This is a genomic window from Microbacterium sp. (genome assembly GCF_031179285.1).
GTDB lineage: Bacteria > Actinomycetota > Actinomycetes > Actinomycetales > Microbacteriaceae > Microbacterium.
In genome coordinates this window covers 1-115,343 of the sequence record NZ_JAPSHY010000008.1, presented here as the reverse complement: position 1 = coordinate 115,343, position 115,343 = coordinate 1, and the positions used below count along the sequence as shown (strand labels likewise).

Annotated in this window: 98 protein-coding genes, 1 tRNA gene and 1 pseudogene (1 of these 100 running past the window's edge); 42 read left to right on the top strand and 58 right to left on the bottom strand. The window is 67.8% G+C overall.

Going from position 1 to position 115,343, the window contains the following annotated elements; translation table 11 throughout:
• A protein-coding gene (locus RIN18_RS07240; protein WP_309103280.1) for a hypothetical protein crosses the window boundary here: on the top strand, positions 1-1,202 show its 3' portion. It extends 133 nt beyond the left edge of the window; 1,202 of the gene's 1,335 nt are visible here — the last part of the coding sequence; its start codon lies off the left edge, out of view; the stop codon is at positions 1,200-1,202.
• A gap of 77 nt (positions 1,203-1,279) precedes the next feature.
• Here RIN18_RS07240 and hpf read toward each other — a convergent pair whose 3' ends face one another.
• From hpf to mtrA, 5 genes are all read right to left on the bottom strand, one after another.
• On the bottom strand, positions 1,280-1,936 hold the full coding sequence (hpf, locus tag RIN18_RS07235) for a ribosome hibernation-promoting factor, HPF/YfiA family (RefSeq protein WP_309103279.1): 657 nt from the start codon (positions 1,934-1,936) through the stop codon (positions 1,280-1,282).
• A 92-nt stretch (positions 1,937-2,028) separates the two neighbouring features.
• A complete protein-coding gene (locus tag RIN18_RS07230; protein ID WP_309103278.1) occupies positions 2,029-2,706 on the bottom strand; it encodes a phosphoribosyltransferase family protein in 678 nt (225 codons plus the stop codon).
• 99 nt (positions 2,707-2,805) lie between these two features.
• Positions 2,806-4,527, bottom strand: a complete 1,722-nt coding sequence (locus tag RIN18_RS07225) for a GerMN domain-containing protein (RefSeq protein ID WP_309103277.1) — start codon at positions 4,525-4,527, stop codon at positions 2,806-2,808.
• A complete protein-coding gene (mtrB, locus tag RIN18_RS07220) occupies positions 4,524-6,212 on the bottom strand; it encodes an MtrAB system histidine kinase MtrB (protein WP_309103276.1) in 1,689 nt (562 codons plus the stop codon). Before mtrB ends, RIN18_RS07225 begins: the two co-directional genes overlap by 4 nt.
• Before the next feature lie 6 nt (positions 6,213-6,218).
• On the bottom strand, positions 6,219-6,899 hold the full coding sequence (gene mtrA / locus RIN18_RS07215) for an MtrAB system response regulator MtrA (protein WP_309103275.1): 681 nt from the start codon (positions 6,897-6,899) through the stop codon (positions 6,219-6,221).
• Between the two features lie 117 nt (positions 6,900-7,016).
• On the opposite strand from mtrA, the gene RIN18_RS07210 reads away from it, so the two are divergent.
• The 6 genes from RIN18_RS07210 to RIN18_RS07185 all read left to right on the top strand — a co-directional run bounded on the left by RIN18_RS07210 (position 7,017) and on the right by RIN18_RS07185 (position 13,466).
• A complete protein-coding gene (locus tag RIN18_RS07210; protein ID WP_309103274.1) occupies positions 7,017-8,384 on the top strand; it encodes a hypothetical protein in 1,368 nt (455 codons plus the stop codon).
• Positions 8,381-9,022 (top strand): DUF4129 domain-containing protein, encoded by a 642-nt coding sequence (locus tag RIN18_RS07205; RefSeq protein ID WP_309103273.1) that lies wholly within the window; start codon positions 8,381-8,383, stop codon positions 9,020-9,022. Before RIN18_RS07210 ends, RIN18_RS07205 begins: the two co-directional genes overlap by 4 nt.
• Entirely contained in the window at positions 9,019-10,203 is a 1,185-nt protein-coding gene (locus tag RIN18_RS07200; RefSeq protein ID WP_309103272.1) for a DUF4350 domain-containing protein, read from the top strand. Before RIN18_RS07205 ends, RIN18_RS07200 begins: the two co-directional genes overlap by 4 nt.
• A gap of 96 nt (positions 10,204-10,299) precedes the next feature.
• Complete coding sequence (locus RIN18_RS07195; RefSeq protein ID WP_309103317.1) at positions 10,300-11,223, top strand: MoxR family ATPase; 924 nt, start codon at positions 10,300-10,302, stop codon at positions 11,221-11,223.
• Positions 11,224-12,531: a DUF58 domain-containing protein gene (locus RIN18_RS07190; protein WP_309103271.1), complete on the top strand. Its 1,308-nt coding sequence runs from the start codon at positions 11,224-11,226 to the stop codon at positions 12,529-12,531. It abuts the gene before it with no gap.
• A gap of 152 nt (positions 12,532-12,683) precedes the next feature.
• Positions 12,684-13,466 (top strand): aquaporin, encoded by a 783-nt coding sequence (locus RIN18_RS07185; protein ID WP_309103270.1) that lies wholly within the window; start codon positions 12,684-12,686, stop codon positions 13,464-13,466.
• Positions 13,467-13,484: 18 nt separating this feature from the next.
• Here the strand turns inward: RIN18_RS07185 and RIN18_RS07180 are convergent, their stop codons facing one another.
• Entirely contained in the window at positions 13,485-14,477 is a 993-nt protein-coding gene (locus RIN18_RS07180; RefSeq protein WP_309103316.1) for a stage II sporulation protein M, read from the bottom strand.
• A gap of 16 nt (positions 14,478-14,493) precedes the next feature.
• Here RIN18_RS07180 and RIN18_RS07175 point away from each other — a divergent pair, with 16 nt between their 5' ends.
• Positions 14,494-15,303 carry an RDD family protein gene (locus tag RIN18_RS07175; protein WP_309103269.1) on the top strand — a complete coding sequence of 270 codons (810 nt, stop codon included), beginning with the start codon at positions 14,494-14,496 and terminating at the stop codon, positions 15,301-15,303.
• A 10-nt stretch (positions 15,304-15,313) separates the two neighbouring features.
• Here RIN18_RS07175 and ahcY read toward each other — a convergent pair whose 3' ends face one another.
• Together ahcY and RIN18_RS07165 are read right to left on the bottom strand one after the other, a co-directional pair.
• On the bottom strand, positions 15,314-16,759 hold the full coding sequence (gene ahcY, locus RIN18_RS07170; RefSeq protein ID WP_309103268.1) for an adenosylhomocysteinase: 1,446 nt from the start codon (positions 16,757-16,759) through the stop codon (positions 15,314-15,316).
• A gap of 107 nt (positions 16,760-16,866) precedes the next feature.
• A complete protein-coding gene (locus tag RIN18_RS07165) occupies positions 16,867-17,073 on the bottom strand; it encodes a DUF3499 family protein (protein WP_309103267.1) in 207 nt (68 codons plus the stop codon).
• Between the two features lie 78 nt (positions 17,074-17,151).
• Here RIN18_RS07165 and RIN18_RS07160 point away from each other — a divergent pair, with 78 nt between their 5' ends.
• The gene (locus RIN18_RS07160; protein WP_375163507.1) at positions 17,152-17,580 is read left to right on the top strand and encodes a hypothetical protein; all 429 of its coding nucleotides are present in this window, start codon (positions 17,152-17,154) and stop codon (positions 17,578-17,580) included.
• A 42-nt stretch (positions 17,581-17,622) separates the two neighbouring features.
• Here RIN18_RS07160 and RIN18_RS07155 read toward each other — a convergent pair whose 3' ends face one another.
• The 4 genes from RIN18_RS07155 to manA all read right to left on the bottom strand — a co-directional run bounded on the left by RIN18_RS07155 (position 17,623) and on the right by manA (position 23,913).
• Complete coding sequence (locus RIN18_RS07155; protein WP_309103266.1) at positions 17,623-19,005, bottom strand: DUF5719 family protein; 1,383 nt, start codon at positions 19,003-19,005, stop codon at positions 17,623-17,625.
• A complete protein-coding gene (locus tag RIN18_RS07150) occupies positions 19,002-22,148 on the bottom strand; it encodes a glycosyltransferase (RefSeq protein WP_309103265.1) in 3,147 nt (1,048 codons plus the stop codon). The genes RIN18_RS07155 and RIN18_RS07150 overlap by 4 nt, the downstream gene beginning before the upstream one ends.
• A gap of 171 nt (positions 22,149-22,319) precedes the next feature.
• Positions 22,320-22,637 carry a WhiB family transcriptional regulator gene (locus RIN18_RS07145; protein ID WP_309103264.1) on the bottom strand — a complete coding sequence of 106 codons (318 nt, stop codon included), beginning with the start codon at positions 22,635-22,637 and terminating at the stop codon, positions 22,320-22,322.
• A gap of 145 nt (positions 22,638-22,782) precedes the next feature.
• Positions 22,783-23,913, bottom strand: coding sequence for a mannose-6-phosphate isomerase, class I (manA, locus tag RIN18_RS07140; protein WP_309103263.1), 1,131 nt, complete (start codon positions 23,911-23,913; stop codon positions 22,783-22,785).
• 54 nt (positions 23,914-23,967) lie between these two features.
• Here manA and RIN18_RS07135 point away from each other — a divergent pair, with 54 nt between their 5' ends.
• Both RIN18_RS07135 and RIN18_RS07130 read left to right on the top strand, forming a co-directional pair.
• Complete coding sequence (locus tag RIN18_RS07135) at positions 23,968-25,389, top strand: O-antigen ligase family protein (protein WP_309103262.1); 1,422 nt, start codon at positions 23,968-23,970, stop codon at positions 25,387-25,389.
• Entirely contained in the window at positions 25,386-26,687 is a 1,302-nt protein-coding gene (locus RIN18_RS07130) for an O-antigen ligase family protein (RefSeq protein WP_309103261.1), read from the top strand. The genes RIN18_RS07135 and RIN18_RS07130 overlap by 4 nt, the downstream gene beginning before the upstream one ends.
• A gap of 19 nt (positions 26,688-26,706) precedes the next feature.
• Here RIN18_RS07130 and galE read toward each other — a convergent pair whose 3' ends face one another.
• A complete protein-coding gene (gene galE, locus RIN18_RS07125; protein WP_309103260.1) occupies positions 26,707-27,696 on the bottom strand; it encodes a UDP-glucose 4-epimerase GalE in 990 nt (329 codons plus the stop codon).
• 133 nt (positions 27,697-27,829) lie between these two features.
• On the opposite strand from galE, the gene RIN18_RS07120 reads away from it, so the two are divergent.
• Both RIN18_RS07120 and RIN18_RS07115 read left to right on the top strand, forming a co-directional pair.
• Entirely contained in the window at positions 27,830-28,786 is a 957-nt protein-coding gene (locus RIN18_RS07120; RefSeq protein ID WP_309103259.1) for a glycosyltransferase, read from the top strand.
• Between the two features lie 2 nt (positions 28,787-28,788).
• Positions 28,789-29,379: a hypothetical protein gene (locus RIN18_RS07115; protein WP_309103258.1), complete on the top strand. Its 591-nt coding sequence runs from the start codon at positions 28,789-28,791 to the stop codon at positions 29,377-29,379.
• Between the two features lie 50 nt (positions 29,380-29,429).
• On the opposite strand, the gene RIN18_RS07110 is transcribed toward RIN18_RS07115, so the two are convergent.
• A complete protein-coding gene (locus RIN18_RS07110; RefSeq protein ID WP_309103257.1) occupies positions 29,430-29,798 on the bottom strand; it encodes a hypothetical protein in 369 nt (122 codons plus the stop codon).
• 30 nt (positions 29,799-29,828) lie between these two features.
• A complete protein-coding gene (locus tag RIN18_RS07105) occupies positions 29,829-30,524 on the bottom strand; it encodes a hypothetical protein (RefSeq protein ID WP_309103256.1) in 696 nt (231 codons plus the stop codon).
• 93 nt (positions 30,525-30,617) lie between these two features.
• Between RIN18_RS07105 and pseI the strand changes: the two genes are divergently transcribed.
• Positions 30,618-31,679 (top strand): pseudaminic acid synthase, encoded by a 1,062-nt coding sequence (gene pseI / locus RIN18_RS07100; protein WP_309103255.1) that lies wholly within the window; start codon positions 30,618-30,620, stop codon positions 31,677-31,679.
• On the opposite strand, the gene RIN18_RS07095 is transcribed toward pseI, so the two are convergent.
• On the bottom strand, positions 31,676-33,115 hold the full coding sequence (locus RIN18_RS07095; RefSeq protein ID WP_309103254.1) for a bifunctional UDP-2,4-diacetamido-2,4,6-trideoxy-beta-L-altropyranose hydrolase/GNAT family N-acetyltransferase: 1,440 nt from the start codon (positions 33,113-33,115) through the stop codon (positions 31,676-31,678). The genes pseI and RIN18_RS07095 overlap by 4 nt on opposite strands.
• A gap of 202 nt (positions 33,116-33,317) precedes the next feature.
• Here RIN18_RS07095 and pseB point away from each other — a divergent pair, with 202 nt between their 5' ends.
• Genes pseB through RIN18_RS07080 form a run of 3 tightly spaced genes read left to right on the top strand, consistent with a single transcriptional unit; the run spans position 33,318 to position 36,162 of the window.
• On the top strand, positions 33,318-34,307 hold the full coding sequence (pseB, locus tag RIN18_RS07090; RefSeq protein WP_309103253.1) for a UDP-N-acetylglucosamine 4,6-dehydratase (inverting): 990 nt from the start codon (positions 33,318-33,320) through the stop codon (positions 34,305-34,307).
• 2 nt (positions 34,308-34,309) lie between these two features.
• Complete coding sequence (locus RIN18_RS07085; RefSeq protein WP_309103252.1) at positions 34,310-35,434, top strand: DegT/DnrJ/EryC1/StrS family aminotransferase; 1,125 nt, start codon at positions 34,310-34,312, stop codon at positions 35,432-35,434.
• On the top strand, positions 35,431-36,162 hold the full coding sequence (locus RIN18_RS07080) for a glycosyltransferase family protein (protein ID WP_309103251.1): 732 nt from the start codon (positions 35,431-35,433) through the stop codon (positions 36,160-36,162). The genes RIN18_RS07085 and RIN18_RS07080 overlap by 4 nt, the downstream gene beginning before the upstream one ends.
• Positions 36,163-36,188: 26 nt before the next feature.
• Here the strand turns inward: RIN18_RS07080 and RIN18_RS07075 are convergent, their stop codons facing one another.
• Genes RIN18_RS07075 through glf form a run of 3 tightly spaced genes read right to left on the bottom strand, consistent with a single transcriptional unit; the run spans position 36,189 to position 38,864 of the window.
• Complete coding sequence (locus RIN18_RS07075) at positions 36,189-36,926, bottom strand: ABC transporter ATP-binding protein (RefSeq protein ID WP_309103250.1); 738 nt, start codon at positions 36,924-36,926, stop codon at positions 36,189-36,191.
• Entirely contained in the window at positions 36,926-37,717 is a 792-nt protein-coding gene (locus RIN18_RS07070; protein ID WP_309103249.1) for an ABC transporter permease, read from the bottom strand. The genes RIN18_RS07075 and RIN18_RS07070 overlap by 1 nt, the downstream gene beginning before the upstream one ends.
• Positions 37,718-37,727: 10 nt before the next feature.
• Positions 37,728-38,864, bottom strand: a complete 1,137-nt coding sequence (gene glf, locus RIN18_RS07065; protein WP_309103248.1) for a UDP-galactopyranose mutase — start codon at positions 38,862-38,864, stop codon at positions 37,728-37,730.
• Between the two features lie 146 nt (positions 38,865-39,010).
• On the opposite strand from glf, the gene RIN18_RS07060 reads away from it, so the two are divergent.
• Positions 39,011-41,101 (top strand): acyltransferase family protein, encoded by a 2,091-nt coding sequence (locus RIN18_RS07060; RefSeq protein WP_309103314.1) that lies wholly within the window; start codon positions 39,011-39,013, stop codon positions 41,099-41,101.
• A gap of 299 nt (positions 41,102-41,400) precedes the next feature.
• Here RIN18_RS07060 and RIN18_RS07055 read toward each other — a convergent pair whose 3' ends face one another.
• Genes RIN18_RS07055 through rfbA form a run of 3 tightly spaced genes read right to left on the bottom strand, consistent with a single transcriptional unit; the run spans position 41,401 to position 44,689 of the window.
• The gene (locus tag RIN18_RS07055; RefSeq protein WP_375163506.1) at positions 41,401-42,825 is read right to left on the bottom strand and encodes a sugar nucleotide-binding protein; all 1,425 of its coding nucleotides are present in this window, start codon (positions 42,823-42,825) and stop codon (positions 41,401-41,403) included.
• Positions 42,822-43,820 (bottom strand): dTDP-glucose 4,6-dehydratase, encoded by a 999-nt coding sequence (gene rfbB, locus RIN18_RS07050; RefSeq protein ID WP_309103247.1) that lies wholly within the window; start codon positions 43,818-43,820, stop codon positions 42,822-42,824. Before rfbB ends, RIN18_RS07055 begins: the two co-directional genes overlap by 4 nt.
• On the bottom strand, positions 43,820-44,689 hold the full coding sequence (gene rfbA, locus RIN18_RS07045; protein WP_309103246.1) for a glucose-1-phosphate thymidylyltransferase RfbA: 870 nt from the start codon (positions 44,687-44,689) through the stop codon (positions 43,820-43,822). Before rfbA ends, rfbB begins: the two co-directional genes overlap by 1 nt.
• A gap of 109 nt (positions 44,690-44,798) precedes the next feature.
• Between rfbA and RIN18_RS07040 the strand changes: the two genes are divergently transcribed.
• The 4 genes from RIN18_RS07040 to RIN18_RS07025 are packed head-to-tail and all read left to right on the top strand — an operon-like array spanning position 44,799 to position 49,188.
• Positions 44,799-47,069, top strand: coding sequence for a hypothetical protein (locus RIN18_RS07040; protein WP_309103245.1), 2,271 nt, complete (start codon positions 44,799-44,801; stop codon positions 47,067-47,069).
• Positions 47,070-47,105: 36 nt separating this feature from the next.
• Complete coding sequence (locus RIN18_RS07035) at positions 47,106-47,852, top strand: glycosyltransferase family 2 protein (RefSeq protein WP_309103244.1); 747 nt, start codon at positions 47,106-47,108, stop codon at positions 47,850-47,852.
• Complete coding sequence (locus tag RIN18_RS07030) at positions 47,849-48,250, top strand: DUF2304 domain-containing protein (RefSeq protein ID WP_309103243.1); 402 nt, start codon at positions 47,849-47,851, stop codon at positions 48,248-48,250. The genes RIN18_RS07035 and RIN18_RS07030 overlap by 4 nt, the downstream gene beginning before the upstream one ends.
• Positions 48,247-49,188, top strand: a complete 942-nt coding sequence (locus RIN18_RS07025; RefSeq protein ID WP_309103242.1) for a glycosyltransferase — start codon at positions 48,247-48,249, stop codon at positions 49,186-49,188. Before RIN18_RS07030 ends, RIN18_RS07025 begins: the two co-directional genes overlap by 4 nt.
• Here the strand turns inward: RIN18_RS07025 and RIN18_RS07020 are convergent.
• Positions 49,160-50,398, bottom strand: a complete 1,239-nt coding sequence (locus tag RIN18_RS07020; protein ID WP_309103241.1) for a polysaccharide biosynthesis protein — start codon at positions 50,396-50,398, stop codon at positions 49,160-49,162. The genes RIN18_RS07025 and RIN18_RS07020 overlap by 29 nt on opposite strands.
• 57 nt (positions 50,399-50,455) lie before the next feature.
• On the opposite strand from RIN18_RS07020, the gene RIN18_RS07015 reads away from it, so the two are divergent.
• Complete coding sequence (locus RIN18_RS07015) at positions 50,456-51,205, top strand: glycosyltransferase (RefSeq protein ID WP_309103240.1); 750 nt, start codon at positions 50,456-50,458, stop codon at positions 51,203-51,205.
• On the opposite strand, the gene RIN18_RS07010 is transcribed toward RIN18_RS07015, so the two are convergent.
• Genes RIN18_RS07010 through RIN18_RS06985 form a run of 6 tightly spaced genes read right to left on the bottom strand, consistent with a single transcriptional unit; the run spans position 51,202 to position 58,881 of the window.
• On the bottom strand, positions 51,202-52,281 hold the full coding sequence (locus tag RIN18_RS07010; RefSeq protein ID WP_309103239.1) for an acyltransferase: 1,080 nt from the start codon (positions 52,279-52,281) through the stop codon (positions 51,202-51,204). The two genes, RIN18_RS07015 and RIN18_RS07010, sit on opposite strands and share 4 nt — an antisense overlap.
• Positions 52,278-53,414: an NAD-dependent epimerase/dehydratase family protein gene (locus tag RIN18_RS07005; RefSeq protein ID WP_309103238.1), complete on the bottom strand. Its 1,137-nt coding sequence runs from the start codon at positions 53,412-53,414 to the stop codon at positions 52,278-52,280. Before RIN18_RS07005 ends, RIN18_RS07010 begins: the two co-directional genes overlap by 4 nt.
• Before the next feature lie 55 nt (positions 53,415-53,469).
• Positions 53,470-54,360 (bottom strand): glycosyltransferase, encoded by an 891-nt coding sequence (locus tag RIN18_RS07000; RefSeq protein ID WP_309103237.1) that lies wholly within the window; start codon positions 54,358-54,360, stop codon positions 53,470-53,472.
• Positions 54,357-56,303, bottom strand: coding sequence for a DUF6541 family protein (locus RIN18_RS06995; RefSeq protein WP_309103236.1), 1,947 nt, complete (start codon positions 56,301-56,303; stop codon positions 54,357-54,359). Before RIN18_RS06995 ends, RIN18_RS07000 begins: the two co-directional genes overlap by 4 nt.
• Positions 56,300-57,202: a glycosyltransferase family 2 protein gene (locus tag RIN18_RS06990; protein WP_309103235.1), complete on the bottom strand. Its 903-nt coding sequence runs from the start codon at positions 57,200-57,202 to the stop codon at positions 56,300-56,302. Before RIN18_RS06990 ends, RIN18_RS06995 begins: the two co-directional genes overlap by 4 nt.
• Positions 57,196-58,881 carry a glycosyltransferase gene (locus RIN18_RS06985; RefSeq protein ID WP_309103234.1) on the bottom strand — a complete coding sequence of 562 codons (1,686 nt, stop codon included), beginning with the start codon at positions 58,879-58,881 and terminating at the stop codon, positions 57,196-57,198. The genes RIN18_RS06990 and RIN18_RS06985 overlap by 7 nt, the downstream gene beginning before the upstream one ends.
• A gap of 227 nt (positions 58,882-59,108) precedes the next feature.
• Here RIN18_RS06985 and RIN18_RS06980 point away from each other — a divergent pair, with 227 nt between their 5' ends.
• Together RIN18_RS06980 and RIN18_RS06975 are read left to right on the top strand one after the other, a co-directional pair.
• Complete coding sequence (locus RIN18_RS06980) at positions 59,109-59,945, top strand: ABC transporter permease (protein ID WP_375163510.1); 837 nt, start codon at positions 59,109-59,111, stop codon at positions 59,943-59,945.
• Entirely contained in the window at positions 59,929-60,672 is a 744-nt protein-coding gene (locus RIN18_RS06975) for an ABC transporter ATP-binding protein (protein WP_309103232.1), read from the top strand. Before RIN18_RS06980 ends, RIN18_RS06975 begins: the two co-directional genes overlap by 17 nt.
• Before the next feature lies 1 nt (position 60,673).
• Here the strand turns inward: RIN18_RS06975 and RIN18_RS06970 are convergent, their stop codons facing one another.
• Positions 60,674-61,747 (bottom strand): glycosyltransferase, encoded by a 1,074-nt coding sequence (locus RIN18_RS06970; protein ID WP_309103231.1) that lies wholly within the window; start codon positions 61,745-61,747, stop codon positions 60,674-60,676.
• A gap of 120 nt (positions 61,748-61,867) precedes the next feature.
• Between RIN18_RS06970 and RIN18_RS06965 the strand changes: the two genes are divergently transcribed.
• Together RIN18_RS06965 and RIN18_RS06960 are read left to right on the top strand one after the other, a co-directional pair.
• Positions 61,868-63,631 (top strand): DUF4012 domain-containing protein, encoded by a 1,764-nt coding sequence (locus RIN18_RS06965; RefSeq protein WP_309103230.1) that lies wholly within the window; start codon positions 61,868-61,870, stop codon positions 63,629-63,631.
• A 143-nt stretch (positions 63,632-63,774) separates the two neighbouring features.
• Positions 63,775-64,356: a hypothetical protein gene (locus RIN18_RS06960; RefSeq protein WP_309103229.1), complete on the top strand. Its 582-nt coding sequence runs from the start codon at positions 63,775-63,777 to the stop codon at positions 64,354-64,356.
• Positions 64,357-64,678: 322 nt separating this feature from the next.
• On the opposite strand, the gene RIN18_RS06955 is transcribed toward RIN18_RS06960, so the two are convergent.
• From RIN18_RS06955 to RIN18_RS06925, 7 genes are all read right to left on the bottom strand, one after another.
• A complete protein-coding gene (locus RIN18_RS06955; protein ID WP_309103228.1) occupies positions 64,679-66,130 on the bottom strand; it encodes an LCP family protein in 1,452 nt (483 codons plus the stop codon).
• Positions 66,127-66,594: a 5-(carboxyamino)imidazole ribonucleotide mutase gene (gene purE / locus RIN18_RS06950; protein WP_309103312.1), complete on the bottom strand. Its 468-nt coding sequence runs from the start codon at positions 66,592-66,594 to the stop codon at positions 66,127-66,129. The genes RIN18_RS06955 and purE overlap by 4 nt, the downstream gene beginning before the upstream one ends.
• A gap of 142 nt (positions 66,595-66,736) precedes the next feature.
• Positions 66,737-67,861, bottom strand: coding sequence for a 5-(carboxyamino)imidazole ribonucleotide synthase (locus tag RIN18_RS06945; protein WP_375163505.1), 1,125 nt, complete (start codon positions 67,859-67,861; stop codon positions 66,737-66,739).
• Positions 67,862-67,960: 99 nt separating this feature from the next.
• On the bottom strand, positions 67,961-68,497 hold the full coding sequence (locus tag RIN18_RS06940) for a PH domain-containing protein (RefSeq protein WP_375163509.1): 537 nt from the start codon (positions 68,495-68,497) through the stop codon (positions 67,961-67,963).
• Positions 68,498-68,529: 32 nt separating this feature from the next.
• Positions 68,530-69,369, bottom strand: coding sequence for a biotin--[acetyl-CoA-carboxylase] ligase (locus tag RIN18_RS06935; protein WP_309103225.1), 840 nt, complete (start codon positions 69,367-69,369; stop codon positions 68,530-68,532).
• Between the two features lie 20 nt (positions 69,370-69,389).
• Entirely contained in the window at positions 69,390-70,673 is a 1,284-nt protein-coding gene (locus RIN18_RS06930) for a CDP-glycerol glycerophosphotransferase family protein (RefSeq protein WP_309103224.1), read from the bottom strand.
• Between the two features lie 23 nt (positions 70,674-70,696).
• Positions 70,697-71,968: a CDP-glycerol glycerophosphotransferase family protein gene (locus RIN18_RS06925; protein WP_309103223.1), complete on the bottom strand. Its 1,272-nt coding sequence runs from the start codon at positions 71,966-71,968 to the stop codon at positions 70,697-70,699.
• A gap of 99 nt (positions 71,969-72,067) precedes the next feature.
• Here RIN18_RS06925 and RIN18_RS06920 point away from each other — a divergent pair, with 99 nt between their 5' ends.
• The gene (locus RIN18_RS06920; protein WP_375163508.1) at positions 72,068-73,090 is read left to right on the top strand and encodes a glycosyltransferase family 2 protein; all 1,023 of its coding nucleotides are present in this window, start codon (positions 72,068-72,070) and stop codon (positions 73,088-73,090) included.
• A gap of 33 nt (positions 73,091-73,123) precedes the next feature.
• On the opposite strand, the gene RIN18_RS06915 is transcribed toward RIN18_RS06920, so the two are convergent.
• The 3 genes from RIN18_RS06915 to RIN18_RS06905 all read right to left on the bottom strand — a co-directional run bounded on the left by RIN18_RS06915 (position 73,124) and on the right by RIN18_RS06905 (position 77,438).
• Positions 73,124-74,560 carry a CDP-glycerol glycerophosphotransferase family protein gene (locus RIN18_RS06915; RefSeq protein ID WP_309103221.1) on the bottom strand — a complete coding sequence of 479 codons (1,437 nt, stop codon included), beginning with the start codon at positions 74,558-74,560 and terminating at the stop codon, positions 73,124-73,126.
• Entirely contained in the window at positions 74,557-75,807 is a 1,251-nt protein-coding gene (locus RIN18_RS06910; protein WP_309103220.1) for a CDP-glycerol glycerophosphotransferase family protein, read from the bottom strand. The genes RIN18_RS06915 and RIN18_RS06910 overlap by 4 nt, the downstream gene beginning before the upstream one ends.
• A gap of 62 nt (positions 75,808-75,869) precedes the next feature.
• Complete coding sequence (locus RIN18_RS06905; protein WP_309103219.1) at positions 75,870-77,438, bottom strand: trypsin-like peptidase domain-containing protein; 1,569 nt, start codon at positions 77,436-77,438, stop codon at positions 75,870-75,872.
• Positions 77,439-77,536: 98 nt separating this feature from the next.
• Here RIN18_RS06905 and RIN18_RS06900 point away from each other — a divergent pair, with 98 nt between their 5' ends.
• Positions 77,537-78,739, top strand: a complete 1,203-nt coding sequence (locus tag RIN18_RS06900; protein WP_309103218.1) for an aminotransferase class I/II-fold pyridoxal phosphate-dependent enzyme — start codon at positions 77,537-77,539, stop codon at positions 78,737-78,739.
• Between the two features lie 187 nt (positions 78,740-78,926).
• Here RIN18_RS06900 and RIN18_RS06895 read toward each other — a convergent pair whose 3' ends face one another.
• Positions 78,927-79,733, bottom strand: coding sequence for a carbon-nitrogen hydrolase family protein (locus tag RIN18_RS06895; RefSeq protein ID WP_309103217.1), 807 nt, complete (start codon positions 79,731-79,733; stop codon positions 78,927-78,929).
• A gap of 89 nt (positions 79,734-79,822) precedes the next feature.
• On the opposite strand from RIN18_RS06895, the gene RIN18_RS06890 reads away from it, so the two are divergent.
• Positions 79,823-79,896, top strand: a tRNA-Met gene (locus RIN18_RS06890).
• A gap of 137 nt (positions 79,897-80,033) precedes the next feature.
• Here the strand turns inward: RIN18_RS06890 and RIN18_RS06885 are convergent.
• Together RIN18_RS06885 and RIN18_RS06880 are read right to left on the bottom strand one after the other, a co-directional pair.
• Positions 80,034-82,949 carry a UPF0182 family protein gene (locus RIN18_RS06885; RefSeq protein WP_309103216.1) on the bottom strand — a complete coding sequence of 972 codons (2,916 nt, stop codon included), beginning with the start codon at positions 82,947-82,949 and terminating at the stop codon, positions 80,034-80,036.
• A 98-nt stretch (positions 82,950-83,047) separates the two neighbouring features.
• Entirely contained in the window at positions 83,048-84,133 is a 1,086-nt protein-coding gene (locus RIN18_RS06880; RefSeq protein WP_375163504.1) for a PDZ domain-containing protein, read from the bottom strand.
• 118 nt (positions 84,134-84,251) lie between these two features.
• Here RIN18_RS06880 and RIN18_RS06875 point away from each other — a divergent pair, with 118 nt between their 5' ends.
• Positions 84,252-85,703 (top strand): zinc-dependent metalloprotease, encoded by a 1,452-nt coding sequence (locus RIN18_RS06875; RefSeq protein ID WP_309103214.1) that lies wholly within the window; start codon positions 84,252-84,254, stop codon positions 85,701-85,703.
• 855 nt (positions 85,704-86,558) lie between these two features.
• On the opposite strand, the gene RIN18_RS06870 is transcribed toward RIN18_RS06875, so the two are convergent.
• Both RIN18_RS06870 and nudC read right to left on the bottom strand, forming a co-directional pair.
• Positions 86,559-88,304 (bottom strand): ATP-dependent helicase, encoded by a 1,746-nt coding sequence (locus RIN18_RS06870; protein ID WP_309103213.1) that lies wholly within the window; start codon positions 88,302-88,304, stop codon positions 86,559-86,561.
• The gene (gene nudC / locus RIN18_RS06865) at positions 88,301-89,314 is read right to left on the bottom strand and encodes an NAD(+) diphosphatase (RefSeq protein WP_309103212.1); all 1,014 of its coding nucleotides are present in this window, start codon (positions 89,312-89,314) and stop codon (positions 88,301-88,303) included. The genes RIN18_RS06870 and nudC overlap by 4 nt, the downstream gene beginning before the upstream one ends.
• A gap of 64 nt (positions 89,315-89,378) precedes the next feature.
• Between nudC and RIN18_RS06860 the strand changes: the two genes are divergently transcribed.
• The gene (locus RIN18_RS06860) at positions 89,379-90,752 is read left to right on the top strand and encodes a hypothetical protein (protein ID WP_309103211.1); all 1,374 of its coding nucleotides are present in this window, start codon (positions 89,379-89,381) and stop codon (positions 90,750-90,752) included.
• Here RIN18_RS06860 and RIN18_RS06855 read toward each other — a convergent pair.
• Both RIN18_RS06855 and RIN18_RS06850 read right to left on the bottom strand, forming a co-directional pair.
• Positions 90,698-94,273, bottom strand: a complete 3,576-nt coding sequence (locus RIN18_RS06855) for an ATP-dependent DNA helicase (protein WP_309103210.1) — start codon at positions 94,271-94,273, stop codon at positions 90,698-90,700. The genes RIN18_RS06860 and RIN18_RS06855 overlap by 55 nt on opposite strands.
• Positions 94,270-97,509 (bottom strand): ATP-dependent DNA helicase, encoded by a 3,240-nt coding sequence (locus RIN18_RS06850; RefSeq protein ID WP_309103209.1) that lies wholly within the window; start codon positions 97,507-97,509, stop codon positions 94,270-94,272. The genes RIN18_RS06855 and RIN18_RS06850 overlap by 4 nt, the downstream gene beginning before the upstream one ends.
• A gap of 181 nt (positions 97,510-97,690) precedes the next feature.
• Between RIN18_RS06850 and RIN18_RS06845 the strand changes: the two genes are divergently transcribed.
• Both RIN18_RS06845 and RIN18_RS06840 read left to right on the top strand, forming a co-directional pair.
• The gene (locus tag RIN18_RS06845) at positions 97,691-97,915 is read left to right on the top strand and encodes a DUF3107 domain-containing protein (RefSeq protein WP_309103208.1); all 225 of its coding nucleotides are present in this window, start codon (positions 97,691-97,693) and stop codon (positions 97,913-97,915) included.
• A 7-nt stretch (positions 97,916-97,922) separates the two neighbouring features.
• Positions 97,923-98,210, top strand: a complete 288-nt coding sequence (locus tag RIN18_RS06840) for a hypothetical protein (protein ID WP_309103207.1) — start codon at positions 97,923-97,925, stop codon at positions 98,208-98,210.
• 69 nt (positions 98,211-98,279) lie between these two features.
• Here the strand turns inward: RIN18_RS06840 and RIN18_RS06835 are convergent, their stop codons facing one another.
• Entirely contained in the window at positions 98,280-98,990 is a 711-nt protein-coding gene (locus tag RIN18_RS06835) for a ferritin-like fold-containing protein (RefSeq protein ID WP_309103206.1), read from the bottom strand.
• 177 nt (positions 98,991-99,167) lie between these two features.
• Between RIN18_RS06835 and RIN18_RS06830 the strand changes: the two genes are divergently transcribed.
• On the top strand, positions 99,168-100,685 hold the full coding sequence (locus RIN18_RS06830) for a DEAD/DEAH box helicase (protein ID WP_309103205.1): 1,518 nt from the start codon (positions 99,168-99,170) through the stop codon (positions 100,683-100,685).
• Here RIN18_RS06830 and RIN18_RS06825 read toward each other — a convergent pair.
• Positions 100,604-101,602 (bottom strand): DUF817 domain-containing protein, encoded by a 999-nt coding sequence (locus RIN18_RS06825; protein ID WP_309103204.1) that lies wholly within the window; start codon positions 101,600-101,602, stop codon positions 100,604-100,606. The two genes, RIN18_RS06830 and RIN18_RS06825, sit on opposite strands and share 82 nt — an antisense overlap.
• Positions 101,603-101,665: 63 nt before the next feature.
• Positions 101,666-102,541: a PHP domain-containing protein gene (locus tag RIN18_RS06820; protein WP_309103203.1), complete on the bottom strand. Its 876-nt coding sequence runs from the start codon at positions 102,539-102,541 to the stop codon at positions 101,666-101,668.
• A 96-nt stretch (positions 102,542-102,637) separates the two neighbouring features.
• Between RIN18_RS06820 and RIN18_RS06815 the strand changes: the two genes are divergently transcribed.
• Entirely contained in the window at positions 102,638-103,660 is a 1,023-nt protein-coding gene (locus RIN18_RS06815; protein ID WP_309103202.1) for an endonuclease/exonuclease/phosphatase family protein, read from the top strand.
• Between the two features lie 44 nt (positions 103,661-103,704).
• A complete protein-coding gene (locus RIN18_RS06810) occupies positions 103,705-105,114 on the top strand; it encodes an aminopeptidase P family protein (RefSeq protein WP_309103201.1) in 1,410 nt (469 codons plus the stop codon).
• Positions 105,115-105,136: 22 nt separating this feature from the next.
• Here RIN18_RS06810 and RIN18_RS06805 read toward each other — a convergent pair whose 3' ends face one another.
• Entirely contained in the window at positions 105,137-106,051 is a 915-nt protein-coding gene (locus RIN18_RS06805; RefSeq protein WP_309103200.1) for a hypothetical protein, read from the bottom strand.
• Between the two features lie 71 nt (positions 106,052-106,122).
• On the opposite strand from RIN18_RS06805, the gene RIN18_RS06800 reads away from it, so the two are divergent.
• Positions 106,123-107,616 (top strand): DUF222 domain-containing protein, encoded by a 1,494-nt coding sequence (locus RIN18_RS06800; protein ID WP_309103199.1) that lies wholly within the window; start codon positions 106,123-106,125, stop codon positions 107,614-107,616.
• 32 nt (positions 107,617-107,648) lie between these two features.
• On the opposite strand, the pseudogene RIN18_RS06795 reads toward RIN18_RS06800, so the two are convergent.
• The 5 genes and pseudogenes from RIN18_RS06795 to RIN18_RS06775 form a co-directional block, all read right to left on the bottom strand.
• A pseudogene (locus RIN18_RS06795) lies at positions 107,649-108,046 on the bottom strand (glyoxalase).
• Entirely contained in the window at positions 108,043-108,777 is a 735-nt protein-coding gene (locus RIN18_RS06790; RefSeq protein WP_309103198.1) for a metallophosphoesterase family protein, read from the bottom strand. Before RIN18_RS06790 ends, RIN18_RS06795 begins: the two are co-directional and overlap by 4 nt.
• Positions 108,778-108,820: 43 nt before the next feature.
• A complete protein-coding gene (locus tag RIN18_RS06785) occupies positions 108,821-109,483 on the bottom strand; it encodes an alpha/beta family hydrolase (RefSeq protein ID WP_309103197.1) in 663 nt (220 codons plus the stop codon).
• Positions 109,480-110,124 carry a DUF4870 domain-containing protein gene (locus RIN18_RS06780; RefSeq protein ID WP_309103196.1) on the bottom strand — a complete coding sequence of 215 codons (645 nt, stop codon included), beginning with the start codon at positions 110,122-110,124 and terminating at the stop codon, positions 109,480-109,482. The genes RIN18_RS06785 and RIN18_RS06780 overlap by 4 nt, the downstream gene beginning before the upstream one ends.
• A gap of 13 nt (positions 110,125-110,137) precedes the next feature.
• Positions 110,138-110,932 (bottom strand): general stress protein, encoded by a 795-nt coding sequence (locus RIN18_RS06775; protein WP_309103195.1) that lies wholly within the window; start codon positions 110,930-110,932, stop codon positions 110,138-110,140.
• A gap of 87 nt (positions 110,933-111,019) precedes the next feature.
• Here RIN18_RS06775 and RIN18_RS06770 point away from each other — a divergent pair, with 87 nt between their 5' ends.
• The 3 genes from RIN18_RS06770 to RIN18_RS06760 are packed head-to-tail and all read left to right on the top strand — an operon-like array spanning position 111,020 to position 113,921.
• Complete coding sequence (locus RIN18_RS06770; protein WP_309103194.1) at positions 111,020-112,285, top strand: magnesium transporter MgtE N-terminal domain-containing protein; 1,266 nt, start codon at positions 111,020-111,022, stop codon at positions 112,283-112,285.
• Positions 112,285-112,803 (top strand): DUF1003 domain-containing protein, encoded by a 519-nt coding sequence (locus RIN18_RS06765; RefSeq protein ID WP_309103193.1) that lies wholly within the window; start codon positions 112,285-112,287, stop codon positions 112,801-112,803. The genes RIN18_RS06770 and RIN18_RS06765 overlap by 1 nt, the downstream gene beginning before the upstream one ends.
• Positions 112,800-113,921 (top strand): Mrp/NBP35 family ATP-binding protein, encoded by a 1,122-nt coding sequence (locus tag RIN18_RS06760; protein ID WP_309103192.1) that lies wholly within the window; start codon positions 112,800-112,802, stop codon positions 113,919-113,921. Before RIN18_RS06765 ends, RIN18_RS06760 begins: the two co-directional genes overlap by 4 nt.
• A gap of 1 nt (position 113,922) precedes the next feature.
• On the opposite strand, the gene RIN18_RS06755 is transcribed toward RIN18_RS06760, so the two are convergent.
• A complete protein-coding gene (locus tag RIN18_RS06755; protein ID WP_309103191.1) occupies positions 113,923-114,303 on the bottom strand; it encodes a Sec-independent protein translocase TatB in 381 nt (126 codons plus the stop codon).
• A gap of 89 nt (positions 114,304-114,392) precedes the next feature.
• Between RIN18_RS06755 and RIN18_RS06750 the strand changes: the two genes are divergently transcribed.
• Positions 114,393-115,031 (top strand): class I SAM-dependent methyltransferase, encoded by a 639-nt coding sequence (locus RIN18_RS06750; RefSeq protein WP_309103190.1) that lies wholly within the window; start codon positions 114,393-114,395, stop codon positions 115,029-115,031.
• Between the two features lie 96 nt (positions 115,032-115,127).
• On the opposite strand, the gene RIN18_RS06745 is transcribed toward RIN18_RS06750, so the two are convergent.
• Entirely contained in the window at positions 115,128-115,301 is a 174-nt protein-coding gene (locus RIN18_RS06745) for a DUF3117 domain-containing protein (protein ID WP_067122349.1), read from the bottom strand.
• Between the last annotated feature and the right edge of the window lie 42 nt (positions 115,302-115,343).

Below are 115,343 nucleotides of genomic sequence, written 5' to 3'. Positions count from 1 at the left end.
CGTTCGCCGATGCGGAGCTCGGCGAATCGCTCACCGCCGACCTGAAGAAGGCCGTCACCGCGGTGCGCACCCACCTCCAGGAGGCTTTCCAGCTCCACCAGCTCAACCACGACGAGATCCCGGACACGCCGGAGGAGCTGCGCACGCGCAACGCGCGGATCGTGCAGCTGTGCGACTGGGCACTGGACCTGCTCGATGAGAAGACCGGCGAGCTCGCCGAATCCATCGCCCGGGTGCGACGAGCCCCTGAGATCATCGCGCAGGTGCGCGCGGATGCTGAGCGTTTGAGCGAGCGCATCCCCCAGACGAACGCCGCCATCGAGCGGCTCGCCGCACGCTATTCGGATTCGGCGATGGCGCAGATCACGGCGAGCGCGAAGGAGGCGGAGCAGCTCATCGCCTTCGCCGTGCACGGGGCCAACGTCTCCGAGCGCAGGCGGGCTGCAAAACAGAACGAAGAGGCGAACCTCGCCCTGGAGACCGCCACCGAGGCCACTCGGCGCGCATCTGCACTTCTGGACGCGGTCGAGGACTTCGAGATCGAGGCGCTGCGCGCCGAATCGACTCTCGCGGAGGTCGTCGCTGACTCACGCAACGACCTCATCGCCGCCCGCACCGCACCGCGGGTCCCGGCGGTCACCGCTGCCGTCACGGAGCTCGAGCAGGCGCTCGCCGCCCTCTCCCCTGCGGGCACGCCGGGTGACCCCTTCGCGGAACTGTCGCAGCTGCGTGCAGCGAACTCCGCACTCGACGAGGCCATCGCGACCGCTCGCCACCGTGCCGAGAATCCGCTTCCGAGCGTGCAACACGTGCAGCATGCCATCGACGACGCCGATCGCCAGCTCGGTGTCGCCCGCGGGCTGATCGCCGGCCACCGCGGTTGGATCGGGGCAGACGCACGCACCCGGCTCGCGGAGGCCGAGCGGCTGCGCGTCGATCTGCCGGCACTGCTGCCAGCAGAGGAGACACGCGAGGAAGCGCTTCACACCGCCCGCCGGGTGGCGTACCTGGCATCCGAGGCGCTGCAGCTCGCGCAGCGCGACATCGACTCCTCTCGCCCGCAGGATCAGGGCTGGGGCGGGGACGGCTGGGGCGGTGGCGGTTGGGGCGGCGGTCGACGCGGCGGTGGAGGCGGCGACATCGCCTCGGGCATCCTCGGCGGCCTCGTCATCGGCAGCATCTTCGACGGCATCTTCGACTGATCGTCCGTCGCCGGCACCGATGCCGGCACACAGAGCGGTCCGGCCTTCGCAGGCCGGACCGCTCTTCGCATCTCAGGTCAGGATGCGAGTGCCTTTGCGGGCGGAGCCTGGGTGCTCAGCGCGATGACACCGTAGTCCCACCCCTTGCGGCGGTAGACGACGCTCGGGTGGTCGGTGCGCACGTCCACGAAGAGGAAGAAGTCGTGCCCGACGAGCTCCATCCGGTCGACGGCCTCCTCCACGGTCATCCACTCCGCCTCGAAACTCTTCGTGCGGATGACGACGGGCGAGTACGCCTCCTCCTCGTCGTTGTGCACGGGGATGCTGCCGGTGGCCACGGCGTGCAGGACGTCGACGGAGGCCGGCTCCACATCGATCCCCTCGAGGGAGCCACTGCCCTTCTCGAAGTGCGCGCCGCGAGGATGCTGTCTCCCGTCGACACGCTTCTCCTTCGCTCGGCGCAACTGCGTCGACAGTTTGTCGATCGCGAGGTCGAGTGCGACGAACTTGTCGCCATCGGTCGCCTCGGCACGCACCACCGGACCCTTGCCGACCAGTGTGAGCTCGACGGTCTCATCGGGCACATGGCCGTTGCGATAGACGCGGTGCGTGACCTTCACGTCCAGGCGCTGGGCTCGAGCCGCGAGCGCCTGAAGCCGGGCGATCTTCTCTTCGACAACGGTGCGGAAGCGATCGGTGATACCCACTCCGACGCCAACGATGCTTGTTTCCATTGCTGCCTCCTTGTCCCGGTCCTCCCGGTCAAGGGCGGACCGTGGTCGCCTTGTGCCCCCACCGTAGTCCGGTCCTCACGGGAAGTCACGGGTCACTTTCTCCGTGTCGCCGGTGCGTTCTCGATGATTCTCCGGTGAAGCGGCGTGGCGGCGAGCGCGACCGCCGCGCGCACCTCCACCCCGGCCGTGGCCAGCACTCTCGCTGCTTCATCGAAGGTCGCTCCGGTGGTCACGACGTCGTCGACCAGGACCACCGGCCCCACCGTCGATACGATGCCCGCTCGCATCCTCATGCTTCCCCGTACGTTCTCTGCACGCTCCTCGGTGCTGAGCCCGCGCTGGTCTGCGGTGGGGCGCGCGGGAGCGAGCAGCCGCACCGGACGCCCGCCGGCGCGGCGGACGAGCAGGTCCGGGACGCGATATCCGCGGCGCCGGAATGCCGCGCGGCCGGTGGGGATCGGCACGAGCACCGCCCCGTCGGCAGTCACTCGAGCGAGCGTCGCCCGCAGAGCCAGTCCCAGCGGCCCCGCGAGCAGCGTCTCGCCTTCCCCCTTCAACCGCCGGATGCAGCGTGCCGCGATGTCGTCGTAGCCGAGCGCGGCCACCACGGGCAGCCCTCCCGGCGTGGTCGATTCGCGTGGCGACGGCGCGAGCCGGACGCGACAGGCGTCGCACAGCAGTTCGCCCGGCGCGTCGCATCCGGCGCAGCAGGCGGCGAGGAGGAAGGCGGCGATCTCCTCCCCCACCCGGGCGAAGGTGGATGTCGGCATCCCCCGATCCTGCTCGCCGTCACGCCGCCGCCAGCGCCGGGCGCGTGCGAGCCGTGCACAACGCGAGCACCCGGCTGGATGTGCAGGACGAGCGCGTCGTCACTGTCCTGATCGCGTCGCCAGCACCGCGATCCCGGAGGTCGATTCACGCCAAGCGGAGCCACTGCGCACGAACAGGGCGCCGTCGGCACCGAGCATCCGCACGCCGCCCACGGTGCTGGCGCCGGCGATCGCGCGCGCCTCGGCAGGGGCTGCTTCGATGGTGGCGGGTCCCCCGACCAGCTGCGACACGAGCATCGGGCCGTCCAGCTCCATGAGGATGCCGAGGCGGTCGGTACCGAGCCAGACGAGTCCCGTCGCCTCGCCCTGGACTCTGCCGAGCGGTGTCATGTCGCCGAGTTCGACGGGCATCCCGTTGCCGTCTCTGATCACGGCGGCAACGGCGAGCCAGCGCTGGCCTCCCACCGTCACCACCGCCGCGATCCTCGCGCCGTCGGCCGCGACGCGGAGATGGGAGACCGCGGATGCCTCCGGCCACGCGTTCACGACCGGGTGCTCCGTCCCGTCGCTGCCCCACGCGACGAGTGCGTGTGGGGCAGCGGAGGGCACCGACCAGGTGTAGCCGTACCGGTCGATGGACGGTCTCACCAAGCCTGACCGCTCGTCGAGCGCGTCGACTGTGCCGTCGCCGACGTGGAACACGCTTCCGGTTCCGAGCTGTACGGCAGCACGCGACTCATCCGCCGCGACATCGATGGCGGCGATCGGCGGCGACATGCTCAGGATGTCGTCGCTGAGACCGGGGATCGGCACGACATCATCCCCGACGATCGTGCCGAAAGCGCCATTGCGAAGGACCAGAGGACCCGCCCCGGCGGGGGTCTGCTCGAGCTCGACGATGCCCGCGTCGAGCGGGCGCCCATCGACACTGAAGCGCACCTGACTCACCCTCACGCCCGCGTCGTTGAGGGTCTGCTGCAACTGCGTGCGCATGCGCGCGAGCGTCGTCTGGTCCAGCGCGAGCGCGGCACGGTTGAGCGCCACATCAGCCACCTGTTCGGAATCGATGCGCACCGCGTCGAGGGCGAGACGGACATCGGGCGGGAAGGCGCTCTGCACCGCGGGCTCCAGCCAGGGACTGGGCGCGCCACCGATCAGGGCCTGGACGATCGGAGTGGCGATGGCGGCACGTCGCGGGAACCAGCGCACATCCGGCACCAGGCGCTTCCATGATCGGTCGAAATAGTTCAACGGATAGCCGTCGAAGACGACGGGGAAGCGGTTCTCGTCGATCACGATGCCGTCGGGTGCGTCGGAGATGCGCCACTCGCCGTCGCTGTCGCGCACGAGGCGGAAAGGCAGGTCGCCGGTGCCGGGTGCTTCGACGTAGGCGCCGGTCTCGTCGACGCTGGCGACCAACTCGGTCTGCACCCTGACGTCGGCCTCGGTGACGTCCTCCGCCTCCGACTCCTCCTCGTCGACGGAGGAGATGACGGTACGCGACGTGGCGCTGGCGTCGATCGCCACTCCGGCACCGGGCCGCCAGGTGGCCGCCAGCTGCGGGGTGAGGAACTTGCGCGCGGTCTGCCATCCGTCCGCGGGGGTGATGCCCGCCTCGATGAAGCCTTCGACGATCTCGGCGGGACCGGCGCCCGGTACCGGGTCGGAGGCGAGCGGGAGGAAGTCCGGATCGTCGGGGGCCTGACCGAGTTCCACGACCGTCACATCGCCGCTGGTCGGCAGGCCCGTGCATCCGGCGAGCATCGCTGCGACTGCGGCGACGGCGATCCCGCGCACCGCGCGGCGAGTGGTGGGCTTCATGAGCGGCTCCCGTCTTCCGCAGGAAGCGCGGTGCGCAGGTCGGTGACCTCGATCGGCTGCGTCATGCTGCTCAGCTCGGAGTGCGTCTCCTGCGGCTCCAGGGGCACCGGCGATTCCCCCTGCAGCGTCCCCTCGTGACGGGGAAGGGTGAGGACGAAATTGGTGCCGACTCCACGCTCCGACCACACTTCGAGCGTTCCGTTGTGCAGCGTCGCATCGCCCAGGGCGATGGAGAGACCGAGTCCCGTGCCGCCGATCGTGCGCTGGCGGGAGGGATCGGCGCGCCAGAACCGGTCGAACACCCGCTCGGCGTCCTCCGGGGTCATCCCCAGCCCGAAGTCCCTCACGCCGGCGGCCACGGCGTCGTGGTTGCTGTCGACGGTGACGACGATGGGCTTGCCCTCGCCATGCTCGATCGCGTTGCCGATGAGGTTGCGCAGCACTCGTCGCACGCGACGGGGGTCCATGTCGACGGGCGAGTAGCCGCCCGGCGCCACGAGTCGCAACTCGCTGCCACGACCGTCCGCGAGCGGCCTCATCTGCTCGATGACGTCTTCGGCGAGGTGGGCGAGACTCGTCGCCTCCATCTCGAGCTGAACCGATCCGGCGTCGTAGCGGCTGATCTCCAGCAGATCGGACAGCAGTGTCTCGAAGCGCTGCACCTGGGTGTGCAGCAGCTCAGCGGTGCGAGCCGTCGTTGGATCGAACTCGTCGCGCTGATCATTGAGCATGTCTGCGGCGAGGCGGATGGTCGTGAGCGGAGTCCTCAGCTCGTGCGACACGTCGGACACGAACCGCTGCTGCACGAGCGACAACTCGCCGAGCTCCTTGATCTGCTCCTCGATGCTGTCGGCCATGAGGTTGAAGGAGCGGCCGAGCGTGGCCAGTTCGTCCTCACCGTGCACCTCGAGGCGCACGCCGAGATCACCGGACGCCAGGCGCGCACTCGTCTCGGCCGCCTCGATGATCGGCGTCGACACCGTGCGCAGGACCACCCAGGAGATGACCGCGACGATCGCCACGAGACCGATCCCCGCGATCCAGAGCGTGCGCTGCACGAAGGTGAGGGTCTGGTTCGCATCGGCGAGGTCGTAGGCGATGTAGAGCTCGAACGGGCCGACCTCGGGCACGACCAGCTGCTGACCGACGATGATGCCTGGCACCTCGCCGCCGCCGTCGACGGGCAGGCCCACGGACTGCCACGCTTGCCGATCATCGAACTTCACGACCCAGGTCCGCATCGCCGGACTGACGTGATTGGCACTCAGGCCCGCGGTGAAGCCGTTGAGCCGGACGCCCGACGGCTCGGCGTTGATCCGGATCGCAGCGAGCATATCGGAGGAGGAGTTGCGCCCCAGATCATCCTGGATCCTGTCCCACAGGTCGCTGAGCGCGGCCGGGTCATCGCCCACCTCGGCGACGTCGAGCGTGTTCTGGGCCTGATTGACCGCGCGACTCGCATCCTCGAGCGCCTGGTTCTTGCGGGACTCGAACAGATCGTTCTGAATCACCAGCGCCATCGTCACGCAGGTGATGAAGATCGCGAGAGCCGTCAGCACCAGGGTGACGGTCAGGGTGCGAAACCGCAGCGATCGCCGCCAGAGGGCTACGAGCCTGGACGGCCAGCCGCGCCAGTCGCGGAGGACCGCGACCGTCACGGTGGTCGTGCCCGTCGCTGCCACCATCTGCCCCTAGCCGGCGCTCCCGGCACGGTAGCCGACGCCACGCACCGTCATCACGATCTTCGGGTTGTCGGGGTCGAGTTCGACCTTGGCCCGAAGCCGCTGCACGTGCACGTTCACCAGCCGGGTGTCGGCCTTGTAGTGATATCCCCACACCTGCTCGAGAAGCATCTCGCGGGAGAACACCTGCTGCGGCTTCGAGGCGAGCGCGACGAGCAGCTGGAACTCGAGCGGGGTCAACGCGATCGGCGTCGTGCCGCGGCGCACCTCGTGCGCGTCGACATCGACGGTGAGATCGCCGACGCGCAGCTGCTCGCCGACGGTCTGCGGTGCCGGACGCAGCCGTGTGCGGATGCGGGCGACGAGCTCCTTCGGGTTGAACGGCTTGACGATGTAGTCATCCGCCCCGACCTCGAGACCCCGGACGACGTCGGCCGTGTCGCTGCGTGCCGTGAGCATGATGACGGGGACGCCGGATTCGGCACGGATCCGCGTGCAGATCTCGATCCCATCCATTCCGGGCAGCATCAGATCGAGCAGCACCAGATCGGGGCGCTGGGTGCGCCACTCCTCGACGGCCCGCGCACCGTCGGCGCAGAACACCGGATCGAAACCCTCGGTGCGCAGCACGATGCCGATCATCTCAGCGAGCGCGGTGTCGTCGTCGACCACAAGAATTCGTGAGGTCATACCTGTACCTTATGACACTCGCTCTCGCATCCCCTGCGACACCGACCCACGGCGCTTCACCCCCGACAGCCGCCGTTCGGATATGACACGATGGGAGCCCATGACGGAGGGAGTACTGTGAGCGCCCAGAGCTGGACCCCTGCCCCGAGGAAGGGCATCATCCCTCTGCACCCCCTGACATTCGGGATGCTGCTGGGAAAGGCCTTCGCAGCCCTCCGCCACAACCCCAGGGTGCTGTTCGGCTTCGCGGTCGTCATCCAGCTCATCGCGGTGATCGTGATGGCCTCGGTGATGGGCGTCGTCCTGTTCACCACCTTCTCGCGTCTCGAGACGGTGTCGCCCTCCTCCCCCGATTTCGAAGCGGTGTTCGCCGGCACGATCCTCGCCAACATCCTCGCCGGTCTCGCGGTCGGCGTGGCATCCGTCGCCTTCACCGCTCTCATGCAGGGTGTGGTCGCCGCCGAGGTCGGATTCGCGGCCGTCGGCGTCAAAGCGTCCCTCGGCATGCTCTGGCGCAAGATGGCGCCGTCGTTCTGGCGGCTCGCCGCATTCTCCGCCCTCGCGGTGCTGTTCGTGTTCGGGCTGATCGCCATCGTCGTGGGGATCATCGCCGCGTTCGTCGCCGGCGGCGTCGGCTCCACCCCCGAGCTCGTCGGACTGATCGTCGTCGTGGTGCTCCTGATCGTCGCAGCGAGCATCCCCCTGACCGTGTGGCTGACGACGAAGCTGCTGCTCGTCCCGTCGATCCTCGTGCTCGAACGCGCCACATTCCGCGCCGCGCTGGTGCGCTCCTGGCGGCTGACCAGAGGACGCTTCTGGGTCGCCTGGGGCGTGACGGTCCTCATCAGCATCATCATGGGTCTCGCGATGCAGGTGGTCGGGATACCGGTCTCGCTGGTGAGCAGCCTCTTCGGTTCGATCATCGCGCCCACGGGTTCGCCCGACGCCGGAGAAATCCTCGGATTCGTCCTCGCGATGCTGGCGCCGCAGATCCTCCTCCTGGTGCTGCAGGCCATCACTCTCGTCGTGCAGAGCACGGCATCCGCGCTCGTCTACCTGGATTGCCGGATGCGGTACGAGGGCCTCGATCAGACGCTCATCGCCCACGTCGAGCGACGTGAGCTGGGATGGAGCGACGATCAGCTGGGAGATCCGTACGCCGTCGACCCGAGCCGCGCCGTCAGCAGCGCCCCGCCGCCGCGGCAGACACCCGAATATGCGATGACACCCGCGCCCTACGGCTACCAGCCGTCACCGTATCCGGCCCCTCCCGCCGGCCACGCGTATCCCGGACAGGCGACCCCCGGCCACGCGTATCCCGGACAGCCGAATTCGGGACAGCCGTACCCGGGTCAGACCTATCCTGCTCCGCCGCCGCCCGCCGCGACGCCGCCTGCTGCGACCACGTATCCCCCGCAGCCTGCGTCCACGGCAAAGCCCCCGACCGACAGCCCCTGGGCCGCGCCCGGCTCCGACTCGGCATGATCGGTTGGCACTTCGAGGTCTTCGTCCCGGATGGGGATGAGGCTCGACGCTGGGCCGAGGAGGAGCTGTCGAACCCGCGCTACGCCGACGCCAAGCCCACCTGGTTCGACCTCATGGCGCGCGACATCGGCCGCTTCATCGCCGACCTGTTCTCGTCGGGGAACGGCGCCGACATCGGCCCGGCCGCGCTGATCATCGTGAGCGTGGTCATCGTCGCCGCCCTCGTCACCGCGCTCATCATCTGGGGGCGCCCGCGCGGTTCGAGAACGATCCGGCGTTCCCGGGGCGACCTGCTCGGCGAGAGCGATGACCGCTCGGCGGCGCAGCTGCGCGCCGACGCGGAACGCAGCGCTCGCGCCGGCGACTGGGACACCGCGACCATTCTCCGTTTCCGCGCGCTGGCGCGCGAACTGCTCGAACGCGACCTCATCGATCCTGCGCCGGGCGCCACCGCGCAGGCGATCGCACGCGAGGCCGCGGCCTCATTCCCCGCCGAGGCGGCTGCACTGCGCGACGCCGCTGTCGCCTTCGACGACGTCCGCTACCTCCGGCATCCATCCGATGCCCAGCGATACGCGCAGCTCGCCGCGACGGATGAGCGGATGCGCAGTGTGCACCCCGAGGCGGTGCCGGCGTGAGCGGTGTCGACACGTCGGTGGACGCGCCGTCGACGGTGGAACGCGACCCGGGGAGGATGCGCCGGGTCGGGGGCTGGGCGCTGGTCGCCATTCTCGTCGTCGCCGTGGCGCTGGTCGCTCTACGGGTGAGTGCGACCGCCCCGGACGCGCACGGCGGGATGGACCCCGAGGGCAGAGGCGACACCGGCACCCTCGCGCTCGCCGAGATCCTGCGCGATCAGGGGGTCGAGGTCGAGACATTCCGGTCGCGGCACGAGGCCCGACGTGCCCTCGGCGACGACACGACACTTGTCATGACCAACCCCTACACACTGTCCGACGAGGCCGTCGCTGAACTCATCGAGCCCGCCGAGCGCGTCGTGTTCCTCTCGACGGGCACGCACCTGCTCAGGGAGCTCGGGATCGGTGAGGCGGCAGCCGGGAGTGCGGCGTCGGTGTCGGCGGACTGCGCGGCAGCCGAATTCGCCGAGGTCGGCAGCATCCGCCCCGACCGGCTCTTCACCCCCGCCGACGGCGTCGAGGCCTGTTTCGGTGACGCCGACGGTGCCGCTGTCCTCATCGATGACCGAGGCGAGCGATGGCAGGCGGTCGTCGAGGGGACGAAGCTCTTCAGCAACGCCTACCTCGCCGAGAACGGCAACGCCGCGCTGGCGCTGGCGCTGCTCGGTCAGACCGAGCGCGTCGTCTGGTACGTGCCGACGTTCGGCGACTCCGACCGCGAGGTCGACCAGCCCGAGACGCTCGGATCGCTCACCCCGGGCTGGGTCACGCCCGCGATCCTGCTGCTCATGATCGCCGGCATCGCCGCCGCGGTCTGGCGGGGACAGCGGTTCGGCCCGCTGGTGGCGGAGACGCTCCCCGTCACGGTGCGCGCATCCGAGACCATGCACGGCCGAGCACGGCTGACCGCGAAGGCGGCTGACTCCGCGCACGCCGCCGCCGCGCTCCGCGACGGATCGCAGCGCCGCCTCGCCCGTCGTCTGGGACTTGCCGCGCACGCACGCGTGGACGAGGTCGCCGATGCAGCCGCCGACCGCCTGCGCGTACCCCGCGGATCCCTGCAGGAACTGCTCGGCGGACCCCTCCCGTCCGACGATGACGGCCTCATCGATCTCGCCCGACGGCTCGGCGAGCTGGAGGCCGCGGTCGCCGAGAGCCGAGACTCTCCCCGCTCAGAATGAACCGCACCACCACCGTCCACTCATCCGAACGGAAGCCGAGGACACCACGTGACCACTGACAACCTGACTCCCGACGACGCGGCGCTCCGCAACGCCATGCACCGCGTGCGCACGGAGGTCGACAAGGCCGTCGTCGGCCAGGCCGGCACGATCACCGGCCTCCTCGTCTCCCTGCTCGCGCGCGGGCACGTTCTCCTCGAGGGTGTCCCCGGCGTCGCGAAGACACTCGTTGTGCGCTCCTTCGCGCGAGCGCTGGGCCTGGACACCAAGCGCGTGCAATTCACGCCCGATCTCATGCCGGGCGATGTCACGGGCTCGCTCGTGTACGACGCCCGCACCGGCGAGTTCGACTTCCGCGCTGGTCCCGTCTTCACCAACATCCTGCTCGCCGACGAGATCAACCGCACACCGCCCAAGACGCAGGCGGCCCTTCTGGAGGCGATGGAGGAGCGTCAGGTCTCGGCCGACGGCACCAGCCGCACCCTGCCCGATCCTTTCCTGGTCGCCGCGACCCAGAATCCGATCGAGCATGAGGGCACCTATACGCTGCCGGAAGCTCAGCTGGATCGCTTCCTGATGAAGCTCGTCGTGGGGATGCCGGAGCGCGATGCCGAGGTGTCGGTGCTGCGCCGGCATGCCGAGGGCTTCTCTCCCCGGGACCTCACCGGCGTGGAGGGGGTCGTCAGCGCCGACGAGATCCGGTCGGCGCAGGCAGCCGCCGGTCGCGTGGAGGTCACCGACGACGTGCTCGGTTACGTGGTCGATCTCGCACGGGCCACTCGACAGTCTCCGTCGGTCGAGCTCGGCGCGAGCCCGCGCGCGTCGACGGGACTCCTCGCCGCCGCGAAGGCATGGGCGTGGCTCAACGCATCGTCCGCGGTGACGCCCGACCATGTCCAGACGATGCTGGTGCCGGTGTGGCGTCATCGGCTGCAGCTGCGGCCGGACGCCCAGATGGAGGGCGTTTCCGCGGATGCCGTCCTCACCTCCGTCGTCCAGCAGACCAGGGTGCCGATCTAGGTGTTCGTCACCGGCCGCCTCGCCGCAGCTCTCGCCGTCGGCGTCATCCCGCTCGTCGCCTTCGGGATGGCGGGCTTCCCGCCGTATGCGCTGCTCGGAGGATGGGTGGGGCTCTGCGCGCTGCTGGTCGGCATCGACGTGGCGCTGGCCGCCGATGTGCGCACCGTCGAGGTCACGCGCCGGGTGCCGAGCCGAACGCGGCTCGGCGAACCGGTGCCGGTGAGCATCGCCGTGCACAACCGCGGCCCGCGCACCCTTCATGCCCTGATCCGCGACGCCTGGCAGCCCACGGCAGGAGCGGGAAGCGAACGGCAGCGCCTCACGGTCCCGCCCGGCGAACGCCGCCGCGTCGCGATCCCCCTGCTCCCCCGCCGCCGCGGCGAGCTGGTGAGCGAGTTCGTGATGATCCGCTCGCAGGGCCCCCTCGGCCTCGCCGGCAGGCAGGCGCGCCATCGGGTGCGTGGCGCCATCCGTGTGCTCCCCGCCTTCTCCTCCCGCAAGCACCTCCCATCGCGCCTGGCGCGGCTGCGAGAACTCGACGGCAACACCAGCATCCAGGTGCGCGGTCAGGGCACCGAGTTCGATTCCTTGCGCGAGTACGTTCGCGGCGACGATGTGCGCTCGATCGACTGGCGCGCCACCGCACGCGCCGGCACCACCATGCTGCGCACCTGGCGCCCTGAGCGCGACAGGCACGTCGTCATCATCATCGACACCGGGCGCACGGCCGCGGCCCGCGTCGGCGACGGCACCAGGGTCGACGCGTCACTCGAAGCAGCGCTCCTCCTGGCGGCCCTCGCATCTCGGGCGGGCGATCACGTACATCTGCTTCTCTACGACCGGGTCGTGCGCGGCCGGGTGACCGGAGTCGACGGCGCCGCTCTCCTGCCCGCGATGACGGACGCGATGGCACCGGTGCACGCGCGCCTCGTCGACACCGATTGGCATGGGGCCTTCGCGGCCGTGCGCACGCTCACCACCCGACCGTCGCTCATCGTGGTCCTGACCGCGCAGGACGCGGCGGAGTCGGCGCGCGGCTTCCTCGGCGCATTCCCCGACGCCTCGCGAGCCACCACGGTTCTCGTCGGCTCTGTGACCGACGATGCGGTGGCAGACCTCGCGCAGCGGCGCGGTTCCCGCGAGGAGATCTATCTCGCGGCGGCCGCGGAGCGCACACTCCGTGATGCTGAGAACGTGGCCGATGCGATCAGGCGGGCAGGCGGCGAGGCGATCGCCGCCGACCCCGAGGCGCTGCCCCCGATGATCGCGGACCGCTATCTCGAACTGAAGGCCGCCGGTCGCCTCTGAGACGCACCGATTGCCGCAACGCACGTGTCGCCGCGTGACGGCGCACCGCGCGGCCTCCTGAGAGCGACCCGGGCGTCCCCTATGCTCCGGTGTTGGGCGAGCCCGCATCTCTGCGCTATGCCTCGCCTTCCCAATCCCAAGGAGAGACCATCATGACCGACACCAGTACGGAAACGCCGTCCACCTCGGCCAAGCTCACCGCGGAAGCGGTCGGCACGTTCCTCCTCGTCCTCGGAGTGATCAGCACCGCTCTGTTCGCCGCGGGTTTCGGCGAGGGGACGGACGCACACAACAAGGGGGTGGGATTCCTCGGCGTGTCGCTCGCCGTCGGTCTCACCGTCGTCGCGGGTGCCTATGCGTTCGGCCCCATCTCCGGTGGACACTTCAATCCGGCCGTCACCGTCGGCGTCGCCGCCGCCGGGCGTCTGCCCTGGCGCGAGGTGCCCGGCTACGTGATCGCGCAGATCATCGGCGGCCTCGTCGCGACGACCCTGATCTTCCTCGTCGGTCTCTTCGGCCCGGAGGGGTGGCTCGAGGCGCAGCGCAGTGCAGGCTTTGCGAGCAACGGATTCGGCGACGCGTCCCCAGGCGGCTTCGGACTCGGCGCGGCCATCGTCGTCGAGATCCTGTTCACGGCCGTGTTCCTCATCGTGATCCTCGGCGTGACGCACACCAAGCGCGGCAACGCGTTCGGCGGACTGGTGATCGGTCTCACACTGACCCTCATCCACCTGGCGATCATCCCGATCGACAACGCCTCGGTGAACCCCGCTCGCTCCATCGCGACCGCCGTCTACGGCAACACCGATGCGCTCGCTCAGCTCTGGGTCTTCCTGGTGTTCCCCGTCATCGGCGCGCTCATCGCCGGCTTCGCATACACGGCGATGTTCGACGGGGTGAGCAAGCCGACGTTGACGGGCGCGACTCGGGCCTGACCCGCCGGGTCTCTCCGGTCAGCCGGCGACGAGGCGAGAGGTTCCCGCCTCGTACTCGACGAGGTCGCCCCGCTCGCCGCGGCGATACGCGCGTCCGCCGACGACCAGCATGTAGATGAGGAAGACGGCGAGCGCCGCTGCACCGATGCCGATCTTGACCGGCCACGGCAGCGCCCATCCGGTGACGAAGCCCTCGACGAGTCCCGCGAGGAAGAGGGCGAAGATCAGCCCGATCGCGACCGTCGCCAGCGAGCGCCCCTCGCGCGCCAGAGACTCGCCCCTGGTGCGGTGCCCCGGCGCCACCCATGACCAGAAGACGTGAAGGCCCGCGGCAGCGGCGACGAAGATGCAGGTCAGCTCCAGCATCCCGTGCGGGAGGATGTAGAGGATCATGACGTCCGCACGATCGTGGGCGGCCATCACCGCTCCGCTCATGCCGAGACCCATCGCGTTCTGGACGATCATGTAGACCGGCCACAGCCCGGTGACGCCGAAGAGCACGCACTGCGCGGCGATCCAGGCGTTGTTGGTCCACACCATCCCGGCGAAGACCGCCGCTGGGTTCTCGGTGTAGTAGCCGGTGAAGCTCTCGTCGGCGTACTGCTCCAGCAGATCGGGCGGACCGAGCGTCGCGACCAGCTCGGGGTCGCCGGCGATCCAGGCGGCGGTTCCCACCGCGATCACGAGGAACACCGCAGCGATCACCGCCGTGGTCCAGCGCAGATGGTAAAGGGCTGCCGGCAGCTGCTGTGAGAAGAACCGCGCGAGCTGTGTGAGCACGTTGTCCGAGGCGCCGGTGAGCCGCAGCCGCGCACGCACGAGGATGGTCGACAGATACGCGCCCTGCGGCGTCTCACCGACCGAGGTCTTCAGCTCGGCGAGATCCGCCGACGCCGCACGATAGCGGACGATGAGCTCGTCGACTCCGGCACCGTCCAGGCGCGCGCGGCTCAACTGCTCCAGCCGCTCCCACTCGGGGCGGCGGGCATCGCTGAGCGCATCGGCATCCACCTGATTTACTGTACTCATGTCCGCCTCGATCGACCCCTCCGATGAAGTGCTCTCCGGTGAAGCGGTCGCCATCGATGTGCAGCCGATCGGCTTCCTGCTGCGCGCGGTCGGGGCGATCATCGACATGCTCCTGGGCTTCGCGCTCTTCATCCTGTGGATCTTCCTGCGCATCTGGCTTCTCGACGCCGGGATCCTCGACGAGGCGACCGACCGGATCGCGACCGTCACCGCTCTCGTGGTGAGCTTCGTGATCCTGCCGATCGCGATGGAGGTGGCGCTGAAGGGACGCAGCCTCGGCAAGCTCGCGGTCGGGGGCCGTATCGTGCGCGTCGACGGCGGCGCGGCCGGCTTCCGCCACGCGTTCATCCGGGCGCTTCTGGGAGTGCTGGAGATCTATATGACCCTCGGCGGGATCGCCGTGCTCGCGGGCGCCTTCAACTCCCGCTCGCAGCGACTCGGCGACATGGTCGCCGGCACCTACTCGCAGCGCGTCCGCACTCCGAAGCTCGTGTCCCACGTGCCGCAGCTGCCCCCGGCCCTCGCCGGCTGGGCGCAGATCGCCGACGTCGCCCGTCTACCGGATCGGCTCGCGAGGCGCATATCGCAGTTCCTGCAGTCGGCCCCCCGGATGGCTCCGGCCGCGCGTGCGAGGGTCGCTCACGATCTCCTCGCCGAAGCCGCCCCGTTCGTCTCGCCGATGCCGCAGGCGTCGCCCGAACTCGTGCTCGTGGGCATAACGGTCCTGCGCCGGGAGCGCGAACGGCGCGCTCTGCTGAACGCCGACAGCCGAGCCGAGAAGCTGACGGGGCGCCGCGTCGGCGTGTGAGAGCGTGGGTTCAGTACCGGTAGTGCTCGAGCTTGTAGGGGCCGGCCACCGGGACGCCGATATAGGACGCCTGTGCCTCGGTGAGCTCGGTGAGCTGCACCCCGAGGGCCGGCAGATGCAGCCGCGCGACCTTCTCATCGAGAGCCTTCGGCAGGGTGTGCACGCCAGTCGGGTAGGCGTCGATGTTCGTGTACAGCTCGAGTTGTGCGAGGACCTGGTTGGTGAACGACGCGCTCATCACGAATGACGGATGTCCGGTGGCGTTGCCGAGGTTCATCAGGCGCCCCTCGCTCAGGACGAGCACGCTGCGGCCGTTCGGCAGCCGCCACTCGTGCACCTGCGGCTTGATCTCGATCTTCGAAGCACCAGGGATGTTCGCAAGACCCGCCATGTCGATCTCGTTGTCGAAATGTCCGACATTCGCCACGATGGCGAGGTGCTTGAGCGCGAGCAGATGCTCGGGCGTCACGACGTCGCGATTGCCGGTGCCGGTCACGACGATGTCGACGTCGCCGGCCACATCGATCAGCCGCGCCACCTGGAAGCCGTCCATGGCGGCCTGCAGCGCGCAGATGGGGTCCACCTCGCTGACGATCACGCGCGCTCCCTGCCCGCGCAGCGCCTCGGCCGCCCCCTTGCCCACGTCGCCGTATCCGCAGACGAACGCGACCTTGCCGCCGATGAGCACGTCCGTGGCGCGGTTGAGACCGTCGGGCAGTGAGTGGCGGATGCCGTACTTGTTGTCGAACTTGCTCTTGGTGACCGAATCGTTGACGTTGATCGCCGGGAAGAGCAGCTGCCCGGAGGCTGCGAGTTCGTAGAGGCGGTGCACGCCGGTCGTGGTCTCCTCCGTCACCCCGATGATTTCCTGCGCCACGCGCGTCCACCGGGACGGGTCGGCGGTGATCGAACGCCGAAGCAGGTCGAGGATGATCGAGTACTCGTGCGAGTCGGCGGGCTCGGCATCCGGGACCACTCCTGACCTCTCGAACTCGACCCCCTTGTGCACGAGGAGGGTGGCGTCTCCGCCGTCGTCGAGGATGAGGTTCGGCCCCTCGTGCCCGGTGGAGGACCAGTCGAAGATGCGCTCCGTGCACTGCCAGTATTCCTCGAGCGTCTCGCCCTTCCATGCGAAGACCGCGACCCCCACAGGCGCGTCGACCGTTCCCGACGGGCCGACGACGACCGCGGCCGCCGCCTCGTCCTGCGTGGAGAAGATGTTGCAGCTCGCCCAGCGCACCTCAGCGCCGAGAGCCGTGAGGGTCTCGATGAGAACGGCGGTCTGCACGGTCATGTGCAGCGAGCCCGCGATACGTGCACCCTGCAACGGCCGGGCGGCCCCGAACTCTTCTCGAAGCGCCATGAGACCCGGCATCTCGTTCTCGGCGAGACGCAGCTGGTGGCGTCCTGCCTCGGCGAGGGACAGGTCGGCGACGCGGAACTCGAGCTCTGGCATGGTTCCGATTGTCGCATCCGGAGGTGCGGGTTCCTCACCCTGAGGCGCAGTGTGACGCGTGAGAGCGTCGGCACCGCGCGAGCGGTGCGCCGCGTCCGCTCGACGGCTCAGGCGCGCAGAGCCTCGTGCCGGACGATGAGCCAGCCGGCAGGCACCGACACCCGGTCGGCGTGCGGGGAGCAGAGGTCGTGCGCGTGAGGATGACTGGCGATCCCGAGCGGGCCCAGGGCCGCCATCTGGTCGCCGTAGTCGTACGTGATCGTCGCCACGGCTTCTCGCGCGCAGCCGACCTTCGAGCAGAGTCGTCCGTCCATCACCGTCAGCGTACGTGGGGCGAGAGGCGACGGACGGATGCCGCGCCGCGCTGTGGGAGGACCGCCTAGACTTTCGTCATGCCTCGTCGCCGCACCGTTCGCGCCTCTGCAGCACCGCGCCGCGGTGCGCGCCACGGCCGCCACGGCCGTCTCGGCCGCAGCGAGGTCGTGCGTCCTCCGCTCGCACCGCTGGAGGCCCGGATCGACCGGTTCGATCTGACCGTGGGAACGGCCGTCGAGTTTCTCCGCGGCACCTGGCCCGAGCTGCAGGAGGTGCGTTTCGAGATCGGCGCCATGCCCGGCTACGACGCGACCGACCAGGTACCGCGCTGGTTCATCGATCGCGAGGCGCGCCGGATCGTGCTCTTCCGCCTGCCGATCGAACGGCTGCTTCCCCCGGGGCATGATGACGGGGCGCATCGGCGGATGGCCATCGAGAGCGCTGTCTTCCGCGCCGCGGCGGAGTACGTCGGCCGCGAGCCGTGGGATCTCGGTCACGATCACTGAGTCCGTCCGGGCCGCGGCCCGGGCGCCCTCATCGAAGCGGCCTCAGGGATAGACCGTGACGGTGTCCCCCGCGCCCGCCGGCGGCCATACCGGCCACGCGGAGAGGGCACCCGCGGCGCTCATCGTCAGCGCCGCATGCACGACTCCGGACGGGCGCACCGTATAGACGGTGTCCGCCTCGACGGCGACGGCGACGGACTCGCCCGCCGGCACGGTGATCGTCTGCACGTCACCGCCGTCGAGCGGTTCGACGACGACCGTCGCCTGCGCGTCCGGCGCCCCTGCGAACTGCATGGTGGGGGCGGGACCCGCGGGAACCGCGACGAGAACTTCCGTATCGATCTCCGGCGCCGGCATCGCCCACGCGAAATCGGTGCCGCGGCCGACACCGTCCTGCTGCCTCACCGCGGCGAGAATCGGCTCGCCGGCATCGACTTCGACAGTGTAGGCGCCGGCGGGCAGGCTGCCGAGCGACACCTGCGTCGGCAGGTCAGCGGTCAGCGGCACCGCGAACTCGGTGGCGACGGCGGATTCCCCCACCGGTTTGACCACGACCTTCGCCTCGGTGCCGGCTTCCGGGGCGAGCATGCGCAGAACGGTCATCTCAGAATCGTCTCCGGCGCTCGAGAAGACCTGCACGCCCGGAATCACCGGGTGCTGCTGAGGCCCGGCGACCGAGTCCTGGAGGTCGATGCCCGCTGGGTCGAGCGTGCGGGTCAGCACCGACTGGAGCATTGCGCGAACCGGTGAGCCGACCGAGGTCACACCGACCACCGGTGCCTGATTCCCCGGCGCGATGGAGGTGAGCGGCAGAGCGACCTGGGTCGCGGCCGGCACCACGACGTTGCTGGAACTGAGGCTGTCGCCGAACACCGTCAGGGTGACGGTCGCATTCACCTCGCCCGGGTTGGTGAGGATCACGAGATCTTCCGAGCCCGTGGCGACGCTGCCGCCGACCAGCCACGACTCGGTACGAGGCTCGCGGCACGGTGCTGAGGCGAAACCGGCGAGATCGTCGGCAGCGATGGAGAGGGATTCGGCGGCGCCGATCAAGGGAGCGCTTCTGCCTTCGACGGCGCCGGTGAGCGCGGTCAGTTCGCCCGAGTCCTCGAGCCCTGCCATCGACAACGACGCGGACTGCGGCTCACCGGCCGAGGTGCCCGCTGTCAGTTCGGGTTCGCCGGCGGACACCATCCTGAGCGGATCCGCGGGGAAGCGCCCGATGGCCCGGAAGTCTCCCCCGCACACCTGCATCGTGTCACCGGGAAGCGGCGTGACCTGCGCCTGAGCGGGAGAGTTCGTCACCGTCGGCCACGGGGCGGCGATCGCCGCGATCACGCCGACGACGCAGGCAGCGGCCACCGCGGCACCCGTCAGAACGCGGGCGCTCGTCGCGGCGACACGGAAAGCACGTTTCGCACTCATCGATCCTCCTCGGTGGGTTGCGTCGCAGCGGCGGCACGCACCTCGCCGGTGTCGCGATCGTCCTCGGGTGCCGGCGCCACCTCGGATTCCGGCACCTCGTCGGACTCGACCGCTTCGGCGGACTCCAGCGCGTCGTCGGATCCCGGCGCTTCGCCGGACTCGACCGCTTCGGTGTCTGCCGGGGCGATCGGGTGCTCGACGTCTTCGGGTTCGTCGCGCGCGTCGTCGATGCCCTGGCCCGTCACGATGTCGTCCTCCGCGGCGCCGGCGTCATGAGCCGTGCCTCCGACGATCGGTTCGTCGAACTCCTCCGCCTGACGCGGCAGCACCAACGGCTCGTCGGGCGCACGCCCGACGACGCGCGACAGCGCTCGCGATGCGCGCCGCGACGCTCTGGTCGGAATGGACAACAGCAGCGCCGCGAACACGGCGACCAGCTGCAGGGTGATGAACAGTCGCGCCGTCGCGGTCTCGCCCGGCGACATCGCAGCCCGTGGCGACGTCTCGGCCTCGAGGCGCCAGAGCATCCCTCTATCTGTCGTCCCCGCCGGCAGGAACCCCGCCCGCTGATCGAGGGAGGTGACAGCGGCGGTGCGGAAGCTGCGCGCCCTGTCGCTCTCGCCGCCGGGCACCTCGGCGAGCAGCACGTGGCTGATGCCGTGAGCTGCGAGTTCTCCCGGTGCATCGAAATCGCGTGCCGAGAGCAGATCGACAGCGAGAGAGGTGATGTCCGCTCCCCGGATCTCGGTCGCCGTCGAGAGCATCGTCGTCTGCGCCCCGAGGGTCTCACTCGTCCCCCACGCCACCTCGGCGGCGAGACCGCCGTCGTTCTGAGGCGTCAGCACCAGCGTCCCGATCTCGCGATCGCCGGCTGCGAGTGCTGCGACGTAGGCGGGAAGAGTCGACCGAGGTCCGTCGGTGAGAAGCGAGCGATCCGCGTGGAACGCGGTGAGGGCGGGGAGCGCACAGACCGCGAGGGCGAGCCCGGAGGCCGCGGTCGCAAGCAGCCGCAGTCGTGGCAGCGTGACTGCCGTGTCGAGGGTGACGAGGGCCGCTCCCACCACCCCGATCCAGGCGAGGCTGAGCCCGGCGCCCGGCCAGATCGCCACCGGAATCCCCTGCGAGAAACTCACCTGCACTCCGACCGCCATGAATGCGGTGGCGAGGCCGGCAAGAGACACGACGAGAAGGGTGATCCCTGCTCGCCAGCGGGGCGACACCGCGGACGCGAGCGCGAGCAGTGCCAGCGGTGCGCACAGCAGCGGCGCCCAGACGGCGATCGGGGCGCGTTCGGCGAGGGACATCCATCCCGCCAGGTCGGATGTCGGAAACCCCGTGGCGAGGGCGAGACGCCCGGCGGCATCCGCTGTGGCCTGGGGGCCTGCCCAGATCAACCCCGGGTCGCCCAGGAGCGCCCAGGCGCTCCCGTGCTGCACCTGCCACGCCACGAGCGGAGCGAACAGCGCCACCGCCGGCACCGGGATCCAGAGCAGCCGTGCGGCGCCGCGGATGCGAGCGGTGCTGAGGACGAAGCCGAGCGCGACGACCCACAGCAGCACCAGCGCGGGCGCCAGCGACGGCGCGCACGCGAGAACCGCACCGAACAGCAGGGATGCCGCTCCGGCGGCCCCCCACGAGCGATGAGCGACCACGGCGGTGTGGAACAGCCACGGCAGCAGAAGATGCACCATCACCGCGGCGGGGCGTCCGTCGACGAGGGCGGTGAGGAACGTGGGCGCGAGCGCCCACGCGATGCCGGCGAAGATCCGCAGGCCTGCGCGGTCGCTCACTCTCGTCGCCGCGAACCAGCCGCCGAGCACGGCGAGGGGCAGCGCGAGCACCCACAGCAGCACGAGCGCGAACGACGGACCGGCGGGCCAGAGCGATCCGAGGACCGCGAGGACGCCGGCGAACGGGTCGGCGGGGCCGATGACGTCGACGCCGAGCCCGCGCACACCCCACGCGGCATCCTGCCAGAGCGCGGTGACCGTCTCCCTCAGCGGCAGCAGGCCGCCGCCGCCGAGGACGGGCCATGCGAGCAATGCGGTGAATGCGCCGACGCTGACGGCGAGCGCTGCGAGCACCGTCCATGCACCGCCGCCCGAGAAGAACCGGAGCTCGCTCGCCGCGCCGCCCTCGCTGCCGTGGCCGTCGTCGAGTCGACGGCGCAGCTGTGAGCGGGAGACGCGCAGTGGCGCGATGCTCGCCCAGCTCGATGTGCGGAAGGCTTTGATGTGCCGCCGAGATCGCGCGACGGCTCCGAACCTGACCATCGCCGTCAGAGCCGCTCCCCATTCCGAGAACACGGATTCGGGGCGTTTGCCGATCAGGTCGGTGATCGAGCGCCAGAGCGCCAGCGGCAGCAGCGTCAGCCAGTGCAGCGGAAGAGCGATCGCGGGGGCGTATGCGAGGCGCCGGTGCAGCTGCGCGAGCCGGGTGACGTACGCGCGGCGGGACCGGCTGCGAGGGAGCGCTGCCGGACCGTCGGGGTGCACGGAGACGCGCGCCGACGGCGCGAGCACGACCCGGCCACCGCCGAGGCGCGCGCGGACGCCGAGATCGAGCCCCTCGTCGGCTCCGGCGAGCGCGGAGTCTGGCCGCAGCGCGTCGCGCACCTCGGAACGGATCAGGAGGCCGCGGACATCCGCGCCGAGTGCATCGTCGGCCGCGTCGTGCTGGCCCTGGTCGAGTTCTCCCGCTGCGAGTTCGACGGATCGGCCGAGCGTGGTCATGCTCACGCCGAGCGAGGCGATCATGCGATCGTCGTCGGCGTCCACGAGCTTCGGCGCGACCATCGCCGCCGAGGGCGAGCGCTCGAGGGTTCCCGTGAGCCGCTCGAGGGCACGGGGGTGCGGCGCGGTGTCGTGTGTCAGCAGCCAGATCGCACTGCCCTCTGCCACGCGGGGGCGCGCGAGTTCCACGGCCTCGGCGAACGAGGTGCTGCTGCGGGCCTCGATGATCCCTTCGACCGTGTTCGCGACCGTCTCGCTCTCTCGGGCGCTGGCCGCGCTGCCGCACATCACCAGTGTGATCGCGGCGGGCGGGGTGCTCTGGGTCCGCAGCGCATCGAGCGTTCGGAGCAGTTGCGCTCGGGCTGTGGCTCCGGGGCGCGCGACGATGATGGCATGAACTCGGGCTGGCATGGCGTGGTCAGCCTAAGCGGGAGCGGCACCCCGGTGCAGGAGCGTACGCGGCGCGCCTGCGAAGCTGTGCGCCCAGGAGCCGGCCGCTCACCCCTGCTCCGCGTACGGCGACGGAGCGGCGATGCCGCAGAGGGGAGCGCTCGCCACCGGCACAGAGTGTGGGCGCGGTGGTCAGCTGGCGCGACGCTTGAGCTTGCGGCGTTCGCGCTCGGACAGGCCGCCCCAGATCCCGAAGCGCTCGTCGTTGTTCAGTGCGTACTCGAGGCACTCGCCGCGGACGTCGCACGACGTGCAGATCCGCTTCGCGTCGCGGGTCGATCCGCCCTTCTCCGGGAAGAAGGCCTCGGGGTCGGTCTGCGAGCACAGAGCATCGGTCTGCCAGGCGAGCGCATTGTCGTCGTCGGCTTCGACTCTCCGCACCCCAGGAACTCCGAGGTTGATCGGATCGACGAACCAGTTCTCCGGTACGTCGGAACGGTATCCCGTCATCTCGATCTCCCAACCCTGTCTCCGCCCCCCGGCGGGCCGTGCAATACCTAATTACACCCGTGTCATTCGCTCCGGTCAAGTCGCGGATCGTAAACCCTCAATCCGGTCTTGAAGGTTCTTGACCATTCCTCGGCGTGTCGCGGCGTCAACGCCCCGGCGTGGCGATGAAAGCCTCGCCGGAACCGGTGAGTCGCAGCATCCGCTCGTCCGCCGTCGCGAACACGACCGCCCCCACGGCGACGTGGTGTTCGTGGCCATCCGCTCCCGCGACGGCGACGTCCCCCTGCGTGCTGAGAACCATCGTCGGGCCTTCGACGTCGACATCGACGGGGGTCCCCCCGAGCGACACGCGACGCAGCGCGAAGTCCGGGATCGGAACGGGATAGGCCGTGACCGCGCCCTCGGCTTCGGGGCGGAGCACCGGCACCTCCCCCGGCGTCGTGTCGAGGACCGACAGCAGCTCTGCGACATCGATGTGCTTCGGGGTCAGGCCACCGCGTAGCACGTTGTCGCTCGCCGCCATGATCTCGACTCCGAGCCCCTCGAGGTAGGCGTGAAGTAGACCCGCGCGCAGGAAGATGCCCTCGCCGCGGCGAAGCACGACATGGTTCATCAGCAGCGCGACGACGACCCCCGGGTCGCCCGGGTTGCGCTCCGCGATGCGCGACACCGTCTGCAGGGTCGCCCCGAACTCCGTCTCGCCCGATCGGGCTGCCGCGGCCGCCACCGCGGCGATGACATCGTCGACCGCCGCCTGCGCCCTGCCGGAGAGCAGCCAGCCGATGGTCTCGCGCAGCGCGTCGCCCGCCTCGTCCAGGCGAGCGCGCAGTTCGACGACACCGCCGCGATCATCGAGGACGTCCAGCATCCGCCGGGTGTGGGCGACCGGGCGCAGGCCGCTGAGAGCCTCGAAGCGGTCGCTCAGCGCGACGATGAGTTCCGGTTTGTGGTTGTCGTCACGGTAGTTGCGGTGCGGGTCGTCTAGGGCGAGGCCCGCCTCGCGCTCCCAGCCGCTCTTCGCCTGCTCGATCGTGGGGTGCACCTGGATCGACAGCGGGTCCGCCGCGGCGAGGAGCTTGAGCAGATACGGCAGCTCACCACCGGTGACGGCATCCAGAGTGCCGCCGCCCGCCACGTCGGCCGGGTCTCCCGGGTGATCGCCGAACCAGACCTCCGCCTCCGGCGCCCCCGTCGGCTCACGTCCCTCGAGTTCTGCGAGAAGGGACGTCGATCCCCAGGCGTAGTCGCGAGGCGCATTGGTGAGGTTCAGCAGCATGGCATCCAGCGTAGAGCCACCGAGGGCGCGGCACGGGGCGGTAGCCTGAACGCGATGGCGCAGTACACGAATCATCCGGTGGCAGCCCCGCCAGCCCCGCCCGAGCGGGAATCGACGGGGCACCTGATGCTGCGCGGGTACGCGGTGCTCGCGCTCATCGTCGCCCTCGCACCCGCCGCGCTGCAGCACGCACTGGGCCCCGTCGGCGCAGGCGCAGTCGGCGCGATCATCCTCGCGGGCACCATCGCCATCGGCGTCCCCCGGATGATCCGCCTCCGGCGCGAGACGCCGTTTCCGTGGCGCCGACTCCCCTGGACGGCGCTCGGCTATACCGCCCTGGCGGTGCTGTCGGTCGCCTGGTCCGAGTGGCGCGCGACGACGCTCGTCACCAGCGTTTTGCTCCTTGCGATCACGGTGCAGGCGGTGTTCCTCGCGGTCTGGCTGACCTGGCGCGAGTTGCTTCGCTCACTCGCGTCCGCCCTGAAATGGGTGCTGGGCCTCTCGCTCGCGTTCGAGCTGTGGGTGTCACTGGTGGTGCACGGACCCGTTCTGCCGAACTTCGTGACTCCGCCCGACGGCAGATTCGATCAGCAGTGGTACTGGTCGCGCGACAACCTCTTCGACGGAGGACGTCTGCAGGGGATCGTCGGCAATGCCAATCTGCTCGCGGCCCTCTGCCTGCTCGCCCTCATCGTGTTCGCCGTGCAGATTTGGGCGAGTTCTCGTCGTCAGGCGTGGCTGATCGGTTGGATGGTGGTCACCGCGTTCCTGTTCTTCCGCGCCGGCTCTGCGACGGCCGTGGTGTGTGCGCTCGCGGTCGCGCTGGTGGCCGCGACCGTGCTGCTCATCCGCCGAGCTCCGACCGGCGCCGCCCGGCGTAACACCTATATCGCCTTCGCGAGCGTCGGACTCGTCGGCATCGTCGCCGGATGGCTGCTGCGCGGACCGCTCCTGCAGGCGCTCGGACGCTCGGCCGATCTGACCGGTCGCGAACGCATCTGGGGCGACGTCCTGGAACGCGCGAACGCGCGTCCGGTGATCGGCTGGGGGCATGCGAGTCCCTGGTTGCCCTGGGATCCGGCGTTCGACGGCTGGATCATCGACCACGGCATGAGCGTGCTGCAAGCGCACAACATGTGGGTCGACGTGTACCTGCAGCTCGGCGTCATCGGCGTGATCCTCATCGGCGTCGTGCTGCTGACGTTCCTCTGGCGTGCCTGGTTCTTCGCCGTCGATCGCCCGCGGTGGGATCTCGACGAGAAGCGACCGTATTCGCCGGTCACGATCCTCCCGATCCTGGTCGGCACGCTGCTTCTCGTGCAGGGATTCACCGAATCGGCGCCCGTCATGCTCTGGGGCTGGATGCTGATCGTGCTGTTCTCGTTCAAGATCAAGTCGGTGCCCCTGGTGGGCGTCGGCATGAGCGAGCGTGAGCGCCTCATCGATCACGGCGAGCGACGCCGGCGGGTGCCGTGACGACGACGCGGTCGCGCCTCGGGCGCCTGCTGGGTTCCGTGGAGGTGGCGCGGGCGTTCACACTCACGGTCCTGACCGCGATCTTCGGCTCGTTCGCCATCGAACGCGCGACGTCGATGACCACCCTGGCGACGATCATCGCCGTGCTCTGCGTACTCGGAGCCGCGGTCCTGTTCGTCCGGCGGGAGGAGCTCTCGCTCCTGCGGATCGCACCGTCGTCGCTCCTGGCGTTCATGGCATGGGCGCTCACGAGCATCTTCTGGACGACGGATCACTCGGACACGCTGTTCGGCTGGATGGCGCTGTTCGGGTACGCGTTCCTCGCGATCACCATCGGACATATCCGCGACACCCTCCAGACCGTGCGCGCGATCGGCGACAGTCTGCGCGCTCTGCTGGGCATCTCGCTTGGACTCGAGATCATGTCGGGGATCATCCTCGACCTGCCGTTCACATTCCTCGGCATCCAGGGGCAGCTAGCGATGGGCGGGCCGGTGCAGGGCATCTTCGGCACCCGCAACATGCTCGGTTTCGTGGCGGTGATCGCCCTCATCACGTTCGTCATCGAGTGGCGGACGCAGTCGGTGAGTGCGCCGATCTCGGTGCCCTCGATCGCCCTCGCGGGAATGCTGGCGCTGCTGTCGGCCTCCCCCACGGTGCTGGTGCTGGCATTCGCCGTGGGAATCGCGACGGGCGCCCTCATGATCGTTCGTCACACCTCCGCAGACCGCCGGAACCTCGTGCAGTGGACGCTCGGTGCGCTCGTGACCCTGTCACTCGCGGTCGCCTTCGCGTTCCGCCATCAGATCATCGCGTTGCTCGATGCCGGGTCCGACTTCTCGGTCCGAGCGACGCTGTGGAACACCATCCTCGATTTCACGGCCATCAACCCGGTGCAGGGCTGGGGATGGTTCGGACCGTGGGCCCGGGGCGAGTATCCCTTCACCTACATCAACTTCCGCCTCGACGACCGCCACCAGTCGGCGCTGAACGCGTACTTCGACACCCTGCTGCAGCTGGGGGCCGCGGGTCTCGTGCTGTTCCTCCTGCTGGGCGGCGTCGCACTCATCCGATCGTGGCTGGTCGCGAGCGTGCGCCGCTCCGTTGTCTACGCCTGGACGCCGCTGGTGCTGGTGACCCTCGCCGTCGAGTCGATGTTCGAGAGCTTCACGCTCGCGGGCGCCGGCTGGTTCATGCTCGTCCTGTGCGCGCTTCGCGCGGGGCAGTCCCGCTCGTGGCGGGAGAGCATCGACGCGGCCAACACCGGCGTCATCCCGACACTCCGACCGCAGCTGTAGCTCGGGCGAGCGTCGCGTCTCAGCGCAAGGTGCGAAGCTTCTCCGCCCACGCCAGCGCGTCGCGTACCCCGTCGTCGAGCGAGCGTTCCGCCCGCCACCCGAGCACATCGGCGGCACGCTTGACGATGGCGTAGGCGCCGGCCTGGTCACCGGGACGGCGTTCGGTCTCGACGACATCGAGCGGCTCGCCGGTCACGTGCTCGAAGGCGCCCACGAGCTCGCGGACGGTGACGCCATCGCCCGTTCCGAGGTTGATCACCTGGTACGGCGCGTCGGTGGTCGCGACCTCGTCGAAGCGCGTGACGGCCGCGACGTGCGCGAGGGCGAGATCCCAGACGTGGACGTAGTCGCGGATGCCGGAGCCGTCCCGGGTCGGCCAGTCGCTCCCCGTGATCGTGAACGCAGTGCCGGCCGCCCTCGCCTGCATGATCTTGCCGAGTACATGAGAGGGCATCGGATTCTGCAGACCGGTGCGCATCTGCGGGTCGGCGCCGATGGGATTGAAGTAACGCAGCGCGATGGCGCGGAAGTCGCCCGCGGCCGCGGCATCGGCGAGGATCTGCTCGACCATCGCCTTCGTGGTCGCGTAGGGGCTCGAGGGGGCGAGAGCACCGCTCTCGTCGACGCCGTCGCCCGACTCGCCCTGGTAGACGGCGGCGGAAGAGCTGAAGACGACGCGCCCGACTCCTGCCTCGCGCATGCGCCGGAGGAACGTGATCGTCTTGGCGACGTTCGCGTCGTAGTACCCGAGCGGGTCGGCCACGGACTCGGGCACGACGATGCGCGCAGCGCAGTGGATGACGGCGTCGATGTCGGGGTGGTCCGCGAAGAGGCGGTCGAGGATCTGCTGGTCGGCGATGTCGCCCACGTACAACGATCGTCCGTTCCCGAAGGCACGCAGGCCCGTGGAGAGATCGTCCAGCAGGATCGGCTCGATTCCGACGTCGAGACATGCCGTCGCGATCGTCGATCCGATGTACCCGGCACCGCCCGTGATCAGAATCTTCATGGCGGTCATGCTATCGCGCGGCGTACGTCTCCCCTTTCGCGGCTGGCCCTCGGGGGATCCGGAACTCCGCCAGGTAGGCTTGTGCCTGCTCGCGGCGCCCCGCGAGCCCACAGCCTTCCGGAGATCCCACCTCGTGACACACGTCCCCTTCGACCCGGCATCCGCGACGATCGTGATCGTCACCTACAACCGATCGCACCTTCTCACCGGACTCCTCGAGAGCATCACCGCGATGGCCCCGAAGCCGGGTCATGTGGTGATCATCGACAACGCCTCGTCGGATGACACGACCGACGTCGTGGAGTCCTTCCGCGAACGGATCGGCACCGAGATCGTCTATCGCCGGCTGAAGACGAACACCGGCGGATCCGGCGGATTCAGCGAGGGCATGCGAACCGCGTACGAGCTCGGGTCCGAGTGGATCTGGATGATGGACGACGACGTCGAGGTCGTTGCGGACGGACTAGCCAAGATGGGCAAGTGGGCGCCCCGATTCAAGAGCATTCAGGGCCGCCGCTACGACTACGACGGCAGCGAGTTCTACTGGCAGTACCGCATCGCCGAGCGCATGGGCATCCCGATTCCGTTCGCGCCCTCGAGCTTTGACGAGTCCGGCTACAAGGAGATGAACAGCGGATGCTTCGAGGGCATGTTCATCCACCGTTCGATCGTGCAGCAGATCGGCCTTCCTGATCCCCGATTCTTCATCTACTGGGACGATCAGACGTATGGCTGGCTGGCGTCGCGCAAGACCACCGCGGTCATCGTCGACGAGTTCGTCCTGCGGCGCACCCGTGAGATCAAGCAGTGGGACATGGGCATCCGCCACATGAATGCGTCAAGCAACGCCTACCGCTTCTACATCATGCGCAATCGCGCGTACATCAAGCAGTATTACCGCGCGCACGGCGTCTACAACCCCGTGCTGTTCGGCCTCGGAACGGCGATGACGTTCGCGAAGGAACTCATCCGGCTCGTGTTCGTCGAGAGGACGGTGCGCGGAACCAGCAACCTCTTCCGCGGACTCCGCGAGGGCGGCAAGCTGGGGCGCGACCGCACCTGGCAGCCGATGGCACCCCTGGAGGCATGACGATGAGCGAACAGCAGCCGGACGTTCGGTGGGCGCCGATCCCGCCGAAACCGCGGAACCGCGGGCGGGTGTGGCTGATCGTGGGGCTCTCGGTCGCGGCCGTGATCATCGTCGCGCTCCTGCTCTTCTTCCTGATCCCGCGCGACGATGGGCAGCCGGTGGGAACGCCGACGCCCACGGCATCGTCGTCGGCCACCCAGATCCCGACGCCGACACCGACACCGACACCTGGAACGACTACCGCACCGGAGCCGAACCCCGTTGACACTCCCCCACCACCTGCCGATCCGGATCTGGCGTTCTTCCGCGGCCAGGTGCAGCCCTGGCTCGACGACGCCTTGGCCGGCTTGGACTTCGTGGCGGACAGCGACGACTCGGAGGCCCTGACGATCATCGACACCCTCCAGGGCGACGCTCAGCGCCTGGGAGGCACTCAACCGCCGTCCGCCATCGAGACGGAGTGGCAGGACGGAGTCGCGGCCTATGCCGCGAGCCTCGAAGACCTTCGAGAAGCGGCGAGCGCTGGCGACTCTCTGTCCGTCGGCGACTCACGGACCAGGGCGAACGCGCTGCGAAACCTGGTCGGTCTCTGATCAACCTCGCTTCCGCCTCGCCTCGTGGGCTCAGTGCTGCGACGTGACGCTCAGACGCGCGGCTCGTCTTCCAGTCGCCGCAGACGCTCCTCATAGTGAGAGGCGATCTCCAATCTCAGGCGGGCGCGTTCGTGTTCCGCCCTGGCCAGGACCAGTGCGTGCGCGGGGTCCACATCCGTGAGGTCGATCTGAGCACGCAGCGCCTCAAATCTCTGCTCAAGAGCCGCAAGCTGTGGGGCGATGCGATCGAACTCTGAGCGGATGAAGGAGAAGTCCGCCTGCGTTCCACCGAGGCGCGCTTCGTAATCGCGTTGCGATTTCTCCAGCTCAGCGAGCACCTGCTCGAGTTTCACGGCGACTCGCGCGTCCACGCGGCGCTCCACGGCTTCGTCCATACGACGGCGCAGTCGTTTCAGCATGCAATCCTCATCGGTCGATGGTTCAGTTTCTCAACGGTGGTAGTAGACCCGGCCGGCATCAATCCAGCCCCGCACGAGTCGCGACTCCAACTCGATGAGGTGCTCCTCGCCGACCGGTGAAGAGTCGCCGTAGGCATGGTCCCAGGATTTCTGACTCGGTTCATCCACGAACGACAAGCCGTATGCATCCACCGTGGCTTCGGGAAAAAGGTGGGCCGCTATCCAGAGCATCACAGTACCCGTCGTGGCCCAGTGCCCGCCATCTCGGGGATCCGCGCCGAGTGCACGTCCCAGCGGCAATATCACCTCTCGGTTCGGGACGGTGACGATACCGAGGTCCGCCGGCCAGAACGCCGGGATCTTCGGGTTCTCCCAGAGCAGTCGACCCGGCTCGATCATCAGGTAAAGCCGCTCAGCATAGTCGTGGAAGAACCAGGGCGTCGGTCTCACCCCTCGGTTGAACACGACGATATCGGTATGGCGGCCGACCACCGGCGGCGCGTCGGGCTCATCCACTCGGAATCCGTTGACGCGAAAGACCAGGTCCGCCCCGTCGATCTGCGCTGCCCTGTGCTCGGACGACTGCAACGGCTGGTTTCCCACCACCGCGACACGACGCACCACTTGGGTACGCGCGTAACTCGCAGCCAATGGTTTCAACCGGTCATAAAAATTCGCGTCCGCTGTCGATACATCGTCGACGGCGAGCTCCGTTACGCGCCCCATGGCACCAAGCTTAGGGCAACAACAGCACGGTCCCACGACGTTGGCGTCAAGGGGTGTGAACGCCGGACTCCTCTCGCCTCTAGAGTGAGAAGCGTGGATGCCTCCCAGACCATTGCGCTCTCGAACTCTTCAATCGGTCGCGGACAGCCGATATTCACCATTGCCGAGATGTCCGGCAACCACAACGGAGAGTTGTCGCGGGCGCTGAGCATCGTGGACGCCGTTGCGACCACGGGTGCGAAGGCGCTGAAGATTCAGACGTATACCGCCGACACCCTGACCATCGATTCGGACCTGCCCGCGTTCCGCGTGAGAGGCGACCATGATCTTTGGGGCGGTCGAAATCTCTACTCCCTGTACCGGGAAGCCCACACCCCATGGGAGTGGCACGCGGAGATCTTCGCACGCACGCGTAAGCACGGCCTTCTCCCCTTCTCAACGCCGTTCGACCCCAGTTCCGTCGCGTTTCTCGAGGACCTCGGCGTGGAGTTGTACAAGACGGCTTCGGCCGAGATCGTCGACTTGCCGCTGCTTCGAGAGGTCGCCCGTACAGGGAAGCCCGTGATCGTCTCGACAGGGATGGCCACGCTGTCCGAGATCGACTCGGCGGTCACAGCGATGCGCGACGCAGGGTGCTCTCAACTGGTGCTCCTGGCATGCACAGCCGCGTACCCCGCTGTGCCGGAAGAGGCCCGCCTGGGGAACATCCGAGCACTGCGAGAGGCGTTCGATGTGCCGGTGGGGCTGTCGGATCACACGACGGGAATCGGCGTGGCCGTTGCAGCCGCCGGTTTCGGTGCGGTGGTCGTAGAAAAACATGTCACACTGGACCGCGCGGACGGCGGCGTGGATTCGGAGTTCTCCCTCACCCCCTCAGAGTTCTCTGCCCTCGTCACCGCGTCCGAGCAAGCTCGCGTCGCCGCATCGAGCGGCGTCTCGTTCGGGCCAACACCGGATGAAAGAGCTGTCGTCGCACTGCGGCGCTCGCTGTTCGTGGTCGCCGACGTGAGGGCGGGGGAACCGGTCGCTCCGGAGAATGTGCGCTCGATCCGCCCCGCTGGCGGACTGCCCCCCGACTGTTTCAATGAGATCGTCGGGAGGCGATTCGTCCGAGACGTCAAGCGTGGCACACCGCTGTCGTGGGACCTGATTTAGTCGGCAGCTGGGGAAGGCAGCTGCCACCTCGCCCATGACTCGTATCCGTCCGCATTCGACGGTAGATGCGGAAGGTAGCCCGCGCGGGCGAAAAGGGCTAGCGACGCCGCATTCGCTTCATGGACGACGGCAAGCATCCTGACCGGTGCTGACGCAGGCAGTGACCGCTCGGCTGCCGTCAGTACGGCTCCGCTGAGTCCCCGTCCGCGGTACTCCGGCGCCATGGTGATCGAGACCTCCCAGTCGACACCGGCCTTCTGGTCCCACCTCACCGTCGCCATCGGCGTGCCTCGATGCTCCGCGATCAGGAGCAGCCGAGCCGAGTCTGCGACGCACGCGGCCAGCCACGCTTGATGGCTCTCCCAATCCAGGACTTCCGTAGAACGCGAATTCAGACGCGTCACCGAGTCATTGCGCCATTCGAACAGGAGTGAAGCATCGTCGAGCCGCGCGCGGCGAACGGTGAGCTCCTCTGCACGCGCGTCGATCGCTTTCACGCGTCGCGAGATGAGCGCCTCCCACGCTGCGACGATTCGCCAGCCTCCTAGTCCGTCGATGACGCGCATGAGTCGGTCACGTTGGCGACGGAGCGCATGGCGATCGCCGAGAAGGGGAGCGAGCGCCGCGACTCGCCTTTCCAGATCGCGATGCGGCGGTGTGCCCAACCCGATAGCCAGTCCCGCGTCGACTGCAGTGCGGTAGCCAGCGAGTTGGTTGTCCACCGCGCAGAGCAGTGCCATCGGAACTCCCATACATGCGAAATCCCATACCGAGGTGCCGGCGGCGCTGACAGCGAGATCGTGTTCGCGCGCGAGCGCGGGAAGGTCATCAACGAAGCCGCTGACACTGATTCGGTGAGCAGACCGGGCGGCGATCAATCGGACGTCGCTCGATTGATTCGGGTCGACCACTGTCACGGCCAGCGGCACTGTGATGCTGTCGAGTGCGAGCAAAACTCGAGAGGTCAGACCGAGCGGATCCGTGCCCCCCATCACGATCAGCACTCGTACCCGGTCCGATTCGACAGGGTCGATCGCACGCTGTCGAAGCACCTGATTGCGCACCACTGCGGCATCCGCGCCTACGAGTTGATGCGCGCTCAGCTCAGCCTGATCGAACCGGAACTCAGCGCCGAGGTTGCCGTCGACGGCGAGATCTGCGGGGCGAACGCCGAACGGTCCGTCCTGCATGTTGCTCACCAGGAGCCCACGGGGGATCGTGAAGGGCAGGTCCGAGTAGCTGTCCAGATGCACCACTTCGACGTCAGCGAACACGCTGGTCGCGGAGCGGCTTCGCCGCAGCGACGCTGATTGAACGATCTCAAGCTGCGGGGACAACCGATCGGCCACGGCGGAGCCGACCTCGTCGATGTCTCCGACCAGCGCGGCGTGCCATCCCCGCTCCTGCGCGATGTCGGCCAGGGCGAGACATCTCATCAGATGCCCCATCCCATGGGGGCCGCCTGCGTTGCAGTGCAGAAGCACTCGACGAGCCATCGCAGTCCCTTCGTCTTCGCGCAAGCCGCTGTCCTCCGCGTATAGGGATCGACATGTGGGGCGATCGCCCACCGATAGGATAGTTCGGCAGGAGGGCACTCGAGGATTCGCCCGCGTCCGCATCTATTGCCAAGGAGACAGCTTGTCGATTCTCGAGGGCTCGAGCATCCTCATCACCGGTGGCACCGGCTCGTTCGGCAAGGCGTTCATCCGTCATGCGCTGGAGAACCTGCGTCCGCGACGCCTGGTCATCTTCTCTCGGGACGAGCTCAAACAGTATGAGGTTCGTCAGCAGTTCAACGACGATCCTCGGCTCCGCTGGTTCATCGGCGACATCCGCGACGAGCGGCGTCTGGTGCGTGCACTGCACGGCGTGGATTACGTCGTTCACGCCGCGGCCCTCAAGCAGGTGGACACCGCGGAATACAATCCCTTCGAGTTCGTCAAGACGAACGTCCTCGGCAGTCAGAACGTCATCGAAGCGTCAATCGACGCCGGCGTGAAGAAAGTTGTCGCGCTCTCGACCGACAAGGCCTCGAGTCCGATCAACCTCTACGGCGCAACGAAACTCACCGCTGACAAGCTCTTCATCACCGGGAACCACTACGCGGCGGCATACGAAACGCGCTTCGCGGTCGTCCGCTACGGGAACGTGATGGGGTCTCGGGGTTCGGTCATCCCGTTCTTCGCGAAACTCGGCGCCTCGGGGGAACCCTTGCCGATCACCGACCTCCGCTGCACCCGGTTTTTCATCACCTTGCCGCAGGCAGTCGAGATGGTCGTTGAAACCTTCGAGTTGATGCAGGGAGGGGAACTCCTTGTTCCGCGGATCCCGTCCATGAGAGTCACCGACCTGGCCCACGCCGTCGCACCGGATGCCGAGCTCATCGATGTGGGACTGCGGCCCGGCGAGAAGTTGCACGAGGAGATGATCAGCCCGGAAGAGGGGCGGCGGACGGTCGTCGTCAGCGACGGCAAATACTTCATCATCCAGCCGGATCTGGCTTCGTGGGGATACTCGGCTCCAGAGGGAGCTGAGGTCGTAGCGGACGGATTCGCGTATCGCTCCGACAGCAATGATCAGTGGTACACGCGAGAGCAAATCGCGGAGATCATCCGGCGAGGCATCTGAGAATGTTGCCCTACGGACGACAATCGATAACAGACGATGACATCGAAGCTGTCACCGCGATCCTCCGCGGCGACTGGCTGACCACCGGACCGACCGTCGCAGCCTTCGAGAGCCGTATCGGAGAACTCGCGGGAGGGCACAGAGCCGTGAGCGCGACTTCCGGCAGTGCCGCGCTCCACATGGCGTACGCCGCTGCTGGGATAGCGTCGGGCGACACGGTCATCTCCACGCCGATGACTTTCATCGCGACGGCATCCATGGCGTCGATGCTCGGTGCTTCGGTCATCTTCGCCGACGTCGAGGAAGACACCGCGCTCATCGATCCCGCGGCCGTCGATGCACTCGTCGACGACAAGACGAAGGTCGTCGCTGCAGTGGACTATGCCGGACACCCAGCCGATTACGATCGTCTCGCCGCAGTGACCGCCAAGGTCGGCGCCCTCGTTCTCGACGACGCCGCCCACTCGATCGGCAGCACATACAACGGGCGACCCGTCGGAGATCTCGCCGATATCACGACATTCTCGTTCTTCCCAACCAAGAACATGACGACCGGCGAAGGCGGGGCGGTGGTGGCGAAGGACCCGCTCCTCGCTCAGCGCGCGCACGAGTTCCACTTCATCGGACTCGTCCGCGATCCGGACCGATTTCGCATATCGACCGAAGGAGCATGGCACCAAGAGGTTCACGAGTTCGGCGTGAACTACCGCCTGACCGATATCGCCTCTGCACTCGGAATCGCTCAGCTTCGCCGCCTTGACCATTTCCGGAGGCGGCGCCAGGAGATCACCCGCCGGTACGACATCGCGCTACAAGATGTCGATGGGGTGAGACTGCCGGTGCAGCGGGCGAATGTCGAGCTCGTACGTCACCTTTACCCGGTGAGGATCCTCGACGGTCGCCGACGCGAGGTGTTCGAACGAATGCGCGGTGACGGTATCGGTGTGCAGGTGAACTACATGCCTGTGTACTGGCACCCCGTCTACGCGGACGCGGGATACCGGCGCGGCATGTGCCCCAATGCCGAGGCATTCTACGCTGAGGAACTCTCCCTGCCGATCTATCCAGACCTCACCGACGATCAGGTGGACCGTGTGGTCGACAGCCTCATCCGAGCACTGCGATGAGACGGGTCGGCATCATCACCCAGGCGCGGATGACGAGCACTCGCTTGCCTGGAAAGGTGCTCATCGAAGTCGCCGGCAAATCGATGCTCGGCCACCAACTCGACCGACTGACACCGATCGGCGTGCCGGTGACCGTCGCGACGACCGTGAACGACATCGATGACGGGATCGTCGCTGAGGCTGCCGCACACGGAGCCAGCACTTTCCGTGGCGGCGAGCAGGATGTTCTCGCGCGTTTCGCCGGCGCCGCGAAGGCGGCCGGGCTCGACGTCGTGGTCCGCGTCACCGCCGATTGCCCGCTCATCGACCCCGCCGTCATCCGCGAGGGGATTGAGCGCTTTCTGACGCTCGACGATCCGTACGCTCACGTCTCCAATGTGCTACAGCGAACGTATCCGCGAGGATTCGACTTCGAAGTGTTCTCGACGCAAGCGCTCATCGAGGCAGATCACCACGCGACAGAACCATCCGACCGTGAGCATGTCACGCCGTATCTCTACGCCAATCGCTCAGGGCGCTTTACGATGCACGCTGTTCGGCGCGAATCCGATGCATCCGCATACCGGGTCACGCTGGACACCGCGGCGGATCTCGAGCTCATCCGACGCCTGATCATCGAACACCACGCGCAGACTCGCACAGCCGAAGAGATCATCGGCGTTCTTGAGTCGAATCCGGATCTGGCGGCCATCAACGCACACATCGAACAGAAGAAGCCCGGGCGATAACGGGCGAGCGGTGCGCCAAGACCCCGCTACGGTCGGTTGTAGTCCGAGTTGTAGCGGTCGAGTACCTCGGCGATGGGGGCATCGAGCGCGAGTGCGCCCTTGTCTAGATACAACCCCCGCGTGCAGAACCGTCGAAGGTCGCGCTCGTTGTGACTGACGAAGAACAGCGTCCGGCCCTCGGCAAGCAGCTCGTCGATGCGCTTGTAGCACTTCTCGCGGAAGGCCTTGTCGCCGACGGCGAGCACTTCGTCCACGAGCAGGATCGGTTCGTCGAGCTGCGACACCACCGAGAACGCCAGGCGCACCTTCATACCGTTCGACAGGTGCTTGTAGGGAGTGTCCTCGAAGCCCTCGAGCTCCGCGAAAGCGATGATGCCTTCGTAGCGACGCGACACCTCTTCCCGGGACATACCGTGCAGGCCCGCGGTCAGGCGCACGTTCTCGCGCACGGTGAGATCGCCGACGAAGCCCCCGGTGATCTCGATCAGCGGTGCGACACCCCCATTGACCGTCACCCCGCCCTCGTCAGGCAGGAGAACGCCTGCGACGAGGCGCAGGAGCGTGGATTTGCCCTGCCCGTTGCGACCGACGACGCCGATGGACTCCCCCGCCTGCACGGTGAAGGAGACATCGCGGAGCGCCCAGAACTCGCCTGGGCGGGAACGGCGCGATGCTCCGGCGAAAAGATCTTTGAAGCTGCGCCGCCCGCGGCGATTGCGTCGGAAGTGGACGCCGAGATTCTGCACTTCGATGGCGACCGGCATCACAGCTCCTTCAGCACGGGTCGTTCGAGGCTCTTGAAGGTCCACACTCCGAGGACGAAGATGACGACCGTTATCACGACGCTGATGATCACAGGCATCGTCTCCCACTGGTCGGGGAAGAAGCCGACGCGATAGAGCGTGAAGATGCCGGCAAGCGGATTGAAAGAGCCGATGACGTCAAAGGGGGCTGGGAGGTCACGGACGCTGTAGATCACCGGCGACGCGTAGAAGAGGGCTCGGAGGATGAGAGCAGTTGTCCGCTCGAGGTCTGTGTAGAGGACGCACAGCGGAGCGACTAAAAGCCCGAGGCCGACGAGGAGCATCACCTGCAGGATGACCGCGACCGGGAACCAGAACAGGGCCCAGGTGACGGTTGCGCCGTTGAGGATCGCGAAGACCACCAGCACCGGAAGGGAGAAGAGGAACTCGACGCCCTTGCTGAGCACAATCCGGTTCACCCAGATCGATCGCGGAATCGACGTGGAGCGAACGAGTCGCGAGTCCTTGCGGAAGGCCCGCGTGAAGTCGGACACCGAGGTGTTGAACCACACCCACGGCAGAAGCGCGACGATGAGGAAGACGATGTACGGATCCTCGCCGACGGAGCGCTTGAAGACCTGAGTGAAGACGAACCAGTAGATCAGGCTCATCACCAGAGGGTCGAGCACCGACCAGACGTACCCCAAGAAGCTCGTCGCGTAGCGGACCTTCAGATCGCGGGCCGACAGCAGCCAGAGTGAATGCAGGTATCGCCGGGGCGTTCCCGGCGCCCCGACAGCAGCGTGACTCACAATGCCGAGTCTAGGCGAGCGTGTTGTTCCACATCGACAGCGCCGAGCCGATGGCCATGTGCATGTCGAGGTACTGATAGGTGCCCAGGCGTCCGCCGAAGTGCACGTCCTGCTCACCCTTGGCCAGCTCTCGATAGGCCAGCAGACCCTCGCGGTCGGTCGGCGTGTTCACCGGGTAGTACGGCTCGTCCTCGCGATTCGCGAAGCGCGAGAACTCGCGCATGATGACGGTCTTGTCCTGCTCGTAGACGTCCTCGCGCTCGGGGTGGAAGTGCTTGAACTCATGGATGCGCGTGTAAGGCACGTCCATGTCGGGATAGTTCATGACGCTCGTGCCCTGGAAGTCGCCGACGTTCAGGACTTCCTGCTCGAAGTCGAGTGTGCGCCAGCTGAGTGCACCCCCGGCGTAGTCGAAGTAGCGGTCGACAGGGCCGGTGTATACGACGGGCACGCGCCCGACCGTGGCTTTCTTGTTCAGCGGCTGCGACTCGTCGAAATAGTCGACGTTGAGCTTCACGTCGATGTTGGGGTGGTCAGCCATCCGCTCGAGCCAGGCGGTGTACCCGTCGGTCGGAAGTCCCTCCCACGTGTCGTTGAAGTAGCGGTTGTCGTAGGTGTAGCGCACCGGCAGGCGGCTGATGATGTCACCGGAGAGCTTCTGCGGGTCGGTCTGCCATTGCTTGGCCGTGTAGTCACGGAAGAATGCCTCGAACAGCGGACGGCCGACGAGCGCGATGCCCTTCTCTTCGAAGTTGCTCGCCGACTTGACGTCGAACTCCCCCGCCTGCTCCTTGACAAGAGCGCGGGCCTCATCCGGGGTGTATGCAGCCTGGAAGAACTGATTGATGGTTCCGAGGTTCACGGGCATGGGGAAAACGACGCCCTTATGCGTGGTGTAGACGCGGTGGACGTAGTTCGTGAACGTCGTGAAGCGATTGACGTACTCCCACACGGTGGGGTTGGAGGTGTGGAACAGATGCGCCCCGTAGCGGTGCACCTCGATACCCGTCTCGGCTTCGGCCTCGCTGTAGGCGTTGCCGCCGATGTGGTGACGGCGATCGATGACCGTGACCTTGCGACCGGCTTCAGCCGCCCGCTCTGCGATGGTGAGGCCGAAGAAGCCCGACCCTACGACGAGGAGATCCATTCCTCAATCGTATCTTCACCAGTGAGCGCGCGTGCGTCACCGCTGCCGCGTCGAGGTGCGGCAGGTTTTCGCGTAGCCTTTCAAGAAGCCCGTGATTCAGGGCTCCGACACCTTGGAACACTCACGTGACATCATCAGCGCTTGCCATGGCAGCGCCTCCTCAAGCAGGCGCGCCTCACAACAGAATCAGGCCGGAGATTCAGGGACTCAGAGCAGTTGCGGTCATGGGCGTGCTGCTCTTCCACCTGTGGCCTCTACGACTCCCCGGGGGTTTTGTCGGGGTTGATGTGTTTTTCGTGGTCTCAGGCTTTCTGATTACTGACCATCTCGCACGAGAGTTCGCAGTACACGGCACGATCTCCTTACCTGCGTTCTGGGCGCGAAGAGCGCGACGCCTTCTTCCAGCGTCTTTGTTGGTGCTCGCTGTCACCGCTATTGCCGTCTGGGTGAGCGTGCCTCTCGCGCGCTGGGCTCAGTTGGGTAGCGAGATCATCGCATCTACCCTCTACATTGAGAACTGGGCGTTGGCAACGCAATCAGTTGACTACATGGCGTTGTCCAACGTCAAGTCTCCCACTCAGCAATTCTGGACGCTGAGCGTCGAGGAACAGTTCTATCTGGCGTGGCCCATCCTTCTCATCGCGGGCTGGTGGGTAGCGCGTCGCCTCGGCCGAGACGGCACGACCGGGATCACGGTAGCAATCGCCGTGATCACTGCAGTCAGTTTCACGGCGTCCGTGCTGACCACTGCAACCTCGCCCGATATTGCGTACTTCTCGACCTTCACCCGTGCCTGGGAGTTCGGCGCCGGCGCACTTCTCGCGCTCACGCTGCGGCGAAATAGCCACACGTTCCCACACACAGCAAGAACATTGATCTCCTGGGGCGGATTGGCGGCCATCGCGATAGCCATGCTCGTCTACGGGCCGGCTACGCCTTTCCCGTCCTACACCGCTGCCCTCCCAGTCGTGGGCACCATCATGGTCGTCGCTGCCGGGACCGCCGCCGCTCGCCTTTCCCCGATCAGGATGCTCTCGTGGCGTCCAATACAGTTTGTCGGCGACATCTCGTACGGTGTATACCTCTGGCACTGGCCGCTGATCATCCTTGTTCCGTTCTCGACCGGTCACGCATTGACCACGATAGAGAAGATCGCGGTACTGGCGGCGTCTCTCGCTCTTGGCGGTGCGTCCAAGTTTCTCGTCGAGGACCCGGCTCGGACAAGTCGCTGGCTCAGTCGTTCGCGCCCCCGAAGGTCTCTGCTTGCCGCCGCTGGCGCGATGGCTCTGGTCTGTGCAACCGCGCTTCCACTCGCGACCGCAACCGTGCCGCCGCCGCCTGAAGTGTCCGAGGCGACGCAACCGTGTGTCGGGGCAGAGTCGATGGCATCGAAGTCGTGCGGTGATCCGCTGTATATTCGGCTTCAAGCGCCGGTCGAATCGTTCCCTGCGGACCTACCCAGCGAAGCGGTGCGAGCCTGCGAACGCTCAGTCGAGAGCCAAGAATACGTGCGGTGTGACGTCGTGGATGCGGAACCAGGCGCTACTCGAATCGCTCTCGTGGGCGATTCGCACGCCACGCGCTGGGTTGAAGCATTCGAACGAGCAGCCGCTTCTAGCGGCCACGGGCTCAGCACCTTTCTGGTCTCCGGCTGTCCACTGATCAGCCGCGAGCCGCTTGGCAGCGCGTGGGGTTTCGATCCTGTTGGAAGCCAGCTCTGCCCTGTGCTCACGGACGCGGTGCTGTCTGAAGTAGCGTCAGATCCTACGATCACCGACGTCGTATTCGTCAACCGAACGAGGCTGTACCTCTCCGATGATCCGGAGCTCCATCCATTGACCCCGGACATGGTTGCCGACAGCGTCGCCGAGCTTGAGTCGATAGGCAAGAACGTCATCGTGCTCGCCGCTCCGCCGGAGTTGAATGCCGTGCCGGCTCAGGGTGCGGCGAGCGCCGCTGACTGTTTGGCAGTTCACCTAGATGCTGACGGGTGCACGCTTCCGCGAGCTGCGAGTGAGTTCTCCGACCCGATGCGCGCGGGTGCAGAGGCTGCAGGCGGAGGTGTGCTGGATCTGACAGATGTCTTCTGTACCGAAACACGATGCCTTTCCCAGATCGGCGGATTGGTGGTCTACACAGACGACAATCACCTGACCCGGTCATTCGCGGCGAGCACGTCGCGAATTCTGACACAGCGGCTCCTGCCGATGTTGACAGCAGGAACGCCAGCGCAGTGACGCCGGCCTCTTACACTCAACGACGGTGACGACAGATCCACCGGGTCACGACAGATCCACCGGGTCACGACAGATCTACCGGGTCACGACAGATCTGACAGATCCACCAGGTCCATCTGCGCCCACGACAGAGAGTTGAGCGTCTAGCTCAAACACTCGCGCATCACCGCAGGGGATGAACGCCAGCCAACACAATCTCGTCCAGCTTCAGAGTGCTGTTGCTAGGACGCGTAGCGAGGTCGCCGATTCCGTTGAGGCTCAGTCTCCCTTCCGGCGTCGCGTCGGCAGTCCTCGCGCGCTCACGGAACGAGGTACTCCGCGAGGAGATCCTCTCCGCGGCGCGGCTTGAAGCCGGCAGCGACGACCCGGGAGAGGTCGAGTTCGCTGTTGCGCGGGCGGGGGGCGACCGGTCCCGCGGCATCCGCGAAATACTCCGCGGTCGACACGCCGGTGACGCGAGCAGGGTCGTGTCCGGTGAGCGCGAACGTGCGCCGGGCGATGTCCGCCCAGGTCATCGAGTCGCCCGCGGAGCTGAGGTTGTACACGCCGTATTCGGGGCGCTCGGCGAGAAGGTGGCGGATCAGCCGCGCGATCTCCGAGGCGAAGGTGAGGCGGCCCCGCTGGTCGTCGACGACGCGAGGATCGACGCCCTTGTCGGCGAGGACCGCCATGGTTCGCACGAAGTTGTTCCCGCTGCCGATCACCCACGACGTCCGGACGATGTAGTGCCTCGGCGCGGTGGCGACCGCCAGGTCTCCCGCCGCCTTCGACTGCCCGTAGACGCCGAGCGGACCGAGCGGGTCGCTCTCCCGGTAGGGCTTGTCGGCGGAACCGTCGAACACGTAGTCGCTCGAGACGTGCACCAGGGTGATGCCGTTCTCCGTCGCGATGCGAGCCAGTGCGGCGGGGCCCGCAGCGTTCACCGCCCAGGACGCGGCGCGTCCCTCCGGTGTCTCCGCGCGATCCACCGCGGTGTAGGCGGCGGCGTTGATGATCGTGTCGTAGTCGCGCCAACGGCGCGCGATGGCCAAATCCGGCGACGACAGATCGAATTCGTCGCGCGTCGTCCACTCGACGTGGGCGAGGCCGTCGAACTCGCCGCGCAGCGCGGTGCCGAGCTGACCGCCCGCGCCGAGGATGAGCGTCTTCCGGGGAGCGATCGGCTGCACGTCGGCAAGCCGCGGGTGACCGAGGTCTTTCGCCGAGACCTCGGAATCCGACAACGGGATCGGCCACTGGATCGCGGCGGTCTCGTCGGCGAGGTTGAGAAACGAGTAGGAAGCTTCAGCCGACCAGTGGTCGTTGACCAGGTAGGTGTACGCCGTGTCCGGCTCGAGGGTCTGATAGGAGTTGCCGACCCCCCGAGGCACGAAGATGGCCTTCGACGGGTCGAGCTCCGTCGTGAAGACTGCGCCGAAGCTGGGGCCGTTGCGCAGGTCCACCCAAGCACCGAAGATGCGTCCCGTGGCCACCGAGACCCACTTGTCCCAGGGCTCGGCATGGATTCCGCGAGTCGTCCCGACGGCGTCGTTGAACGACACGTTGTTCTGCACGGGCCCGAAGTCGGGAAGTCCCGCGGCTGTCATCTTCTCGCGCTGCCAGTTCTCCTTGAACCAGCCACGGGAGTCGCCGTGCACCGGTAGATCGAAGACCACCAGGCCAGGGATCGTCGTCTCGATCCTGCTCAGCGACTTCCCGAAGTCGATGCCACCCACGTCAGTCACTGTCCCTTCGAGGCGTAGAACGCCTCGGTCTGGTCCTTAGATGGCGCCCACCAGCTCTCGTTGTCGCGGTACCACCGGATGGTCGCGGCCAGCCCCGACTCGAAATCGGCGAACTGCGGCGTCCACCCAAGTTCCGTGCGCAGCTTCGTCGAGTCGATTGCGTAGCGCAGGTCGTGTCCGGCGCGATCCGTCACGTGATCGTACGCGTCGCGCGGTTGTCCCATCTCCTCCAGGATCAGCTCGACGACCTCCTTGTTGTTGCGCTCTCCGTCGGCGCCGATGAGGTAGGTCTCGCCGATCGCACCCTTCTCGAGGATCGTGAGGACCGCCGAGGAGTGGTCGTCCGCGTGGATCCAGTCACGGACGTTCTCGCCCGCCCCGTAAAGCTTCGGACGGATACCGCGGATGACGTTCGTGATCTGACGCGGGATGAATTTCTCGACGTGCTGGTACGGTCCGTAGTTGTTCGAGCAGTTGGAGATCGTCGCCTGGACGCCGAAGGATCGGACCCAGGCGCGCACGAGGAGGTCGCTGCCCGCCTTGGTCGAGGAATACGGCGATGACGGGTTGTACGGCGTCTGCTCCGTGAAGCGCTCCGGGTCGTCGAGCTCGAGATCGCCGTAGACCTCGTCGGTCGAGATGTGGTGGAACCGCGTCTCGTGCTTCCGGGCCGCCTCGAGGAGCGTGTACGTGCCGATGATGTTCGTGTCGAGGAAGGGACGCGGGCTGTGCAGGGAGTTGTCGTTATGTGACTCCGCCGCATAGTGCACGACGGCATCCGCCTCGGCGGTCAGCCGGTCGACGAGTTCGGCGTCGATGATGTCACCCTGCACGAATCGGACGCGATCCTCGGGCAGCCCGGCGAGGGAGGCGCGGTTGCCGGCGTACGTGAGGGCGTCGAGGACCGTGACGGTGTGGTCGGTGTTCGCGACCGCGTAGTGCACGAAGTTGGACCCGATGAACCCGGCGCCGCCGGTGACGAGGATGTTCGACATCAACGACCTCTTTCCAGGGTCTCGAGCAGGTAGGTGCCGTAGCCGGACTTCACGAGCTTCTCCGCGCGCTCGCGCAGCTGGTCGTCGGTGAGGAAGCCCTGACGCCAGGCGACCTCCTCCGGCACGCCGATGCGCAGACCCGTGCGGCGCTCCATCGTCCGGACGTAGTCCCCGGCGTCCGACATTTGGTCGAATGTCCCGGTGTCGAGCCACGCCGTCCCGCGCGGAAGCACTTCCACTTGGAGGCTTCCGCGCTCGAGGTAGGCACGGTTCACGTCGGTGATCTCGTACTCGCCACGGGCGCTGGGTTCGAGCCTGCGGGCGATCTCGACCACGTCGTTGTCGTAGAAGTACAGTCCCGGGACCGCGTAGTTGCTCTTGGGGTGTGCGGGTTTCTCCTCGAGCGAGACGGCGCGGCCGTCGGCGTCGAACTCCACGACGCCGTACGCCGTAGGTTCAGCAACCCAGTACGCGAAGACGGCTCCGCCTTCGACATCGGTGTAGCGCTTGAGTTGTGTGCCGAGCCCGGGACCGTACAGCAAGTTGTCACCGAGGACGAGTGCGACCTTGTCGTCGCCGATGAAGTCGGCTCCGATGACGAAGGCCTGGGCGAGCCCGTCCGGCGACGGCTGCTGCGCGAAGGTGAGGCTGACTCCGAACTGCGATCCGTCTCCCAGGAGACGCTCGAACTGCTCGGCGTCATGAGGCGTCGTGATGATCAGGATGTCGCGGATGCCGGCGAGCATCAGCGTCGAAAGCGGGTAGTAAACCATCGGCTTGTCGTACACCGGGATGAGCTGCTTGGAGATGCCGATCGTGATCGGATGCAGCCGGGTACCCGAGCCGCCAGCGAGGATTATGCCTTTCACCCCCATATCGTGCCACACCTGAGCTGAGAGCCGCGGGCGCCGAGCTCAAGCAAGGCAAGTCACATCCTTCACACTGGCATCATCCGCATATATCAGTCACAATGAGCAAGTGACCGGTCAACGATTCCTCAGCCTGCAGACCATCGTCGCCAGCGTGGCCGCAGGTATACTCGGCGCCTCGATCCTCGTGGCAAGTCCGGTTGCGGCTGCCAGCACCGGTTTCCCGGGGGTCGTCAGCATGGCGGCCAGTTCCGGAAGCGCTACAGCCACCCACGCGGCTGCACCGAACGACATCACGAAGGCAGCGAACCTCGCATCTTTCCGACCGGGCAACATCATCGCCGACGCGGTCTTCTTCAATCCTTCAACGATGAGCAGCGCGAACATCGACTCGTTCCTGCGCAGCAAGGTGAGTTCATGCCGCGCCGGCTACGTGTGTCTCAAGGACTACCGTCAGAACACACCGAACCGTTCAGCCGACGCATACTGCCGTGGATACTCCGGCGCGGGCAACGAGTCCGCCGCGACAATCATCGCGAAGGTGGCACAATCCTGCGGGATCAACCCGCAAGTCCTCGTCGTGATGCTGGAGAAGGAACAGAGCCTGGTCACCCACACTTTCCCCAGCCAAGGGCGATTCAATATCGCGATGGGACAAGGATGTCCTGACACGGCCGGTTGCGACCCGGGCTATCTCGGCTTCTTCTACCAGGTCTACGGGGCCGCCCGGCAGATGAAGATCTACGCCGAAGGGCGCTGGTTCACCTACTACGCACCCGGCAGGACGTGGAATATCCTGTACCACCCGCGGCCGGAGCGAAACTGCGGCTCATCTCCCGTCTACGTCGAGAACACCGCCACCGCGGCCTTGTACTACTACACGCCGTACCAGCCGAATCGTGCCGCGCTCACTGCGGGCTACGGCGAAGGAGATCGCTGCTCCTCCTACGGCAACCGGAACTTCTATCAGTTCTTCACCGACTGGTTCGGAAGCACCCAGGCGTCGGCGCTGATCCACGGCGCCGGCCAGGCGGATATCTACCTCGTTTCTGCCGGAACCAAGCATCGAGTGTCGACGCTGGAGGACCTGGCGGTCTTCCGATCCCGTTTCGGTTCGGTCACGGAAGTCTCAGCCGAGTACGCGAACAGCTTGCCACGTGGCGGCGATGCCTCGAGGTATGTCCACGACCCACGCACGGGAACGCTCTACGTCCTGGATCCCGACGGTACGAAACATCGGTTCCTCAACCCGGAACAGATCGCTCGCTTCGGATACGCGTTCAGTTCGTATGTCAACTTGGCGCCCACGCTCATCGACCAATTCACCACGGGCGCGGAGGTCACGAACTTCTTCCGCATCTGGGACGGCCCTGATCTGTACGTGTTCGAGAGTGGAAAGAAACGCCACATCGCGTCGTACTCTATGTGGCAGTTACTCTCCCGCGGAACGTCCGGGTACGTCGCCTTCATGCCGAGCGGTGCCGCGACGGCGCTCCCGATGGGGCCGGTCGCCCTCGAGCCGAACACTCTGATCCGCCCCGCCTCGACGGGTGAGGTGTATCTTCTCCTCAGCAGCAACACCCTGCTGCACATCCCCAGCTTCGCCCTCGCTGCCGAGTTCGGTGCGTCGCGCTATATGATCGTCCCCGATTCCTCGGTGAGCGCCAATCTGCGTGCCAAGGGTAGCCTGACGCCGATCGTCCAGTGCGCGGGGGCAACGAAGATCGCAGCGGGTGGAAAGATCCACGCCGTCACCGGAACCGACTTCGGCGGCATCGCGCCTGCCGTCCTCTCCGCGCAGGATTGCGGGGCCTTCGCGCCCTCCACCTCGACGTATGCCACCCCCTTGTTCCTGCAGGCAGCCGGACATCCCGAGGTCTACGCGGTGGGCGGAGGCAAGCTCAAGCACGTGCGCAGCTACGCCGTTCTGCAGAGCCTCAACGGCGGACGCCCGCTCTCCTTGATCACCTGGTCCAAGGCCACGGTGACCGACGTCGGCGTCGGGTCCTCGTACCTCGCCGACAAGGAGTTCGTCAGCTTCACCGGGCGGGGCGAGATCTACCAGTACACCGAAGGGCAACTGCGCCACGTCCGCGACTACTCGACCCTGTTGAGCCTGAACGGCGGCCGAGTGCCCTCGATCACCTCGCTCAAGGCCGATTGGCTTCCCGACTATAAGATGGGGGCGCCGATCCTCAGCTCTGGCACTTTCGTCCAGTTCGACGGCCTGCCAGAGGTCTTCTTCTTCTCGGACGGGCAGCTCCGGCATGTGCAGTCGTACGCCTCGCTCGTTCGGTTGGCGAACGGTCGGCCCCTCACGATCGTGAAGCTGCCGGCGGCGAACAAGGGCGCCTATGTGCTCGGCACGCCAATCCCCTGAACGAGGGCAGTCCGCTGACTGTGGGATCGTAGAAGCATGAAAGCTGCGAAGGATCGGATCCTGGTGATCGTGCCTGCCTGGAACGAGGCCCGGAACGTCGGGACGACCGTCAGAGAGATACTCGGCAGCAGCGACGCCTACGATGTGCTCGTCATAGACGACGGTTCCACCGACGGCACGGCGAATGCCGCACGAGTCGCGGGCGCGCGTGTCATGATCCTGCCCTTCAACCTCGGGGTGGGCGGTGCGATGCGTACTGGATTCACCTACGCACAGCGGATGGGCTATGAACGGGCGGTCCAGGTCGACGCCGACGGGCAGCACAATCCCGCCGACATCGGCAAGGTGATCGACGGCCTGCGGGGGGCCGATATTTCCATCGGCGCACGATTCGCCGAGGTGGGAGATTACTCCGTGAGGGGACCGAGACGCTGGGCGATGGTATTCCTCGCGCGTACCGTGTCCCGGGTGGCCAAGACGCGACTCACGGATGTGACGAGCGGCTTCAGGGCGGCGAACCGGCGGGCGATCGACCAGTACGTCGAGTACTACCCGGCGGAGTACCTCGGAGACACGGTCGATTCGCTCGTGGCGGCATGTCACGCCGGCCTGAAGGTGACACAAGTGCCTGTCGCGATGCGGCCTCGAAACCACGGCACTCCGAGTCAGGGACCGATCGGAGCATCCGTCTACCTTCTGCGTTCGCTCTTCGCACTCGCACTCGCGTTGGTGCGCGGCGCGGTCACCCGGCCCCGATCTGACTCGGGGGAAGTCACGGCATGATCATCTTCGTCGGGATCGCCCTCGCTCTCGTGATCCTGGTACTCGTGCTCTGGATGCTCATCGCGCGACGAATCCGAGAGAAATATGCCGCGATGTGGATCGTGATCGCGCTGAGCGTGCTGATCCTCGGTCTCTTCCCGCAGCTGCTCCTCTGGGCGACGGCGACGCTCGGCGTGCAGGTTCCCGCCAACCTCCTCTTCTCGCTCGCCATCGTGCTACTGCTCGGTGTGTCCTTGCACCTTTCCTGGGAGCTCTCCCAAGCGGAAGACGAGATCCGTCGCGTCGCCGAGGAAGCTGCCCTCTCGCGCACGGAACTCGAGGATCTTCGCGCACGCGTCGATCGCCTCGAACGGGCCGTAGGCGCTCCCGATCAGCCGGGCTCCTCGGCACCCGAATGAGCACCGCTATGGTGTGGGCGGTCATCACGGCATACCGCCCTGACGCAGGCCTGGCGGAGGCCGTGGAGGCCCTGCGAGATCAGGTCACCGCGATCGTGGTGGTCGACGACGGGAGCGGTGACGAGTCTTCCCCCCTGCTCGCGCGCATTCAGGAGCGGGGCGCGATCGTCGTGCGGAACGCGGAGAATCGCGGTATCGCCTTCTCGTTGAACGTCGGGATCATGCATGCACTGGACGGAGGTGCGGACGCGGTTCTGACGCTCGATCAGGATTCCGCCATCGGCTCGGACTTCGTGCAGCGGCTGGGCGACGCTCGGGAGGCGGCCATGAGTGCAGGCCATGCTGATCCGCCCATCGTTCCCGAGTACTTCGCCGGTGTGCGCCAGGTGCGCACGCGAACGGCGGATGGCACGCTCGTCGCGCGCCACGCCATCCAGTCGGGAATGCTCTTGAGCCGAACGCTCCTCGAGCAGGTGGGGATGATGCGCGAAGACCTGTTCATCGATCTCGTCGACACCGAGTTCGAGATGCGCTGCGTATCCGCGGGCAAGGTAATGGTCGCGGCGCCGGGGCTGCGTCTGGGACACAGTCTCGGCCGTCAGTACGTCCGGACGCTCTTCGGGCGCCCATTCTCGTTCCCCGGCATCCCTGCCGTCATCACTTTGAGTACCCCCTTCCGCTACTACTACCGCGTGCGAAATCGGGTCGTCATCAACCGCGAGTTCGGACGGACCCATTTCCTTTGGACCGCCCGGGACACGCTGCTCGAAGCCGTCCATTTTCTGAATGCGTGGCAGTTGGCGCAACCTCGCCGGTCGCTCTTTTCGGTCTATCGGGCGGCCGTACGGGACGCACGGGCTCGCCGCATGGGCCGGATGGACGCGCGCACCGCTGCGCTCGCCTCGTCCATCAAGTGGAGAGCGGAACCTCTGGACTAGTGTCGCTCCGACCGATTCGCGACAGTTCCCGGAGAGCCGGGACCACCAGCACTCCGAAGCTCACTGCCTCGGAGATCGAGACACCGAGCGAGATCACGACCGGAGATTCAAGCGCGGACCCGGCGAGCATGGTCGCCAGGCCCCCGGCCGCAGCGGCGATCGTCGCAGCGAAGACGAGCCGGTAGCGCTGCGCGGGTATCAGGAGGTTGCGGATCAACGGGGTGGTCGTCGACAGGAAGAAGAAGGAAACACCGAACAGCACGCCGGGGAGCGGCTGTGCCGCGACGTCCTCACCGAAAAGGATCGTGGTCGCCCAGGGAGAAAGGAGCGCGATCGCCGCACCGCCGAGCAGTCCGAGCACGAGATGAACGACGATCGACAGTCGGTGTCGGCGCGCAGGATCGGTGTCGAGCGGGTTCAACACCCATGCCTGGAACGCGTTTCCGATCGCCACCACGGTCAAGAGCGCAACGCGATAGACACGATCGGAGGATGCGAACGCGCTCGCATCCTCCGAGGAGAGACCCGCCGTGGCAATCGGCACGGGCGTCGAGGCGTAGAGGTTGCTCGCTCCGTCGATCCCCGCCGTCGGAAGGAGCACTCTAAGACAGCGGCCGATGCCGACTACCGGCTGCCCCTCGCGGAGGCGCGGGTGCGCCGTGCGCCATGCGTGTACCGTGAACGACGGCAACATGAACGCCACCATGATCGCCGGGTACCAGAGGACCTGAGCGCTGAGCGCCACGATGGGCAGCGCGACGAGCGAAGCAGCGAGCTTCGGAAGCGCGTCATACAGCATCAGCGCTTGCGGGTTACCCTCCCCGATGCAGAACCATGCGGGTGATAGCCCGCCGAGCGTCATCGCCACCGCGACGCACACGGACTCGAGACGAAAGCTGGGGCCGCTGATGAGGTAGGTGGCGATGGCGACCGCGGGCACGGCAACCGAAACCGTCACCGCACGAGTGAGGAGGCTCTCGTAGAGCAGCGCTGCCTTCTCCGCCGTGCTCGTGCTCCGCGCCACCCGCACCGGACCGACGATGCCCCAACCGAAGAGGACGATCACCATCCCCAGGATGCCGATGGACTGGCCGGCCGAAAAATTCGCCCACCCTTCGCTGCCCACGACCCGGGAGATGACCGGCAGTATGATGAAGGGGGCGAGAGCTGAAAGAACCGGGGCGCCTGTGAAGCCCACAAACCTGAGCATGAGTGACCGCATCCGCTCCAGTCTATGCGTCGCGTGCTCGGAAGAGAGTCCAGAGCATTGAGCGACAGAGCGACCGTCAGCGTCTGCATAGCGACGTACAACGGTGGCCGCTACCTCCGCGAGCAGCTCGAATCCGTCCTGGCCCAACTCGGACCCGATGACGAGATCGTGATCGTCGACGACGCCAGCTCCGATGACTCCGTCGGTATCGTCGAGTCGTTCGCCGATCCCCGGCTCACGGTGCACCGGAACGTCGAGAACCTGGGCTACGTCCGATCCTTCGAACGAGCCATGAGTCTCGCCCGCGGTGACGTGCTTCTTCTCTGCGATCAGGACGACGTGTGGATCGACGGACGCGTGGATGCGCTGTGCGCGGGGACCGCGTTGCATGCCGTCGCGGCGTCGAATATCGTGCTGTTGGGCTCCGAGCGGGCGCTGAGCTCGCCGCTGACCGGACGCCCGTGGCTTCTCCGCGCTCAGGACAGCGAGCACTCCCTTCGGAACGAGCTGCGGATCCTTCTCGGGGACGCGCCCTACTTCGGGTGCGCGATGGCGGTGCGGCGAGATGCTCTGGCTCTCGTGCTGCCGTTCCCCTCGTATCTGACCGAGTCCCACGATCTCTGGATCGCGACGGCGGCCAACGCCGCTGGAGAGATGGTGCACATTGAGCGCCCCAGCCTGCGTCGGCGCGTGCACGACGCGAACGCCTCCACATCCCGCCCTCGCGGGGTCGCCGCCGCTCTGCGGTCGCGAATCCTGCTCCTGAGGCTGTGGTTCGACGCCCGGCGCAGGCTCAGGCGCCTCTAGGCCCGCGCAGCGACGGCGACCTGGCCCCGCGCCCCCTTCGCCAGCCGGATGAAGTGTCGCTCCACGAACATCCAGCTCAACCAGCCCAGGGCGAACGTACCGACGGTCGTGATCGCGACGTACAACGGCATGCCCAGCGCCGCACCCCCAAGGATGACGACGAGCTGCTGCACGGGCCACGCGTAGATGTAGAAGCCGTAGGAGACGTCGTTGCGCGCAACCCATGGAGGCTGGGCGACGATGGTGGACAGGTAAAGCAGCGCGTAGCCGATCAGCGGCGCGGCCAGCGGACCGCCGACCACCGGCACGAAGACCATCAGCGCGGTGGCGACCGGGATGGAGAGGATGCCGATCATCGGCACCAGACCCCAGCGGTGGACGACAAGGTAGATGAGTGAGCCTCCCAGGAAATACGGAAGCAATCGGGCGAAGAGACCGAAGTCCTCGTCGAGGCCGCCGGTGATTCCCCACGCCATCGCAGCACGCACGAGGACGGAGACCACCCAGAGCGCGCCGACGAAGACGACCGATCGTCGATAGATCCCGAGTCCCCCGAGCAACCACACCGTGAGATAGCAGAGGAACTCGAAATAAAGCGTCCAGAGCGAGCCGTTCCACGCATTCGGGTAGGGAACGTCCGAGAGCGAGGATCCGATCTGGTAGTGGTCGATGTGCAGGAAGAAGTTGCCCCAGATGTACTCCAGCGGTGTCGGGCCCGTCGTCAGGTACCCAGCGAGCGAGCCGTGCGTGATGAGCTGTGCGACGGGGCCGAACCCGAAGGCAGTCACCAGCAGGCAGACGACGAACGCGGGCATGATTCGAGCGATCCGATGCACGAGGAAAGTCCCGGCGTCGGTACGGAATCGAGAACGGGTGATGAGGAAACCACTGATCACGAAGAACCCGATGACCGCCCAGCCGCCGAGGTTCTCGCCGTTGAAGCCGGGACTGTCGGACCGGCCCACGATGTAGTACCCGTGCGCGAGCAGCACGAGGAACGCCAGGAGGAGGCGGAACAGGTTGAGGCTGTTCTTCCGGTACGGGAACTCCGAGCGGACGAGTAGTCGTCGGATCACTTGAGCAGGTTCCGCTTGCTCATTTCGTCGAGCGAACGCTGATACCCGTCCTGTTCGATCGGCTCGGTCAGGACCCATTCCACGAACGCGCTGACGCCATCCCGGAAGTCGGTTCGCGGGACGAAACCGAGTACCTCTTCGAGGTGGCGGGTATCCGCGACGTTGTGCCTGATGTCGCCGAGACGGTAGTTGCCCGAGATCCGCGTGGGCACGTCGCGACCGAAGGCGGCGAACAGCGCCGCCACGACTTCCTTCACCGTCGTGGCGACGCCGGAACCGACGTTGAACGTCTCCCCCGCTGCGCGCGCATCCGTCGCCGCGAGATAGGTGGCCTCGACCACGTCGTCGATGTAGACGAAGTCGCGACTCTCCTCGCCGTCCTCGAAGATGTTGATGTCCTTGCCCTGACGGATCAGCGTCGAGAAGATCGAAAGGATGCCGGTGTACGGGTTCTTCAGGGACTGGCCTGGCCCGTAGACGTTCTGATACCGGAGCGCCACGCCCTCCTTGCCGATCGTCGGAGCCACCGTCATCACCAGGGATTCCTGCATGTGCTTCGTGATCCCGTACACACTCGACGGATGCAGCTTCGCATCCTCATCGGTCGGCACTAAGGTCAGCGCACTCTCGCCGGGGTGGTGGACATCGAAATCCCCTGCGGCCATGTCCGCGTCGGCTCGGTGGTTCGGGTAGACAAGTCGACCGTCGGCCGTCCGGTAGGCACCTTCACCGTAGATTGAGCGCGACGATGCGATGACGATGCGTCGGACCGAGTTCTCCTCGTTGGCGAGGATATCCAGCAGCTTGGCAGTCCCTCCGACGTTCGCCTCAACGTAGCGGTCGATCTCGTACATCGACTGGCCGGTACCCGTTTCCGCGGCGAGGTGAACGACGACCGTCGCTCCTTCGAGCGCGCGACGCAGATCATCGGCCGACGTCACTGTTCCCTCGATAACGGTCGCGATGCCGTCCAGTGATCGAAGCAATGGCGAGGTCTGCTGAGGGTCGTCTCCGTGCACCTGAGGGATGAGCGAATCGAGCGCCGTCACCGTGTGGCCGTCCTGCGCAAATCGGGCAGCGAGGCGTGAGCCGATGAAGCCCGCACCTCCGGTAATCAGCACGTGCTCAGGCATGCGGTAGCCTCCAGAAAGTCGTTGCTCGGCGAGACGTTCACGCCGGTCGCGCGGCTCACAGAGCGAAGATGTGCGCCAGCGTCGATTGTAGACCAGCGCGATTCCCTCGCCTCAGAACCCCTGGGAGCTCGGTGATGGCATGCAGACGCGACATGAGGCGTATGCGGGCCGTTCGCGCCGTGCGATTCCACCCGTGGGCTTTGGCGAGCGAGACGGCCTGCCGGTAATACCTGCGCTCGTCTCGGAATCGCCGCCCGTCTAGAAGGGTCTTCTGCGAGGCACTTGAGCTGTGGCGTCGGTACGAAAACGAGACCTCCGGTACGTAGACGAGCGATCCGCCGTCGAAAGCCACATCCATGAGCAATGCCAGATCCTGAATAATCGGCAATCCGTCGCGAAAATCGATCCGCTTGAGTGTCGCGGTGCGGAAGGTGAGTGATGGCCAGTACAACCAGTCCCCTCGAATGAGGCTGGTGGCCATCTGCTCCTCGCGAAGCACGACCGTGCCGCTCCGTGAGCTTGGCGCGAGCAGCCCCCGTTTGACACGGTCCACCAGCGGTGTCCGGACCGTCCCGTGTTGGTCGATCACGACAACCCCGGGTTGGATCACGTCAGCATCCGGAATTCGCTCGATAGCTCCAAGGACGACTTCGAGGTAGTTCGGATGCATAAGGTCGTCGCATCCGAGAATGGTGACGAATGGGCTCGACGCACGGCGAATCGCTTCACGGTAATTCTCGGTGATGCCGAGGTTAACCTTGTTGCGCACGTAGTGGATGCGCGGGTCCGCGAGCGCTTCGAAGTACTTCGACACCGTTTCATCCGGATAGCAGTCATCGATGACAACAAGCGACCAATCCTTGACTGACTGGGCGCGAACTGACTCGACCGTCTCGTACAAGAGGCCGGGATCGCCCCAGAACGGGACGAAGATCTCATGGGTCACTCTGCTCCTCTGCAGGACGTTATCTCAAACAGCTTCGCTTCACCGCGAGACTCTACGAGCTTGACGTAGGGCGAGTCGTCAAGGTCCTCCAAGCCCGAGTAGTCATCGGGGTTCTCCTGGAAATCGCCGTCGGCGCTGAAGTCGAGCACGTACCGTACTCGTGTCTCTTCCAGCGCACGGCAGACCGCGGGAGAATCAGCATCCGTGGCAAGCCTGGTATTGATCAATTCTGCGTCGTCAGTCAAGTCCATCAGCAGATGCGGCATCAGCACCTCGCGGCCGCTCAGGCCATACGCGAACGACGCCCCGGTCCACGGGTCCCCGGCGATCACCGCGCCCTCGGGAACCAGATCGGGCAGGTCGTCAATCAGCTCGCGCTCGTCGACAGAGAGGATGGGCCCGTCAGACCTCAGTTTGTAGGTGAACTCGATATCGGCTGCAGCCTGCCGCATCGCCGACGTCTGCGTGAGGAGCACCAAAACTACCGCAAGCAATAGTGCGACTACCGCAGGAGCACGCTCCGCCCCCCGCCGAACAGCCGCGAGGAGAGGGCGCCGGAGCAGCCACGACGTGATCGTGGAGACCCCGAGGGCACCGAGCGGAAGTACCGCGATCACCCAGATCGACGCGAGTCGAGGTGCGTTGTTATACCACGGAGCGGTTAGCCAGAACCGCAAGATCTCGTACGGCGACGACGCAACAACCACGTACAGCACCGATCCAACGACTGCCATCCCGAGTATGCCCCATCGCGTGTACCCTCCGCGCTTGACGACGCTGTACGCGCCAGCGACGAGTGCCACGCCTAGCGCATACGACGCGGGGTACTGATACACCGCCGACGTCACCACCTCGCCGATCGCATGAGGCACTGTCTCGATGACGGGCCAGTATATTTGGCTGGCGGGTGGCCTAACGACAGTGAGCAGTATCAACCCAGCTCCGAGGTAACCCCCGGTAGCCAGAGCCACCACGATCCGCCCTCTGACGCCTTCCGAATGGTGTAGCCGATGCGCGAGGGCACCCAGTACGAACGGCAGTGTCAGCGCCACAAGCGCCATGAGGGCTCCCGGGTGCGACACGGCGAGACCAGGGATCACCAGAACGAGTAACAGTCCTGTGTCTACTCTGCGCGGCGCCCCGGTGGGACGAAGCAACGACCAGACGAGTGCGATCGCGACCGGGGCTATGGCAAGCCCCAGAAAAAGCGGGTAGAGCACTCCGTAGTGAAGCGGCAGGTACGGGAAGGCAGGGAAAGAAGCGGACAAGCAGCCTGCGGCTACGGTGACCACGCGGCCACGTCCCAACAGCGTACGCGCCAACATGACGGCGGCAAGCGGCCAGACCACTGCGGCGACGACTACGATCGTGGCGTTCACCGCAGACGCTATCGAGACCCCGGAAACCTGAACCACGAGCGCCACGAGCGCATGCCACGCCGAGGGGTAGAACGGGACGCCTTCCTGCGATGTCATGCTTCCCAGCCAGAGCGGCGAAGCATTGCCCGTGTCTAAGACATACTGCACACCGTTGAGATGGAAGAAGTTATCGTAGCGCTGTGAGATGAACTCGGGGTCGCCGAAGCTCTTGAGCAGCACGAACCCGATCACCAGCGCCGGGACGGCGAGCGCAATAACGAGAGACCAGTCGATCGGTGCGGTTCGAGTGCGCGGTGTGCGCGCCCCCGAACTCATGTAACGTGACCACATCGCGGCCGCCACGGCAGCGACAACCAAGAGAACAGCAAGCGGGAAGGGGGTCCACCGAAGCCCGAAAATCGGTGCTGCCAGCGCTGACACCGCGATGAGGGAAACGCTGATCGCGGGAGCGACCCCGAACAATCGCATTCCGCGTTGACGCAGCAGCAGCGCTACGGTCATCCCCGGCAGGACGAGGATGAGCGCGGCCACGACAAACGCCGGGATGGCTCCGAACCAATTCATGCGTCCGAGGTTTCCGGGTACGCAACCTTCGGGTTGAACGTGATGCCGCGGAACCATTTCCCCAGCAGCTTCGCGCGTAGGCCGAACGGCACCCGTCCACGGTGCAGACTGACGAATAGCCGCGCTCCGAACTCGAGGAAGTACAGCAGTCCCCGGTGGTGCAACTGCCAGGAGGCTTCATTGCGCACTCCGTACGAGAACTTCCACAGGCTCTTACGATCCACCATCGCGAAGTTCACGCCACGGTTGTCACCCATGTCATGCACGACAACGCTGTCGAGAACTTGAACGCCAGGGCAACGTCGGGTCAGACGCAGTGTGTATTCGCGATCGTCGAACCAGATGAAGTACTCCGAGTAGGGCAGGCCGTACTCGGCGATCGCCCACCGGGGAATCAGCACGGAGACGAACGAGCACGCGGTCACCATGACGTTGTTCTGGCCCTTGACCAGCAGACGCCCCCAGTCCCAGGTCGTAACGGGGTTGTTCATCTCGCAGATACTGCCATCGGTGAACTCGACGACCGAACAAGCGAACGGCACGTCCCCGCCGAGTTCTTTGACAGCTGCGTCGAACCCGGCGACGAGCGAAGCGAGCGCATCTGGCTTCGGATAGCAGTCGTCGTCCATGATCCAAACGTGATCCGCTCCGGATGCATAACCGCGCAGCATCCCCTCCGAGAAGCCGCCCGCTCCCCCGGAGTTCGCGGCCATCGTCACCACCTCGAGGGGGACGGACGTCTCGAGTGAGGCCAGATACTCGGCGGTCCCGTCGGTGGAAGCGTTGTCGATAACGAACAGGGTCTCGACGGGATGCGTCTGCGCTTCGATCGAGGAGATGACCGTCTTCAGCTTCTCGAGTCGGTTGAATGTGACGACGACTCCAGCAACGCTCACCACGAGCTCACCTCTTCTTTGAACCAGGTACTCGCGGACGGCTGCGAAAGCAGCCTCTTCTCTGCCTTGCGCTCTGCTCGCCACAGTTTTTCACGGGCTGACTCATCAGCCGCGAGAGGCACGAGGAGATCAGCGAGCCGCCGAGAGGCGAGACGTGCATATCGCGGAACCAGCGCGCTCGACGGAATGATGTCTCCCTGCGCCCCGACGTTCGTCGAGATGACCGGAACCCCATGGGCGATGGCTTCGAGGGTCGTGAGCGTCAGACCCTCGTTGTGCGAGGCGACCACGAGAACGTCCGCCTCGTCAAGTGTCTGAGAGACGGGAACGGCGGAGCTCCGCCGCTCGATGATGTCATCCACGCCTTCGGCCGTCATGATGTCGCTCACCCAGGACGAGAGTTCGCCATCACCGTGCAGGACGAAGCGGAAGGTGTGTCCCTGCCGCTTCAATCGCCGCGCCATGTCGACGAACACCTCGGGCGCCTTCTGTCGCGCCATTCGACCGACAAATGCGACGGTGAACGATTCATCGGGCCGCCGCTTCTTGAACTCGGCGTCCTTCGGCTTCACCGTGAGACCACCCAGCGGCGCCATCACGACCCGGTCGGCGGGAATCTTCTGGACGTCGGTCATCCAGCGCGCCAGGCTCGGGGAGATCACATGGTGCTTCGTGATCGAACGTGCCGCGATGGCACTGCTGAGCGGGTAACCACCGCCCGCGAGCTCGACGATGTGGGTGCTGTCGACGATCGGAATGCCGGGTCGCGACGCCGCGATCCAGGCCACGCGATCGTACAGCCACTGGTTGTGATGGATCACGACGCCGCGCACGTCGAAGGTTCTCAACAGCGCGCGGAGCAGTGGCTCGATCCCGGGAGTCTGCGACTCGACCGTCGGCTCCGAGAACGGGATGAGGAGCGCGCCATCCAGTTCCGGTCGGGCGACCCACGGCTGATGCGAATCCCGATTGGTCAGCACGATGGGCAGGAAACCGGCCTCGCGGACGAGCCGCACCGTCTCGAACGCCCAGAGCTCGGCTCCTCCGAGCTCGAACCAGTGCAAGCCGATGATCACGGCGCGCTGCGCGCCTTCTGGTGCCGTTGCAGCAGGGATGAGAACGTCGTCCTCGTGCAGACCGCCCGGACGGAACTCCTCGACATACCGGCGCGGCTCGATGGGGCGTCGCAGCTTCCGTCGATAGCGCAGCAGGCTGAGATCGCGCGCGTCATCGTAGAGAAGAGGTGCATGGGACTTGACCCAGCGGGCGACGACTCCGACGAGATCACGGCGGGGTGGCCGGTAGGGGTCAGCGCTCAGCACCTCGTCCGCGGACACGTGAATGTGCCGGCTGGAGAGAGCCGCGAGCGCAGCAGATTCCTCCTCGCTGGGTGCCGTGCTCCGCTCCTCCGGATCCACGACGCTCACGATGTCGAAAGTCTCGAGCCGCGTGCGGTTGTTGCGGGAGTATCCACTGAACGTCGTGTCGTCCGTCAGACGCGGGAGAGTCTCGACGGAGCCGACATACCGGTGAATCCGGAGCGAGCGCCCCGGCGCCATGAGGGCGTGGAAATTCAGCGCTCCGACCAGCAGGCGTCGTTCGCGAACCGAGAGTTCAGCTCCGGTGCCGGGGTCGCCGAACCGGAAGAGCGCAGGCTGATCGAGGGCTTGGAGAACAGTCACAGACAGAAGACGCTTTCGATCGAGGAACGCACGAGAACGTCCGCGATCTTATCAGCGCAACCATCTGGAACTCTGGGCCGCCGCTGTGCCTCGGCTCACGGCCCACAGCCGATGTCAAGGCGCTCAGCGGCCAACCTCGTATGATTGCTGACGGTGCGCGCGAGAAGGTGCGCGTGTACGGAAGGCGGTTCGCGGTGCAACAGGCTCGCACGCTCAGCGACCAGAGGATGTCGACGCCCGGCGGCAACCGGGGACTGCTCGAGGTCTTCCGCCAACGACATCTCCTTTCGCTGATCGTTCGCAAAGAAGTGCAGATCCGCTACCGCGGTTCGATCTTCGGCTGGCTTTGGTCCTATGTGAAGCCACTCGTTCAGTTCGTTGTGTTCTACGTCGCCATCGGTGTGTTCCTCGGTATGAACGCCCGCGTCGATTTCTTTCCGCTGTACCTGCTCGCCGGCATCACCGTCGTCACGTTCTTCAACGAGGCGTTCTCGAACGGAACCCGATCGCTCGTCGACAACGCCGCGCTGATCAAGAAGATCTATCTCCCCCGCGAGATGTTCCCGGTGGCGAGCATGCTCATCGCGGCGGTGAACACAGTTCCGCAGATCATTGTCGTCGTCGTGATCGCATTGCTCTTCGGCTGGATTCCGAGCCTGCTCTCCCTGGGGGCGATCTTCCTGGCACTGCTGATCGTCGCCGTCCTCGCCAGCGGCCTCGGATTGTTCTTCGGCTCGATCAACGTGACCTTCCGCGACGCGCAGAGCTTCGTCGAGATCATCGTGATGGTCGCCATCTGGGCGTCGCCGGTGATGTACGAGTGGACTCAGGTCGCGAATGCGGTGCCGGAGTGGCTTTTCGTTCTCTACCGGCTCAACCCGATCACAGCGGCCGTCGAGCTATTCCACTACGGCATCTGGTTTCCACTCGGCCCACACGACGCGACTGTCCTGCCTGATATCTGGACGTACGGCCTCATTGCTCTCCTGACATCACTCATCGCGCTGGTCATCGGCCAGCTCGTCTTCCGCCGCCTGGAGGGTCGCTTTGCCCAAGACCTCTAATCCCGCGGAGCTGCCGCGGATCCTCGTCGACGATGTGCACAAGAGCTTCAAGCTTCGGCACACGCACTCCATCAAGGAGACGGCACTCGCGGCGATCCGCCGCAAGCCGCTCACGACCGATTTCCATGCTCTGGACGGAGTGTCATTCGAGATCGGCGCGGGCGAATCTGTGGCTCTGCTCGGATTCAACGGCTCGGGCAAGTCGACGATGTTGAAGTTGATCTCAGGCGTGCTGACTCCGGACTCGGGATCCGTCCTCACTCGAGGGCGCGTCGCCGGCCTGATCGAGGTCGGGGCGGGCTTCCACCCGGACCTATCGGGTCGCGAGAACATCTTCCTCAACGCTGCGATCCTCGGCATGAGCAGGAAGGAGACCGAGGCGCGGTACGAGGAAATCGTCGCCTTCAGCGAGATCGAGCAGTTCATAGACACCGAGGTCAAGCACTATTCGTCTGGGATGTTCCTGCGCCTGGCTTTCTCCGTCGCGATTCACACCGAGATGGACATCCTGTTGATCGACGAGATCCTTTCCGTCGGGGACGAGCCGTTCCAGAAGAAGTGCATCGCCCGCGTGCGCGAGATGCACAGCCAAGGCAAGACCTTGGTGGTCGTGAGTCACGACCTCAACATGGTCTCCGACCTCTGCGAGCGCGGGATTCTGCTGCAGAAGGGCAAGGTCCGCTTCGATGGCGCCAGCAAGGACGCCGTGGAGACGATGCGGGCATAGTTCACAACTCGGCGTGCAGTGCCCACACCCGCTCGGCCGCCCCGGCCCACGAGAACGCCTTCGCGCGATCCGGTCCCAGCACGCGCAGCCGCTTCGCCCCGTCGCCGACGGCGTGTGCGATTGCTTCGGGGAGGTCACCCGGCGCGACCAGCATCCCGCCCTCGGCGATGATGTCGCGGTGCACTCCGCTGTCGACCGCGACGAGCGGAACGCCGAGCGCCATCGCCTCGAGCGCTCGCCACGGCCACGCCGCAAACGGACTCGTCGACACGAACGCAGACGCTCCTGCGAGCACCGCGGCGCGATCGTCCGGAGACAGCGAACCGCGCACATGCGCCCGGTGCTCGGCGAGCCCGGCCGCCGAGGCGATCTCCGCGACCCGCGGCTCCGATCCCTCCGGCGCGTCGAGGACCACGGCATCCGTGCCCGCTGCCGCCACTCCGCGGAAGCCCTCCGCCAGCGTGTCAGGGGTACCGACGAGGACGATGTACTTCTCGGGCAGCGACAGCGCGGCGCGCCGGGCCGCCGCATCGAGCGGAACCGCGAAGCCGGAGGGCGGCGCTCCGGAGATCACACGCACCCGCTCCCCCAGCTTGGCGAAGTCCTTCAGCCGGTCGGCGAAAGCATGCGAGGGGACGACCACGGCATCGGCGTGCTTGACGGCCCGGCGCAGCATCCCGCGATGCCAGCCGACCGCGGCTTTCGACATCGCCTGAGGCGCTTCCCAGGCGGTCAGATCCCACAGGGTCACCGTGGTCTGATCGTGATCGTGCACCTTGTCGTGCCGCACCAGCGGCGCCATCAGGGTCGGCGAGTGGATGAGACCGCCGCCGACACCCGGAGCGATCCCCAGCTGCCATGATGCTGCAAGCTCTCGTCGGGCGAGTCCGAGCCTGCGCACCTCGCCGACGCCCGGCACCGCGACCGGTGCACCCGACGGCACGATCGCATCGACTCCGCAGCCGGAGGGTGCCGTGGCCACCAGCCCGACGGTGAGGTCGGCGGACGCCGCTGCCTGATCGGCGTCGGCCACATGCACGAGCTGATCGAGGACCACGCGAAGCCGAACACCCATGCATCTCAGGGTAGCCCGGCGCCCGCGCGCTGCCCGGAAGCGCGCGACGGCGAGGGCGGGAATGTCAGCCGTTGCACAGCTTGGCCACCGATGCCGACCCTCTCATGCTTGAATGCTGGGATGAGCGACGGACGCCTGCCGGTGCGGCGACGATGGATCGGCTGGACAGTCGGCATCGTCATCACGCTCCTGATCCTCGCGATCGGCTGGGTGACCATCCGCGGGATCGGTGCCGTGACCGAACTGCAGCAGGTCGCTCAGAAATCCGCCCAGCTCAAGGCCGCGATCGGCGAAGGAGATCTCGAGCGGGCGACGCGGCTCGCCGCGCGCATCGGGACCAACGCCGCGGCCGCCCACGACCTCACCTCCGACCCGATCTGGCGCGCATTCGGGTTCGTCCCGTGGCTGGGTCCGAACTTCACCGCGGTCGGTGACGTCGCGGCCATCGCCGACGACATCGCGGCCGATGCTCTCACGCCGGTCCTGGGCGCGGCGGAGGGCCTCGACCTCGCCAGCCTCGGCTTCGCCGGCGGCACCATCGATCTCGCGCCGTTCGCGGCCATCCAGGAACCGCTCTCGCAGGCGAGCGCGACCCTGTCGTCGGCCGAGGACCGCGCGCTGCAGATCGACGCGGACGCCACGCTGCCTCCGCTCGCCGACGCGGTGCGTGAGATGCGTGGCGTGCTCACCGAGGCCGCCACCGTGGTCGGCACGCTGCACGGAGCATCGGTGCTGCTGCCCACCATGCTCGGCGCCGAGGGCCCGCGCACCTACGTGATCGCCATGCAGAACAACGCCGAACTGCGCTCCTCAGGCGGGATCATCGGCGCGATCGCGCTGCTGCACGCCGAGAACGGCAGCATCACTCTCCAGCAGCAGGGCTCGGTCATGGACTTCCCGCCGTTGGACGCGCCGCTCCCTCTCAGCGAGTCGACGCTCGCCCTGTTCGAGGACGGACCTGGCCGCTACCTGCAGAACATCACCAGCATCCCCGACTTCACCGAGGCGGGTCCCACCATCGCCGCGCGATGGGAGGGCCGCTTCGGCGGAAAGGTCGACGGCGTCATCGCGGTGGACGCCGTCGTGACGAAGCATCTGCTCGCCGCGACCGGACCGCTCGCCTTCGGACCCTTCACCGTCGACGAGGACAACGTGGTCGGCACGCTCCTCTCGGAGATCTACGCCGCCGTGCCGGATCCCGTCGTCCAGGACCAGATCTTCGCCCAGGCGGCGTCCGCTCTGCTGGGGGCTGCCCTCTCCGCCGCCGAGCCCGAGGCCCTCGTCGGCGCCCTGGCCGAATCCGCAGCGGAGAACCGCATCCGCATCTGGAGCGCGCACCCCGCCGAGCAGGAGCTGCTGGCCGCGAGCACGCTCGGCGGCGCCCTGCCGCGCGACGGTGAGAGCGGCGCGTATGTCGGCGTCCTCGTCAACGACACCACCGGCGGCAAGATGGACTACTACACCGACGCTGCCATCTCGACGTCCGTCGGCGTGTGCGACGGCGAACCCACGACACAGGTGCAGGTCACCTGGACCAACACGGCACCGGCGGACGCCGGGACGTCTCTTCCGCCGTACGTGACCGCCGGTGGCTATTACGGAGTGCCCCCGGGCTCCGTCCGGACGCTGGTCGCGGTCTACGGTCCCGAAGATGCGCTGCCGTCGCACATCGATCGCGACGGCGCCGAGGAGGGCGTGCAGACGACGCTTCTCGGCTCACGCACCGTCGTGCAGCACGAAGTGCTCCTCGCCCCGGGGGAATCGACGACGATCACGGTGGAGTTCACCGGCGGCGGCGCGGGTTCGCGCCTCACCAGCGTGCAGCGCACCCCGATGATCGACTCGCCCGACATCGATCGGAAAGAAATGCGCTGCGCATCGTGACTTTGCGCTGAGGATGCGGTACTGTCATCCCTACTGGGGAATATCTGGGTTCACTTATCTTGCCGTGGGGGCAAGAAGAGCCCACGCAGTCGAATGCAGGGGTGTGTTCGGGTGCGATTCCGCGTGAATTTCTGGGGAAGATCATGCTGAAAAAATTGGCTGTCATCAGCCTGACCGCTGGCGCTTTGGTGCTCATGGCACCGTCCGTCGCCACCGCCGCTCCGATTGAGTCCGTCACGACGGAATCAGGCTCGTACGCCGAGCCTCCTCGCGTGAAAGTCGGCGATCCGATCATCGACATCTGCGAGGTCTCGACCATCGTCTTCGGGGCAGGCTACTTCCTGCCGTCCGAGCAGGTGGCCGTATCAGTCTCGGGTCTCAATGCCGACGGCTCGTCCGTCTCGGGCAACACCGCGGCGGCCGACGGCAGCCTGGTGCTCACGTTCCGGCCGCCGTCCGACGGCGAAGGGTCGTACGCCGTCGCGTTCAACGGTTCGCGTTCGTACACCGCGACGATCACGGTGTCTCACGGGCACGACGCCGCAGTGAGCTGCGATCACGATCCTGCCGTCGCGGGCACCGAGCTTCCGCTGACCGGTGACGGAATGGAACTCGCCCTCACGGGTGGCGCCGTCTCGCCGTGGATCCTCGGGGGCGGAGCGCTCGCCCTCGCCGCCGGCGGAGCATTCGTGGTCGCGGGAGCGGCACGGCGCAAGCGCGCCTGAGGTCAGATCGTCGCTTTCGCGGCGGTCGACTGGACGACGGTGATCTCCTCCCCCTCCGATCACCGTCGTCTGGTGAATCCGGTGACACACCGGAAGCCCGCAGCAGTCACTGTTGAAGCCCGGTGAACTGCTGCGGGCTGTTTCATGCCCGCGGACACGAACCGATCAGGCCGACCGCCCGCCAGCCGACAGAGCGCCCGGCGGAGGACAACCGCCCGGCGGAACGGACCGCACGGCGGAAAGTACCGCCCGGCCGAGGGCAACCGCGAGGCGGAAAGGCGCGCCCGGCGGAAAAGCTTGCCCGCGGGCCGAACGCCGACGCCTACGGCGAGGGCGTCGCCGTCGGCGTCGGCGGGTGCAGAGCCTGCTGGATCATCTCGTGCACGTAGGCGAAGTCAGGCTCGTGCTCGTCGATGCCGAACTCCGGCGTCAGCTCGAGGGTCGTCACCGGCTCCTTCTGCGCCTTGAGGACGAGATCGAAGAATTCCGGCAGCTTGTCCTGCGGAAGATCGGTGTCGATGAGCGCAGTTCCCGCGGCGGCGACCTCGTTGAAGCGGGTGAGCACCGTCTCCGGTGTGAACTGCGCCAGGATCGCCTGCTGCAGCTCGCGCTGCCGCTTCATGCGATCCCAGTCACTGGTGGTGTACCGCGACCGTGCATACCACTGCGCGGTGTCGCCGTTCATGTGCTGCTGACCGGGTTCGATCCACCCGATCGCCCACTCCTCGGCCGGCTGACCGGGGTACGCCGGTCCGCCGCCCATCGGCAACCGCTCGGTCACGTTGATGTCGACTCCCCCGAGCGCGTCGATGAGCGCAGCGAAGCCCTGCATGTCGACGAAGACGTAGTACGGGATCTTGATCCCGAGCACACCCTCGGCAGCATCCTTCGTCGCTTCGATCCCGGGTTCTGACCCATGGGCTGCGGCATCGGGATAGAGCCCGGAACCGCCGTCCTCCCGGCAGAGCTGCGCCGCGTTTCGAATGTGGTTCATCCACCCGTTCCAGCCGCACGTCGACGACGAGTGCCCCTCGAAGCCGTTCGGATACAGCTCCAGCATCGGACTCCCCTCGCCGAACGGTGCGTTCGGGAGCTCGCGCGGGATGCCGGTGATCGTCACCGCGCCGGATTCGGCGTTCACGGAGACGACCGAGATGCTGTCGAACCGCATGGAGTCGCGACCTTCGCCGCTGTCTGCACCGAGAAGCAGGATGTTGTAGTAGCCGTCGTCGGGCGGGAGACTCGGACCGCTGCTACCGAACACCTGACCGAGTGTGCTGCGCACGGACCCCACGGCAGAGGCCGCGTACGCGGTGCCACTGCCGATCAGGGCGAACACCAGGAGCGCGACCAGCGGAATGGCGAAGCGTGATGGCCCCGGCACCTTGACCAGTCGCACCAGCCGGATCGCGTCGAGGGTGAGGATCAGCCAGAGCACGGCATAGCCCACCATGGCGACCTGGACGATGGTGAGCACCACGGCGGAGAACCATCCCGCGCCGACGGTCAGCCACAGCAGGACGGGGCGCGCGAACAGGGCCAGTCCGATGGTGGCGATCACGAGCAGCCAGGCGATCAGCGTGGCGCCGAGACCGAACCTGCCCAGCCGCCGACGGCCTGCCAGGATCTGCGCCGACCCCGGGACGAGCACGTTCAGCAGCACGAGCCACCACCCGCGCTTGGTCATGAGGCCCGCGTCGGCCGCATCCGGATTCCGCATGGGGCGGGTTTCGATGAGCCGGCGCCCCGACGCCCGCGGCGGCGCGAGGGTCACAGGGACTCCTTCAGCCGATCGTTCTTGGCGTCGACCTGTGTCTCGAGGTCACGCGCATACGCCTCGACCCGGTCAGCGAGGTCGGCGTCGGATGTGCCGAGGATCCGTGCGGCCAGGATGCCGGCGTTGCGAGCCCCGGCGATGGACACGGTGGCGACGGGGATGCCGGCCGGCATCTGCACGATCGACAGCAGGGAGTCCATTCCGTCGAGGTAGGCCAGCGGCACCGGCACTCCGATGACGGGCAGCGCCGTCATCGAGGCGAGCATGCCCGGCAGGTGCGCTGCTCCCCCGGCCCCCGCGATGATGACGCGGATGCCGCGTCCGCGCGCGTCACGCGCGTAACGCATCAGCTTGTCGGGCGTCCGGTGAGCGGAGACGACCTCGACCTCGTGCGGGATGCCGAAGTCCGTGAGCGCCTGGGAGGCGTCGCTCATCACGCGCCAGTCGGAGTCCGACCCCATGACGACGCCGACGAGGGGGGCTGCGGAGGAGTGCAGAGGCTCAGTCACCTTCTCAGGCTAGGGGCTGGGACTGTGAGAACCCCCGAACGGCACGCACATCGTCAGGCTCGGGCGCGCGCGCCGGAATGCGTCGCCCGCGGCCTCAGTCGAAGTGCACGGCGGCGGCGCGGGCGACGTAGACCACGTCATCGAGGTCGTCGCCCGCGACGTTCACATGGCCGACCTTGCGTCCGGGGCGAGGAGCTTTGCCGTAGGTGTGGATCTTCGCGGTCGGATGCTCACTCATCGCGACGGCGAAGCGCTCCTCGAGCGTGCCTGCCGCGGGTCCTCCGAGGATGTTGACCATCACCGACCACGGTGCACGCGGGCTCGGGTCGCCCAGCGGCAGGTCGGCCACGGCCCGCAGGTGCTGCTCGAACTGGCCGGTCACCGCGCCGTCCTGGCTCCAGTGGCCGCTGTTATGGGGCCGCATGGCCAGCTCGTTCACGAGGATCCGCTCGTCGTCGGTCTCGAAGAGCTCGACCGCCAGCATCCCGGTGACACCGAGGCCGTCGGCGATCATCCGGCCGATCCCCTCGGCCATCTGCGACAGACGCTCGGGCGCCGCCGGTGCCGGCGCGATCACCTCGGCGCAGACGCCGTCGCGCTGCACCGTCTCGACCACCGGGTACGCGACCATCTGTCCACTGGGACGGCGCGCCACCTGCTGCGCGAGCTCTCGGACGAACGAGACCAGCTCCTCCACGAGCAGCGCGTCGCCGTCATCGAGGCCCGCGAACCAATCCGCCGCCTCGACGCCTGCTCGGACCACGCGAACGCCTTTACCGTCGTATCCGCCGCGCGGTGTCTTCACCACGGCGCGACCGCCGTGTTCGTCGAGGAACCGCTGCAGCTCGTCGACGTCGCGAACAGCCGCCCATTCCGGTTGCGGGATGCCGAGCTCGGCGAGCCGCGCACGCATGACGAGCTTGTCCTGCGCGAACTGCAGCGCATCGGGCCCCGGATGCACGGCCACGCCGTCGGCGGCGAGCGCGCGCAGCACCTGCTGCGGCACGTGCTCATGGTCGAAGGTCACCACATCGACGTCGCGGGCGAAGGCGCGAACCGTCTCGAGGTCGCGGTAGTCGCCGATCGCGGTGGCCGCGAGCTGCGCCGACATCCCCTCGTCCTCGGCGAGCACCCTCAACTCGATCCCCAGTTCGACCGCCGGAGCGATCATCATCCTGGCCAGCTGTCCGCCGCCGATCACGCCCACACGCAACGTCATATGCCGCTCCATTCGTCGATTCCATTGTCCCGCATCGGGCCCGCGCCCGACGACGACGACGCTCGCATGGTGGCCCGAGGCGCTCCCGCCTCAAGACACTCAGGTGTCGCTGAAGGCGTCGGCACCCGAGAACGTGTCTGTTCCCGACTGCGCGTCGCGGTGCGCGAGGATCTGGCTGACTTCTATCTGGTCGGCCAGTGTCTCGTGCACCAGGGTGACCTGGGGGATGTTCGCCAGTCGCAACGGCGCATCGACGCCGTTGGAGAGGGTGATCGTACCCGCCCCCCACATCCGCTGCAGGATGCTGCGTCGGACGGCGATCGAATACCCGCGGGCGTGCGAGAGCTCGCGGCGGCGTGTCGCGCCGAGCCCCTGCCTGACGATCACGCGGCGCGTGGTGATGGTGACCGTGCGCGACAACCAGGCGATATAGGGCACGACGACGAGGAGCAGGACCGCGAGCGCCGCAGCGCCGAGCAGCATCCAGTCCTCGAATGGAGCCGGCAGGTTGCCGTAGAGGTAGGCGGTTCCGCCGAAGACCGCGATGAGCACCAGAGCCGACCAGAACAGCCGACGCGCGTGACTGTGGAAGCGGGCGATGAGCAGCTCCTCGGCCGGCGCGCCGGGCGGCGGCATCATGGGCCGGCCTCCGAGCGTCACGGGCTGAGTCACCCCTCTATTGTGCCCGCGCCCGCCGACATCCCGGGCGGCGCGCCGGGCGTGTCAGAGTCGATCGGACGCACGTGCACCACGTCGCCCGCCGAGATCGGGTGTTCGGCGCCGTCGACCACCACCATCAATCGGCCGCCGGCGTCGAGCCTCGAGGCCGTGCCCTCCATGGTGCGGTCGCCCGGCAGTGAAACGCGCACATCGAGCCCCAGGGTGACGCATCGCGCCGTCACCAGGGCGTGCAGGCCGCTCAGCACAGCGTCATCCGCCGCGGCGAGCGCCGAGAGGTGAGCGTCGAAGGACTTCAGATAGTCGGCGATGAGACGGTCCTGATCCACGTCCGCGCCCAGCACCGCGAACGATGTCGCTCCGGGCACCGGCAGCTGCTCCGCTGCCATGGCGGTGTTCACGCCGCTGCCCACGATGATCGCGTTGCCGGCGACCTCGGCGAGGATGCCGCAGATCTTCCGTGCTGCGTCGGACCCGTCGCCCGCGAGCACGTCGTTCGGCCACTTCACGCCGACGCTCAACCCCGGCAGCTGAGCCGCGATCGCCCCGGCCATCGCCTCCCCCGCAGCGAGCGGGATCCATCCGCGGGCATCGGGCGATGCGGGCAGTTCTCGCACCAGAACCGAGACCGCGAGCGACGCGCCGGGTGGCGCCACCCAGGTGCGGTCGAGGCGCCCGCGTCCCGCCGTCTGATTCGCGGTCATCAGCACCGACAGGTGGGGCCAGTCCGCCGGATCGTCGGCGTGTGAACGCAGGTCAGCATTCGTCGAACCGGTCTGTGCAAGCACGTCGAGTCTCGCGGCAGCGGCACGCGCTCGGGGGAAGTCCATGATGGGATCGCAGGGCGAACCTACAGCTCCTCCTCGTCGACCTCGTCATCATCGTCGTCTTCGTCGGTGCGGATCGCGCCCATCTCGTGCGCGTGCCAGCGATCCCACTCCTGCATGAGCTGATCGATCGCGCCGTGGAACTTGGTGGTGGCGACGCCCTGGGTGGTATCGCCGAAGTAGTGCTGGACCCACATCCGAAGGCGCGCGATGGCGACCTCGTCGGCGCGAACGCGCTCGACCTCGGCGACGATGTCGCCCGCGGAGTCGACGGTCAGCCATTCGCAGTCGGAGAGGTAGCCGTTGGTGTCGATCGTCGCGCGTTCGTCGGCAGGGCGGGTGATCATGAGGGGCTTGCCTGCGGCCAGGCGGTCGTAGACCATGGCCGAGATGTCGACCACGGCGACATCGGCGGCTGCCAGCTGCCAGCCGAGCTCCGGTCCGTCGTCGAAGACGTGCTGAGCTGCGGCATCCGCGGCGTTGGCGGCGTCGATCGCCGCGATGATGCGGCGGTGCGCGGCTCCGTACTCATCGTCCACGACGCCGCTTCGTGGATGGGGGCGGTAGATCACGCGGTGCCTGCCGGTGGCGAGCAGCGCATTCACGAGCGCCTCCCCGTGGGTGGCGATCGAGCCGTAGTGAGCGCTCGGGCGGTCCCCCTCCCAGGTCGGCGCGTAGAGGATCACCGTGCGCTCGTCGGGCGTGTACGGCAGCGTGCCGGAGTAGTGGTCGGCCTGCGGACGACCGATCTCGATCGCACGGCGATCGACGTCGTAGTCCCAGAGCACGCGCGACAGCCTGTCGCGTGCAGCCTGACCGGCGACGAGCGCGTAGTCGTACGCCTTGTACTGGTTGGTGGTCATGTACATCTTGTCGGACTCGCCGTGGTTGATGAACACGTGCCAGCGACGCCCGTAACGGAACATCTGGAAGTTGCGGGTGTTCTGATTGACGTACAGGACGATGCGGATGTCCTGCGTCGCGACGAACCTCTCGACGTCGCGCACGGTCGGCGTGAACGCCACCGGGAGCGGGCCCTCTTCGAGGAGCTTCTCCGCGCCCGTCGCATTGCGTGAGATGACGACCACGGGCCAGCGTTTCGCGAGCTCGGCGAGCGGCCGGTACCACTGGCGCATCTGATACATGTTCACCGCGCCGTCGGCGAAGTACACCGCCACCCGGTAGTGATCGAGCGGAAGCGGGCCGTCGGCTTCGATGCGCTGACGCACCCGCTGCACGGCGGCCCGGGATGCGATTGCGCGGCGCAGAAGCCGATATGCCTTCTTCGCATCCGAGACCGCACCCATCCCTCCAGGATACGTGACGGTGCTCAGGCTTCCGGCCTGTGCGGGCCCGTTCCCGTCGGCCGCCCCTCCGGACCAGCGGCCGTCGCACCCGCATGCCACGCTTCCCATTCGCCCATCAGATGCTCCAGTGCCGCGTGGAACTTCGCGGTCGCGACGCCAGGGCTGGTGTCTCCGAAATAGTGCGTCACCCAGCGGCGAAGCCGCGCGAGAGCAGCGTCGTCGTCACGAACACGGTCGACCTCGGCGATCACATCGCGCGCGGCATCCGCCGTCAGCCACTCGCAGTCCGAGAGGAAGCCGTCCTGATCGATCTCGGCCATCGGGTTCACCGGTCGCGTGATCAGCAGCGGCCGGCCGACCGCGAGCCGGTCGTAGATCATCGCTGAGATGTCGAGGATCGCCACATCGGCCGATGCGAGCTGCCAGCCGATCTCGGGACCGTCGTCGTGGACGTGGCGCGCCGCCGGGTCTGCGGCGTTGGCGGCCGCGATCGCGGCGATGATGCGCTCACTCGCAGCGCCGTACGCGTCGTCGATGACTCCGCTGCGGGGATGCGGTCGGTAGATGAGGCGATGCCGTCCGGAGCTGAGGAGCTCCCGAGCGATCCGCTCGCCGTGGGTGAGGATCGAGCCGTAGCTCATCGATTCGCGATCGCCCTCCCACGTGGGTGCATACAGCACGACCGTGCGCTCGTCGCCGGGTGCCGGCGCCGCGGCGAGATAGTGATCCGCCTGCGGCCGGCCGATCATGAGCGTGCGCCGGTCGACGTCGTAGTCCCACAGCGCCCGTGACAGACGGTCCCTCGCAGCCTGGCCCGCCACCAGTGCGTAGTCGTACGCCTTGTACTGATTGCTCGACATGTAGATCTTGTCGGACTCGCCGTGATTGATGAACACATGCCAGCGGCCCGCATAACGGAACATCTGGAAATTGCGAGTGTTCTGATTCACGTAGAGGACGATCCGGATGTCCTGCGATGCGAGATACTGCTCGAGTTCGCTGATCTTCGGCACGAAGGCCACCGGAAGCGCGCCGTCGTCGAGAAGAGCGGTCGCGCCCCTGGCGGATCGCGCGAGCACGACGACAGGCCACCGCTCTGCGATGCCGGCCAGCGGCCGATACCACTGCCGTACCTGGTACATGTTCACGGCCGAGTCGGCGAAGTACACCGCGATCCGGAAGCGACCGCGCTCGTGCACCTCGACACGACGACGAACGCGCCGCGCGGTCGCGCGCGACGAGACAGCGCGTCGGAGCAGGCGATACGCCTTGTTCGAATCCGCCATGATGCCCACGCCCCCACGCTAATCACCGAACCTCCGAGGTCGCCGTGACATGATCGACGAGTGCATGACAAGGAATCCGCAGCGCTGCCGTCCGGCGTCTCGTTCGTCATGCCGGTGCTGAACGAGCACGCTTATCTCGAACACGCCGTCGCATCGGTGCTCGCGCAGCAGCTCGACGGCCCCTCCGAACTGGTGCTCGCCCTCGGTCCCTCGACGGACGGCACCACGGAACTCGCCCGCGGGCTCGCCGCCGGAGACGACCGCATCCGGCTCGTCGACAATCCGGCAGCTCACATCCCCGTCGGCCTGAATGCCGCCATCCGAGCGAGTCGATACTCGACGATCATCCGAGTCGACGCGCATTCCGAACTCGCGCCGGGCTATGCGGCGCGCGCGCTTCAGACGCTGGAGCGCACCGGCGCCGCCAACGTCGGGGGCGTCATGCGCGCCGACGGGCGAACGCCGTTCCAGCGAGCCGTGGCTCGGCTGTACAACTCCCCCGTCGGCCTCGGCGGCGGGGCGTACCACGGCGGCGGCCAGGAGGGCGAGGCGGAGTCGGCCTATCTCGGTGTCATGCGTCGGGAGGTGCTCGACGAGGTCGGCCTGTTCGACGAGTCCATTCGCCGGGGCGAGGACTGGGAGCTGAACCTGCGCATCCGTCAGGCCGGCCATCTGGTGTGGTTCGACCCGAAGCTGTCGGTGACCTACTGGCCGCGGGAGAGCTGGTGGCGCCTGGCGCGGCAGTTCCGCGCCACCGGTGCCTGGCGCGGCGAGCTCGTACGCCGTTTCGGCCGCCGGAACAGTCTTCGCTACTTCGCGCCTCCCGTGCTCGTGCTGCTGTTCGCCGCAGCGCTCGTGATCGCCGCGCTCCAGGCCGCCGGACTGCTGCGGGGACTCGCCGCTCTGCTGTCGTCGTTGATCTATGTTCCGATCGCCGCCTACGCGGTGCTGGTGCTGGCGGTCGCCCTGGCTCCCGGCGGTGGCCGCATCCGCCAGCGCCTCTGGACCCTGCTGGTGCTGCCGACCATGCATCTCTCCTGGGGGATCGGCTTCGTCGCGGGAGTGATGCGCGGAGCCGGCGACACGGTCGACGCCTCCCGGCTCGGCGACCGGAACACGCCGCTGCCCTGACCGACGGGTGGTCGCGGGTGCGTCTCGCTCGCGTCAGCGGGTGACGAAGCCCTGATCGAGGATGCGTGCGACGACGCGCTGCGCTGCATGACCGTCGTCGCGGGTGTTGAACTGCGCGCGCCACGCGGCATACCGCTCGGCATAGCGTTGCTCGTGGCCGGCGTCCGCGAGGGCGGCGGCCAGCTCTTCCTGATTGTGCACCAGCGGGCCCGGTGCCCGCTCGGCGAGGTCGAAGTAGAAGCCACGGAGCTCACCACGGTAGTGATCGAGGTCGGGCACCAGGAAGTACATCGGCTTGCCCGTGACGCTGAAGTCGAACATCACCGAGGAGTAGTCGGTGATCAACCCGTCCGCCGCCAGCAGCAACTGCGCCGTCTCCGGGTACCCGGTCACGTCGATCACACGCGCGCCGGCGCGATCCCGCCCCGGCTTCAGCGTTCGCGAATGGCCGCGCACCAGCACGACGGCGTCAGCCTGCTCGGCGAGCAGTTCGGGATCGACGAAGTCGACCATCTCACTGCGGTCGTCGCGCCACGTCGGCGCGTAGAGCAGCACGCGCTCATCGGCCTGGATGCCGAGCGCCGCCCTGACGACCGCCGGGTCGCCGCCGCGCAGCGCGTCGTTGCGCGGATACCCCTCGGTCCAGATCGGCCGGCCGAAGAATGCGTAGGCCTTCTTGAGGATGCGGGCGGAGTAGGGGTTCTGCGCCAGGAGCACATCCCACCGGCGGGACTCCTTCACCACGGCCGCCATCCGGCGCGGGTCGAAGCCCGGCCGGTGAAGCGCCAGTCTCTTGAGAGGCGTGCCGTGCCAGGTCTGCAGGACGGTCTGACCGGCCTTTCGCGAGAAACGGCGTCGCAGCCAGTCGTTGACCACCAGCAGCCGTGCCGCACCCCTCGCGCGCCACCACTCCGGGCTGCCTTCGACCACCGCGATCGCGCCATCCGGGATCGCGACCGAGAGGTCGGTGACACTCCAGTAGCGCCGGACGGCCGGCGCCTGTGCCGCGAGCTCCCGGTCGATCGCCCGCGGGTTGCAGCCGACGCTCTGACCGTAGAAGCTCTCGAAGAACACCGCGTTCTCGGTGGCTCCCGCCTGCGCGAGATAACGCCCCTCCAGGGTGGACTGGCCCTCGACGCTCTCATACACGGGATCGAGCGGAGGTCCGATCCGCACGCGGTCGCCGGAAAGCGCCACCCGGAGCCCTGTGAGGACGATCGGCGCGATCGCCAAGTCATCCAGGGCGGCTTCGGGCACGCGCAGTTCGTACTCACCCGCGGGGAGCGGCAACTCGGCTCCGCCCCAGCGCGAGGCACGCAGCGGGAAGCGTGCTTCCCAACCGTCGGCATCGCCGTCGATGGTGCCGACGACCCCCGCGCGCGCTCCGACCAGCTCAGCGTTGACCGGCGCGTGACCAGAGCCTGCGACGATCAGCGTCTCTGCGCGCTCGTCGATGCGGGCCGTCGTCATTGTGCTCCCTTCGGCGCGGGGACACCCCGTGCGCGGATTGCCTCATACACCCGCAGGGCGTTGCGCCCGTCTCGGAACGCGTGCATCTCCGCGCTGAGCGTAGCGGACCGCTCCGACCTCTTGCTGAACTCGGTAATGTTGCTGAGGACGCGCTCCAGCTGCGCCAGAAGCTCATCCCAGTTCCGCGCGGCATCCGCACCTGCCACATCCTCGAAGCGACCGTAGAACCCGCGAGTGCCGGCGTACTCGGCGGCATCCGGCGCCAGGAAGAGCACCGGCATCGCGAGCAGGCCGACATCGAACGCCAGCGAGGAGTAGTCGGTGACGAGCAGATCCACGGCGGCCAAGACCGGCGTGACATCCGGCAGGTCACCCGCGCCGAGCATCCGCACCCTCTTCGTGGGCAGCGGCGGAGCGTATCCGCCTTCGCCGAGCGGGTGCGAGCGGATCAGCAGCGTGGCATCGAGCGTCTCGAGCAGACCGACGATCCGGATCCACTGCGCGGCGTCCGGCACGGCCGGGTCCGGCGCACCGTCACGCCAGGTGGGGGCGTAGAGGATCACACGGGAGCCGGCGACGTCGCCGATCACCGCGGAGAGCCGGTGGGATGCCGCAGCGCGGCGCTCGTCTGCGGACCCGGCCGAGAGCACGTCGACACGCGGCTCACCGGTGACGACGACGCGCTCATCACCGAGACCGAAGGCGGACTCGAGCCGGCCCCGCGAGCGATGGGACGCGACCGGAAGCACTCGGATCCGCTGGGCGGCGCGACGATACAGCAACCCGACGAGGCGGCGCAGGAGCGGGGCGCCCGGCACGTTCGGCACCTGCGTCGTCGCCGGCGAATCGAGGCCGATCCGCTTGAGCGGGATGCCGTGCCACAGCTGGACCACGAAGGCCCCGGCGACACCATAGCGGTTGACGTCGCCGAACCCGTGGGTGACGACCACGACGCCTGCCCTCGCCGTCTCCCACCAGCCGCGCATGCTCGACTTCGGCACCGTGCGGATGCCGAGTGCTGCCGCATCCGCCTCTTCCCGCGCCGACGCGGTCAGCCATACGGTGTCGTGACCCTGTGCACGCGCGACGTGCCAGAGGGCGAGAGCGCCATCGCCGATTCCGGCGCCGCAGCCGACGACCCACCGACGCCCGCGCGGTACGAGAAGAGTGGCAATGCGTCCGACGGCGTACACGGGGATGCGAAGCAGCTTGGCCGCGTTGCCCGAGCCGAAAGAGAAGGACGCCACCTCGCGAGCCTATCGCGGAGGTGACGTCCTTCCGGGAGCGGTGCGGCCGCTCGACGCGTCGATCAGCCGGCGAGCTCGCCGAGCGTGACCTCGATCTCGTTCTCGCGTCCGTCGCGGACATAGGTGACGGTGGCCGTGCTTCCCGCGGCCGCCGCGCGGACCTGAGCGGTCAGGTCGCTCGCGCTGGTGATCGGCACGCCGTTGAACGCCGTGACGATGTCATCGGCCTTCAGCCCCCCGGCTTCGGCCGCGCCGCCGCCGGTGACCTCGGCGATGTATGCGCCGGACACCTCGGAGCCCTCGACCGCGGCCGCGTCGCGCACCGAGGCACCGAGCAGGCCGTGACTGGCGACGCCGTTCTCGATGATCTCATCGGCGACGCGCTCGGCGATGTTCGACGGGATGGAGAACCCGAGTCCGATCGACCCGGACTCCTCCGATGCGCCGGCGCTCGCGATCGCGACGTTGATGCCGATGAGTTCGCCCTTGCTGTCGACCAGCGCGCCTCCGGAGTTGCCGTGGTTGATCGCGGCATCGGTCTGGATGACTGCGATCGAGATCGTCTCGGTGGCCTGTTGCTGCCCGGAGCCGGGGAGGTCGAACTGGAAAGGCCCGCCTTCGCCCTCTTCGGGAGTCTCCTCCTGCGGAGCGTCTTCGGCCGACGAATCGGGCAGTGCGGAGGAGGCGATCTGGATGCTGCGGTTCAGTGCGCTGACGATGCCCGTCGTGACCGAGTTGGCCAGTCCCAGCGGTGCGCCCAGCGCCACGGCGGTGTCTCCGACGTTCAGCTTCGACGAATCGGCGAACTCGATGGGCGAGAGATCCTCCGCCCCTTCGAGCTTGATGACGGCGAGATCGTAGATCGGGTCGGTGCCGACGATCGTGGCGTCGAAGATGCGCCCGTCGGACGTGGTGACGCGGATCGCGGGGTCAGCCGCCGCCCCACCGAGCGTGACGACATGCGTGTTGGTGAGGACGTAGCCGTCGTCGCTGATGATGACACCGGATCCGCTTCCCGCCTGGTTGGTGCCGGCGACCTCGATCGTGACGACGGACGGCAGAGCCTTCGCGGCGATCGCGGTCGTCTCGTTCACCGAGCCGGGATTGTTCACCGTGATGGTTTCGGGCCCGGACGCGACGCCCGTCGACGGCGTCGTGGCGACGGCGTCCCAGATCGCGCTCGAGCCGACACCGGCCGCGCCGCCGACGAGGGCCGCGGCGACGAACAGCGCTGCGACCTTCACGCCGGTGCGCGGCTTGTTGTCCTTGGTGGTCACCGCGTCCGACGTCGGGGCGCTGTGACCTCCGGTGGAATCGGGACCAGCGGTGCCCCCGGCGGTCGCTGCGGGAATCCCGAACGCGGCCCCGTATGCCGCCGGAGCGACGTCGGGCTGGTTCGGCCCGTGCGCTGCGCCACCCGGAGCGGCGGCAGCACCGGCCGACGTATGACCAGCGGCAGATGCGCCGGGCGAACCGAACGGCACTCCGGTGTGAGCTCGGGCGGAGGTGAACGTCTGGGGCATGTCATGCCCCCGCCCCGCAGCCTCCGCAGCTCGGGTCGCGGCGGCGTCTGCCGACTGGGTGGGCGGCACGACGGGTGCCGGGTGGTCCTTGGTGCTGTCTTCGTTCATGGTCTGCTCCTTCAACAACGCCCCTTCAGAGTGCGCCCCGAGTCTGTGCGTTCCATATGCTCGTGATGAGTTTCCGCTATGGCCTTAGCCTGTTCTTCATGAGTGTCATTCCCGGCGCATGGCGGCGCACGGCGGCCGGAGCCGGCCTGCTTGCCGCAGACGGATCGGTCGCGCCCACCATCTTCGCAGAGATGTCGGCCGCAGCGGCCCGAACCGGCGCAGTGAATCTGGGTCAAGGGTTTCCCGATGAGGACGGACCCGTCGACGTGCTGGACGCTGCTCGCCGAGCGATCGCCGATGGCGCGAACCAGTATCCGCCGGGACGCGGCATCCCGGATCTGCTCACCGCGATCAGCGAGCACCAGCGACGCTTCTACGGTCTCGAGGTGGATCCGGATCGGGAGGTCATCGTGACCGCCGGCGCCACCGAGGCCCTGACCGCCTCGCTTCTGGCGCTGATCGACGGGCCAGAAGATGAGGTCGTCGTCTTCGAGCCGTACTACGACTCCTACGCGGCCGCGGTCGCGCTGGCCGGCGCCCGTCTGCGCACAGTGCCCCTTCGTGCGCCGGATTTCCGGCCCGATCTGGACGAGCTCGCCGCGGCGGTGACCGATCGGACCCGCATCATTCTCGTGAACGACCCGCACAACCCCACCGGAGCCGTCTTCGGCCCGGACGTGCTGGCCGAGGTCGTGCGACTGGCGAACGTGCATGACGCGATCATCGTCACCGATGAGGTGTATGAGCATCTCGCCTTCCATGCCACGCACACCCCGATCGCCACGCTCCCCGGCGCCGCGGAGCGCACGCTCACGATCTCGTCTGCGGGCAAGACGTTCTCCGCAACCGGATGGAAGATCGGGTGGATACATGGGCCTGCCGAGCTCATCACCGCCGTGCTCACCGTCAAGCAGTACCTCACGTACGTGAACGGCTCGCCGTTCCAGCCGGCCATCGCGGTGGGGCTGCGCCTCGGCGATGACTATTTCGCTGAGGCAGCGGCGACCCTCGCGCGCAAGCACGAGATCCTCGGTGCGGGCCTCCGGGCGGCCGGGTTCGCGGTTTCACCCCCGCAGGGCGGCTACTTCACCGTCGCCGACGCCAGCGCGCTGGGCGGCGCGGATGCCGCGGCGTTCTGCCGGGCACTCCCCGACCGCGCCGGTGTCGTCGCGATCCCGCTCACGGCGTTCGTGTCAGCCGGCAACCGCTCCGCATACGCGGGCCTCGTCCGTTTCGCCGCCTGCAAGCGGGTCGAGGTGCTCGAGGAGGCAGCGGCCCGTCTCGCCGCACTCGCCCGCTGAGGGCGGCGCACGGCATCCGGCATCCGTGGTCCGCGGGCTATCCCCCGCTGCCCGGGCGGCCGCGTCGACACAGATGCACGACCCGGGTACGGATGCCGGACAGAATCGCGGCGCGTCCCCCTGCATCCGTGCATTCGTCGTGCATCTGTACCGGCGCCGGCGACGTGAAGGCGCAGCCCTGCCCGGATCAGCGCGGGACGACGGCGTAGCGGCGAAGACGCAGTGACGGGTTCAGCTCGCGCGTCCGGTCGATGACGGCGCGCTCGAGGTGCGCGACAGCGAGTCCCTCTCCGGTCGCGACGCCGGCGAGCACGACGCCGTTCGGATCGACGATCTGCGAGTGGCCGACGCCGATCGGGGCGGGGTGGTCCGCCGCCGTGACGTATGCGGTGCTCTCGATCGCTCGGGCGGCGAGCAGCGTGGTCCAGTGATGTTCTTTGAGTGGTCCCCGCACCCACTCGGCGGGGACGACCAGCGCGTCGGCGCCGGCATCCATCAGGGTGCGCGCGACCTCGGGGAAGCGCAGGTCGTAGCAGGTCATCAACCCGAAGCGCATACCGCCGAGGTCGAACACGGCGGCGGCGAGCTCGCCCGACTCGACCCAGTCGGACTCGGCCTGGCCGAACGCGTCGTACAGGTGCTGCTTCCGATAGACGGCGCGGACGCCCTCGGCATCGACCGCCACGACCGCGTTCCGCACGCGCGTGGCGTCGTCGGCGCGTTCGGTGAGTCCCGCGACGATGGTCACGCCGTGCTCTGCCGCGAGCGCGATGAGCGCAGCGACGAACTCGCCGTCGATCGTCTCGGCGTTCTCGGCGAGGCTCGCGTCCATCGGATCGACGAAGTAGCTGGCGTACTCCGGGAAGACGATGAGGCGTGCGCCGCGCGACACGGCTGTCGCGGTGAGCGCGGCGATCCGCTCACGGTTGTCCCGACGGGACGCGGACGGCGCGAACTGACAGACCGCGACGGACACTGCGGAGGACTCGACCATCACCCCATCTTCTCGCATGCGTGAGGTCGCGGTCGCGCATCGCCCGATTGGCCACCACCCGGACATCCGTGATAAGTTATCTCTTGTGCCGCGGGGTGGAGCAGTTCGGTAGCTCGCCGGGCTCATAACCCGGAGGTCGCAGGTTCAAATCCTGTCCCCGCAACAAGAAGAAGGCCCGGATCCGCAAGGATCCGGGCCTTCTGCTTTCCCACGCGACCTTCGCGGGCCGCGCGCCACGGGCTCCGAAGACGCGAATGGGCGCCTCCCGAAGGAGACGCCCGTTCGCGGTGCAGCGGCTGACTACTCCCCCACACCCTCCAGCTCGAGCAGACGGTTCACGGCGTCCGTCAAGCGCTTGTCAGCCTCGGCGAACTTGGTCAGATCGCCGGCCTTCAGCGCGGTCTCGCGGTCGAGGAGTGCCTGCTGCGCCGCGGCGAGTGCCGCCGCCTCATCATCGGTCGGCGTCGCCGGCTCGCTCGGCGTCTCACCGGCATCCGGATCTGCCGGCTCCTCCGTGCCCGGATCGATCGGTTCGACCTCCTCGTCACCGCCGGTCGCTCCCGCGTCACCGCCGAACAGGGTGTTCAACGCCTCGGTGAGCGTGTCCTCGAAGGCCACCTGGTCACCGAACGCGACCAGCACCTTCTGCAGCCGGGGCAGCTGCGTGCCTTCAGAGGACTGCACGTAGACCGGCTGCACGTAGAGCAGACCGCCACCGACCGGGAGCGTGAGCAGGTTGCCGTACAGCACCTCAGACTCTCCCTGCTGCAGCAGATTCAGTTGCGGCACGACCGCGGTGTCGGAGTTGTACGTGTTCTGCACCTGTCCCGGACCCGGGACCGTCGTGTCGTCATTGATCTCGAGCATGCGAAGCTGCCCGTAACCCTCCGCCTTCACGCCGGCTTCGGCGCCGGCATCCGAGTCGACCGCGAGGTACCCCATGAGCACGTCACGGGTGTTCCCCTCGCCCTGGGTCGATGGGATGAACGTCGAGAACATCGAGAACCGCGGAGTCTCCTGTCCGGGCATCTGCATCGTCAGGTAGTACGGCGGCTGCAGCATCGACTCGCTTCGCGGGTCGTTCGGCGTCTGCCAGCGGTTGTCCTGCTGAGCGAAGGACCCCGCCGTGTCGACGTGGTAGACCCCGAGGACGTCTCGCTGCACCTTGAACAGGTCGGTCGGATAGCGCACGTGACTCATCAGCTCTCCCGACATCTCGCTGATCGGTTTCAGCGTGGACGGGTAGACCTTCTGCCAGGTCTTGAGGATCGGGTCCTCCTCATCCCAGGCATAGAGGGTGACGGAGCCGTCGTACGCGTCGACCGTTGCCTTGACGGAGTTGCGGATGTAGTTGATGTCGTCGATCGCAAGCGTCGGCGTCGGGACGTTGGAATCCGCGATCGCGTCGGAGAGGCTCACGCTCGTCGAGTACGGATAGGTCGAGCTGGTCGTGTAACCGTCGACGATCCAGACGATCCGGCCGTCCACGACGCTCGGGTACGGGTCGCTGTCGAGCTCGAGGTACGGTGCCACCTTCTGCACCCGGGTCAGCGGATCCCGATCGTAGAGGATCTGGGACTCCTCGTTCACGAGGTTCGAGAAGAGGATCTGCTCCGACTGGAACTTCAGCGCGTACAGCAGCTTCGTGAAGGTGTTGCCGATGTGTGGCCCACCCTCGCCTTCGAACGTCGTCTTCGTCTCGCTCGCGCCGTCCTGCCCACGCGGGTAGTCGATCTCGACCGGGTCGGCACCGCTGGGCGCACCCACGATCGAGTACTCCGGCGAAGTCTCACCGAAGTACACGCGCGGCTCGAACTCCTCCGTCTCAGTCAGGAACCCCGCCGTCGGGATGCCGCGCTCGAGGAACACCGGCTCTCCGTCACTCGTGCGCTGGTTGCCCGCAGCGGCGACGAGTCCGTACCCGTGGGTGTAGACGGCGACCCGGTTGTTCCAGTTGTCGCCGTCACCGAGCCGGTTGATGTCGAGTTCGCGCACGGCGACGACGGTGTCCTGGGTCTGCCCGTCGACCTCGTAGCGATCGACGTCGAGCGTGTCCCCGAACTGGTAGTAGGCCCGGTACTGCTCGAGCTGACGAACGGTCGGGGGGATCACCTGCGGGTCCACGATGCGGATGGATGCCGTGGTCTCGGCGTCCTCCCGCAGCTGCCCCGCCTCGGCGTCGGTCTCGGCAGTGAACGGCGTCGTCTCGAGGTTGTCGACGCCGAAGGCCGCCTTGGTCCCGTCGATGTTCCGCTGATAGTACTCGGCCTGGTAGGCGTTCTGGTTCGGCTTCACCTGGAAGGTGTTGACCGCCCAGGGATATCCGACGCCGACGACCAGCGATGCCACGATCAGCAGCCCCGTCGCGGCCAGCGGGAAACGCCAGCGGCCGATCACCGCGGTCACGAAGAACAGGACGGCGACGAGGGCCGCCAGGATCGCGAGGATCGCCAGCCCCGGGATGGTCGCGTTCGCCCCGGTGTACGCGGCACCCGTGATGCGGTCGTCCTCGGCGACGAGCGTCTTGTAGCGGTCGAGCCACAGGCTCGCGGCCTGGACCAACAGGTAGAGGCCGGCGAGCACGGCGAGCTGGATGCGAGCGGGCTTGGAGATGCGCAGTTCGCCCTGGCCGATGCGCACCGAGCCGTACAGGTAGGACACCAGGGCGGTGACGAGCAGGCAGAGCAGCAGCACTGCCGACACGTATGCCAAGAGAATCGAGTAGAACGGCATCGCGAACATGTAGAAGCCGGTGTCGAGACCGAACTGCGGGTCGAGCGTTTCGGTCGCGACGCCGTTCGCCCAGAGCCAGACCGTCTTCCACTGGCTCGACGCGGAGAATCCGGCGAAGAGTCCGAAGAAGATGGGCATGCCCCACATGGCCAGGCGCCGCAGCGGCTCGATGACCTCCTGGTACCGGTCGAGCTGCGAGCTCAGCCGCACGTACACCGGACGCAGCCGGTAAGCGAGCTGGATCGTCAGGAACAGCGGAACCGCCATTCCGAGGAAGCCCACCACGAACATCACCGCGGTCGCGATCCACTGAGTGGTCAGCACGCCGGCGAAACCCACCTGGTCGAACCAGAGGAACTCCGTGTACAGCGAGGCGAAGACGAAGAAGGCAGCGATCAGAGCAGCGATGATCACCAGCGAGATGGTGATGATCCGTCGGGACGTTCGGGGCGTGGCCGGATTCGGCGCAGAGGTCGTGGTCACGGTCCCATCCTAGGCACGCATGACTATGGGTGGGCTGTCATCCCTGTCACGACGCGGTCACGGGCGCGCCCCGATCTCATCGAGGCGGGCGCCGACGGTCACGGTGTCCCGCACGTGGGCAGCGACGCGACATCGCCGTCCTCCGCGATCACCTCGAGGGCGGCGAGCGACTCGTCGAGCGTCGCGGTGCGGATCACCTGCAGGCCGTCGGGCACGTGACCGACGACGTCGTCGCAGTTCGATTCCGGCGCGAGGAAGAACTCGGCCCCCGCGCTCTGGGCGCCGTAGAGCTTCTGGCGGATGCCGCCGATCGGGCCGACGGTGCCGTCCGCCTCGATCGTGCCGGTGCCGGCGATCCTCTCGCCGCCGTTGAGCTCCCCAGGCGTCAGGGTGTCGACGATACCGAGGGCGAACATCATCCCGGCGCTCGGTCCGCCGACATTGTCGAGCTGGATGGTGACGTCGATCGGGAAGTGGTAGTCGGTCCGCAGCGTGATGCCGATCAGCCAGACCGTCTCGTCGCCCTCGACGTGCTTCTCCGGCGTGAGCGACACCGTGCGCTCCTCATCGCCGCGCAGGACGCTCAGCGAGACCTCCGCCCCCTCGGCATCCTGAATCGCCTGACGCAGGACCTTGGCGGAGGTGACGGGCGAGCCGTCGATGGCGGTGATCACATCGTCGGCCTCGAGGAGTCCCTCGGACGGGGTGCCGTCGACGGCCTCGACCACCTGCACCCGGGCACCGGTGTCGTATCCGAGTTCGCCGAGGGCGGCGGCGGTGGCCTCATGCTGCGAGTCCACCATCAACACCGCATTGCGCTCATCGCGTTGTTCGCTCGTGACCCCTTCGGGGAAGACCGACTCCAGCGGCACGACGGCGCGCGACGAGTCCGTCCATGCCAGCGCGAGCTCGAACCAGCTGGGGGTGCGCTCACGGTTTCCGACGACCTGGACGGTGGTGAGGTCCAGGGTTCCCGCCGTCTCGAACGTCTCAGCCCCCTCGATCCGGATGAGCGGGACCTCTTCGCCGTTCTCGGTCGCCGCGGTGCCGAGCGTGTCGTACACGGGGCCAGGACGCTGGATGACGTACGGCGTCGGCAGGAAGGTGAGCACGACGAGAGCGACCAGCGCGACGAGCAGAGCCCAGACGCCCACTCCCACCTTCAGCGGGCCGGTCCGTTGCACAGTGATCCTCCGTCGTTCGCGAGCGGCGTACAGCGATCTGTCCGCGGCGGGGTCGCGTGCAGAATCCTGCAACTAGCGTAGATCCCACGGCTATCGGCGTGCTGAGAGGGCGATCGACATGGCAGACAACGACCCCACACCTGAGGACTTCCAGGAGTTCCTGCGACGGATGCTGTCCGGGCAGGGCGCCGGAGACATCGACCCCGAGGCGCTCCGGGGCGCCTTCGAGGGCATGGAGGGGTTCCAGCTGGACCCCGCGATGATGTCGACGATCATGTCGCAGCTGCAGAGCGCCTTCGGCGGCGACGCCTGGGAGAGCGCGCTGCGCCAGGCCCTGCACATCGCGAATCGCGACGGTCAGAGCATCTCGGCGGGGTCCCAGACCTCTCTCGTCGACGCGTTCGCGCTCGCTGATCTGTGGCTGGGTGAGGCGACGACGATCTCGGAACTCTCCGAGACGCCGCGGGCGATGACGCGCGGCGAGTGGGTGCAGGCGACCCTTCCGGTGTGGAAGGAGATCGCCGACCCCGTGTCGACGAGCATCGCCGATGCCCTCACCAGTGCGCTGGACACGCAGGTCCCCGAGGAGATGCGCGACCTCGTGCAGGGAGCGGGAAAGCTCATGCGCGGGCTCGGCGGCTCGGTGTTCGCAGCGCAGTTCGGGCAGGTGCTGGGCAATCTCTCGCTCGAGGTGGTCTCCGGCGGCGACGTCGGCATCCCCGTGCTGCCGGCCGGAACCGCAGCCGTGATCCCGCAGAACCTCGCCGACTTCGGTGCGGGGCTGGAGATCCCCGAGGACCAGATCGCGCTGTACCTGGCGACCCGCGAGCTCGCCTACGCCCGGCTGTACCGCCACGCCAAGTGGCTGCACCTGCACGTCATGGCGCAGATCACCGACTTCGCCCGCGGGGTCACCGTCGACGTCGACGCGCTCGAGGACGTCGCGAGCCGTCTCGACCCGTCCAACCCCGAAGAGCTCCGAGCGGCGATCGAGGGCGGTGCGCTGCTGCCCGCGCAGACCGACGCGCAGCGTGAGGCCCTGGAACGGCTCGAGAACCTCGTCGCGACGATCGACGGCTGGGTCGATGTCGTCACCGCTCAGGCGACCGCGCGCCTGCCGGACGGCCCGCGCATCGCCGAGGCCGCTCGCCGCCGCCGCGCCGTCGGCGGGCCCGCCGAGGATGCCCTCGGCGCCCTGGTGGGGCTGAAACTGCGACCGCGCAGGATGCGGGAGGCCGCGGCGATGTGGCAGGCGGTGACGGATGCCGTCGGCACCGCCGGTCGTGATGCGCTCTGGGACTACCCGGACCTCATGCCGACGGCCGAGGACATCGACGATCCGAGCGGACTCGTCGCTCGCCTGCAGGCTGTCGCTCGCGGTGAGCAGCCGGTTGTCGACGAGTTCGACGAGGCTCTCGCTCGCCTGCTGGACGGCGACGACTTCTCGGGCGAGGGTGTGGATGCCGGCCCTGGTGACACCGACGGTTCCGGCACCGCCGACGGTGACCCGGACGCCGGCAGCTCGGATGCCGACGACGACGGGGGTCCCGGAGGCGACCGGCCGGTCTGAGCACGGTCGGCCGCGTCGCGCGCGGGCACCGCTCGCGCCCCGGGTGGCGGGGCATCACTCGTCCTCCCCATGAGGCCCGCGGTCTGGACTTCTCCACGGATGCGTCGTCCTCGCCCCCGGACACAGCGAGATCTCCCGAGAATCGGGACATGCCTCCGCCCTCTCCGAAGACCATCACGCGGCTCGATCCCGCCGCTCCCCTGCTCTGGCGCGACGAACACACACTCCAGCTCGGGGTCGATGGGCGCGTCCGCATCGAGATCGTCGGAGACTGGGTCGAACCCCTCCTCCTGCGCATGGTGGATGGGTTTTCCCGCCGCGCGTTCGATGTGATCGCCCACGCGGCCGGTGCGCCCCGCAGCGACGCACGCGCTCTGATGCGCCGCCTCGAGCCTCTTCTCATCGACGATCCGCCGGCGCGGCCTGCCGCGTGGGTCGAGGGCCTGAACGTGACCGATGCCCGAAGCGACTACCGGATGCGGGAGGCCCTGGCCGACGAGGGTGTTCCGACCGGCATACGTTCCGCGCGGGGCGCGATCGGGGTGATCCTCGTTCAGGGCGCGGCCGCAGCGCTGCAGTTCGCTCCGTATCTCCGGGAGGACGTCGCACACCTGCCCGTCGCCTTCGAGCGCGGGCGCATCACCGTCGGTCCGCTGGTCATCCCCGGTGAGACACCGTGCCTCGCCTGCAGGGACGGTCATGAGCGCGACGCCGATCCGGCATGGCCACGGCTGCACGCTCAGCTGATCGGGCGCGACGGCGGTGCGCTGACGTCGGTCCGCGTCGCCGAAGCCGCGTTCCTCGCCGCCCGGGTCATGACGGCGCCCGAGCGTGAGGGCGCGACGATCGTCGAGATCAGCGCGGACGGCGTCCGCGAGCGGCGTTCGGTGAGGTTTCACGCAGAATGCCGGTGCCGCGAGCAGTCGTTCCCATCTCAGCGAGAAAGCGCGACGGCGCCCGCTCCCCTCGCCCTGCCGCGCGCGACCACGACAGTGACAGCGTTCGCGCGGCCCGCGTGACGCCGACGTAGGCGAGACGGCGCTCCTCATCGATGGCCTCGAACGTCGTCGCGTACGAGATCGGCAGAGCCCCCTCCGCCCATCCGGTCAGGTGCACGTGAGGCCACTCCAGCCCCTTCGCGGCGTGGAGGGTCGACATGGTGACCGTGCGCATGGTCGGTTCGTGCTGGTCCTTCGCCCTGGCCATCAGTGCATCGCTGAACGAGCGCAAGGTGGCGTCGGGGCCGGCTTCCTCAGCCAGCCGCAGGATCGCCCGACGCGCCTCCCAGCCGTCACGCTGAGCGCCTCCAGCCGCCGGCGGCTCCTCGGAGAGACCGAGTTCGCGGAGGACCTTGTGCACATTACCCAGGAAGTCGCGTTCCGTCGGGGCGACCGCTGCGCCCCGGAGCGCCAAGATGGCCTGCCGCACCTCCGGCATCGCGAAGAACCGGGTGCCGCCCAGCACGGTGGTGGCGATCCCCGCCGCGGCCAGCGCCTGCTGCAGGGCGGCCGATTGCGCGTGCGCGCGGTACAGCACGGCGATGTCGGATGGGGAAGCTCCGGCGGCGATCTGCGCCGCGACCGCGGCGGCGACACCCGCGGCCTCGTCGGTCTCGGTGTCGTAAGCGGTCACGGTGGGGGCATCCGCCGAGAATGAATCGCGCGCCGGGACCAACTCCAGCGCACCCGGCCGCCCGCGCATCAGCGCGTTGGCGGCGGCGAGGATCGGCGCCTGGGAGCGATAGTTGGTCTCCAGCCGCACCACGGTCGCGTCGGGGTACCGGCGCTCGAACTCCAGCAGGAACCGCTGCTCTGCGCCGGCGAAGGAGTAGATGGTCTGGCTGGCGTCACCGACGACGCAGATGTCGCGGCGGTCACCGAGCCACAGCTCCAGGAGCCGGTTCTGCAGCGGGGAGACGTCCTGGAACTCGTCGACCGTGAAGTGACGGTACTGCTCGTGGATGGCTGCCGCCACTCGCGGCTCCGCTTCCAGCATGCCCGCGCACGCCAGGAGCACGTCTTCGAAGTCGAGCTGTCTCCGCTCGTCCTTCAGAGCCTCATAGGCGCGCTGAAGCTCCACCAGTTGCGTGCTGTCGACACCGCTCACCGTGCGGCCGAGAGCCGCATGCTGTTCGATCGACAGCATCGAAACCTTGCGCCACTCGATCTCCGAGGCGATGTCTCTGAGCGTCGCCGTATTCGGACGCATCCGCAGCCCGTCGGCCGCCTGACCCAGCATGCGCACCTTGTTGTCGATGATCGAGGGGGCAGGCGACCCGGCCAGCGTCGGCCAGAAGAAGTTCAGCTGCGCGAGGGCCGCCGCGTGAAACGTGCGGGCAGCGACTCCCTCGACGCCCAGCGCGCGAAGCCGGCCGCGCAGTTCTCCTGCGGCCTTCGCCGTGAACGTCACCGCCATCACGCGCGACGGCGAATACGCTCCGGTGTCCACCCCATGAGCGATCCGGTGCGTGATCACGCGGGTCTTCCCGGTGCCGGCGCCTGCGAGTACCGCCACCGGCCCGCGCAGCACGGATGCCGCCTCACGCTGCCGCTCGTCAAGCGCCGCCAGTGCCGCGGAGCCGACCGCTTCCGGCGCGCTCACGTGTGTTCCTCGTACCACTCGCGGATCAGCGCTCTGGCGATCGACGCGAGCCCCGGCAGGCCCACGGGTCCGTCGCCGAGCAGCGCCGTGCCGATCTCAGCTCTGGTGAACCAGCGGACGTCGATGATCTCCTCGCCGTCGGCCCGCGCTGCGGACTCGTCCTCGACGACGGCGCGGAACCCGATCATCAGCGAGCGGGGGTACGGCCATGCCTGCGACGACACGTGGCGCACGGCGGCGAGCCGCACGCCCGCCTCCTCCTCAATCTCCCGGTGCACGGTCGATTCGAGCGTCTCGCCGGCCTCGACGAAACCGGCGAAGCAGCTGTACATCCGGCCACCCCAGTTCGCGTTGGCGCCGAGCAGCAGTCTTTCTCCGTCTGCGCTCTCGACAGCGACGATGACAGCGGGATCGGTCCGCGGGAAATGCTCCTTGCCACAGGCGAGGCACCGCCGGGACCAGCCGGCCTGACGAAGCTCCGTCGCCCCGCCGCAGGCAGGGCAGAAGGGAGCGTCGCGGAGCCAGCCGGCGAGCGCTATCGCTTCGACGAGCAACTCGCCGTCGGCGGCATCCATCCTCCCGCCGATGTCGCGCAGTCCCAGCCAGGTATCCGTCGGCCCTGGCTCTGCGGGGTCCGCGTCCGGCGGCACGGCGAGCAGGAGCGCGGCACCGGTGGCGTCACGACCGAGCAGCGCCCAGGTGGCGTCGTCGATGTCCGAGGGAGACACGAGGAGCAGAGTCACCGGCTTCTCGGTGCCGGGTCCAGGACGACCGGCGCTCGCGTCGGCGTGTCGCCCCTCGACACGCCGAGACGGCGACGTTGCTCCCGGGATTCGGGACGCGTCGGTGTCGAGACCCCGGGCTCCCCCGCCCCGGGCGGGAGCGACACGGACGCGGCCGTCCCTGACGACGAGCACCCGGGTGTCCGACTCGGCGCGCAGCCGATCGAGAATACCGATCTCGTCGCGGAGTTCGGCTGCTCGGTCGAGGGCAGGACGCTGGACGCTCATCGACTCCCTCTCTCACGGGCGTGGCGGAGGCGGGACCGCCCCTGTGCCGACCTACCCTTAGGGCATGGCACGCTCTCCATTCACTCTAGCCGCGGCAGTGACGGCCGCACTGCCCGGAGCGGAGGTGACGGGAGCACGCCCGTTGACCGCCGCAGGAGACGGCCGATTCGACTCCGCCGTGGCCTCGCTCGCCGACGGCCGCGAGCTCGCGATCCGCGTGGCGGATGACGACGAGGCGGCCCGCGAACTCGCGGCCGAGGCCCTGGCGCTTCGCGCGCTCACCGCCGGAGCCCGCGCGATGCTGCCCTTCCGCGCGCCGGAGTACGTGGGCGAGACGCGGCTCGGCGACGGTCACGCTCTGGTCACCGAGCTGCTGCCGGGTTTCCAGATCGAGGCAGCGCACGTTCCCCCCGGCCGTGGAGCCGCCGAGTCGATGGGCGCGGCGATCGCCGCCGTCCACGCGCTGCCCACTTCCGTCATCCGGGGAGCGGGACTGCCCGCCCGCTCCGCGGAGGAGGGCCGCGACGAGCTGCGACGTCTCATCGACACCGCCGCGGCGACCGGGCGCGTGCCCGGACGGCTGACGGTGCGCTGGCGAGACGCGACGGCCGATGACGACCTCTGGCGTTTCGAGTCGGCCGTCGTGCTGGGCGGCGTCCAGGCCACCTCCTTCCTCTTCGAGGACGACCCGGAGCGCGGACCCGAAGTCATCGGACTCCTCGGATGGCACGGCCTCTCCGTCGGCGACCCGGCCGTCGACCTCGCCTGGCTCTCAGCGGCGCCCGACGCCGCCGACGACGTCCAGGCCTCCTACGCACGTGCCGCCGACCGGGTCCCGGATGCGGCACTCGAGGTCAGGGCACGGCTGCTCGCCGAGCTCGAATTCGCGCGCTGGCTGGTGCACGGCGATTCCTTGCGCCGCGCGGACATCGTCGATGACGCCGCAGCGCTTCTCGAAGCCCTCGCAGAGGGAATCCGTGCCGACGACCTCGGCGTGGTCGCCGCGAGAAGCCACGGGGTCGACTCCGCGCTCGACGCGCTCGACCGGGTTCCCGAGGCTGCTTCCGCACCCGTCGACACGTCGATGCACACCGATGCATACAATCCTGACGAGCTCTGGCACGGCGCGGATACCACCGGCGCCGTCCCGTCGTTCGGCAGCGGCGCGGACAACACGGCCCAAGACACCGCCGGCGACGCTGTCGCCGGCGACACGGATGCGCAGTCCGCCCGCCGAGCAGAGATGCTCGATCTCGCCACAGAGGACCTCTCCGGAGTCGTTCCCGCCCCGGGCGTCGATCAGACGGCGACGGACGGCGAGCACCAGCCGCGCATCGCCCATCGCGACGAGGACGCGGGCGGCGCGGCCGATTCCGAGGAGGCTCAGCGGGCGGCCCGCGCGGCGCTCCAGCGCTGGAGAAGCTCCTCCTCCGAATAGACCCGGTCTCCCCGGATGATGAGATCGTCCGCGACGTAGTACAGCGCCACATCGATCTCTTCCAGAGGCACGCCGAAGCGCCGATGGTAGGCGAGTCGGTACAGAGCGAGCTGCAGCATCCGCTCCTCTCGCTCCTGCTCGGTTCTCGGCGCCTTGCCCGTCTTCCAGTCCACGATCTCGATCCGCCCGCCGCGATCCTCACGGCGATACACGGCGTCGAGCTTGCAGATGACGATATTGCCCGGGTGGTCGACGGCGGGTTCTCGGTCGCCGACTCCCCCGCCGGAGGTCAGGGAGGCACCGAGCGCGAAGTCGATCTCGATCTCGACGGCGATCGGCTTCAACCCTCCCCATTCGCTTCGTTCGAAGGTCTCCTGCAGCCGCGCGAGATCGGCGGCATCGGCGGACGACGCCACTTCATCCCCAGTGCCGCTGAAGGACGTGTCGGCGCCTTCCAGATCGTCGTCGACCTCCCACAGCGCATCATCGACGCGGGTTCCCACACCGACGAGTTCGGAGCGGCGTTCGACCCAGGCATGAAACAGCGTTCCCAGGCGCGTCTGGCGGTAGGGGCGCTCCGGCATGGGCCGGACGATCGATGACAACGTGCCACGGAAATCCGTGACGTAGTCCTTGAACCGCGAGGCGGGCACACGCGTCGGCGGCGCAGCGTCGGTGCCACGCAGGCGTGCCGCCCGTTCCGCGAGCAGCCGAGCAAGCTCCGGCGACGGTTCGACATGTTCCAGTCTCGCCGCGTCGCGCACCGCGGCTGCAGCGGCGCTCACCGCGCCACGTCGAGCACCGAGCGGATCAAGCGGCCAGCTGACGGTCGACCCCGGACCCTCGTACGGGTTCTCGGTCGGATCGACGGCCTCGACCGGATCGAGTCCGAGCACATCCATCGCCTCGATGAGGAACGGACTCGGCGTCCGGGGCGACTTCTGGCCCGCCCAATGCGCGCCGGTGAGAAGCAGGTCGTTCCTGGCTCGCGTGATCGCCACGTAGGCGAGGCGCCGCTCCTCCTGCTGCTGGTAGTCCCGGTAGGAGTCCTTGAATCGGCGCAGCGCACCTCCCTGCGGGTTCGACTTCGAGACGCCCCCCGAGAGCGAAGACTGCGCGAGGGCCTGACGTTTCGCCGGATCGGTCTCATCGCCGATCGCTGCGGCAGGGTCCCATTCGAAACGCGGCAGCGCATCGCGGTCACCTCGGAGTGCGAACGGCACGACCCCGAAGCCGAACCAGCCCGATGTGTCGGACACGCGGCTCGGCAGCTCGTCGGCGACGAGCCGGACGACGGCGACAGCATCCCATTCCAGGCCCTTCGAGCCGTGGATGGTCAGCAGCTGCACGACGCCCGGCTCGGGCGGCTCGGGACGCGGCATCAGCTCGTCGGTGCTCTCGGCCTTGTCGAGCCAGGCGAGCAGACTGCCGATCGATCCGCGCTCGTCGGCGGCGAGGAAGGCCCGCACCTCGTCGGAGAAGGCCCGCAGCTGCGTGGCGGCCACGCGCGCCGGCCCCCTGGTCTCGTTCGCGGCCAGTTCGATGTCGAGCCGCAGCTCCAGCTCGACGAGCCGGACCAGCTCGGGGATCGGCTGCGATGAAGCGCGGCGGAGTCGTTCGAGCATCTCTCCCGCCGCTCTGATCCGCGCTCGTCCCTCCGGTGAGATGCCCTCGAGCAGTCGATAGTCGTCGCGCACGGCGCGCACGACGTCGACCGCGTCGATGATCGAGATCGCCTCGTCTGCACCGCGCGACGATCGCAGCCGCTCCCGCACCTCGTCCGGCAGGGGCGCCATGGCCGAGTCCCGCTCGGCGATGGTGCGTCCGAGGTCGTAGAGCGCGGCCATGTCTGCCACGCCGACGCCGAATCGCGGCCCCGTGAGCAGCCGGATCAAGGCGGACCCGGCGGTGGGATCGTGGACGACGCGCAGTGTCGAGACGACGTCGACGACCTCGGGAGTCGTCAGCAGTCCGCCGAGCCCGAGGATCCGATGCGGGATGCCGCGCGCCGCGAGCGCCGCCGCGAAGGTCTGCATATGCCGCTTCGATCGGAACAGGATGGCGCCGGTATGTGGCCTGCCGGCAGACACCGGGTCGTGGTCGGCGCGGCGTTCTGCGAACCAGGTCGCGACCGCTGCGGCCTCATCGTCGACGGTGAACGCGAACCGGACATCGGCGGTCCCGACTGCGGCGCCCGGTCGAGGCTCGAGGGGTGGCACGTCGAGTCCGGGACGCTGCAGCGGCTGAAGCGTCCGGTTCGCGATGTCGAGGATGATCCGGTCGTTGCGCCAACTCGTCATCAGGCTGTACGTGCGCGCCGAGGCGGCAGTCGCGAACGCCGCGGAGAAGGCATAGAGGTTGTCTGCGCTCGCCCCCCGCCAGCCGTAGATCGATTGGTGCGGGTCTCCCACCGCCATGACGGCCGAGTCGCGGAAGAGCTCAGCCAGGAAGCGCGTCTGGATCACCGACGTGTCCTGATACTCGTCCAGCAGCACGACCCGGTGCTGTTCGCGCAGCTCTGCACGCACGTCGGAAGCCGACTCCACGATGTCGTAGGCGCCGCTGACCTGATCGGCGAAATCCAGCACCCCGCGGCGCTCCTTCTCACCGATGTACTGCCGCACGAGGTGCGCGAGGGTCGACAGGCTCAACAGGTTCGTCGCCGCCTTGTCGACATCGGCGTTGCCACGGTAGGGCTCGAGGGCGCGGGCCTGATCGTGGGCGAGGCGAACCGCACGATCGAGGTCCACTCGGTGATCGAGTGCCTCCCCCGCCAAGCGCTGCACCGCGTCGATGACGGTCCCCAGCGCGTAATCGATGTCTTCCAGCTCGGGCAGGTCGGACCGCAACACGACCTCGCGCGCCAGCATCCACGACGCCGCCTGGCTGAGCATCGCGACGTCGGGGTCGCGCCCGATCCGCGCCGCGTGCTCACGCACGATGCCGTCGGCGAAGGCGTTGTACGTCGACACCCGCGGGCGGATCATGAGTTCCTCGGCGGTGCGCGGTTGCCGCGGATCCCAGCCGGTGCCCAGCCGTGCCGCGAGTTCGTCGAGAACTTGCGCTCTGATGAGTTCGCGCTGACGCCCCGGTGCCGCCTCGTCGATCCGCCGCAACGCCCTCGACCGCACGATCTCCGGCAGATGCGGCAGCAGGCCGCGGCGGCCGAACTCATCGACCACCGCGAGACGTGCGCCGATGCGTTCGGCGAGTTCGCCGGCCGCCTTGCGGGTGAAGGTGAGACCGAGGATCTCCTCGCGACGCACGTGCCCGTTGGCGACGAGCCAGACCACGCGGGCTGACATCGTCTCGGTCTTGCCGCTGCCGGCTCCTGCCACGACGAGCGCGGGCACCGGCGGCGCCTCGATCACCTCCTGCTGCGCCGCCGTCGGCGCCGGCAGGCCGAGGGCGGACGCGATGTCGGTCGCGGAGATGCCGAGTCGTCCACTCCAGTCGAGGCCGCTTTCCGCCGGATTCGTCCCGAGCGCGTCGGCGACGCCGGATAGGGCAGCGCCCGTCATGCACTCACCGCCGGCACCGTGTGGATGCGGCAGGGATAGACGCGTCGCTGCGTGTCGGCGCAGTGCGACTCGACCTGCGCTGTGAAGCTCGACGCCGACATCCCGCGGGCGGCCTCCGCCACTCGGCGCAGGAACGCGGCGCGGGCCTCGTCGTCGAGCGTGTGCTGGTGCGCGACGCGGTAGTCGCTCTTGGCCAGGGTCTTCGACACGATCACGAGCCTCGCCCCCGCGAGAGCTCCCGGGTGGGCTCCCTCGATCAGGCCCTCCTGCACGGCGATCTGGTAGGCGGCGAGTTGCGCATGCTCGAGCACAGCCGAATCGGACTCCGGACCGCTCTTTCCCGTCTTCAGGTCCACGACGACGACTCTCTCACCGTCCGCAGCACCCGACATCGCCTGCCAGCCGCGTCCCCGCGCCGCCGCGTGCTCGCCAGCGCCCCGCGGGTAAGCCTCGATCCGGTCGATGTACCCGCTGACGATCGCGCGCGGACCGATGTCATCGGCGTCGGCGGGATGCACCTCCGGCACGGCGTCATCCTCCCCCGGAGGCGGGAGCGCGACCGCGAAATCGAAACGCGCTTCGCTGCCCAGCACGCGACCGTTGTCCGTGCGCACCTCGCCGAGATACGAATGCAGCCGGTCGACGAACAGGTCGGCACGCCGCCGCTCCTTGCGCCCGATCCACTCCGTCTCGAAATCGAGCTCGGGCCAGTGCTCGGCAACGACGGCGCGCATCCGTTCGAGGTCACCGTCCGGCACCTTCTCCATCGCCTCATGGACGATGGTGCCGATACCGGCGGTCGGGGGCATCACGGTGTCGCCGCCGAGTGCCGAGACCACCCAGTTCAGACCGCACTCCTCGTACGACTCCATCTTCGACGGGGAGACGCGCGCGCCCTCGACGGCGAGGTCTCGCAGCGGGGCATCGGTCGAGACCGGAGTGATGCCGTACCACTCACCGGGATCCGCTCCTGGCACGCCCTCGCGCGCGAGCACCGCGAGCTGGGCAGCGGCCTCGCGACGCACGGCCTCCGCACGCGACGTCGTCAGTGCGCGGCGATGCCTGGCTACTAAGCCTCGAAGGGTGAGCGGATGCTCGGCGGAGGCATGCTTCTCCGGCGGCTCCGGGGCCGGAAGAAACGCAAAGAACGGGCTCGGCGTCAGGTCATCGTCATCGACCGCCGTGATGAGAAGGCGATCGCGAGCTCTCGAGATCGCGCGCACGAAGAGCCGCAGCTCGTCGTGCAGCGCAGCGCGGCGTCGGTCGAGAACTCCCGGCACCTCGGCGCGCGAACCGGCCCTCGCTGCGATCATCGCGTCTGCGAGCCGCCATGTCTGAAGCATCCCGCCGCGCAGCCGCAGATTCGGCCAGACCCCGTCCTGCACCCCGGCGACGACCACCGCGTCGAACTCGGTGCCGAGCGCCGTCGCCGGCGTGAGCAGTGTGACGCGCCCCGGCCGGTCAGGCGTCGAGAGCGAGTCCTCCGGCACCTCGCTGTCGAGGATGTCGCGCACGAAGACGTCAGGCCTCTCGTTAGGCATGCGCTCGACGAAACGCTTGGCCGCATCGAACAGCGAGACGAGGGCATCGAGCGCCCGAGCAGTCTCCGCCCCGGCCGGCTGCAACGACATCTCGCGCCAGGCGACGTGCAGACGACGCCCGTCGACGGCGCGAGCCTGATCCCACACGCGCCACAGCAGATCATGGATGGTCTCTCCGCGTGCGGCGCCCACGGCCACTGCTTCCACGGTCTCCGCGAAGCGGGCGGCCGTGCGCGATTCCGGGGCGTCGATCAGCGTGAGATGCGTGGGATTCGACATCGCCATGCGCAGCAGCTCGCGCGCCGGCGTCGCGCCGCCGTGCTCGAGCTCGATGTGGCGCAGACGTGCACGCAACCGTCTCAGCCCGATCGCGTCCATCCCTCCGAACGGCGTGCGCATCGCCTCTTCCCAGGCTTGCGGTGTGCGCTCGTTCATCGGGGTGAGTGCGAGACGGACGATGCCGACGATGTCTCGGACGATGCCCTCTGTGCCGAGCGGTCGCTGCACCCCGGCGGCCCGTGTCGGGACCTCGCGTGCGGCGAGCTCCGTCTCGAGTTGCGTCACCTGCCGGGTGTCATGGGCGATGACCGCCATCCTGTCCCAATCGATCCCGGCGGTGAGATGCCACTCGCGCATCACCCCCGCGATCCGGTCCAGCTCCTCATGGGGAGACGGCGCGAGGAAGGTGGTCACGGCGCTCTCCCGCTCCGCGCCCGTCTCGACATCCGCCGTCGTGCCCGGTGCGCGACGGTGCTCGACGCGCCCTGCCACGCCGATCGCCTGCGTCACCGTCCTGGTGAGCGCTGTGAGGGCTGGTTGCTGCCGGTGGGGAGCGTCGAGGACGTACACCTCTCCCAGTGCGCCGGCCAGCTGCGCGAACAGTTCAGGGCTCGCGCCACGGAACGCGCCGGAGGAGATGTCGGGATCACCGAAGGCGAGCACGGCGATCCCGCGGGCGCGCAGCGCCCTGACCACCGCGATGCCGCCTCTCGTGAGTTCTTGGGCGTCGTCGATGAGCACGACCCGCAGCGGTGCCAAGGGGCCGAGGGTCGCCGCATCGGCCGTCTGCAGGATCGCGCACGCTTCACTGAGCAGGTCGGCGGCGTCCCGATGCGCGAACCGCAGCGCATCGAGCACGGATCGATACTCCACGAGGAACTCCGCGGTCGCTGCCCACACGTCGTCGCCCGACGCTCGGAGTTCGTCAGGACGGACGCCCAGCTCCGTGCACTCGGCGAGAAAGGCGCGCAACTCGGAGCGGAAACCCTTGGACGCGCGCACCGAGGCACTGAGCGTCTCCGGCCACGGGACGCGAGCGTCTTCTGCGTCGCCCGCGAGCAGTTCGGCGATGATGCGGTCCTGATCGGCGCCGGTGAGCAGAGCCGGTGGTTCGGCTCCGGCTCGCACCATCGCGCCGCGCACCAGCTGGAAGGCGAACGAGCCGAGCGATCGCGCCAGCGGCCCGGGGGTGGCCTGATCGACGCGCACACCGATGCGGTCGCGCAGCGCCGTGGCGGCCTGTCGGCTCGGAGTGAGCACCAGAACCTCCTCTGGGCGCATCCGCTCATCGCCCAGCAGGTGAACGACCCGGTCGGTGAGGGTGCGGGTCTTGCCGGTGCCGGGCGCGCCGATGATGACGCCGGATGCCATCGCGACGGCGCCGACCACGGCTCGCTGCGCAGCATCCTCTGTCATGCTTCCACGCTAGCCGGATGAACCGACATCGCCCCGCTGCCGGATGCTGCGCGCGCGATCCGGACGGCTGTGCGCTCACGGCGAAACCTCCACCGACGACCGATCTCGGTCGGCACGCCCACGGTAGAGTTGGGCGCAGTCCCCGGACTGCAAGGTCGTCCCCGAATCACGAGGAGCACGCGTGGAAATCCGCATCGGCATCATCAACACCGGCCGCGAACTGAGCTTCGACACCGGAGCCTCCGCCGACGAGGTCCGTGCCCAGGTGGCCGGAGCCCTCGAGCAGGGAGCGCCGCACCTGAGCTTCGCCGATGTGAGGGGCAACTCCTACCTCGTGCCGACGGCGAACCTCGCCTACATCGAGTTGGGGACAGAGGAGTCGCGACGCGTCGGCTTCGTCGCCTGAGCCGCCCATGTACATCCTTCTCGCCCTCATCGCCGCGTGCGCCCTCGGAATCGCCGCACACTTTCTGATCGGTGATCGGGGCCTTCGCGGTGCGGCAGTCACCCCGGCGATCGCCACGGTGTCCGCCGGGATCATCTACACGGCGATGCAGTGGGCCGGCGTCGGCGAGGACAGCTTCTGGCTGTGGCTCGCCAGCATCCTCGGCGCCGTCCTCATCGCCGTCGCCGCCACGCTCGCCGTCGATGCCCTGCGTCGTCGCGGCGACGCCGAACGCCGGGCCGCGCTCGGCATCTGACCGCGGCATTCCGCCATCCGGCTGCCTACCGCTGCACGTGCAGCGGTATCGGCCGCCGTCGTCTCACCCTCAGGACGCCAGTCCCATCGCGTCCATGCGTCGGGCGTGAGCGCCCATCAGCTCGGTGTACACCGGCTCGACGCGTTCCTCGTCGACGGCGAGGCGCTCGGGGCGGAGCGCTGCGCGGCACACCAGCAGGGTGTCGCCGACGAGGCGGCGGGCCCACATGGACAGCAGCGAACGCCATTCCTCGTCGCTCTCGATCGTGAGCTGGATGATGGCGACGATCTCGTGCCGGTCGTCGTCCTCACGGAGGATGTCGGCGACGCGCCGACCGGTCTCGCCATAGCTGGCGGCGAGCGCCAGATAGAAGTCATCGAGCATGCCTGCGGTGATGTAGACGGCCAGCAGGGTCTCGCGCGGCCGCGCTCCGATGGTCTTGCGGCGGAACGCGTCGAGGTGCTCGCGGAAGGGAAGCATGAGCTGCGTCGGGTCCTCGCCGCGTGATGCGATCAGCTCGACGATCGCGCGGTGCTTGCTGAGAGCCGCCCCGGCCGCCCGCGACAGCGCTTCCTTTTCGGAGAGCTCGGGCGTCGCGCGGATCAGGCGGGTCAGCGTCTCGAAATAGCCCAGCTGCAGGTAGGCGGCCTGTCCGAGGAACCGGTTGAGCTCCGGGGCGAGCTCGGCGAAGTCCACTCGCGTCGCGTCTCCCTGATCGCCGCGGCTGCGCAGCATCAGCGTGCGCCGAGGCGCCTTGCGCTTCCAGAACCATTCCACCACGCCCCTCACAATACTCGCGCGCGACACTCATCCCGGTCCTTCCAGCCCCCTCGGGTAGGCTGGTCCTGCCCTGCCGTTGGAGCGGGGCCCCGCGCCTGTGGCACAAGAGACGGCGTGGATCCGTTTTCGAGGCGACCACTGAGCTCTGCGAAGGGTCGCCGGACAGGCACTGAAGAATTGACTACTTTCGCTGATCTCGGCATCGATCAGGACATCATCGAGGCGCTCGCCTCCAAGGGCATCGTCGACGCGTTCCCCATCCAGGAGCAGACCATCCCGCTCGGCCTTCCCGGTCAGGACATCATCGGCCAGGCCAAGACCGGCACCGGCAAGACGTTCGGCTTCGGCATCCCGGTCGTCCAGCGCCTGGGCCTGAATCCGGAACCAGGGGTCAAGGCTCTGATCGTCGTACCGACGCGCGAGCTCGCCGTGCAGGTGTACGAGGACATGGACCTGCTCACCAGCAACCGCTCGACGAGCGTCGTCGCCATCTACGGCGGCAAGGCGTACGAGGGTCAGATCGATCAGCTGAAGGCCGGTGCGCAGATCGTCGTCGGAACGCCGGGTCGCCTCATCGACCTCGCAGGGCAACGCCTGCTGGACCTGTCCAATGCGACGCAGGTCGTGCTCGACGAGGCCGACAAGATGCTCGACCTCGGCTTCCTCGCCGACATCGAGAAGATCTTCCAGAAGGTTCCGGCCAAGCGGCACACGCAGCTGTTCTCGGCGACCATGCCGGGTCCGATCGTGGCACTCGCGCGTCGGTTCATGAACAACCCGATCCACATCCGCGCGACCGACCCTGATGAGGGCCTCACGCAGGCGAACATCAAGCACCTCGTGTACCGCGCCCACTCGATGGACAAGGACGAGGTCATCGCCCGCATCCTGCAGGCCGAGGGGCGCGGCAAGACGGTCGTCTTCACCCGCACGAAGCGCGCCGCTCAGCGACTTCACGACGAGCTCGCCGACCGCGGGTTCAACGTCGGAGCGGTGCACGGCGACATGGGCCAGGAGCAGCGGGAGCGCTCGATGGCGGCGTTCAAGGCCGGCAAGCGCGACGTGCTCATCGCCACCGACGTCGCCGCGCGCGGCATCGACGTCGACGACGTGACACACGTCATCAACCACACCATCCCGGACGAGGACAAGACGTACCTGCACCGCGCCGGCCGCACCGGCCGCGCCGGCAAGACCGGCATCGCGGTGACCTTCGTCGACTGGGAAGACCTTCACAAGTGGGCACTGATCAACCGCGCGCTCGAATTCGGGCAGCCGGAACCGGTCGAGACGTACTCGTCGAGTCCGCACCTGTACTCCGACCTCAACATCCCCGCGGGCACCAAGGGACGCCTGACCACCGCCCCCAAGGCCGACGCCGCCAAGGCGCAGCGGCCGCCGCGGGTCGAGCACGCAGCGGACGTCGCCGAGCAGGGCACGGACGAGGGCGGCACCCGTCGCCGCCGCCGTCGCCGCGGCGGAGCGGACAAGGTCGGATCGACGTTCGCCGAGGGCGCCTCCGAGAGCACGCCCGGTGACGGGCGGTCGTCAGCGCCCGCGGTCGCCCGGGATGCGGGCGGCAGCGGTGCCCACGACGGCGCCGGCCGAGAGCATCACGACGGCAAGCCCGCTCCCGCGCGTCGGCGTCGCCGCCGCCGCGGCGGCACCGGGGCGGGAGCACCGACCGGCGCCTGATCGCTGTCCGAAGGGGCGGATGCTGCGGCATCCGCCCCTTCGTCGTTCCCGATGCCGGAGACCGCACGGTGTTCCGGCGCTCTCGGCGGGTAGACCCAGGTGACCATCACGACCGAGATGATCATGAGCAGGAACCACGAGATCAGCTTGCTCGGCGACACGGGCTGCCAGCCGTCGACCTGGTCGGGATACGCCCACGCTCCCGCCCAGGTGCCGATGTTCTCGGCGAGGTAGATGAAGACCGCGACCCCCGCGAACACCGCGAGCAGCGGCAGCCGCAGGGTGTACCGCCACACCCGGGCGTGCAGGACGGTCGGCATCCAGAGCACGACGACGGCGGCGAGCAGGACCCAGCGCAGGTCCCACCAGAAGTGATGCGTGAAGAAGTTCGCATAGATGAAGGCCGCGACCACGGTGGTCAGCCAGCGCCGTGGATACCGTGTGAACCCCAGATCGAACAGCCGGTGCACGCGCACCATGTATGAGCCGACCGCCGCATACATGAATCCACTGAACAGCGGGACGCCACCGATCCGCAGGACGCCCTCAGCCGCGTACGCCCATGACCCGACGTCGGTCTTGAACAGCTCCATCGCCGTGCCCGTGATGTGGAAGAGCACGATCACCCAGAGTTCGCGGCCGGTTTCCAGCCTCAGGGCGAGCATCCCGATCTGGATGAGGACGGCGACGATCGTCAGGGCATCGTTGCGGGCGATCACCGCCTCGTCTGGGTACCACAATCGCGCGGCGACGATCGCGAGCAGCAGAGCTGCACCGAAGATGCACGCCCATGCCTGCTTCAGGACGAAGACGCTGAACTCGACCAGCCACGCCCGCGTGCCGTTTCGCGGTGCATCGAGCAGGATCCGGTGGGCGATGGCGTCAACGCGACGCTCGAGGGAAGTCGCTCGTTGCATGCCCGGACCGTATCAGCGTCCGTCGGCAGACGGCCGGGAGTCTGCCGACAGAACGCCGAACCGTCAGGGATAGCGCGGTGCCGATCCGCTGGCGCGGCTGATCAGGCGCGCGACCATCTCGTCGGAGGTGGTGTTCTCCCCCGGCCGGTTGGGCTTGCCCCCGCCGTGGTAGTCGCTGGATCCGGTCACGATGAGATCGTGCTTCACCGCAAGATCGCGCAGCACCTTCTTGCCTGCAGCCGTGTTCTCCCGGTGCTCGATCTCGAATCCGCCGAGGCCGGCGGCGATGAGGCGCTCGATGAAGGCCACCGGCATCATGCGATCACGTCCCGTGGTCACCGGGTGCGCGATGATCGCAACACCTCCGGCGTCCGTGATCAGCCGCACCGCCGTGAGCGGGTCGGGTGCGTAGTGCGGCTCATAGTAGCCCTCGCGCGGGTGAAGGATGCCGTCGAAGGCCTCGGTGCGGTCTCGTACGATGCCGCGGGCGATGAGCGCGTCGGCGATGTGTGGGCGACCGACGGTCGCGTCCAGCGTGGTCTGGGCCACGACGTCATCCCAGTGCAGGTCGTAGTCGCGGCCGATGTTGCGGACGATCCGCTCCGCGCGTCCGATCCGATCCGATCGGATCCGATCGGTCTCAGCACGCAACGCGCGATCCTCGGGATCGAACAGGTAGGCCAGCACATGAACACTTCGCCATTCGTGCTTCGCCGACAGCTCCATCCCGGGAAGGAAGGTCATGTCCAGTCGCGCTGCCTCCGCCGCGGCCTCATCCCAGCCGGTGGTGCGGTCGTGATCGGTGAGTGCGATGGTGGCGAGGCCGTGCCGATGCGCCTGGCGGACGACCTCCGCCGGTGCCTCTGTGCCGTCGGAATGATTGGAGTGCAGGTGCAGGTCCGCGGGACCCGCGAATCGATGGGACTGATCGGCGGCCATCCTCCGAGCGTACCGAGCGCCGAGCCAGGGGGACGCGATGGCACCGGGCCGGGCCGCGGCAGAAACTTCACAGGCTCCGCTCCTAGGCTTGATCCGATGCTTCGTCTCCTGGGGATTCTGTTCACGGTGCTGCTCGCGATCGGGACCGCGGTCGTGGTGTGGCCGCAGTTCTTCCACCTCGAGCAGACCTATCCGTTCACGCAGCTCGTGGCCGTACGGGGACTCGTGCTGGCCGGTTTCCTCGTGGTCGCCGTGCTGGCCCTCCTGCTGCTCATCGCGCGTCCGCTCCGCGGCTTCGCCGCGTCCGTGCTGATCGTCGCCCTGCTGGGGGCGGCCGCCACCGGAGCGATCGGTGCGACCAGGGGATTCGGCGCATCCTCGCTGCCGGCGACAACGGAGTCCAGCATCCGCGTCATGACCTGGAACACCGCAGGAGAAGCGGTTGCTGCCGAAGAGATCGCATCGCGCATCCTCGAGCAGGAGGCGGATGTCGTGTCACTGCCGGAGACAGCGCAGTCGGTGGGCGAGAGCATCGCGGTCATGCTCCGCGAGCAGGGACACCCGATGTGGGTGCACCACGTGCAGTTCCGCCCCGATGTGCCGGACGGGCCGCAGTCGTGGCAGACGACGGTGCTCGTCTCCCCCGAGCTCGGTGACTATTCGGTCATCCAGTCGTCCGAGGACGGCTCGAGCAACACCGGCTCCGTTCCCAGCGCCGTGCTGATGCCGCTCGACGGCGCCGGTCCCACGATCGTGGCGGTGCACGCGGTCGCGCCGCGGTTCGAGGAGATGGAGCTGTGGCGCTCCGATCTGAAGTGGATCGCAGACCAGTGCCCCGCGGGCGACTTCATCCTCGCCGGCGACTTCAATGCGACCGTGGACCATATGGCTTCCCTCGGCGTCGACGGCGGCGACATGGGCCACTGCCGTGACGCGGCATCCCGCACCGGCAATGGACTCACCGGCACCTGGCCGAGCTCGTTCCCCGCCCTGGCCGGAGCACCCATCGATCATGTGATGGCCTCGCCGAACTGGCGTCCGACCGGATCCCGGGTGCTCGAGGACGCCGGTGGCAGCGACCACCGAGCGCTGATCGTGCAGCTCGAACCGGCCGGCTGAAACCGGGCATTTGCCCGCTCCGCGTCAGGTGAGAGACTGGATGGATGAGCACCGGACAGCGCGACACGATCGCAGAGCCCACGGCCGAGAACAGCACCACCAACCGCAAGCAGCCGTTCCCGCGCGGCTTCCTCGACACGATCTCGACCGGATGGGCTGACCGGCCCGACACCGTGCCGACCGCTCGCGAGCAGGCGCCCTATGCTGCTGCGCGTCGCGCCGCGGTGTCAGCAGCCTTCCCCGGAAAGCGACTGGTCATCCCGGCAGGCTCCCTCAAGCAGCGAAGCAACGACACCGACTACGTCTTCCGCGCGCACTCCGCTTTCGCGCATCTGACCGGATGGGCCTCGGACGCCGAGCCGGACTCGGTGCTCGTCTTCGAACCGACGGGCGACGGTCACGACGTGACCCTGTACTTCCGCGAGCGCGCTGACCGCACGACGCCGGAGTTCTATGCGGATGCCACCGTCGGTGAGTTCTGGATCGGCCCCCGGCCGTCCCTCGCCGGCGTCGCGACCGATCTGGCCATCCCGACCGCCCATCTCGATGAGTTCGCCGCCGTCGATGGCGAGGTCGTGCTCGGCTCCGACGACGAGCTCGACCGTTTCGTCTCGGAGCTGCGGCTGGTCAAGGACGAGTTCGAGATCGCCGAGATGCGCCGGGCCGTCGACATCACCGCTCGCGGGTTCGAGGACATCATCCGCGCGCTGCCCGAGGCTGCCGCTCACGCTCGCGGTGAGCGTGTCGTGGAGGGCGTGTTCCACCGTCGGGCCCGCGAGGAGGGCAACGGCGAGGGGTACGACACGATCGCGGCCTCCGGGCCGCACGCCTGCTACCTGCACTGGACGCGCAACGATGGAACGGTCGTGCCCGGCGATCTCATCCTCGTGGACGCCGGCGTCGAGGCCGACAGTCTGTACACGGCCGACATCACCCGGACGCTTCCGGTCTCCGGCAGGTTCACGGACGTGCAGCGCCGCGTGTACGACGCCGTCCTCGAGGCCGCGGACGCTGCCTTCGCTGCTGCTCGCGTCGGAGTTCGCTTCCGTACCGTGCACGAGGCCGCGATGCAGGTGATCGCCGCCCGTGTCGCGGAGTGGGGTCTGCTGCCGGTGACCGCCGAGGAAGCGCTGGACGCGGATGCCGGCGGACAGCACCGGCGCTACATGGTGCACGGCACGTCGCATCACCTCGGAATCGATGTGCACGACTGCGCTCAGGCGCGCCGCGAGATGTACTACGACGGCATCCTTGAGCCGGGCATGGTCTTCACCATCGAGCCCGGGCTGTACTTCCAGATCGACGATCTGACCGTGCCCGCCGAACTGCGAGGGATCGGTGTGCGGATCGAGGATGACATCCTCATGACCGAATCCGGTGCGGTAAATCTCTCAGCGGCGATCCCGCGGACGGCCGACGAGGTCGAGGAGTGGATCGCGCGCGTTCAGGGGTGAGACAGCGGGCGACGGGACATCGTCATCTGCTCCAGAACTCCTCTGGTCTGGAGCCTGGACGAAAATCGAAGTGCTCGAGCATCGCGACGGCTTCAGGAAAGTTCGCTGCGAGCGCCTCAGGAGTGTGGGCGTCGCTTCCGAAGGTGACCCAGCGCCCGCCTTCTTCCACCCACCATTGGGGCATCCAAGGCCAGAGCCGTCGGGTGTTCATCTCGAGCGCGCGGCCACTCGACGCGATCGCGGCCATGGCAGCCCGAAACCCCTCTTCGAACCTCCGTGGATCGAACGGGCCGGCGTCACCGACCGGCCACAATCTCACCGCGTAGTCGAGATGCGTGAACACATCGAAGTACGCGGAGCTGTTCGCCATCGCGACCGCCTCGGTCAGGTACGCCCACATCACGTCGACCGGGGACTGCTCCCGGAAGAGGGTGCCCGGCTCTGCTCTGGGTGATGCTCCCATCGCGAGAGTGTGAAGCGAGCCGTTGACGCGATCGAGGGAACGCAGATCGACGATCGAAGTCACCTCTGACTCGCTCAGATGCGGCTGCCCGAACTCGACGCCGGCGAGGATGGTGAGATCGGGGAACTCATGCCTGCAGCGAGCGATGTTCTCCAGGAATCCGGCGACGTCGAGCCACTCCGGGTCGACCAGGCCATCCTGGTCAAGAGGTCCTGCTGGTGCGACATGAGGTCCTTCGACTCTGACCGCCAGGAGCGTGGAGCGTCGAGGTGCTCGGTGAAGGCGAGTGCGGGCAATCCGATGCGCATGGCGCGCGCGCAGGTCGCGCGCATGCGTCCGCTTGCGACGGACGACGGACCGCCCGTATCCCAGGACCATTCGCTGTGCACGTGCGAGTCTGCGGGCAGCACCATCTCCGTCATGTTCCAGGACGGAGATGTTCCTCGGACCGGGACCGAAGAAGTCGTTACCCATCCGTGATGGCGCGCGCCCCTCGATCCTTCGTCTGGATATCCGAATGTCGGTGGCCCGGTGGATCATGAAGTATGGCAATCTTCTCCGAGATCGACGCGCAGGTGGCGGCGCTGCGCGCCTTGCTCGGGGCGGATGCCGACGGAGAAGAACTTGCCGATCGCATGTCCGCGCTCGATGACAAGGAGATCGTCGACGTGATCGGCTTCGCGAGTGGATTGATGCGAGGCGCGGAGCGGATCGGCATTGTCGGAGCAGGGATCGCGGCGGCCCGCTCGACGCGGGAAGTCGGCCATGCCGGGCTGGCGCAGACGCGCGGACACCGAAACCCCGCAGGGCTCGTGCAGGAGCTCACCGGGGTCAGCCGAAACGAAGCGCAGAAGCAGATCCGGCTGGGCGAGGCCGTGCTCGATGCCGTGAAGAGTGACAAATCGCCGGCAAGCCCGCAGGTCGCTGACGTGGAATCCGACGCTCCCGCTCCTCCAGCCGCGGACCGGGCGGATTCGTCGCCCTGGCACGCGCCGCTCGGCGCCTCGCTGATGCGCGACGAGATCTCATCCGCGCAGCATGACGCGATCCTCCGCGGCCTCGGCGAGCCACCCGACGACTCGCGGGAAGCGCGTGAGGTCTGGGGTCTCGCCGTGGGGCAGCTCATCCTCGAGGCGCCCCAACGAACGCCGGAAGAGCTTCGGAACGCGGCACGAACGATCCGCGATCAACTGGATCCCGACGGCGCCATGCGCCGATTCGACGAACGCTTCGAGCGCCGTTCGCTCCGCATGTACACCGACGCCGACGGCAGGCGTCACGCGAACATCGCTTTCGATGACGAGGGCGCCGCCTGGGTGCAGACGATCGTCGACAGCGCACTGCGTCCACGCCGCGGCGGACCGAGGTTCGTGGATGACACGGAAAGAGCGCGCGCCGAGGAACTCAGCACCGATCCCCGCACCAACGATCAGCTTGCCTACGACCTCATCCTCGATGTGCTGCGCGCAGGTGCCCTCGCTGACGCGAAGTCCGTCTTCGGCACACGGCAGGCGGGCGTCCGCCTGGTGCAAGTCGTCGACACTGCCGCAAGGGCCGACGAACCGACCGCTCCCGCGCGCACGGAAGACGGCCTCATCACCGTTCCCGGCCCGATGGCAGATCAGCACGCCTGCGATGCCGGAACCGTTCGTGTCTCGGTCGATCGTGCGGGGAATCCGCTCGACGTCGGCCGTGAACAGCGACTGTTCACGCCGAAACAGCGGATCGCCCTGGCCATCCGCGACGGCGGATGCCGATGGCGAGGGTGCGACCGTCCCGCTTCATACTGCGAGGCCCACCACGTCGACCATTTCAGCGACGGCGGTCGAACAGACGTCGACCGAGGCATCCTGCTCTGCCGCTTTCACCATATGAACCTCCACCACGGTCGCTGGCGAATAAGTCGCGAGGACAAGGGCGACTTCGTTCTGCATCATCCATCCGGCGACACCGTCGTATTGAAACCACGCCTTGCGCTTGCTGCTACCTGGGCAGGTATCGATCCGCCGCCTCGACGATTCAGACCCCGCGCGGCCTGACGTCAGGGGCGCTGCGAAGACAGGCAGGTAGGTCAGGCATGTTCGGCGACGATCTCGACCTTGAAGCCCGCGGCGTTCTCGAGCCAGCCGGCATAGTGATCCCGTCCGCCGGCGTGAGGGTACCGCTCGTCGTACAATCGTCGCCAGCCGTGTCGCGGCGCATCTGCCATGAGCGCATCACCTCGCGTCTCGTGCCGCCCCAGAACGCGAGGTGGTTGACTCCGGGCCGCCTCCGATCGTGATCCGGCGCGGAGAGGTTCGGAGATGTCGTCAGCGTGAGGTATGTCCCACCGACACCCCACGACCGCCCGCCGGCCCACTCCCCCACCAGCTCGAATCCCAACTCCGCCAGCAGCCACGTCCACGGCTCCGACTCGAGGTCCGACACCCAGACCTCGACGTGGTGGAGCCCGCGTTGCGAAACGGTCATTGCCGCCCGCGATGCACGGCCGTACGCAGTTCCATCGCCCAGACGTCGCGTGTCGGCATCCGCAGCGATTCTGCGACGGCCACTTCCACCTCGATATCGTAGGGAACCCGCACGACCTGGATGCTGAAGGTGGCGCTCGCGTCGGCGCCGCCCTCCAGTATCACGTACGACGGCGTCGGCTCATCCAGCGGGTTGCCGACGCTTCCGACGTTGAACAGTGTCCGCCCGTCGACGGTTTCGATGTAAGCGTCGTGGATGTCGCCATAGCCCACGACCGATGGGACGAGACCGTCGCCGGTCATCGGCGTGTTGACGAACATCGACGCGAACTCCTCGGGGCTGTGGTGGAAATGCACCCGCATGTGCGGGCTCGTCGCCGACGCATGGAAGAAGCGGATGACCCGGCCGCTCATCATCAGGTCCACGCTGAGAGGCAGCGTACCCAACCAAGCCAGATTCTCCGGCGACACCTCATCCCGCCACCACACCATCTCCTCGAGCCCATCGTCAGCGATCCGCGGAAGGAAGTCGTCCCAGTTGCCCCGGATGTTCACCTCGCACACTTCCCGGCAGCGACGTACTGCCGCGTCACCCCGCGGTCCCTTCCCCGCCGTGTCGCCGAGATTGAAGACGCGGGTGATGCCTCGCGCGGCGATGTCAGCGAGAACCGATTCGAGGGCGGTGAGATTGCCGTGGATGTCAGAGATGAGGGCGATGCGTTCCAGACTCACTCCAGCATCCTCGCACCCGTCCGTCCCGCGCGGGCGGAACCGATCAGCGAGCGGCGAACTCGGCCACGATCGGTGCCAGCGAGGCGCCGATCTCGGATGCCGGGCGCTTGCGCCCCTTCACCTCGAACGTGTGACCGCCGCCCTCGATCCACTCGACCCGCGCATCCTGACAGCTCGCCACGACGTCCTCGAACTGCGACAGGGGCTGAATGAACGGATCGTTCGAACCCTCGACGAACAGCTGTGGCACGGTGATCGCAGGAAGATGCTCGGCCCGCGGCTTGTCCGGCCGCCCTGGCGGATGCAGCGGATAGCCCAGATACACCAGACCGTCCACGGCGAGTCCCTCAGCGACAGCCATCGAGGCCATCCGCCCACCATAGGATTTTCCCGTCGCCCAGACCGGCAGGGCAGGGAACCGCTCGCGCGCATGGGCCACGGCAGCTCTCCACGTCGCGATCGCGTGCGCAGCGGGTCCCGGCATCCGTCGCCCCTGCTCGACGTACGGGAAGTTGAACCGCATGGCGGCGAACCCCAGCTCGGCCAGCGCGTCGGCGTACCCGGTGAGAAACGGATGATCCATTCCGGTGCCGGCGCCGTGGGCGACCAGCACGATGCCGCGCCCGCCAGCCCCTGCCCACGCCGCGCTCACCGTCACCGTGCCCGCGGGAAGCGGCACGGAGAGCGAGCCCCTGCCGGTGCTCATCCGCGTACGTACGGGATGGCGAAGGGGACCCGCATCACCTTGCCACCGCTGCTGCGCACGGTGCCGATGATGACGAGCACGATGTGGAGGACACCGAGGACCAGGTAGAGAGTGATCGCGATCCCGATCGGGAAGAACCCCTCCATGCCCTCGTCGCCGGCGAACGCCGCGAGAACGATGAAATGAGCCAGCAGCAGAACGGTCGAGACCGTCAGATACGTGAGCCCCCAGTTCGCCGCCGCTCTGGCGTTCGCCGCAGCGACGGGTCCGCGCCGTGAGAGGGAACTGTAGGGCACGGCCATCGCGATGCCCGAGATGATCGCGCTCAGGAAAGGGATCGGAATGAAGATGAGGAAACCCAGGACCCACGACAGCGTCCCGTTCGACGGTTGCGCCGGGTACGGACCGGGGACGTATTGATGGGGGACGTACGGACCCGGCGGCTGCGTCCCCGGCGGGTGCTGCGCGGGCGCGGCACCCGCGTACGGACCGGATGCCGACTGGTATGCCGGTCCGGCAGGAGGCGCATACCCGCCCGGCGCGGCGGGTGGTGGAGGGAATCCGGAGGCAGAGGGAGGAGGCGGCGCCGGGTGCTTCGCTGTTCCGTCGTCGTGCGGGTCGAGAGGGTCCGGTGCATTCATCGCAGGTGATCCCTCAGAGTGCTGCGCCCGGTGAGCGACCATCCAGCGGGCGGCGCTCGTCGGCGTCCCCGTCACTCGGGGCGTCGGACCGTCCGGAACCGGGCTCGCCGTCGATGGGGTCGGGCGCGGGAGCACCACCCACCGGGCTGCCCTCGTCGATCGGGGGCGCTGCCACCGGATCGACCCGCTCGCCGTAGAGCGGCGGCGCGGGCCGCGGCGGGATCGTCGGTCCATCGGCGCCGGGAGCCTGGACCGGCGGAGCCGGCCGCTCCGCCCCGGGAGTGATGCGTTCACCGTAGCGGGGCGGTTCGTCGAGATTCGCCGGAGGACGCACCGGTGCGGTCTTCGCCGCCCCGAGTACCTGCCTGGCCTTGGCGAGCGACGTCGCCTGCACAGTGACCTCATAGTGGTCGGCAGCGAACTGGGTCACGCTCGCGAAGTCGCGACGCCGGCGCACGATGGCGTAGGTGATGAGGCTGAGCAGCATCCCGAGAGCGACGCCGATGAAGACGAAGCCGACGAAGAGCTGGATCGGTACTTCCGGCTGGCCGAGCACCAGGATCGCAGAGAGGAAGAGTCCGATGAGCACTCCGTTGATCGCGCCGGAGCGAGCTGCTGCGGCATAGCCCAGCTTGCCGGTGACCCGTTCGATGGTGCGCACACTCTGGCCGACGATGGCGATGTCGCGCGCGGGCACCTCCCCGGCGATCAGCTTGGACACCGTCTTCTGCGCGGCCTCGTACTCTCTCATCGAGGCGACGATCTCGCCGGTGTCGGCGCTGTTCGCGGGGCGGTTCAGCATGCTCATCCGTCCATTGTCCCATGGGGTTCGATGACCGTACTGGGAACCGGGCTTCCGGCCGCGCTTGCAGGGCGCGCCGACTACGCTGGGATGGTGAGCACACAACGGGTTTTCGCGGCGCGCCTGGCCGGGTGCGCAGTCTTCGACCCCGTCGGCGACCGGCTCGGCAAGGTCCGCGATGTCGTCATCGTGTACCGAAGTACCGCGGCACCGCGTGTGATCGGTCTTGTCGTGGAGATCCCAGGACGCCGCCACGTGTTCCTCTCGATCGGCCGTGTCACCTCGATCCGTGCCGGCCAGGTCATCACCACCGGCCTCATCAACGTGCGCCGATTCCAGCCGCGCGCGGGTGAGGTGCGCGTACTCGCCGAGCTTCTCGGGCGTCGCGTCAGCTTCGCCGACGGCAGCGGCAGCGCGGTGATCGAGGACGTCGCGATCGAACCGAACCGCCTCGGTGAGTGGGCGATCAGCCAGCTCTTCCTCCGCCGTCCCAAGACGAGCGCCTCCCCGTTCGCCAAGGGGCCGACCACCTTCGCCAGCTGGGCCGAGGTCGCCGAGCAGCGCGCGCCCGGCGAATCCCAGTCCGCCGAGCAGCTCGTCGCCTCGTACTCCGAGTTGCACGCCGCAGACCTCGCCAACACTCTGCTCGACCTGCCCCAGCAGCGAATGCTGGAAGTCGCGGAGGAACTCTCGGACGACCGCCTCGCCGATGCCATGGAGGAGATGCCGGAGGACGAGCAGGTGCACATCCTCGACCGGCTCGGAGACGAGCGCGCCGCCGACATCCTCGACCAGATGGAACCCGACGACGCGGCCGATCTTCTCGCGCAGCTGCCCCCCAGCCGTCTGGAGCAGCTGCTCGAGCTGATGGAGCCGGAGAAGGCGGAGGATGTCAGGACGCTTCTCCGTTACGGTCCGGACACGGCCGGCGGGCTGATGACGCCGGAGCCGATCATCCTCTCCGCCGACGCCACCGTTGCGGAGGCGCTTGCGCTGATCCGCCGTCATGAGCTGCACCCCGCCCTCGCGGCGGCGGTATTCGTCACCCTTCCTCCGTTCGAGACGCCGACGGGCCGGCTGCTGGGAGTCGTTCACTTCCAGAAGATGCTTCGGTACCCCCCGCACGAGCGGCTGGGCGCGATCATCGACGACAGCCTCGACGCGGTGCCCGTCACGGCGTCGGCGGCGGAGGTGGCCCGTCTGCTCGCCAGCTACGACCTCGTCTCGCTTCCTGTCGTCGACGCTGCTCGCCGCCTGGTCGGCGCGATCAGCGTGGACGACGTTCTCGACTATCTGCTGCCCGACGACTGGCGCACGCACGATATCGACGAGCCGGCCGATCCGAAGGCGGTGCGCTGATGGCCCGCTCCCCTCGCCTCGACGCGCCCCTCGGGCGAGGCACGACCCGCCCGCGTTCCACCTCGCGTGACCGGTTCGGCAGATTCACCGAGTGGGTCGCCCGCGCCATGGGCACTCCGACATTCCTCGTGCTGCTGTCGCTGTTCTGCGTGCTGTGGATCATCTGGAACACGGTGACGCCTGCGCAATGGCGATTCGACGCCGCAGCGAACGGCTTCACGGCTCTCACTCTGATGCTCTCGCTGCAGGCCTCATACGCCGCGCCGCTGATCCTTCTCGCGCAGAACCGGCAGGACGACCGCGACCGCGTGCAGATCGAGCAGGACCGCCAGCGGGCCGAGCGCAACCTCGCCGACACGGAGTACCTCGCCCGTGAGATCGTGGCCCTTCGGATGTCTCTCGAAGAGCGCAACACGCAGGCGGTGACGCGAGACGTGCTCCGGCAGGAGCTGAAGGCTCTGCTCTCCGAGCTCGAAGAGCCGGAGCGCACAACGCCGTCCGGCGGCACCCCGTCATGACCCTCGCCGACAGGGTCAGACAGGCCGTCGCCGGCGTGACCGACCCGGAGCTGCGGCGACCGATCGGCGATCTCGACATGGTGCGAGACGTCACGGTGGACGGCGGGCGTGCAGACGTCGGCATCGTGCTGACGATCGTCGGGTGCCCCGCCGCCCAGCGCATCGAGAGCGACGTGCGGGCTGCGGCGGCATCCGTCCCCGGGATCTCGGAGGTCGCCGTCGATGTCGGCGTGATGACGCCCGACGAGCGCAGGGCGCTGACGGAGAAATTGCGCGCCGGACGTCCCGCACGGCAGATGGCCTTCGGACCGGATTCGCTGACGCGCGTGATCCTCGTCTCCAGCGGCAAAGGCGGAGTCGGCAAGTCGACCGTCACCGCGAACCTCGCCGCCGCTCTCGCCGCGCAGGGTCTCGCCGTCGGACTGGTCGACGCCGATGTGCACGGATTCTCCATCCCCGGGCTCCTCGGCATCCCGTCCGGAACCCAGCCGACGCGCATCGACGACCTGATGCTGCCGCCGGTCGCCCATGGGGTCAAGACGATCTCCATCGGCATGTTCCTTCGCGAAGGCGAATCCGTCGTCGCCTGGCGCGGACCGATGCTGCACCGCACCGTCTCGCAGTTCCTCACCGACGTGTTCTTCGGCGACCTCGACGTGCTCCTCATCGACATGCCGCCCGGCACCGGCGACATCGCCATCTCGATCGGGCAGTTGCTCCCGCACGCGGAAGTTCTGGTGGTGACGACACCGCAGGCCGCGGCCGCTGACGTCGCGATCCGCAGCGGACTGGTGGCGAGGCAGACCGGTCAGCGGGTGATCGGCGTGGTCGAGAACATGACGGCCCTCCAGCTGCCGGATGGCACTGTCGTCGATCTGTTCGGATCGGGTGGTGGCGCAGAAGTCGCCGAAGCTCTCTCTGCGCCCGATGCCCCCGTGCCACTGCTGGCGTCGATTCCGCTGAGCCCGCTGCTGCGCAGCGGCGGAGACGCGGGGATGCCGGTGGTCATCTCGGATCCGGGCGACGCCGCGGCGGCCGCCATCCTCGAGCTCGCACGGTCGCTGTCCGCCCAGGGGCGGGGGCTCGCCGGCAGGCCCCTGCCGATGTCTCTGCGCTGATTCAGGTGGACTCGACGTCGAACGGCGGCGGGTTGCTCCCCGAGAATTCCGGGCTCACCACGGTTCGCCGCGGTGCCGCAGAGGCTGGCTTCGCGTCCTTCAGCGTCGTCGTCTTGGGCTTCGGCTCGTCCTCGAAGAGAGCATCCCTGATGATGCGGCGAGGATCGTACTGACGCGGATCGAGCTTGCGCCAGTCGACGTCGTCGATCTCGGGCCCCATCTCCTCGCGCACACGGCTCTTGGTGTCGCGGAGGAACTCACCGCCCCTGCGGACGAGCTTCGCGAATCCTTCCGCGTACCGCGGAAGGCGCTCCGGACCGACGAGGAGCACGGCGATCAGACCGATCAGCAGAAGCTTCTCGAACGTGATCCCGAATTGCATCTGTCCAGGCTACCGCCGCGCCTGCCGTCTCGCCGCACACCCAGCGCCTACCCTGGAGGAAGGTCCACCGCAGGCGGGAGAAACTGGTCATGAGCGAGCACGACGCCAACGCGCGCTTCATCCGCGAATCCATCGTCGAACCGGATCCGATCGCTCGTGCTCGCGCCCACGCCATCGAGCTGGGAGCAGCCCCCGTCAGCGCCGCCGTCGGCGCGCAGCTCGCCGTCATGGCGGCAGCCACCGGTGCGCGCTCCATCGTCGAGATCGGAACCGGCGCGGGCGTCTCGGGGCTCTGGCTGCTTCGCGGAGCGCCTCAGGCGGTTCTCACTTCCATCGACAACGAACCAGAGCACCTCGCGGCCGCGCGCCAGGCGTTCGCCGACGCGAAGATCCCCTCCACCCGGGCACGATTGATCACCGGCCGTGCCGCTGATGTACTCCCCCGCATGAACGAGGCGTCGTACGACATCGTGCTGGTCGACGCGGATGCCGAGAACGTCATCGAGTACGTCGAGCACGGGCTGCGCCTCGCGCGCACCGGAGGCATGGTGCTCGTGCCCCGCGTGCTCGCCGGCGGACGGGTCGCTGACCCCGTTCAGCGCGACGCGGTCACCGCCGCCTATCGATCCCTCATCCAGGAGACGCAGGAATCATCAGCTGTACTCGCCGCGGTGTCGCCGGCCGGCGAGGGTCTGCTTCAGCTCATCAGCGTGGCCGACCAGGGCTGAGTCGCCGACCCAGGCTGGACGACAGACGACGAAGGAGCGACGGATCGAAGATCCGTCGCCCCTTCTTGCGTCCGCTCGTGCGGACCGGGTCATTCGTCAGGCGGGCGTCACGACGGCGGCGAGCACGTCGTGAAGCTCCTTTGCCTCGGCGTCGTTCACGGAGACAACCAGACGGCCGCCGCCTTCGAGCGGAACACGCACGATGATGAGTCGCCCCTCCTTCACGGCCTCCATCGGTCCGTCTCCGGTCCTTGGCTTCATCGCTGCCATCGTGGCTCCTTTTCCTCGGTGGTATGGATTAACTTTATCGGT

Bases quoted from the DNA above. Each gene is read 5' to 3' on its own strand.
- hpf (WP_309103279.1), bottom strand. From the start codon at position 1,936: ATGGAAACAAGCATCGTTGGCGTCGGAGTGGGTATCACCGATCGCTTC.
- RIN18_RS07230 (WP_309103278.1), bottom strand. From the start codon at position 2,706: ATGCCGACATCCACCTTCGCCCGGGTGGGGGAGGAGATCGCCGCCTTC.
- RIN18_RS07225 (WP_309103277.1), bottom strand. From the start codon at position 4,527: ATGAAGCCCACCACTCGCCGCGCGGTGCGCGGGATCGCCGTCGCCGCA.
- mtrB (WP_309103276.1), bottom strand. From the start codon at position 6,212: ATGGTGGCAGCGACGGGCACGACCACCGTGACGGTCGCGGTCCTCCGC.
- mtrA (WP_309103275.1), bottom strand. From the start codon at position 6,899: ATGACCTCACGAATTCTTGTGGTCGACGACGACACCGCGCTCGCTGAG.
- RIN18_RS07205 (WP_309103273.1), top strand. From the start codon at position 8,381: ATGATCGGTTGGCACTTCGAGGTCTTCGTCCCGGATGGGGATGAGGCT.
- RIN18_RS07195 (WP_309103317.1), top strand. From the start codon at position 10,300: ATGCACCGCGTGCGCACGGAGGTCGACAAGGCCGTCGTCGGCCAGGCC.
- RIN18_RS07185 (WP_309103270.1), top strand. From the start codon at position 12,684: ATGACCGACACCAGTACGGAAACGCCGTCCACCTCGGCCAAGCTCACC.
- RIN18_RS07175 (WP_309103269.1), top strand. From the start codon at position 14,494: ATGTCCGCCTCGATCGACCCCTCCGATGAAGTGCTCTCCGGTGAAGCG.
- ahcY (WP_309103268.1), bottom strand. From the start codon at position 16,759: ATGCCAGAGCTCGAGTTCCGCGTCGCCGACCTGTCCCTCGCCGAGGCA.
- RIN18_RS07165 (WP_309103267.1), bottom strand. From the start codon at position 17,073: ATGGACGGACGACTCTGCTCGAAGGTCGGCTGCGCGCGAGAAGCCGTG.
- RIN18_RS07160 (WP_375163507.1), top strand. From the start codon at position 17,152: ATGCCTCGTCGCCGCACCGTTCGCGCCTCTGCAGCACCGCGCCGCGGT.
- RIN18_RS07155 (WP_309103266.1), bottom strand. From the start codon at position 19,005: ATGAGTGCGAAACGTGCTTTCCGTGTCGCCGCGACGAGCGCCCGCGTT.
- RIN18_RS07150 (WP_309103265.1), bottom strand. From the start codon at position 22,148: ATGCCAGCCCGAGTTCATGCCATCATCGTCGCGCGCCCCGGAGCCACA.
- RIN18_RS07145 (WP_309103264.1), bottom strand. From the start codon at position 22,637: ATGACGGGATACCGTTCCGACGTACCGGAGAACTGGTTCGTCGATCCG.
- manA (WP_309103263.1), bottom strand. From the start codon at position 23,913: ATGCTGCTGAACCTCACCAATGCGCCTCGCGACTACGCCTGGGGATCG.
- RIN18_RS07135 (WP_309103262.1), top strand. From the start codon at position 23,968: ATGGCGCAGTACACGAATCATCCGGTGGCAGCCCCGCCAGCCCCGCCC.
- galE (WP_309103260.1), bottom strand. From the start codon at position 27,696: ATGAAGATTCTGATCACGGGCGGTGCCGGGTACATCGGATCGACGATC.
- RIN18_RS07115 (WP_309103258.1), top strand. From the start codon at position 28,789: ATGAGCGAACAGCAGCCGGACGTTCGGTGGGCGCCGATCCCGCCGAAA.
- RIN18_RS07110 (WP_309103257.1), bottom strand. From the start codon at position 29,798: ATGCTGAAACGACTGCGCCGTCGTATGGACGAAGCCGTGGAGCGCCGC.
- RIN18_RS07105 (WP_309103256.1), bottom strand. From the start codon at position 30,524: ATGGGGCGCGTAACGGAGCTCGCCGTCGACGATGTATCGACAGCGGAC.
- RIN18_RS07095 (WP_309103254.1), bottom strand. From the start codon at position 33,115: ATGAGATGTCTCGCCCTGGCCGACATCGCGCAGGAGCGGGGATGGCAC.
- RIN18_RS07085 (WP_309103252.1), top strand. From the start codon at position 34,310: ATGTTGCCCTACGGACGACAATCGATAACAGACGATGACATCGAAGCT.
- RIN18_RS07080 (WP_309103251.1), top strand. From the start codon at position 35,431: ATGAGACGGGTCGGCATCATCACCCAGGCGCGGATGACGAGCACTCGC.
- RIN18_RS07075 (WP_309103250.1), bottom strand. From the start codon at position 36,926: ATGCCGGTCGCCATCGAAGTGCAGAATCTCGGCGTCCACTTCCGACGC.
- glf (WP_309103248.1), bottom strand. From the start codon at position 38,864: ATGGATCTCCTCGTCGTAGGGTCGGGCTTCTTCGGCCTCACCATCGCA.
- RIN18_RS07060 (WP_309103314.1), top strand. From the start codon at position 39,011: ATGGCAGCGCCTCCTCAAGCAGGCGCGCCTCACAACAGAATCAGGCCG.
- rfbB (WP_309103247.1), bottom strand. From the start codon at position 43,820: ATGTCGAACATCCTCGTCACCGGCGGCGCCGGGTTCATCGGGTCCAAC.
- RIN18_RS07035 (WP_309103244.1), top strand. From the start codon at position 47,106: ATGAAAGCTGCGAAGGATCGGATCCTGGTGATCGTGCCTGCCTGGAAC.
- RIN18_RS07030 (WP_309103243.1), top strand. From the start codon at position 47,849: ATGATCATCTTCGTCGGGATCGCCCTCGCTCTCGTGATCCTGGTACTC.
- RIN18_RS07025 (WP_309103242.1), top strand. From the start codon at position 48,247: ATGAGCACCGCTATGGTGTGGGCGGTCATCACGGCATACCGCCCTGAC.
- RIN18_RS07020 (WP_309103241.1), bottom strand. From the start codon at position 50,398: ATGCTCAGGTTTGTGGGCTTCACAGGCGCCCCGGTTCTTTCAGCTCTC.
- RIN18_RS07005 (WP_309103238.1), bottom strand. From the start codon at position 53,414: ATGCCTGAGCACGTGCTGATTACCGGAGGTGCGGGCTTCATCGGCTCA.
- RIN18_RS06995 (WP_309103236.1), bottom strand. From the start codon at position 56,303: ATGAATTGGTTCGGAGCCATCCCGGCGTTTGTCGTGGCCGCGCTCATC.
- RIN18_RS06980 (WP_375163510.1), top strand. From the start codon at position 59,109: ATGTCGACGCCCGGCGGCAACCGGGGACTGCTCGAGGTCTTCCGCCAA.
- RIN18_RS06970 (WP_309103231.1), bottom strand. From the start codon at position 61,747: ATGGGTGTTCGGCTTCGCGTGGTCCTCGATCAGCTCGTGCATGTGGCC.
- RIN18_RS06965 (WP_309103230.1), top strand. From the start codon at position 61,868: ATGAGCGACGGACGCCTGCCGGTGCGGCGACGATGGATCGGCTGGACA.
- RIN18_RS06960 (WP_309103229.1), top strand. From the start codon at position 63,775: ATGCTGAAAAAATTGGCTGTCATCAGCCTGACCGCTGGCGCTTTGGTG.
- purE (WP_309103312.1), bottom strand. From the start codon at position 66,594: ATGGGGTCGGACTCCGACTGGCGCGTGATGAGCGACGCCTCCCAGGCG.
- RIN18_RS06945 (WP_375163505.1), bottom strand. From the start codon at position 67,861: ATGACGTTGCGTGTGGGCGTGATCGGCGGCGGACAGCTGGCCAGGATG.
- RIN18_RS06940 (WP_375163509.1), bottom strand. From the start codon at position 68,497: ATGCCGCCGCCCGGCGCGCCGGCCGAGGAGCTGCTCATCGCCCGCTTC.
- RIN18_RS06935 (WP_309103225.1), bottom strand. From the start codon at position 69,369: ATGGACTTCCCCCGAGCGCGTGCCGCTGCCGCGAGACTCGACGTGCTT.
- RIN18_RS06930 (WP_309103224.1), bottom strand. From the start codon at position 70,673: ATGGGTGCGGTCTCGGATGCGAAGAAGGCATATCGGCTTCTGCGCCGC.
- RIN18_RS06920 (WP_375163508.1), top strand. From the start codon at position 72,068: ATGCCGGTGCTGAACGAGCACGCTTATCTCGAACACGCCGTCGCATCG.
- RIN18_RS06915 (WP_309103221.1), bottom strand. From the start codon at position 74,560: ATGACGACGGCCCGCATCGACGAGCGCGCAGAGACGCTGATCGTCGCA.
- RIN18_RS06905 (WP_309103219.1), bottom strand. From the start codon at position 77,438: ATGAACGAAGACAGCACCAAGGACCACCCGGCACCCGTCGTGCCGCCC.
- RIN18_RS06900 (WP_309103218.1), top strand. From the start codon at position 77,537: ATGAGTGTCATTCCCGGCGCATGGCGGCGCACGGCGGCCGGAGCCGGC.
- RIN18_RS06895 (WP_309103217.1), bottom strand. From the start codon at position 79,733: ATGGTCGAGTCCTCCGCAGTGTCCGTCGCGGTCTGTCAGTTCGCGCCG.
- RIN18_RS06875 (WP_309103214.1), top strand. From the start codon at position 84,252: ATGGCAGACAACGACCCCACACCTGAGGACTTCCAGGAGTTCCTGCGA.
- nudC (WP_309103212.1), bottom strand. From the start codon at position 89,314: ATGAGCGTCCAGCGTCCTGCCCTCGACCGAGCAGCCGAACTCCGCGAC.
- RIN18_RS06860 (WP_309103211.1), top strand. From the start codon at position 89,379: ATGGCACGCTCTCCATTCACTCTAGCCGCGGCAGTGACGGCCGCACTG.
- RIN18_RS06855 (WP_309103210.1), bottom strand. From the start codon at position 94,273: ATGACGGGCGCTGCCCTATCCGGCGTCGCCGACGCGCTCGGGACGAAT.
- RIN18_RS06850 (WP_309103209.1), bottom strand. From the start codon at position 97,509: ATGACAGAGGATGCTGCGCAGCGAGCCGTGGTCGGCGCCGTCGCGATG.
- RIN18_RS06840 (WP_309103207.1), top strand. From the start codon at position 97,923: ATGTACATCCTTCTCGCCCTCATCGCCGCGTGCGCCCTCGGAATCGCC.
- RIN18_RS06825 (WP_309103204.1), bottom strand. From the start codon at position 101,602: ATGCAACGAGCGACTTCCCTCGAGCGTCGCGTTGACGCCATCGCCCAC.
- RIN18_RS06820 (WP_309103203.1), bottom strand. From the start codon at position 102,541: ATGGCCGCCGATCAGTCCCATCGATTCGCGGGTCCCGCGGACCTGCAC.
- RIN18_RS06815 (WP_309103202.1), top strand. From the start codon at position 102,638: ATGCTTCGTCTCCTGGGGATTCTGTTCACGGTGCTGCTCGCGATCGGG.
- RIN18_RS06810 (WP_309103201.1), top strand. From the start codon at position 103,705: ATGAGCACCGGACAGCGCGACACGATCGCAGAGCCCACGGCCGAGAAC.
- RIN18_RS06805 (WP_309103200.1), bottom strand. From the start codon at position 106,051: ATGGGTAACGACTTCTTCGGTCCCGGTCCGAGGAACATCTCCGTCCTG.
- RIN18_RS06800 (WP_309103199.1), top strand. From the start codon at position 106,123: ATGGCAATCTTCTCCGAGATCGACGCGCAGGTGGCGGCGCTGCGCGCC.
- RIN18_RS06785 (WP_309103197.1), bottom strand. From the start codon at position 109,483: ATGAGCACCGGCAGGGGCTCGCTCTCCGTGCCGCTTCCCGCGGGCACG.
- RIN18_RS06780 (WP_309103196.1), bottom strand. From the start codon at position 110,124: ATGAATGCACCGGACCCTCTCGACCCGCACGACGACGGAACAGCGAAG.
- RIN18_RS06775 (WP_309103195.1), bottom strand. From the start codon at position 110,932: ATGAGCATGCTGAACCGCCCCGCGAACAGCGCCGACACCGGCGAGATC.
- RIN18_RS06765 (WP_309103193.1), top strand. From the start codon at position 112,285: ATGGCCCGCTCCCCTCGCCTCGACGCGCCCCTCGGGCGAGGCACGACC.
- RIN18_RS06760 (WP_309103192.1), top strand. From the start codon at position 112,800: ATGACCCTCGCCGACAGGGTCAGACAGGCCGTCGCCGGCGTGACCGAC.
- RIN18_RS06755 (WP_309103191.1), bottom strand. From the start codon at position 114,303: ATGCAATTCGGGATCACGTTCGAGAAGCTTCTGCTGATCGGTCTGATC.
- RIN18_RS06750 (WP_309103190.1), top strand. From the start codon at position 114,393: ATGAGCGAGCACGACGCCAACGCGCGCTTCATCCGCGAATCCATCGTC.
- RIN18_RS06745 (WP_067122349.1), bottom strand. From the start codon at position 115,301: ATGGCAGCGATGAAGCCAAGGACCGGAGACGGACCGATGGAGGCCGTG.